Origin of the sequence: Paraburkholderia caffeinitolerans, assembly GCF_902859945.1 — a bacterium.
Lineage (GTDB): Bacteria > Pseudomonadota > Gammaproteobacteria > Burkholderiales > Burkholderiaceae > Paraburkholderia > Paraburkholderia caffeinitolerans.
Genome location: NZ_CADIKL010000012.1, coordinates 114,274 through 199,065, shown reverse-complemented (window position 1 = coordinate 199,065; position 84,792 = coordinate 114,274). Strand labels below are relative to the sequence as shown.

At 64.1% G+C, this 84,792-nt stretch carries 74 protein-coding genes; 57 read left to right on the top strand and 17 right to left on the bottom strand.

Features of this window, described 5'->3' with window-relative positions:
- Positions 1–109: 109 nt before the first annotated feature.
- Positions 110–1,267 (top strand): DNA polymerase IV, encoded by a 1,158-nt coding sequence (dinB, locus tag HV773_RS14925; RefSeq protein ID WP_129561772.1) that lies wholly within the window; start codon positions 110–112, stop codon positions 1,265–1,267.
- 80 nt (positions 1,268–1,347) lie between these two features.
- A complete protein-coding gene (locus HV773_RS14920) occupies positions 1,348–2,634 on the top strand; it encodes an amidohydrolase family protein (protein ID WP_129561773.1) in 1,287 nt (428 codons plus the stop codon).
- Positions 2,635–2,723: 89 nt separating this feature from the next.
- Here HV773_RS14920 and HV773_RS14915 read toward each other — a convergent pair whose 3' ends face one another.
- The 4 genes from HV773_RS14915 to fixL all read right to left on the bottom strand — a co-directional run bounded on the left by HV773_RS14915 (position 2,724) and on the right by fixL (position 9,455).
- Complete coding sequence (locus HV773_RS14915) at positions 2,724–4,823, bottom strand: M3 family metallopeptidase (protein WP_129561774.1); 2,100 nt, start codon at positions 4,821–4,823, stop codon at positions 2,724–2,726.
- A gap of 303 nt (positions 4,824–5,126) precedes the next feature.
- Positions 5,127–5,981 (bottom strand): bifunctional methylenetetrahydrofolate dehydrogenase/methenyltetrahydrofolate cyclohydrolase FolD, encoded by an 855-nt coding sequence (folD, locus tag HV773_RS14910; protein ID WP_129561775.1) that lies wholly within the window; start codon positions 5,979–5,981, stop codon positions 5,127–5,129.
- Between the two features lie 298 nt (positions 5,982–6,279).
- Entirely contained in the window at positions 6,280–6,930 is a 651-nt protein-coding gene (fixJ, locus tag HV773_RS14905; RefSeq protein ID WP_129561776.1) for an oxygen response regulator transcription factor FixJ, read from the bottom strand.
- Positions 6,927–9,455, bottom strand: coding sequence for an oxygen sensor histidine kinase FixL (gene fixL / locus HV773_RS14900; RefSeq protein ID WP_129561777.1), 2,529 nt, complete (start codon positions 9,453–9,455; stop codon positions 6,927–6,929). Before fixL ends, fixJ begins: the two co-directional genes overlap by 4 nt.
- Before the next feature lie 296 nt (positions 9,456–9,751).
- Here fixL and aceE point away from each other — a divergent pair, with 296 nt between their 5' ends.
- The 3 genes from aceE (at position 9,752) to lpdA (ending at position 16,037) form a co-directional block, all read left to right on the top strand.
- On the top strand, positions 9,752–12,448 hold the full coding sequence (aceE, locus tag HV773_RS14895) for a pyruvate dehydrogenase (acetyl-transferring), homodimeric type (protein WP_129561778.1): 2,697 nt from the start codon (positions 9,752–9,754) through the stop codon (positions 12,446–12,448).
- 80 nt (positions 12,449–12,528) lie between these two features.
- A complete protein-coding gene (gene aceF / locus HV773_RS14890; protein ID WP_175195316.1) occupies positions 12,529–14,166 on the top strand; it encodes a dihydrolipoyllysine-residue acetyltransferase in 1,638 nt (545 codons plus the stop codon).
- A gap of 101 nt (positions 14,167–14,267) precedes the next feature.
- Positions 14,268–16,037 carry a dihydrolipoyl dehydrogenase gene (gene lpdA, locus HV773_RS14885; protein WP_129561780.1) on the top strand — a complete coding sequence of 590 codons (1,770 nt, stop codon included), beginning with the start codon at positions 14,268–14,270 and terminating at the stop codon, positions 16,035–16,037.
- 216 nt (positions 16,038–16,253) lie between these two features.
- On the opposite strand, the gene HV773_RS14880 is transcribed toward lpdA, so the two are convergent.
- Together HV773_RS14880 and HV773_RS14875 are read right to left on the bottom strand one after the other, a co-directional pair.
- The gene (locus HV773_RS14880) at positions 16,254–16,829 is read right to left on the bottom strand and encodes a phasin family protein (RefSeq protein WP_129561781.1); all 576 of its coding nucleotides are present in this window, start codon (positions 16,827–16,829) and stop codon (positions 16,254–16,256) included.
- Positions 16,830–17,233: 404 nt separating this feature from the next.
- Complete coding sequence (locus HV773_RS14875) at positions 17,234–17,446, bottom strand: hypothetical protein (RefSeq protein ID WP_175195315.1); 213 nt, start codon at positions 17,444–17,446, stop codon at positions 17,234–17,236.
- Positions 17,447–17,568: 122 nt separating this feature from the next.
- Here HV773_RS14875 and pbpG point away from each other — a divergent pair, with 122 nt between their 5' ends.
- The 3 genes from pbpG to HV773_RS14865 all read left to right on the top strand — a co-directional run bounded on the left by pbpG (position 17,569) and on the right by HV773_RS14865 (position 19,816).
- Entirely contained in the window at positions 17,569–18,756 is a 1,188-nt protein-coding gene (gene pbpG / locus HV773_RS14870; protein WP_129561782.1) for a D-alanyl-D-alanine endopeptidase, read from the top strand.
- A gap of 244 nt (positions 18,757–19,000) precedes the next feature.
- Positions 19,001–19,288, top strand: coding sequence for a hypothetical protein (locus HV773_RS36870; RefSeq protein WP_129561783.1), 288 nt, complete (start codon positions 19,001–19,003; stop codon positions 19,286–19,288).
- A 3-nt stretch (positions 19,289–19,291) separates the two neighbouring features.
- Complete coding sequence (locus HV773_RS14865; protein WP_129561784.1) at positions 19,292–19,816, top strand: helix-turn-helix transcriptional regulator; 525 nt, start codon at positions 19,292–19,294, stop codon at positions 19,814–19,816.
- Positions 19,817–19,910: 94 nt separating this feature from the next.
- Here HV773_RS14865 and HV773_RS14860 read toward each other — a convergent pair whose 3' ends face one another.
- Positions 19,911–20,714: an IclR family transcriptional regulator gene (locus HV773_RS14860; protein ID WP_035531082.1), complete on the bottom strand. Its 804-nt coding sequence runs from the start codon at positions 20,712–20,714 to the stop codon at positions 19,911–19,913.
- A gap of 235 nt (positions 20,715–20,949) precedes the next feature.
- Between HV773_RS14860 and HV773_RS14855 the strand changes: the two genes are divergently transcribed.
- From HV773_RS14855 to iscX, 12 genes are all read left to right on the top strand, one after another.
- On the top strand, positions 20,950–21,672 hold the full coding sequence (locus HV773_RS14855) for a (Fe-S)-binding protein (protein WP_129561785.1): 723 nt from the start codon (positions 20,950–20,952) through the stop codon (positions 21,670–21,672).
- 104 nt (positions 21,673–21,776) lie between these two features.
- The gene (locus tag HV773_RS14850) at positions 21,777–23,213 is read left to right on the top strand and encodes a lactate utilization protein B (protein WP_129561786.1); all 1,437 of its coding nucleotides are present in this window, start codon (positions 21,777–21,779) and stop codon (positions 23,211–23,213) included.
- Between the two features lie 167 nt (positions 23,214–23,380).
- A complete protein-coding gene (locus HV773_RS14845) occupies positions 23,381–23,629 on the top strand; it encodes a hypothetical protein (protein WP_129563311.1) in 249 nt (82 codons plus the stop codon).
- Between the two features lie 125 nt (positions 23,630–23,754).
- Complete coding sequence (locus tag HV773_RS14840) at positions 23,755–24,237, top strand: low molecular weight protein-tyrosine-phosphatase (RefSeq protein WP_129561787.1); 483 nt, start codon at positions 23,755–23,757, stop codon at positions 24,235–24,237.
- Positions 24,238–24,391: 154 nt separating this feature from the next.
- Positions 24,392–24,925 carry a Fe-S cluster assembly transcriptional regulator IscR gene (gene iscR, locus HV773_RS14835; RefSeq protein ID WP_028216877.1) on the top strand — a complete coding sequence of 178 codons (534 nt, stop codon included), beginning with the start codon at positions 24,392–24,394 and terminating at the stop codon, positions 24,923–24,925.
- Positions 24,926–24,997: 72 nt separating this feature from the next.
- Complete coding sequence (locus HV773_RS14830) at positions 24,998–26,221, top strand: IscS subfamily cysteine desulfurase (protein ID WP_129561788.1); 1,224 nt, start codon at positions 24,998–25,000, stop codon at positions 26,219–26,221.
- 112 nt (positions 26,222–26,333) lie between these two features.
- The gene (iscU, locus tag HV773_RS14825) at positions 26,334–26,738 is read left to right on the top strand and encodes a Fe-S cluster assembly scaffold IscU (RefSeq protein ID WP_129561789.1); all 405 of its coding nucleotides are present in this window, start codon (positions 26,334–26,336) and stop codon (positions 26,736–26,738) included.
- A gap of 164 nt (positions 26,739–26,902) precedes the next feature.
- Positions 26,903–27,226 carry an iron-sulfur cluster assembly protein IscA gene (iscA, locus tag HV773_RS14820; protein WP_129561790.1) on the top strand — a complete coding sequence of 108 codons (324 nt, stop codon included), beginning with the start codon at positions 26,903–26,905 and terminating at the stop codon, positions 27,224–27,226.
- Positions 27,227–27,334: 108 nt separating this feature from the next.
- Positions 27,335–27,871: a Fe-S protein assembly co-chaperone HscB gene (gene hscB, locus HV773_RS14815; protein ID WP_129561791.1), complete on the top strand. Its 537-nt coding sequence runs from the start codon at positions 27,335–27,337 to the stop codon at positions 27,869–27,871.
- A gap of 125 nt (positions 27,872–27,996) precedes the next feature.
- A complete protein-coding gene (hscA, locus tag HV773_RS14810; protein WP_129561792.1) occupies positions 27,997–29,868 on the top strand; it encodes a Fe-S protein assembly chaperone HscA in 1,872 nt (623 codons plus the stop codon).
- Positions 29,869–30,016: 148 nt separating this feature from the next.
- Positions 30,017–30,358: an ISC system 2Fe-2S type ferredoxin gene (gene fdx, locus HV773_RS14805; RefSeq protein WP_129561793.1), complete on the top strand. Its 342-nt coding sequence runs from the start codon at positions 30,017–30,019 to the stop codon at positions 30,356–30,358.
- Between the two features lie 26 nt (positions 30,359–30,384).
- Positions 30,385–30,582, top strand: coding sequence for a Fe-S cluster assembly protein IscX (gene iscX / locus HV773_RS14800; protein WP_129561794.1), 198 nt, complete (start codon positions 30,385–30,387; stop codon positions 30,580–30,582).
- A 125-nt stretch (positions 30,583–30,707) separates the two neighbouring features.
- Here iscX and HV773_RS14795 read toward each other — a convergent pair whose 3' ends face one another.
- From HV773_RS14795 to HV773_RS14775, 5 genes are all read right to left on the bottom strand, one after another.
- On the bottom strand, positions 30,708–31,445 hold the full coding sequence (locus tag HV773_RS14795) for a glycine zipper 2TM domain-containing protein (protein ID WP_129561795.1): 738 nt from the start codon (positions 31,443–31,445) through the stop codon (positions 30,708–30,710).
- A 277-nt stretch (positions 31,446–31,722) separates the two neighbouring features.
- Entirely contained in the window at positions 31,723–33,258 is a 1,536-nt protein-coding gene (lysS, locus tag HV773_RS14790; RefSeq protein ID WP_129561796.1) for a lysine--tRNA ligase, read from the bottom strand.
- Between the two features lie 112 nt (positions 33,259–33,370).
- Positions 33,371–34,475, bottom strand: a protein-coding gene (gene prfB, locus HV773_RS14785) for a peptide chain release factor 2 (RefSeq protein ID WP_129561797.1) whose coding sequence is annotated in 2 segments (ribosomal slippage) — positions 33,371–34,393 and positions 34,395–34,475 — 1,104 coding nt in all. Because the reading frame shifts where the segments join, the coding sequence is not laid out codon by codon here.
- A gap of 119 nt (positions 34,476–34,594) precedes the next feature.
- Positions 34,595–36,301, bottom strand: a complete 1,707-nt coding sequence (recJ, locus tag HV773_RS14780; RefSeq protein ID WP_129561798.1) for a single-stranded-DNA-specific exonuclease RecJ — start codon at positions 36,299–36,301, stop codon at positions 34,595–34,597.
- Positions 36,302–36,332: 31 nt separating this feature from the next.
- A complete protein-coding gene (locus HV773_RS14775; RefSeq protein ID WP_174220046.1) occupies positions 36,333–37,493 on the bottom strand; it encodes a regulator in 1,161 nt (386 codons plus the stop codon).
- 170 nt (positions 37,494–37,663) lie between these two features.
- On the opposite strand from HV773_RS14775, the gene HV773_RS14770 reads away from it, so the two are divergent.
- The 9 genes from HV773_RS14770 to ftsB all read left to right on the top strand — a co-directional run bounded on the left by HV773_RS14770 (position 37,664) and on the right by ftsB (position 48,794).
- Positions 37,664–38,917, top strand: a complete 1,254-nt coding sequence (locus HV773_RS14770; RefSeq protein ID WP_129561800.1) for a lipoprotein-releasing ABC transporter permease subunit — start codon at positions 37,664–37,666, stop codon at positions 38,915–38,917.
- The gene (gene lolD / locus HV773_RS14765; protein WP_129561801.1) at positions 38,910–39,641 is read left to right on the top strand and encodes a lipoprotein-releasing ABC transporter ATP-binding protein LolD; all 732 of its coding nucleotides are present in this window, start codon (positions 38,910–38,912) and stop codon (positions 39,639–39,641) included. The genes HV773_RS14770 and lolD overlap by 8 nt, the downstream gene beginning before the upstream one ends.
- A 29-nt stretch (positions 39,642–39,670) precedes the next feature.
- Complete coding sequence (locus HV773_RS14760) at positions 39,671–40,459, top strand: TatD family hydrolase (protein WP_129561802.1); 789 nt, start codon at positions 39,671–39,673, stop codon at positions 40,457–40,459.
- Positions 40,460–40,569: 110 nt separating this feature from the next.
- Entirely contained in the window at positions 40,570–43,134 is a 2,565-nt protein-coding gene (locus HV773_RS14755) for a DNA internalization-related competence protein ComEC/Rec2 (protein ID WP_129561803.1), read from the top strand.
- 82 nt (positions 43,135–43,216) lie between these two features.
- Positions 43,217–44,020: an alpha/beta fold hydrolase gene (locus HV773_RS14750; RefSeq protein WP_129561804.1), complete on the top strand. Its 804-nt coding sequence runs from the start codon at positions 43,217–43,219 to the stop codon at positions 44,018–44,020.
- Positions 44,021–44,207: 187 nt separating this feature from the next.
- Entirely contained in the window at positions 44,208–45,869 is a 1,662-nt protein-coding gene (gene pyrG / locus HV773_RS14745; protein ID WP_129561805.1) for a CTP synthase, read from the top strand.
- Positions 45,866–46,720, top strand: a complete 855-nt coding sequence (gene kdsA / locus HV773_RS14740; RefSeq protein WP_129561806.1) for a 3-deoxy-8-phosphooctulonate synthase — start codon at positions 45,866–45,868, stop codon at positions 46,718–46,720. The genes pyrG and kdsA overlap by 4 nt, the downstream gene beginning before the upstream one ends.
- Before the next feature lie 257 nt (positions 46,721–46,977).
- On the top strand, positions 46,978–48,270 hold the full coding sequence (eno, locus tag HV773_RS14735; RefSeq protein ID WP_035531124.1) for a phosphopyruvate hydratase: 1,293 nt from the start codon (positions 46,978–46,980) through the stop codon (positions 48,268–48,270).
- A gap of 101 nt (positions 48,271–48,371) precedes the next feature.
- Positions 48,372–48,794, top strand: a complete 423-nt coding sequence (gene ftsB / locus HV773_RS14730) for a cell division protein FtsB (protein WP_129561807.1) — start codon at positions 48,372–48,374, stop codon at positions 48,792–48,794.
- A 113-nt stretch (positions 48,795–48,907) separates the two neighbouring features.
- On the opposite strand, the gene HV773_RS14725 is transcribed toward ftsB, so the two are convergent.
- The 3 genes from HV773_RS14725 to HV773_RS14715 form a co-directional block, all read right to left on the bottom strand.
- Positions 48,908–49,312, bottom strand: a complete 405-nt coding sequence (locus HV773_RS14725) for a hypothetical protein (protein WP_377731257.1) — start codon at positions 49,310–49,312, stop codon at positions 48,908–48,910.
- Between the two features lie 125 nt (positions 49,313–49,437).
- The gene (gene hslO / locus HV773_RS14720) at positions 49,438–50,400 is read right to left on the bottom strand and encodes an Hsp33 family molecular chaperone HslO (RefSeq protein WP_129563313.1); all 963 of its coding nucleotides are present in this window, start codon (positions 50,398–50,400) and stop codon (positions 49,438–49,440) included.
- Between the two features lie 79 nt (positions 50,401–50,479).
- Positions 50,480–51,004 (bottom strand): gamma carbonic anhydrase family protein, encoded by a 525-nt coding sequence (locus HV773_RS14715; protein WP_129561808.1) that lies wholly within the window; start codon positions 51,002–51,004, stop codon positions 50,480–50,482.
- 214 nt (positions 51,005–51,218) lie between these two features.
- Here HV773_RS14715 and HV773_RS14710 point away from each other — a divergent pair, with 214 nt between their 5' ends.
- From HV773_RS14710 to HV773_RS14665, 10 genes are all read left to right on the top strand, one after another.
- Positions 51,219–52,154: a ferritin-like domain-containing protein gene (locus HV773_RS14710; RefSeq protein WP_129561809.1), complete on the top strand. Its 936-nt coding sequence runs from the start codon at positions 51,219–51,221 to the stop codon at positions 52,152–52,154.
- A 67-nt stretch (positions 52,155–52,221) separates the two neighbouring features.
- A complete protein-coding gene (locus HV773_RS14705) occupies positions 52,222–53,130 on the top strand; it encodes an alpha/beta fold hydrolase (RefSeq protein WP_129561810.1) in 909 nt (302 codons plus the stop codon).
- A gap of 91 nt (positions 53,131–53,221) precedes the next feature.
- Positions 53,222–54,052, top strand: coding sequence for a 3',5'-nucleoside bisphosphate phosphatase (locus HV773_RS14700; RefSeq protein WP_129561811.1), 831 nt, complete (start codon positions 53,222–53,224; stop codon positions 54,050–54,052).
- A 185-nt stretch (positions 54,053–54,237) separates the two neighbouring features.
- Positions 54,238–54,873 carry an L-threonylcarbamoyladenylate synthase gene (locus tag HV773_RS14695; protein ID WP_129561812.1) on the top strand — a complete coding sequence of 212 codons (636 nt, stop codon included), beginning with the start codon at positions 54,238–54,240 and terminating at the stop codon, positions 54,871–54,873.
- An 81-nt stretch (positions 54,874–54,954) separates the two neighbouring features.
- Complete coding sequence (locus HV773_RS14690; RefSeq protein ID WP_129561813.1) at positions 54,955–55,620, top strand: site-2 protease family protein; 666 nt, start codon at positions 54,955–54,957, stop codon at positions 55,618–55,620.
- Between the two features lie 4 nt (positions 55,621–55,624).
- Positions 55,625–56,827: a tryptophan--tRNA ligase gene (locus HV773_RS14685; protein ID WP_129561814.1), complete on the top strand. Its 1,203-nt coding sequence runs from the start codon at positions 55,625–55,627 to the stop codon at positions 56,825–56,827.
- A gap of 12 nt (positions 56,828–56,839) precedes the next feature.
- Positions 56,840–57,535, top strand: coding sequence for a class I SAM-dependent methyltransferase (locus HV773_RS14680; RefSeq protein ID WP_377731253.1), 696 nt, complete (start codon positions 56,840–56,842; stop codon positions 57,533–57,535).
- Between the two features lie 44 nt (positions 57,536–57,579).
- The gene (gene dapA, locus HV773_RS14675) at positions 57,580–58,485 is read left to right on the top strand and encodes a 4-hydroxy-tetrahydrodipicolinate synthase (RefSeq protein ID WP_129561816.1); all 906 of its coding nucleotides are present in this window, start codon (positions 57,580–57,582) and stop codon (positions 58,483–58,485) included.
- Between the two features lie 101 nt (positions 58,486–58,586).
- Positions 58,587–59,726, top strand: coding sequence for an outer membrane protein assembly factor BamC (bamC, locus tag HV773_RS14670; protein ID WP_129561817.1), 1,140 nt, complete (start codon positions 58,587–58,589; stop codon positions 59,724–59,726).
- A gap of 7 nt (positions 59,727–59,733) precedes the next feature.
- Positions 59,734–60,507 carry an MBL fold metallo-hydrolase gene (locus HV773_RS14665; protein ID WP_129561818.1) on the top strand — a complete coding sequence of 258 codons (774 nt, stop codon included), beginning with the start codon at positions 59,734–59,736 and terminating at the stop codon, positions 60,505–60,507.
- Between the two features lie 132 nt (positions 60,508–60,639).
- Here HV773_RS14665 and HV773_RS14660 read toward each other — a convergent pair whose 3' ends face one another.
- Positions 60,640–61,338, bottom strand: a complete 699-nt coding sequence (locus tag HV773_RS14660) for a Bax inhibitor-1/YccA family protein (RefSeq protein ID WP_129561819.1) — start codon at positions 61,336–61,338, stop codon at positions 60,640–60,642.
- A 321-nt stretch (positions 61,339–61,659) separates the two neighbouring features.
- On the opposite strand from HV773_RS14660, the gene ndk reads away from it, so the two are divergent.
- The 17 genes from ndk to HV773_RS14575 all read left to right on the top strand — a co-directional run bounded on the left by ndk (position 61,660) and on the right by HV773_RS14575 (position 81,096).
- Positions 61,660–62,085 carry a nucleoside-diphosphate kinase gene (ndk, locus tag HV773_RS14655; RefSeq protein ID WP_129561820.1) on the top strand — a complete coding sequence of 142 codons (426 nt, stop codon included), beginning with the start codon at positions 61,660–61,662 and terminating at the stop codon, positions 62,083–62,085.
- A 128-nt stretch (positions 62,086–62,213) separates the two neighbouring features.
- Positions 62,214–63,368, top strand: a complete 1,155-nt coding sequence (gene rlmN, locus HV773_RS14650) for a dual-specificity RNA methyltransferase RlmN (RefSeq protein ID WP_129561821.1) — start codon at positions 62,214–62,216, stop codon at positions 63,366–63,368.
- 248 nt (positions 63,369–63,616) lie between these two features.
- A complete protein-coding gene (locus tag HV773_RS14645; protein ID WP_129561822.1) occupies positions 63,617–64,744 on the top strand; it encodes a helix-turn-helix domain-containing protein in 1,128 nt (375 codons plus the stop codon).
- Positions 64,745–64,857: 113 nt separating this feature from the next.
- On the top strand, positions 64,858–66,165 hold the full coding sequence (ispG, locus tag HV773_RS14640) for a flavodoxin-dependent (E)-4-hydroxy-3-methylbut-2-enyl-diphosphate synthase (protein ID WP_129563314.1): 1,308 nt from the start codon (positions 64,858–64,860) through the stop codon (positions 66,163–66,165).
- Between the two features lie 71 nt (positions 66,166–66,236).
- Positions 66,237–67,574 (top strand): histidine--tRNA ligase, encoded by a 1,338-nt coding sequence (gene hisS, locus HV773_RS14635; RefSeq protein WP_129561823.1) that lies wholly within the window; start codon positions 66,237–66,239, stop codon positions 67,572–67,574.
- Between the two features lie 99 nt (positions 67,575–67,673).
- Positions 67,674–68,303: a tetratricopeptide repeat protein gene (locus HV773_RS14630; RefSeq protein WP_129561824.1), complete on the top strand. Its 630-nt coding sequence runs from the start codon at positions 67,674–67,676 to the stop codon at positions 68,301–68,303.
- Positions 68,304–68,369: 66 nt separating this feature from the next.
- Complete coding sequence (gene bamB / locus HV773_RS14625) at positions 68,370–69,515, top strand: outer membrane protein assembly factor BamB (protein WP_129561825.1); 1,146 nt, start codon at positions 68,370–68,372, stop codon at positions 69,513–69,515.
- 339 nt (positions 69,516–69,854) lie between these two features.
- The gene (gene der / locus HV773_RS14620) at positions 69,855–71,192 is read left to right on the top strand and encodes a ribosome biogenesis GTPase Der (RefSeq protein WP_129561826.1); all 1,338 of its coding nucleotides are present in this window, start codon (positions 69,855–69,857) and stop codon (positions 71,190–71,192) included.
- A gap of 163 nt (positions 71,193–71,355) precedes the next feature.
- Entirely contained in the window at positions 71,356–71,592 is a 237-nt protein-coding gene (gene hfq, locus HV773_RS14615) for an RNA chaperone Hfq (RefSeq protein ID WP_028210028.1), read from the top strand.
- Between the two features lie 59 nt (positions 71,593–71,651).
- Entirely contained in the window at positions 71,652–72,839 is a 1,188-nt protein-coding gene (gene hflX / locus HV773_RS14610) for a GTPase HflX (protein ID WP_129561827.1), read from the top strand.
- A 107-nt stretch (positions 72,840–72,946) separates the two neighbouring features.
- Positions 72,947–74,413 (top strand): FtsH protease activity modulator HflK, encoded by a 1,467-nt coding sequence (gene hflK, locus HV773_RS14605; protein WP_129561828.1) that lies wholly within the window; start codon positions 72,947–72,949, stop codon positions 74,411–74,413.
- A 12-nt stretch (positions 74,414–74,425) separates the two neighbouring features.
- Positions 74,426–75,331 carry a protease modulator HflC gene (hflC, locus tag HV773_RS14600; protein WP_129561829.1) on the top strand — a complete coding sequence of 302 codons (906 nt, stop codon included), beginning with the start codon at positions 74,426–74,428 and terminating at the stop codon, positions 75,329–75,331.
- Between the two features lie 47 nt (positions 75,332–75,378).
- Positions 75,379–75,570, top strand: coding sequence for a DUF2065 domain-containing protein (locus HV773_RS14595; protein ID WP_129561830.1), 192 nt, complete (start codon positions 75,379–75,381; stop codon positions 75,568–75,570).
- A gap of 139 nt (positions 75,571–75,709) precedes the next feature.
- Positions 75,710–76,861: an ATP phosphoribosyltransferase regulatory subunit gene (locus tag HV773_RS14590; protein WP_129561831.1), complete on the top strand. Its 1,152-nt coding sequence runs from the start codon at positions 75,710–75,712 to the stop codon at positions 76,859–76,861.
- 143 nt (positions 76,862–77,004) lie between these two features.
- Positions 77,005–78,351, top strand: coding sequence for an adenylosuccinate synthase (locus tag HV773_RS14585; protein WP_129561832.1), 1,347 nt, complete (start codon positions 77,005–77,007; stop codon positions 78,349–78,351).
- A gap of 27 nt (positions 78,352–78,378) precedes the next feature.
- On the top strand, positions 78,379–78,951 hold the full coding sequence (locus HV773_RS14580) for a phosphoribosyltransferase (RefSeq protein ID WP_129561833.1): 573 nt from the start codon (positions 78,379–78,381) through the stop codon (positions 78,949–78,951).
- Between the two features lie 258 nt (positions 78,952–79,209).
- Positions 79,210–81,096, top strand: a complete 1,887-nt coding sequence (locus tag HV773_RS14575) for a potassium transporter Kup (RefSeq protein WP_129561834.1) — start codon at positions 79,210–79,212, stop codon at positions 81,094–81,096.
- A gap of 115 nt (positions 81,097–81,211) precedes the next feature.
- Here HV773_RS14575 and HV773_RS14570 read toward each other — a convergent pair whose 3' ends face one another.
- Positions 81,212–83,557 carry a Tex family protein gene (locus HV773_RS14570; RefSeq protein ID WP_129561835.1) on the bottom strand — a complete coding sequence of 782 codons (2,346 nt, stop codon included), beginning with the start codon at positions 83,555–83,557 and terminating at the stop codon, positions 81,212–81,214.
- On the opposite strand from HV773_RS14570, the gene HV773_RS14565 reads away from it, so the two are divergent.
- A complete protein-coding gene (locus HV773_RS14565) occupies positions 83,520–84,737 on the top strand; it encodes a colicin transporter (protein ID WP_343052359.1) in 1,218 nt (405 codons plus the stop codon). The two genes, HV773_RS14570 and HV773_RS14565, sit on opposite strands and share 38 nt — an antisense overlap.
- Positions 84,738–84,792: the final 55 nt, after the last annotated feature.

Sequence of the window (84,792 nt, the reverse complement as noted above, 5' to 3'; positions counted from 1 at the left end):
AGTCTTCGAACTGGCTCCACGTTTGCGGATAGTCCTGGCCGGCAACGGGCGTACGCTGGGCTTCGCTCATTCCGCCATCATGGCTCAGGTGGAGCTAGATGGATAGCCCTTGTTTTTGTACAGTATCGGTACTTTGAACACGCTTTCTTCCGACCTCTCGCCGGCTGTCAGCTTCGCTCGCAAGATCATCCATTGCGATTGCGACTGCTTTTATGCATCGGTTGAAATGCGCGACGACCCCACGTTGCGCGGGCGCCCGCTCGCGGTGGGCGGCAGGCCGGACCAGCGCGGCGTGATCGCGACCTGTAATTACGAGGCGCGCCGCTTTGGCGTGCATTCGGCCATGTCGTCGGCGCTGGCCATGCGCAAGTGCCCCGAGCTGCTGATTCTGCCCACGGCGATGGAAAAGTACCGCATCGCCTCGCGGCAGATCATGGCGATCTATCGCGATTACACGGCGGACGTCGAGCCGCTCTCGCTCGACGAGGCTTATCTCGACGTTTCGCGCACCACGCGCTGCAAGGGCAGCGCCACGCTCATCGCGAACGAGATTCGCGAGCGCGTGCGCGAGGCCGTGGGCGTGACGGTGTCGGCGGGCGTCGCGCCCAACAAGTTCGTCGCCAAGATCGCTTCCGACTGGAACAAGCCCGATGGGCTCTTCGTCGTGCGTCCGCATGAGGTCGATGCGTTCGTTGCGGCGCTGCCCGTGCGCAAGATTCATGGCGTGGGCAAGGTCACGGCGGCGAAGCTGGAGAGCCTCGGGCTGTCCACCTGTACGCAGTTGCGCACGTGGTCGTTGTTCGATCTGCACAGGCATTTCGGTGTGTTCGGCAAGCGGCTCTACGAACTGGCGCGCGGCATCGACGAGCGGCCCGTGCGTGCGGATCAGGAGCGCAAGTCGGTGAGCGTCGAGACGACCTATGTGAACGATCTGCTCACGCTCGAAGCGTGCAGCGAGGAACTCAAGCGCCTTGCCGCGCAACTGGACGTGCGCATCGAGCGCGCGGGCTGCGTGCACGCCGTGCGCAAGCTTTTCGTGAAGATCCGCTTTGCGAATTTTCAGCGCACGACGGTCGAATGCGTGGCCGATGCCACCGATCTGCCCACGCTGCTCGCCTTGCTCGAGAAGGGACTGGCGCGGCGCAAGCTTGCGGTGCGGCTGCTGGGGGCGGGGGTGCGCCTCGAAGAGGACAATCCCGCGTTGCGCGGCCAGTTCGCATTATTCGACGACGATCCCGAAGACGACGACCGCGAAGCCGGGGCGTGAATTCATGCTCCGATAGAATCAAGGCGGAATCGAAGCGGCATCAAAGCACAGCACAAAAACACGCCAGCAAGGAGCCATCCATGGACCTGATCATTCGCCGCGCCGTGCTCGCGCATGCACATCCGGCCGGGCATCCCACGGTCGATATCGGCATCGAGGCGGGGCGCATCGCAGCCGTCGAGCCACATCTCGCGGCCCAGGCGCCCGAGGAGATCGACGCGGCCGGTGCGCTCGTCAGCGCGCCGTTCGTCGACGCGCACTTCCACATGGATGCCACGCTGTCCTGGGGGCTGCCGCGCGTGAATGCGTCGGGCACGCTGCTGGAGGGCATCGCGCTATGGGGCGAGCTCAAGCCGCAGCTCACGCAGGAGGCGCTCGTCGAGCGCGCGCTGCAGTACTGCGATTGGGCCGTTGCGCGCGGGCTGCTGGCGATCCGCTCGCACGTGGATGTTTGCGATGCGCGGCTGCTCGCCGTCGAGGCGCTGCTCGAAGTGAAGCGCCGCGTGGCGCCCTATCTAGACTTGCAACTCGTGGCGTTTCCGCAGGACGGCCTGTTGCGCAGCCCCGGTGCGTTCGACAATCTCAAGCGCGCCATCGCGATGGGCGTGGACGTGGTGGGCGGCATTCCGCACTTCGAGCGCACCATGGCCGACGGAGCGGAGTCTGTGAGGTTGCTCTGCGAATTCGCGGCGGAGCAAGGCCTGCGCGTGGACATGCATTGCGACGAGTCCGACGACCCGCTCTCGCGCCACATCGAAACGCTCGCGGCTGAAACACATCGTCTCGGTTTGCACGGCCGCGTGACGGGCTCGCATCTCACCTCGATGCACTCGATGGACAACTACTATGTGAGCAAGCTCATCCCGCTCATGCGCGAGTCGGGCGTGGCGGCCATTGCGAATCCGCTCATCAACATCACGCTGCAGGGCCGCTCCGATACCTATCCAAAGCGGCGCGGCATGACGCGCGTGCCGGAGTTGATGGCGGCGGGCATTAACGTCGCATTCGGCCACGATTGCGTGATGGATCCCTGGTACAGCTTCGGCTCGGGCGACATGCTCGAAGTCGCGCAGATGGGGCTGCACGTCGCGCAGATGACCGGCGTGGAGGCGTCGCGTGCATGCTTCGACGCGGTCACTGTCAATCCCGCGAAGATTCTCGGCCTTGAAGGGTATGGTATTGCGCCGGGAAGCGCCGCCAATCTCGTGGTGCTCGACGCGCGCGACCCCGTCGAGGCGATTCGATTGCGCGCGGCGCGCCTTGCCGTGGTGAGCCGGGGCAGGGTGGTGAGCCGCCAACCCGCGCAACGTGTCGCGCTCGCGCTCGAAGGGCGGCCCACGAGCGTCGACTTCAGGCTGCACCGGTAAGCGATTTTCCAGGCAAACCGCGGACGATAAAAAACCGCGCATGGGATGCATCCGATGCGCGGTTTTTCGTGAAGCTGCGCGAAGTGCGTTTAATGCTGTGCCGGCGGCTGCTCCATGCCGTTATGGCGCAGCAGCGCGTCGATGTTGGGTTCGCGTCCGCGGAACGCCTTGAACGATTCCATCGCCGGGCGGCTGCCGCCCACTTCCAGAATCTCCTTGCGATAGCGTGTGCCCGTGGCCGCGTCGAGCACGCTCGACTTCGTGGCCTGCGCCGCTTCTTCGAATGCCGCGTAGGCATCGGCGGAAAGCACTTCGGCCCACTTGTAGCTGTAGTAGCCGGCAGCGTAGCCGCCCGCGAAGATATGGCTGAAGGTGTTCGGCCAGCGCGAGAACGGCGCTTGCGCAATGACGTGATAGCGCGCATTGATCTCGCGCGCGAGATCGTTCACGGTCTTGCCCTTCGAGGCGTCGAAGTCCACGTGCAGCGCCATGTCGAACAGCGAGAACACTATCTGGCGCAGCGTGCCGAGGCCGCTCTGGAAGTTCTTCGCGGCGAGCATCTTGTCGAACAGTTCGCGCGGCAGCGGCTTGCCCGTATCGACGTGCGAGGTCATCTCCGTGAGGACGTCCCACTCCCAGCAGAAGTTCTCCATGAACTGCGAGGGCAGCTCGACCGCGTCCCACTCGACGCCGTTGATGCCCGAGACCGAGAGTTCGTCCACGCGCGTGAGCATGTGATGCAAGCCGTGACCGAATTCGTGGAACAGCGTGATGACTTCGTCATGCGTGAAGCACGCGGGGCGGCCGCCCACCGGCGCGGAGAAGTTGCAGGTGAGATACGCGACCGGCGTTTGCACGCCATTGCCTTCGAGCTTGCGGCGCGAACGTGCATCGTCCATCCAGGCGCCGCCGCGTTTGCCTTCGCGCGCGTAGAGGTCGAGATAGAACTGTGCGATCAGCGTGCCGTCGGCGTTTTCGACGCGGAAAAAGCGCACGTCCGGATGCCAGACGGCGGTTTTGTCGTCGCGGATGCGCACGCCGAACAGTGTTTCCGTGACCTTGAAGAGGCCCTTGAGCACGAAGTCTTCGGGGAAGTATTGCTTGACCTCGTTCTCCGAGAACGAGTAGCGCTTCTGGCGCAGACGTTCGGCGGCGAAGGCCATGTCCCACGGCTCGATCTGCGTGAGGCCGAGTTCGTTCGCCGCGAATTCGCGCAGTTCCTGCCAGTCTTTTTCGGCGTGCGGGCGCGCGCGCGTGGCGAGGTCTTCAAGGAAGCTCATGACCTGCGCCGGCGACTCGGCCATCTTCGGCGCGAGCGAAACCTCTGCGAAGTTGTTGTAGCCGAGCATCTTCGCTTCTTCGGCGCGCAGCTTGAGCTGATCGTCGACGATCGCGGTGTTGTCCCAGTCGGGCTGGCCGCCGCCGTATTGAGCGCCCAGCTCCGATGCGCGCGTGATGTAGGCGCGATACATCGTCTCGCGCATCGCGCGGTTTTCCGAGTACTGCAGCACCGGAAAATACGAAGGAAAGTGCAGCGTGAACTTCCAGCCTTGCTTGTTCTCGCGCTCGGCGGCTTCGCGCGCGGCGGCGATCACATCGTCGGGCAGGCCGGCGAGTTCGCTTTCGTTGGTGGCGTAGAACGCGTAGGCGTTGGTGGCGTCGAGCACGTGGTCGGAGAACGCTTTCGCGAGCGATGCCTGGCGCTCCTGCAGTTCGGCAAAACGCGGCTTCTGGTCTTCTGGCAACTCCGCGCCCGAGAGGCGGAAGTCGCGCAGCGCGTTGTCGAGAATCTTCTTGCGCTCGCCTGAAAGCAACTGGAACGAATTGTGGCTCGTGATGGCCTTGTACTTCTCGTAGAGCGCGAGATTCTGGCCGACGCTCGACCAGAACTCGGTCACGCGCGGCAGGTTTTCGCCGTACACGGCGCGCAGTTCCGGCGTGTCGGCCACGGCGTTCAGGTGACCGATCACGCCCCAAGCGCGCGAAAGCGGCTCGGTGGCGCGCTCGAGCGGCTCGACCACGTCGCTCCACTGCGAGGGCGTCATGGGTTGGGCAGCGCGCTCGACTGCGGCGCCCGCATTCGCGAGCAGTACGTCCAGTGCGGGTGTTACGTGTTCGGGGCGGATCTCGCCAAAGCGCGGCAGGCCGGTGAAATCGAGCAGCGGATTATCGGAGGGAGTAGTTGCCATGATGCGTCCTGTTCCTTCTGTCGCGGTTGATTCGCAATGAAATGGGCCGATGCAAAGCCGGGGAGGGCCGGGGCGCCGCGCGCTTTCGCGCGCCCCGATATTCCAGTATTGGGGCGCAGTGCGCGCTTTCCAATCGGAGCACCCGTGCAAATTAACAGAAGTCAGGCTGAGGCGGCGCAATCGACGCGCCGCGCTCTGCGCGTCGCCAGTGCATGCACGAAAAAAAACGGCCCGCGCATGAATGCGCAGGGCCGTTCAGTGAAGCTTTGGCAACCGTGCCTGTTCCGCACGCGCCGCGCGTGTTTAGACGCCGGATGCGCGCTCCGCGGCTTCGATCGTGTTGACGAGCAGCATCGTAATGGTCATCGGGCCGACACCGCCCGGCACCGGCGTGATGAAGCCGGCTACGCCCTTTAGGCCCGCGAAATCGACATCGCCGCACAGCTTGCCGTTGTCGTCGCGATTCATGCCCACGTCGATCACGGTGGCGCCCGGCTTGATCATCTCGGCGGTCAGCACGTTGCGCTTGCCCACGGCGGCCACCACGATGTCCGCTTCGCGCGTGTGCTTCGCGAGATCGCGCGTCTTGCTGTGGCAGATCGTGACCGTAGCGCCCTTTTCGAGCAGCAGCAGCGCCATGGGCTTGCCGACGATGTTCGAGCGGCCGATCACCACGGCGTTCGCGCCTTCCAGAGGAATCTTGTATTCCTCGAACATCTTCATCACGCCGTAGGGCGTGCAGGGGCGGAACAGCGGACGGCCGGTCATGAGCGCGCCGGCGTTGGCGACGTGAAAGCCGTCCACGTCTTTTTCCGGCGCGATCGCCTCGATCACCTTGTGGCTGTCGATGTGCTTGGGCAGCGGCAACTGCACGAGAATGCCGTGAATCTTGGGATCGCGGTTCAGTTCGTCGATGCGCTTGAGCAGATCGGCTTCGGAGAGCGTGTCGGCATAGCGGTCGTACGACGAATGGAGGCCGTTGTCCTCGCAGGCCTTCACCTTGTTGCGCACATAGACTTCGCTCGCGGGATTGTCGCCGACCAGCACGACCGCGAGGCCAGGCTGATGGCCGCGGGCGGTGAGGGCGGCGGCGCGCGTGGCGACGTCGGCGCGCAGTTTCTTGGAGAGGGCGAGGCCGTCGATGAGGGTGGCTGTCATGGTCGGTCGAATTCGAGTGTGGGCAATGCGCGGATGCATGCCGGAGCGCGGCGGGTCGCTTGATGCCCGCTTGATACCCGCTTGATTCCCGCTTGACGTCTTTGCTCAGGGAGAGGCGGGCGCCGGCTGCAAAGGGCGACATTATACCCGCGCAGCGCGCGCGAACTGTCGCGGCCAAACGAAACACGGGCCGAACGAGACAGGAAGAAGCGGTGGGAATGTGGTAGGGAAGGCGCCACGCGGCGTCATGCGCCGCGCAAGATATGCGCCTTCCCGGGCGCGCTGTTTTGGCAGCGTTTTACTGCTGCTGCGCCTGTTGCGGCTTGTTGGAGAGCGCGAGACGCAGCAAGTCGGCGACCGTGTTCACGTTGAGCTTTTCCATGATGTTCGCACGGTGCGCTTCGACGGTCTTGATGCTGATGCCCAGATCGTCGGCGATCTGCTTGTTCAGGCGGCCCGCGATGATGCGCTCGAGCACCTGGTGCTCGCGTGCGGTGAGCTTGCCGAGGCGCTCGGCCGCGGCACGCTGCTGCTGCACGTTGGTGCTTTCGCTGCGGGCCTTCTCCAGCATGCGCTCGACGAGCTTGCGCAGTTCGGCTTCGTCGAAGGGCTTCTCGATGAAGTCCATCGCGCCCTTCTTCATGGTGGAGACGGCCATCGGGACGTCGCCGTGGCCGGTCACGAAGATGATCGGCAACGAGGCGTTTTCGGCGATCAGGCGCTCTTGCAGCTCGAGTCCGCTCATGCCCTGCATGCGCACGTCCAGAATCAGGCAGGCGATTTGTCCGGCTTGCTGCGCCGGCTGGTACGCATCGAGGAACTCTTCCGCGCTCGTGAAGCACTGCACGCGGTAGCCATTCGCTTCGAGCAGCCAGCGCAGGGAGTCTCGTACGGCTTCATCGTCGTCGACAACAAAGACGGTTTCCTGAGTGGTGACTGGGCTGTTCATGGCTCTCCCGTAACGGTTTGTGTGGTCGGCTCGTCCGATCCGTCGCGCGAGGAACGGTCCGTTTCGCCGATGGGCAGACTGCAATGGAATGTGGCGCCGCTGATGTGGCCGTCCGCTTCGACGTTGTTGACCACCCAAAGACGCCCGCGATGCGATTCGATGATCGAACGGCAGATATTCAGCCCCATGCCCATGCCATCGGACTTGGTGCTGTAGAAAGGTTCGAAGAGACGCTCGGCGGTGGCCTCGTCGACGCCCGGGCCCTGGTCGACCACGCTGATGCAGACGTTGCCGCCATCGCGCTTCACGATCACGCGGATCACCGGGTCCACGGCCGCATTGGCCAAATTCGGATGCGCCTCCGCCATGGCTTCGGCGGCGTTCTTCAGAAGATTGACGAGCACCTGCTCGATGAGCACCGGATCGACGTAGATCACGGGCATGCGCGAGCGCATGTCGGTCACGATGCGGATGCGGCGCTTGCGCGCCTCGATTTCGGCGAGCCCCACGGCGTCGGCGACGATATCGGCCACGCGCGTGGCCTGGCGCTTGGGCTCGCTGCGCTTCACGAACTCGCGGATGCGCTTGATGATCATGCCCGCGCGCACTGCCTGCTGCGCGGTCTTTTCGAGCACGGGCAAGAGGTTGTCGGGTGCGGCGCGTCCCGACTTCACGAGCGCGACGGTGCCCGAGGCATAGTTGTTGATGGCGGCGAGCGGCTGATTCAGTTCGTGCGCGAGCGACGAGGCCATTTCGCCCATCGTCATGAGGCGGCTCGTGAACTGCAGCTTTTCGTCCTGCTGGCGGGCCAGTTCCTGGGCCTGCTTGCGCGTGGTGATGTCGGTCGCGATCTGCATCTGCGCGAGGTGGCCGTCCACCCACTGGATGTACTGGCGCCGCACCTCGAACCACTTCTGGATGCTCTCGACGTAGACTTCCTGAGCGTCGGCGGCGCTTTCGGTGAGCGCGGTGGCGGGCAGGCCGGCGTAGGCGTCCACCATGTCGATCGAATCGGACGACGCCGCGGCCGAATCGAAGCCGCCGCCGCCGGCCAGTTCCAGATGCCCGTCAGGACGGATGCCGAACAGGTGACGGTAGTAGCGGTTTGCAAACAGTAGTTCGGCTTCGTCGGCGGCGAGCACCGAGACGGCGGCGTCGAGGCTCTCCAGCACCGTGGTGAAGCGCTCGTGCGCGGCGGCGAGTTCCTCACGTGCGCGCTTGGGCTCGGTGATGTCGGTCATCGACGACATCCAGCCGGTCTGGCGGCCCGAACTGTCGATGAGCGGCGAGACATAGAGGCGCGCGTGGAACTGCGAGCCGTCCTTGCGGCGCACGCGCAATTCGAAGCCCGAGGAAGGCGCTTTGCCGCGCAGCGTCATGTCGAGCTGGCGCTGCATTTCAGGGTAAGCGTCGCGCGGCCAGTAGGGGAACGGCGCGTGCTTGCCCACGAGGTCGCTTTCGTCCCAGCCGGTCATGCGGCAAAAGGCCGGGTTCACGTGCGTGATGCGCCCGTGCATGTCGAGCACGCGCATGCCGATCAGCACCGAATTTTCCATCGCGCGCCGGAAGAACGCTTCCGCGTACAAAGCCTGCTGCGCTTCGAAGCGCTGGCGCGTATGCTTCCAGAGACTCCAGAGGCTCCACAGGACGAAGCACGAAAGACCCGCAACCAGCCACACGAGCGTATTGTTCGTGAAGTTGGTCATCTGCGGGTACGAGTACACGCGCACGGAGACGCCCTGGCCCGGCGGGTCGAGCGGCAGGTCGTAGTAAACGTCGCGCGGCAGGCGCGGGCGCGTCGAGGTGGTGGCGAGCTCGCGGTTGTTCGCGTCGATGATCGAGATCTTGTACTTGGCGGACAGCTCAGGAGGAATGTCGTGCTTGAGGATCCCTTCGACCGAGAACACGGCCGCCACCGAACCGAGGAACTCGCGGTCGCGGTAGACAGGCGTCTGCAACGTGATGTAGCCGTTGCCCACGTCGTCGTAGATGAGCGGCGAGTAGACCTGACGGCGCGTCGAACGGGCTTCGTCGAAGGCGGCCTTCACGGCCTCGTCCATCTGCGCGTCGTTGGGCTTGGCCAGGCGCTGGCCGAACACCGGCATGGCGGTATTGGGCCAGCGCGGCTCCTGCTGGCTCGTGTACCAGTTCAGGTAGAGGATCTCGGGGTGACCCTGCATGATGTCCGTGGTGGACGTCTGGAAGTACTGCGGGTCGTTGTGGCCGGCAACCAGGTCGCGCTGGAGCGCCTGCAATTGCTCCTGCGCGCCTGTCATGGAGAGGCGGATCTGCTGTTGTGCCCAAGCGACGTTGCGATAGAGCGTGTCTTCCTGCTGTTGCTGCTCGCGGCGGTTCAGGCTCCACAAGATCAGGCTCATGACGATCAGGAAGACGAGGATCGACAGGAGCGGCGTCAGCAAATAGGAATTCGACCACCAGGGTCCGTGGTGCCAGCGGGACGGCGAGGACTCGCCGGGCGAACCGGGCGGCCGCGCCGAGCGTGCGAAAAGCCGTTCGGTCAACATGGCAAGGATTGTAGCTCAGCGTAAGAGTTCGAAACGCCGTGAAAAAAACGGCAATTCGCCGATAAACGGGTTCGAACTGGCCGATATCGGTGAAAGGGCACGAACGATTCAGCGTGCGCCGCAGCAATTTTTCATATTATAAAACTGAATCTCGCTATTCGAAAAATCGCTTGCGCGAAGCGAGATGCGGTAATTACAATCGCCCGCAATGCTGATGCGGTCGGCCCCGTCACGTCGCAAGGGTCGTCATCCGCATAGTCCGATCAACAGCGTTCCCCTACATCCAGGAGACGAGTATGTCCGCTGTACCCGACGAAGTCCTGAAATACATTGCCACCGAAAAGGACGAAGATCCTCAGGAAACCGCCGAATGGCTGGAGGCGCTGGACGGCGTCATTTCTGCCATTGGTCCCGACCGCGCTCACTACCTGATCGAGAAGCAGATCGAATTCGCCCGCGTGCATGGCGAACATCTGCCGTTCTCGGCCAACACGCCGTACATCAACACGATTCCCGTCGCCAATCAGGCCAAGAACCCCGGCGACCAGGACATCGAACACCGCATCCGCTCGTACACGCGCTGGAACGCCATCGCCATGGTGCTGCGCGCGGGCAAGGACACGAACGTCGGCGGTCACATTGCCTCGTTCGCTTCGGCCGCGACGCTCTATGACGTCGGCTACAACCACTTCTGGCGCGCTCCGTCGCCGGAACATGGTGGCGACCTCGTGTTCGTGCAGGGCCACTCGTCGCCGGGCGTCTACTCGCGCGCGTTCCTGCTCGGCCGTCTGTCCGAGAACCAGCTCGACAACTTCCGCCAGGAAGTGGGCGGCCAGGGCATCTCGTCGTACCCGCACCCGTGGCTGATGCCGGACTTCTGGCAGTTCCCGACCGTCTCGATGGGCCTCGGCCCGATCATGGCGATCTACCAGGCACGCTTCATGAAGTACATGCAAGCGCGCGGCATGGCGAAGACCGAAGGCCGCAAGGTCTGGGCCTTCCTCGGCGACGGCGAAACGGACGAGCCGGAATCGCTCGGCGCGATCGGCATGGCCGGCCGCGAGCGTCTGGACAACCTCGTGTTCGTCATCAACTGCAACCTGCAGCGTCTCGACGGCCCTGTGCGCGGCAACGGCAAGATCATCCAGGAACTTGAAAGCGAGTTCCGCGGTGCCGGCTGGAACGTCGTCAAGGTCATCTGGGGCAGCCGCTGGGACGCGTTGTTCCAGCGCGACAAGTCGGGCGCACTGATGCGCCGCATGATGGAAGTCGTCGACGGCGAGTACCAGACGTACAAGTCGGAGTCGGGCGCCTACGTGCGCGAGCACTTCTTCAACACGCCTGAACTGAAGGCGCTGGTTGCCGACTGGTCCGATGACGACATCTGGAACCTGAACCGTGGCGGCCACGATCCGCACAAGATCTACGCGGCATTCCACCAGGCCCAGAACGCGAAGGGCCAGCCGACCCTGATCCTCGCCAAGACGATCAAGGGCTATGGCATGGGCGAAGCCGGCCAGGCCATGAACATCACCCACCAGCAGAAGAAGATGCAGGTGGACCAGCTCAAGAAGTTCCGCGACCAGTTCCGTCTGCCGATCACGGACGAGCAGCTCGTCGACGTGCCGTACATCAAGTTCGAGGAAGGCTCGAAGGAACTCGAGTACATGCGCAAGAAGCGCATGGACCTCGGCGGCTACCTGCCCGCGCGCCGCCAGAAGGCGGAATCGCTGCCGGTGCCGGCGCTCGAAGCGTTCGATCCGCTGCTCAAGGGCACAGGCGAAGGCCGCGAGATTTCAACGACGATGGCGTTCGTGCGTATCCTCAACATCCTGTTGAAGGACAAGGCGCTCGGCAAGCGCGTCGTGCCGATCGTGCCGGACGAGTCGCGTACCTTCGGTATGGAAGGCCTGTTCCGCCAGATCGGCATCTGGAATCAGGACGGCCAGAAGTACGTGCCGGAAGATGCTGACCAGCTGATGTTCTACAAGGAATCGCAGACCGGTCAGATCCTGCAGGAAGGCATCAACGAAGCCGGTGGCATGTGTGACTGGATCGCAGCCGCGACGTCGTACTCGACGCACGGCGAGATCATGGTGCCGTTCTACATCTTCTACTCGATGTTCGGCCTCCAGCGTATCGGCGACCTGGTGTGGGCGGCGGGCGACATGCGTTCGCGCGGCTTCCTGCTGGGCGGCACCGCGGGCCGCACGACGCTCAACGGCGAAGGCCTGCAGCACGAAGACGGCCACTCGCTCCTGTGGGCAGCATCGGTGCCGAACTGCGTCACCTACGACCCGACCTTCGGCTACGAACTCGCCGTGATCATGCAGGACGGCCTGCGCCGCATGGTGCAGGACCAGGAAGACGTGTTCTATTACATCACCGTGATGAACGAGAACTACGAGCATCCGGCGATCCCGCAGGGCGAAAACGTCGCGGCCGACATCCTCAAGGGCATGTATTCGTTCCGCAAGGGCGCCGCGAAGACCAAGGGTCCGCGCGTTCAGCTGATGGGCGCGGGCACGATCTTCAACGAAGTGATCGCCGCCGCCGACCTGCTCAAGAACGACTGGGGCGTCGAAGCCGACCTCTGGAGCGTGCCGAGCTTCACGGAACTCGCTCGCGAGGGCCACGAAGTCGAGCGCTGGAACTTGCTGCACCCGAGCGAGCCGCGTCGCGAATCGCACGTCGAGAAGCTGCTCAAGGGTACGGAAGGTCCGGTCATCGCATCGACCGACTATGTTCGTGCACTCGTCGACCAGATCCGTGGCCTGGTGCCGCGCAAGTTCGTGGTGCTCGGCACCGACGGTTTCGGCCGTTCGGACACGCGTGAAAATCTGCGTCACTTCTTCGAAGTCGATCGTTACTGGACGACGGTTGCAGCGCTCAACGCGCTCGCAGACGAAGGCAAGATCGAGCGCAAGGTCGTCGCCGACGCCATTGCGAAGTACAAGCTCGACCCGTCCAAACCCAACCCGATGACCGTCTAACGCATCATCCCCCTGTGCATGGCATGTGCGCCTCCTCGAAGCGAGGAGGCGCGTCGTATGCGGCCCCGGAGACACTAACAATGAGTCAAACGATCGAAGTCAAGGTGCCGGACATCGGCGATTACAAGGACATTCCTGTGATCGAGGTGCTGGTAAAGGCGGGCGATACCGTCGAAAAAGAGCAGTCGCTGATCACGCTGGAATCGGATAAGGCGACGATGGACGTGCCGAGCCCGGCTTCGGGCACGGTCAAGGAAGTGAAGGTCAAGCTGGGCGATAACGTGTCGGAAGGCACGCTGGTGCTCGTGCTGGACGGCGCTGGCGCCGCCGCAGCTCCGGCTGCTGCGCCCGCCGCCGCGCCTGCGGCAGCCCCCGCTGCTGCAGCACCGGCTGCCGCGCCCGCTGTGAGCGGTGGCGCGCAAAGCGTCAAGGTCCCCGACATCGGCGACTATAAGGATGTGCCGGTCATCGAGATCGGCGTGAAGGTCGGCGACCGCGTCGAGAAGGAGCAGTCGCTCGTCACGCTCGAGTCGGACAAGGCAACCATGGACGTGCCGAGCCCGGTGTCCGGCGTCGTCAAGGCGATTCTGGTCAAGGTTGGCGACAACGTGTCGGAAGGCACGGAAATCGTCGTGGTCGAAGCGGAAGGCGCAGCGGCTCCTGCCGCCGCACCGGCAGCGAAGCCGGTCGAAGTGCCGTCGGACGCTCCCCAGGCCGCGCCGGCCAAGGCCGCTCCCGCAGCGCCGTCGGCGCTCGCGCAGGCACCGATCATCCCGGCAGGCGAAGGCGGCTCGCGCCGTCCGAGCCACGCATCGCCGTCCGTGCGCGCGTTCGCACGCGCTCTGGGCGTGGACGTTGGCCGCGTTACGGGCACGGGTCCGAAGGGCCGCATCACTCAGGACGACGTCACGGCGTTCGTGAAGGGTGTGATGACGGGTGCGCTCGCAGCTCCTGCAGCAGCAGCGCCTGCTGGCGGCGGCGCGGGTCTGAACCTGCTGCCGTGGCCGAAGGTCGACTTCACGAAGTTCGGCCCGATCGACACGCAGCCGCTGTCGCGCATCAAGAAGATCTCGGGCGCGAACCTGCACCGCAACTGGGTCATGATCCCGCACGTCACGAATAACGACGAAGCGGACATCACCGACCTCGAGGCGCTGCGCGTGCAGTTGAACAAGGAAAACGAGAAGGCCGGCGTCAAGTTCACGATGCTCGCGTTCGTCATCAAGGCCTGCGTCGCGGCACTGAAGAAGTTCCCGACGTTCAACGCGAGCCTCGACGGCGACAACCTCGTCTTCAAGCAGTACTACCACATCGGTTTTGCCGCCGACACGCCGAACGGCCTCGTCGTCCCGGTGATTCGCGACGCGGACAAGAAGGGTCTTGTCGACATCGCCAAGGAAATGGCCGAGCTCTCGAAGCTCGCGCGCGACGGCAAGCTCAAGCCGGACCAGATGCAAGGCGGCTGCTTCTCGATCTCGTCGCTCGGCGGCATCGGTGGCACGCACTTCACGCCGATCATCAACGCTCCGGAAGTGGCGATCCTCGGTCTGTCGAAGAGCGCGATGAAGCCGGTGTGGGACGGCAAGCAGTTCGTGCCGCGCCTCACGCTGCCGCTGTCGCTCTCGTACGATCACCGCGTGATCGACGGCGCAGCTGCCGCGCGCTTCAATGCGTACCTTGGCGCGATCCTCGGCGACTTCCGCCGCGTGATTCTGTAAAACCGCTTCATTGACCGGCTAACGCCACCGCGTCGCGCGCACAGGGTTCTCGTGCGTGCGACGCGCGGCGGGCGCGGCCGGTCGTTCCAATAGGGGACACCATGAGTCTCGTCGAAGTGAAAGTGCCGGATATCGGCGACTTCAAGGACATCGACGTCATCGAAGTCAACATCAAGGTCGGCGATGTAATCGAGAAAGAGCAGACGCTGCTCTCGCTTGAGTCGGACAAGGCCACGATGGAAGTGCCCAGCGATGTCGCGGGCACGGTGAAGGAAGTGAAGATCAAGGCTGGCGACAAGGCGTCGCAAGGCACCGTGGTTGCGATCGTCGAAGTGTCGGCTGCTGCTGCCGCACCGGCTGCAGCACCGAAGGCCGAAGCGCCCAAGGCCGCTGAGGCTCCGAAGGTAGCCGAAGTTTCGAAAACCGCGGCACCGCAAGCCGGCAGCTTTGGCGGTAGCGCAGACGTCGAATGCGACATGCTCGTGCTCGGCGCTGGCCCTGGCGGCTATTCGGCAGCGTTCCGCTCGGCCGACCTCGGCATGAAGACCGTGCTCGTCGAGCGTTATTCGACGCTCGGCGGCGTGTGTCTGAACGTCGGCTGCATCCCGTCGAAGGCGCTGCTGCACACGGCGCTCGTGATCGACGAAGCTGCCGCGCTCGAATCGCACGGCATCTCGTTCGGCAAGCCGCAGATCGATCTCGACCGCCTGCGCGACTTCAAGTCGGGCGTCGTCAAGAAGCTCACGGGCGGCCTGGCCGGCATGGCGAAGGCGCGCAAGGTCGAAGTCGTGACCGGCGTGGGCACCTTCCTCGATCCGTATCACATGGAAGTGGCGGGCGAGGGCGGCAAGAAGATCGTCAAGTTCAAGCAGGCGATCATCGCCGCGGGTTCGCAGGCTGTGAAGCTGCCGTTCATTCCTGAAGATCCGCGCGTGGTCGATTCGACCGGTGCGCTCGAACTGCGCCAGATCCCGCAGAAGATGCTGGTGATCGGCGGCGGCATCATCGGCCTCGAAATGGCGACCGTCTACGCGACGCTCGGCTCGCAGATCGACGTCGTGGAAATGCTCGACGGCCTGATGGCCGGCGCCGACCGCGATCTCGTGAAGGTCTGGGAGAAGTACAACGCGAAGCGCTTCGCGAATGTCATGCTCAAGACCAAGACGACGAATGCCGAGGCGAAGGCCGACGGCATCTACGTCACGTTCGAGGGCGAGAAGGCACCCGCCGAGCCGCAGCGTTACGACCTCGTGCTGGTCGCCGTGGGCCGCTCGCCCAACGGCAAGAAGATCGGCGCGGACAAGGCTGGCATCGCGGTGACGGATCGCGGCTTCATCGAAGTCGACAAGCAGCAGCGCACCAACGTGCCGCACATCTTCGCGATCGGCGACATCGTCGGTCAGCCGATGCTCGCGCACAAGGCCGTGCATGAAGGCCACGTGGCAGCGGAAGCGGCGCACGGCGAGAAGGCGTACTTCGACGCCATGCAGATTCCGTCGGTGGCCTACACCGATCCGGAAGTGGCTTGGGCCGGCAAGACGGAAGAGCAGTGCAAGGCCGAAGGCATCAAGTACGGCAAGGCAGTGTTCCCGTGGGCCGCTTCGGGCCGCGCGATCGCCAACGGCCGCGACGAGGGCTTCACCAAGCTGATTTTCGACGAAGAGACGCATCGCGTGATCGGTGGCGGCATCGTCGGCCTGAACGCGGGCGACCTCATCAGCGAAGTCTGCCTGGCGGTGGAAATGGGCGCGGACGCGACCGACATCGGCAAGACCATCCACCCGCACCCGACGCTGGGCGAGTCGGTGGGCATGGCTGCCGAACTGTATGAAGGCGTTTGCACGGACCTGCCGCCGCAAAAGAAGAAGTAAGTTTGCTGCGAGCATGAAAAAAGGCGCACTCCGCGAGGAGTGCGCCTTTTTTATTTGGTCGCCAAGGTTGCCGTGTCTGGCTGCGAGAGACGCTGAAGCCAAAAAAATTCCCGGCCTTCCAGCGACCGGGCAAACGGCATACCGGACCGGAGCGTCGGGTCCGGCACAGGGCGCGGCTTACACGACTTGCAGCGCGCCCAGACCGATGCGTGACGCTCAGGCCGGCTTCTTGGGCGCAGCGGCGGCAGCCGAGCGCGAAGCTTGTGCGGCGGCCTTGCTGGCTGCTGCGGAAGCGGCGTTGAAATTGCTTTCTGCCAATTCAACGGCTTGCTTGGTGGCCTTGTGGACCGTTTCGTAGGTCGTGTTCGCAGCGTTGATCGCCGACTTGATCACCGCAACCGCGGTTTCCGAGCCGGCCGGTGCGTTCTTGGCGACATTGTCGACGAGCGACTGGACCTTGCGGTTCTGCTCTTCGAGGTGCGCTTCAGCGACCTTTGCGAATTCGGCTTGCGTAGCCGAAGCGATTTCGTACACGTGACGGCCGTACGAGAGCAGCTTTTCGGCGAGCGGTTGAGCGAAGCTCGATTGCACAGCGAAGAACTCTTGCGCATCTTTTGCCGACAGCGCGCGTTGTGCGTGTTCCTGCGATTCGGCGATATTCGAGCGAACGGCCTGAAGGTTCAATTCGACGAGCTTTTCCACGCCTTCGAATGCCTTGCCGGTGAGGCCGAACAGCGTTTCGAGGTTGGCTTTCTGGGCAGCGGCGAATTGCTCAGGGGTCAGCAGACTCATGTTTACGCTCCTGGGTGTTTGGCGACCTCGTTCGTGGGTCGCCTGAAGTAAGTGGCAAGACTCTTGGGGGAATCTGCCCGGCGCTTTGGTGCGTCGCAGCATTAATCTCGATTTTAGGTCGCTGGAGGCGAATGTCAAGAACTTTTGGTGCGTTGCACAATTACATTAAACTATTGTTAAACAACTACTTATGCGCCGGGCATGGGGTCATATTCATCGGCCTTGACGGGCTGCGGCATAGCGTCCGAAACCTACGTGCGGCGAGGCTTTGGCCGACAAGGTCAAGCACATGCACGCTCGATCTGGCAAGATTGAGGATGACGGTATGCGCCGGAAATGGCGTGCGCCGTATGATTCATCGAAGGTCGGTGCGGGATTGCGCTTCGCGCGTCCACCAAATTCCTTCATGGAACGTTAAAGATCCATTGCTGTCGAACGCGCGTCGCGCGATTCGGCGGCACCGGCGTCAGAGAGTCGTCCTCGGTATTACTCCCACATAAAGTTTGCATAGCGCGTGCCGTCAATGTGTAGGCAACAAAAGATGTTGTCGGCGCAAGGCGCAGCAGGGTGGGGTTGCCCGGGCGATTGTCTTTCTCCATCGAATGTTCGAAGCGCATTGGTCATCTCAATTGGAAGTCAGACTTCGGTTTAACGAGTGGCCATAAGTGCTTCAATTTGCGAATTTTTCGTGGTTTTACTACACTTGGCGAACGATCCCGCCGCTTCATCCAGAACACCAATGAAATCCGACAAGCTCCTGTCGTTCAAGCTGGTGCCCGCATCGGTTGTCAGTACCGCGCTGTCGGTGGCTGTCTCCGTGGTCATCAGTGCAACGCTCGTAGTGCCCGAGGGCGCTTTTGCTGCGTCGCAGAACACCGCTGCGGCCCCGACGGCCAAGGCAAAGAAGACAACCAAAACCAGCAAGAAGGGCACAGCCAGCGCGCCTGCGAAGGTCGTCAAAAAGGCGGGCGCGACCAGCGTTGCCGCTGCGCAGGACGACGATGCGCGTCCGGCCGTGAAGAAGCGCCGCGTCAGCTACACCATGAACGGACGCCATCACACGGCGGTGCGCCGCGTGGCGTTCGAGCCGCGCCAGCCGACCGTGGGTCAGGCGTTCGGTCTCCATGAAACGCCCGATTCGCTGGCGCTGCGTTCGGGCGTGGCCTACGTGGTGGACCAGAATTCGCTGGAACCGCTCTTCGACAAGAATTCGCATGCCGTGGTGCCGATCGCCTCGATCTCCAAGCTCATGACCGCGATGGTCGTGCTCGATTCGAAGGCGCCGCTCACCGAGTCGATTGAAGTCACCGACGAAGATCGCGATTACGAAAAGAACACCGGCTCGCGCCTCTCGGTGGGTTCGGTGCTCTCGCGCGAAGACATGCTGCATATCGCGCTGATGGCGTCGGAAAACCGCGCGGCTGCGGCGCTCTCGCGCTACTACCCGGGCGGCCGGCCGGCTTTCATCGCCGCAATGAATGCGAAGGCCAAGCAACTCGGCATGACCGACACGCACTTCGAGAATTCCACGGGGCTGTCGAGCCACAACGTTTCGACTGCGCGCGATCTCGTGAAGATGGTCAATGCGGCTTACCAGTATCCGCTCATTCGCCAGTTCTCGACCGACCGCAGCTATGACGTGTACACGGGCAAGCGCAATCTTGCGTACAACAGCACGAATGCGCTCATCCGCAATCCGTCGTGGGACATCGGCCTGCAGAAGACCGGCTTCATCAACGAAGCAGGTGAGTGCCTCGTGATGCAAACGACGGTCCATGGCCGTCCGGTCATCATGGTGCTGCTCGATTCGAGCGGCAAGTATTCGCGTTTCGCCGACGCGACTCGTGTGCGCACGTGGATCGACAACGGCGGCGCCGACCAGCAGCCGCACATCACGAGTGCGGATGCGGGGGGCTCGGGTACCTGATTCGCGCCGCTACGCCGTTTCCGGTTTCGCCAGAACGAACGCCCCGCAATGCGGGGCGTTTGCTTTTGGACCAGCGGAAGCGGCTTCCTACGCCATGAGGCCAGCTGTCGGGCGATTGGTGTTCTCAGCAAAATTTCAGTGGTTCGAAACGCGCTGTCCGGTTGGCCAGCGCAATCTGGTCGCTTCAGATTTGATGGTTGTCAATTGACAACTATGGCGCGCGACCCATACACTGAGCTTGTCAATGAGACGATCGCATCCAAAGAAAGAAGTCGAGGCCGCGCTGGCCTATGCCGAAGCGAAAGGTTGGTTAGTTAAACCAGCTAAAGGCAATGGCCACGCGTGGGGCAGGATGTACTGCCCGTTTAACCAGGCAGACTGCCGGTGCGGAGAGTTCTGTATTACGAGTATCTGGAGCACGCCGCGAAACGTTGGCAACCATGCCTGGTTGTTGAGGCGCGTGGTCGACAATTGCTCGGCGCAACGCGTGAGCGCGTCGCCCCAGCGATCGAATGCCATACAGCAGGAGTAGCTTATGAACTATGTCTTCACGCTCAAGTATCAGCTCGCGTCCGGCGATTGCGATCACGAAGATCTCGTGGAACGGCTGGCGCAAGCGGGTTGCGACGACGCCACGATCGGCGTTGGGCAACCCGGCCGCATTGCGCTGGCATTCGCGCGCGAGAGCGAGAGCGCGTGGTCGGCCATCTACTCGGCGTTGCAGAACGTGAAGCAGGCGGCACCCACAGCGCGTCTCGTGGAGGCCGCGCCCGATCTCGTCGGCTTGACCGACGTTGCCGACATGGCAGGCATGTCGCGTCAAAACATGCGCAAGCTGATGCTCACGCACGCAGTCGATTTTCCTCAGCCCGTGCATGAGGGCAGTCCGTCGCTCTGGCATCTTGGCGACGTCCTTGCGTGGTTGAGCGGCCGTGAGGGTTACAGCATCGACCCCGCGCTGCTGGAGACGGCAAGTACCGCGAAGCAGGTCAATCTGGTGAAAGAGGCGCGAGAAATCGACACCCGCATCAAGCGCCAACTGGCCGAACTCGTTGATTGAGCAGCCAGAAAAAGAGAAGCGCCGGACGTGCCGGCGCTTTGTGAGCTTTAATGCGTTTGCGTGAAGCGGGTTCGCGCAAACGTGACCTTATCACTCAGGCCGCAGTCTGTACGCTGCCTTCGGCCGGCTCCGGGTGGTAACCGAGTGATTCGGAAATCAGGAGCGCCGTCTTGCTCAGTTGTCCAAGCCACGAGTCCTGGAGACGGTCGGCGGGCGCTGAAAGCGAAAGTCCGGCCACGAGCTTGCCAGTGTCGTCGTAAATGCCCGCTGCAATGCAGCGCACACCCAGTTCCAGCTCCTCGTTGTCGCGTGCGCAGGATTGCTGGCGCACGTGGGCGAGTTCACGCTCCAGCCGGCCAAGGTCGGTGATGCTGTTGCGCGTGTGACCCGAAAGACCGGTGCGCGTGGCATAGGCGCGAACGCGATTCGCTTCGTCAGCGGCAAGAAAGAGTTTGCCAACGGAAGTGAGGTGCAGCGGCGCGCGGCCGCCGATTGCCCGCACTACCTGCATGCCTGAGCGCTCGGAATAGGCGCGCTCGATATAAACGATCTCGTCGCCCTGGCGCACCGAAAGGTTCACGGTCTGGCCAGTGAGACGATGCAGTTCGCGCATGGGCGTGAGCGCGGCGTCGCGTACCGAGAGGCGCGCCTTTACGAGATTGCCTAGCTCCAGCAGCCGCATGCCGAGCCGGTACGTGCCGGGGTCCGAACGGTCGACAAGCCGGCAGCTCACCATGTCGTTGAGAATGCGGTGCGCGGTGGACGGATGCAGTTCGGTGCGTTGCGCGAGATCCTTCAGGCTGACTGGGTCGGTGTGCGCGGCGAGCGCGTCGAGGAGGCGCATCATGCGCTCGATCACCTGAATCGAGGTCTTCGGATCCGGATTGGTGTCGGTCATGGGGGCAGATTCCAGGGAGCGAATTCGTATGGCGAGTATAAGAAACTCGGCACGGAAACGATCATTGTATCTCGTATTGTGAAAAAAGACAGCGTTTGGCGGGATGGCGCGCCTGCATTGCGACCGTGTTCACGCATATTCCGAACGAGCCGGGCAGTCGATCCTGGCGCAGTCCGGCGTTGGTGGCAGCGGCGAAACGTCGGATAATCGGGGACGGTTTTCACGAGGAGTCCCCATGCGAGTCGGTTTGTTCGTCACCTGTCTTGTCGACACCATGCGTCCCGAAATCGGTTTTTCGGCGCTCAAGTTGATCGAGGAGGCCGGCTATGAGGTGGACGTCCCGCCCGCGCAAACCTGCTGTGGGCAACCGGCCTACAACTCGGGCGAGCGGCCGCTCGCGCGCGATCTCGCGGAAAAGACGCTGCGCGAATTCGAGCAATACGACTATGTGGTGATTCCGTCGGGTTCATGTGGCGGGATGATTCGCGCGCATTACGGCGATCTCTTTCGCGACGACCCCGAGTTGATGGCGCGCTACGGCAAGCTGCGCGAGCGCGTCTACGAATTGACGGATTTCCTCGTGAATGTCGCGAAAGTCACGCTGCCCGAGGGTGAATTCCGCGGGCCGGTGACGTACCACGACTCGTGTTCGGGCTTGCGCGAACTGGGCGTGAAGGCGCAGCCGCGCGCGTTGCTCGCGCAGCGCGGCGTGGCGGTGCAGGAGATGAAGGACTGCGAGCATTGCTGCGGTTTCGGCGGCACCTTTGCGGTCAAGTACGGCGCGATCTCCACGGCCATCGTGGACGAAAAATGCATGAACGTGCAGGCGAGCGGAGCGGGGGCCGTGGTGCTCGGCGATCTCGGCTGCATGCTGAACATTGAAGGGCGCTTGCGCCGCACCGGCGACGCCAGTACTCGGGTTTTGCACATCGCCCAGGTGCTTGCCGGCGACGTCTGAGAGGCCGCTCGCCAGCGAGACCTCTTGGCATCAAGACTCATGAGGCCCGGGGAACCCGTCTGAATCCGACCGCACACGAACGCACTTACGCCCGACTCCACGCCATGCAAGTTCAATCGATGCAATTCAAGGCGCGCGCCGGCCAGAAGCTGGCCGATCAGCGTCTGCAGCAGAACCTCAAGAAGCTCTCGACCAAGTTCGTTTCCGCGCGTGCGGAGGCAATCACGGCGATCGACTTTCCGGCCACGCGCGCGGCGCTCAAGGAGCGCCGCAATCGTGCGCTGGAGAATCTCGACGTCTGGATCGAGCAGTTCGAGGCCGAGGCGACCCGGCGCGGCGTAACGGTTCTGTTCGCCGAGACGTCGCGCGACGCGGCGAAGCTCGTCGCCGAAATCGCGCGCAAGCACGAGGTGCGCAAGGTCATCAAGACGAAGTCGATGGTCTCCGAGGAAATGCAGCTCAACACGGTGCTCGCGGAGATGGGGGTGCAATCCATCGAAACGGACCTCGGCGAATACATCCTGCAGATCAACAATAACGAGCCGCCGAGCCACATCATTGCGCCCGTCGTCCACAAGGACAAGGACGAGATCGCTGACCTGTTCGCGAAGACGCATCACAAGCCGCGTCTCACGGAAATTCCCGACATGACGCGCGAGGCGCGCGAGATGCTGCGCCCCCACTTCCTTTCTGCGGACATGGGCGTGACGGGCGGCAACTTCCTCATTGCGGAGACGGGCTCAGTCGTGCTCGTGACGAACGAGGGCAATGAAGGCATGTGCACCGTCATGCCGCGCGTGCATGTGGCGGTCACCGGCATCGAAAAAGTCTTGCCGACGCTCGAAGACCTTGCCACCGCAATGCGCCTGCTGCCGCGCTCGGCCACGGGACAGGCCACGTCGAATTACTTTTCCGTTCTCACGGGCCCACGCGGGGCGGACGACCAGGACGGTCCCGAGCATATGTATGTCGTGCTCGTCGATGGCGGACGCACAGGCCTCATCGGCGGCGAGTTCCAGGAAATGCTGCGCTGTATCCGTTGCGGCGCCTGCATGAACCATTGCCCGGTTTATCAGAAGGTGGGCGGCCACGCTTATGGCTGGGTCTATCCGGGCCCGATGGGGTCGGTGCTTACGCCGAGCTATGTGGGCATCGAAAAGGCGCTAGATCTGCCGCAGGCTGCCACGCTTTGCGGCGAGTGCAACAGCGTTTGCCCGGTGGGCATCCCGCTGTCGGACCTGCTGCGCAAGCTGCGCGAGAAGCAGACCGAGCGGCGCCTGCGTCCGTGGCGCGAACGCGCGGCACTGGCCGTGTGGGGCTGGTTCGCCATGCATCCCGGCGCTTATGCGCTGCTCGCGAAGCTCGGTGTGCGCGTGCTGGAGCGCATGGGCGGCCAGTCGCAGCTCATTCGCAAAATGCCGTTCGCGCGCGGCTGGACCGACGGGCGCGACCTGCCGGCTCCGGTTGGGCGTACGTTCCGCGAACTCTACGCCGCGCGGCACACGCATCTGGATGCGACCGGGCGCATACGGAAGGCGTGACGAAGCTACTCCATCGGCTTCACCCGCTATAGGCGGCGCACTGTTTAACCTGAGACAACAGTGTGTTCGTCTTTGCCGGGTTTTTCCTGATTGCGATCATCTATATCATTTCGACTGGCGATAGTGCGTCTGAGCCTATCGCTCCACAGTCGAGAGAGAGTCGCATCATGAAAAAGAAAATAATGGTGTTTTGGCCGCTGGCGCTGATCGTGCCGCTTGCGGCGATCGCATGGGCTCATGCATGGAATACCGCCGAGCAGCAGTTCCCGCTGGCGGCCGATCGCGTGAGTGCTGAGTTGGCGCGCGCAGTGTCATATGGTCTGGTTGATGGCGCGGGCGAGGTGGCAACCCCCGTCAAGGCGCCAGTCAAGGCAATCGGCAGCGTCGCCCCGCTGCTGCGGTCGAACGCGATCTAAGCCGCAACGGCCTGGACGATGGCGCAGGCTGCGTTCAGCGCACATCGTCGACACTTTGTATAATTGAAAATTCGCCCGCGCACAGCGGCGTGTTCCAAACCGCTGTGCGCTTCACACCCGAATCGATGAAAAAGGTTTCCGTCTGCTTTGTTTGCCTCGGCAACATCTGCCGTTCGCCCACGGCTGAAGCCGTGATGCGGCGCCTTGTCGACGAGGCGGGTTTGAGCGCGCACGTGTCGGTCGATTCGGCGGGTACGGGCGATTGGCATATCGGCGAGGCGCCCGACGAACGCGCCCAGCGTGCCGGGGCCAAGCGCGGCTACGATCTGGCGCCGCTGCGCGCCCGCCAGATCGCGGCGGAGGACTTTCGTACGTTCGACCTGATCGTCGCGATGGACGACGCCAATGTCACGGCGCTTGAGCGGGTGATGCCGTCTGCCGGGCGCGAGAAGATTCGTCTGTTGATGGAATTCGCGCCACAGTTGCAGGAGCGCGTGGTCGCCGACCCGTATTTTGGCGGCGCCGCCGGGTTCGAGACGGTGCTCGACCAGTGCGAAACGGCGTGTTCGGGCCTGCTGGCGGCATTGCGCCCCCAACTGGTGGGCTGAGGTGAGCGTGGCGGCGTACTCCCGTGCAGGTTTTGCGCCGTTTTCCCTTTTCGTCATGCGCCTAATAACCCGGATGGCGGCGCGGATACTTGACTAAACTAGTCATGTATTTATACTTGACGAAAATTGTCGAGAATTGCGGTTCCCCTACATCATGAGACTCACCACCAAAGGCCGTTTCGCCGTTACGGCGATGATCGACTTGGCCCTGCGCCAGGAGCAGGGCCCGGTGACGCTTGCGGGTATCAGTCAGCGCCAGCATATTTCGCTGTCGTACCTGGAACAGTTGTTCGGCAAGCTGCGCCGTCATGAAATCGTCGAATCGGTCCGTGGGCCGGGCGGCGGCTATAACCTCGCGCGCCGCGCGGAGGATGTCACGGTCGCGGACATCATCATCGCCGTGGACGAGCCGCTCGACGCCACTCAGTGCGGCGGCAAGGGCGCCTGCGAGGGCACCAAGCAGCACGACGGCCACTGCATGACGCACGAGCTGTGGTCGACGCTGAACCAGAAGATGGTCGAGTACCTCGATTCGGTTTCGCTGAAGGATCTGGTGGACAAGCAGCGCGCCCGCGAAGGCGCCGCGCCCACCGTCTTGCGCGACCGCCGCACCGAGGCGCCGGCGATGGAGCCAGTGCGCACGGTACCGCTCGGGCCGAATTCCATATTCAACATGGCCGGTTCCTGATCCCGAATTCCGGATCCCGACCACGGCCAGCGCAATACACAGAGCAGCAGACAGAATCCCCCGGAGCGATAGATGAATAACGACATTCCCCACCTGCCCATTTATATGGACTACAGCGCGACGACGCCCGTCGACCCGCGCGTGGTGGACAAGATGATTCCGTATCTGCGCGAGCAGTTCGGCAATCCGGCGTCGCGCAGCCACGCCTATGGCTGGGACGCGGAGCGTGCCGTCGAAGAAGCGCGCGAGAACGTCGCGGCGCTCGTGAACGCCGACCCGCGCGAAATCATCTGGACCTCCGGTGCAACCGAGTCGGACAACCTCGCAATCAAGGGTGCTGCGCACTTCTACAAGAGCAAGGGCAAGCACATCATCACGGTGAAGACCGAGCACAAGGCCGTGCTCGACACCTGCCGCGAACTCGAGCGCGAAGGCTACGAAGTCACGTATCTGGACGTCAAGGACGACGGCCTGATCGATGTCGACGTGCTCAAGGCTGCGCTGCGCCCCGACACGATCCTCGTTTCGGTCATGCACGTGAACAACGAGATCGGCGTGATCCAGGACATCGAGACGATCGGCGAACTCTGCCGCGAGAAGGGCATCATTTTCCACGTCGATGCCGCGCAGTCCACCGGCAAGGCGCCCATCGACCTGCAAAAGCTCAAGGTCGACCTGATGTCGTTCTCGGCGCACAAGACCTATGGCCCGAAGGGCATCGGCGCGCTGTACGTGCGCCGCAAGCCGCGCGTGCGCATCGAAGCGCAGATGCACGGCGGCGGCCATGAGCGCGGCATGCGCTCGGGCACGCTGGCCACGCACCAGATCGTCGGCATGGGCGAGGCGTTCCGCATCGCACGTGAAGAAATGGCTACGGAAAACGAGCGCGTTCGCATGCTGCGCGACCGTCTGCTCAAGGGGCTCTCGCAAATCGAAGAGACCTACGTGAACGGCGACATGGAAAAGCGTGTCCCGCACAACCTGAACATCAGCTTCAACTTTGTCGAAGGCGAGTCGCTGATCATGGCGGTCAAGGACGTGGCGGTGTCGTCGGGTTCGGCGTGCACCTCGGCGTCGCTCGAGCCGTCGTACGTGCTGCGCGCGCTCGGCCGCAACGACGAACTCGCGCACAGCTCGATCCGCTTCACGGTGGGCCGCTTCACGACGGAACAGGACGTCGACTACGTGATCAACCTGCTGCAGACGAAGATCGCCAAGCTGCGCGAACTCTCGCCGCTGTGGGAAATGCACCAGGATGGCATCGATCTGTCGACCATCCAGTGGGCGGCGCACTAAGGCGCACTAAGGCGCACTAAGGCGCTTCGAGCAACGAACATCGACCCGGCCGCAGCGCAATCGGCAGACCACTGCATGCAGCGCGGCAAACACGAATTGAAGGAGTGTGATCATGGCATATAGCGACAAGGTTCTGGACCACTACGAAAACCCGCGCAACGTCGGCTCGTTCGCGAAGGACGACGACGCAGTCGGCACCGGCATGGTGGGCGCGCCCGCATGCGGCGACGTCATGAAGCTGCAGATCCGCGTGGGCGCGGACGGCGTGATCGAAGACGCGAAGTTCAAGACCTACGGGTGCGGTTCGGCCATCGCTTCGAGCTCGCTCGTGACCGAGTGGGTGAAGGGCAAGACGCTCGATCAGGCGCTCGACATCAAGAACACGCAGATCGCCGAAGAACTGGCGCTGCCGCCGGTGAAGATCCACTGCTCGATTCTCGCGGAAGACGCGATCAAGGCAGCGGTGGCCGACTACCGTGAGCGTCATACGACGGAAGCCAAGGCAGACGCGGCTTAAGGTTTGCGATAGCGCGCGCCGGGTTCGGCGAGCGGGCGGAGCGGCGGCAAGCCATTTGGCGTGCGGTCGCAGATGAATGAATTTGGATGCAGGCAAGCCTGCGCCGTGTCGGGTCGAAGCAGGTGCAAGCCTGAAACGAACGACGCGGGAAGCGGTGAAACGTTATGGCAATCACGTTGACAGAAAAAGCGGCACAGCACGTGCAGAAGTACCTGACTCGTCGCGGCAAGGGCGTGGGCTTGCGCCTTGGCGTGCGTACGACAGGCTGCTCGGGCCTTGCGTACAAGCTCGAATATGTCGACGAGCTCGCGCCCGAGGACAACGTGTTCGAGAGCCACGGCGTGAAGGTCATCGTGGACCCGAAGAGCCTCTCCTATATCGACGGCACGGAGCTGGACTTCGTGCGCGAGGGCCTGAACGAGGGCTTCAAGTTCAAAAACCCGAACGTGAAGGACGAGTGCGGCTGCGGCGAGTCCTTCCGCATTTAAGCGCGCGTATTGCGGTGAAAAGGCGGCCTGTGCCGCCTTTTTGATTTTTTGATGCGGTGTGCCGCGTCGCCTGATCCCCACGACAGCATCACAAGAACGTTCATTTCGATGGCCTCGCTTTCTTCGCTCTCTGATAGCCATTTCGTGTTGTTCGGCTTGCCCGAGCAGTTCACGCTCGACGCCGACTCGCTCGCCAACGCTTACCGCGCCGTGCAGGCGCAGGTGCACCCCGATCGCTTCGCCGCGGCCGGCGAGGCGCAAAAGCGCGTGGCGATGCAGTGGGCCACGCGAGCGAACGAGGCGTACCAGACGCTGCGCGACCCGCTCAAGCGCGCAACCTATCTGCTGCATTTGCGCGGCATCGACGTTGGCGCGGAGAACAACACGGCCATGGAGCCGGCGTTCCTGATGCAGCAGATGGAATGGCGCGAGGCGATCGAGGATGCAGTGGGCGCGAAGAACGTCGACGCGCTCGATGCGCTCGCGGCCGAATTGCGCGACGACGAGCGCGTGCGTTTCGCGAAGCTGGGCGCGCTGCTCGACAGCGGTTCGAATCAGCCGGCGGCGGAAGCCGTGCGCCAGTTGATGTTCGTCGAGCGCGTGGCGGCCGAAGTCGACTCGCAGATCGAGCGGCTGGAGAGCTAGGCGGGGCCGCCCAGGCGCGGCCGCCTGGCAAAAAAGCGCAGGACACGGACACAGCACAGGGCTGCCGATTCATCGTCGAGACGATCGACCGGACGATGCAAGGCGGCCCGCAACAGATCACAGAGATGGCATTACTGCAAATTTCCGAACCCGGCATGGCGCCGGCGCCGCATCAGCGGCGGCTCGCCGTCGGCATCGACCTCGGCACGACGAACTCGCTGGTCGCCGCGGTGCGCAGCGGCGTGCCCGACGTGCTGCCCGACGAAGACGGCCACGTGCTGTTGCCGTCGGTCGTGCGCTATCTCGCGAATGGCGGTCGTCGCATCGGCCGCTCGGCCAAGGCGGAAGCGGCTAGCGACCCGCGCAACACGATCGTCTCGGTCAAGCGCTTCATGGGCCGCGGCAAGGCCGACGTGGAAGGCGCGGCGAACGCACCGTACGAATTCGTCGATGCGCCGGGCATGGTGCAGATCCAGACCATCGACGGCGTGAAGAGCCCCGTCGAGGTCTCGGCGGAAATCCTCGCCACGCTGCGCCAGCGCGCCGAAGACACGCTCGGCGACGAACTCGTCGGCGCGGTTATCACGGTGCCCGCGTATTTCGACGAAGCGCAGCGCCAGGCGACCAAGGACGCGGCGCGTCTGGCCGGCCTGAACGTGCTGCGGCTGCTGAACGAGCCGACCGCAGCTGCTATCGCCTATGGCCTCGACAACGGCGCCGAAGGGCTCTACGCGGTCTACGACCTGGGCGGCGGCACCTTCGACTTGTCGATCCTCAAGCTCACCAAGGGCGTTTTCGAAGTGCTCGCGGCGGGCGGCGACTCCGCGCTCGGCGGCGACGACTTCGATCAGGCGCTGTTCGCCTGGGTGCTGGAACAGTCCGGCATCGAGCGCGCGGCGCTCAAGCCCGAAGACGTGCGCCTGTTGCTCGACCGCGCGCGCGACGCGAAAGAAGCGCTCTCGTCGGCACCCGAAGCGCGCATTGAAGTCGCGCTCTCGAACGGCCAGCAGATCGCGGTGACGATCGACGAGCCGCGCTTCGAGGCACTCACGCAAGCGCTCGTGCAACGCACGCTCACGCCCACGAAGAAGGCGCTGCGCGACGCCAAAGTGGCTGCGAAGGAAGTGAAGGGCGTGGTGCTGGTGGGCGGCGCGACGCGCATGCCGGTCATACGCCGCGCTGTCGAGCAGTTCTTCGGCCAGGCGCCGCTCACGAATCTGGACCCGGATCAGGTCGTCGCGCTCGGCGCGGCGATCCAGGCCGACTTGCTCGCCGGCAACCGCGGCGGCGAAGACGACTGGCTGCTGCTCGACGTGATCCCGCTGTCGCTCGGCGTGGAGACGATGGGCGGTCTCGTCGAGAAGATCATTCCGCGTAACTCGACCATCCCGGTCGCGCGTGCGCAGGACTTCACGACCTTCAAGGACGGCCAGACCGCGATTGCGATCCACGTGGTGCAGGGCGAGCGTGAGCTCGTCTCCGACTGCCGATCGCTCGCCCGCTTCGAGCTGCGCGGCATTCCGCCGATGGCGGCGGGCGCGGCGCGCATCCGCGTGACCTACCAGGTGGACGCAGACGGCCTGTTGTCGGTGTTCGCGCGCGAGCAGATTTCGGGCGTGGAGGCGTCGGTGGTGGTGAAGCCGTCCTACGGCCTCGCCGATGACGACATCGCGAAGATGCTCGAAGACAGCTTCAAGACCGCCGACATCGACATGCGCGCCCGCGCGCTGCGCGAGGCGCAGGTCGAGGCGCAACGCGTGATCGAGGCGACGAACTCTGCTCTCGCCGCCGACGGCGAACTGCTGGACGAAGCCGAGCGCGCGCAACTCGATGCGCTGATCGCGGCGCTCGCGCAAATCGTGCAGAGTGAGGACACCGACGCGATCGAAGCGGCCACCAAGTCGCTGGCCGAAGGCACCGACGAGTTCGCCGCGCGGCGCATGGACAAGGGCATCAAGCGCGCGCTTGCGGGCAAGAAGCTCGACGAAATTGGTTGAACGCGCGCCGGCCAATGCATCGGAAAGCACGCCAGGCGTGCGTGCTTTCCCGATGTAGCCCAAGCGCGCTACCTCAGTAGAATGGGCGATGACACCGTCGGCAGGCGGGTCGCGCCCGATACAGAAGTTATTGGATACGGAAATCACAATGCCTCAAATCGTGGTGCTGCCCCATGTCGAACTGTGTCCGGAGGGCGCGGTCATCGACGCCAAGCCGGGCGAGAGTGTGTGCGATGCGCTGCTCGCGCACGGCATCGAGATCGAACATGCTTGCGAGAAGTCGTGCGCCTGCACGACCTGTCACGTGATCGTGCGCGAAGGCTTCGATGCGCTCGAGCCGTCGGAGGAAACCGAAGACGACCTGCTCGACAAGGCGTGGGGTCTGGAGCCCACATCGCGGCTGTCGTGCCAGGCCCTCGTGCCCTCCGAAGATGACCTGGTGGTCGAGATTCCGCGTTACTCGATCAACCACGCGAAGGAAAACCACTAATCCATCGGAGAGAGGAGCGCGCTGCCATGAAATGGACCGATACGCAGGACATCGCAATGGCGTTGACGGATACGCATCCCGAGATCGACCCGCAGTATGTGCGCTTCACCGATCTGCATCGCTGGATCACCGAGCTTGAAGGTTTCGACGACAAACCCGATCGCTCGAACGAGAAGATTCTGGAGGCCATTCAGGCGGCCTGGATCGAAGAAGCAGGCTACTGATCCGCATTCGCGCTGGCGCATTGGCGCGGGCTGTTGGGTTACCCCGTAGTCAGCAAAAAGGCGATTCACTGTGAAGGTGAATCGCCTTTTTTGTTTCTGGAGTAGAGCGCGAAGCTAAGCGTTCGTCATCCCGCCGCGAGCGTGCCGTTTTCGACGCGCACGCGCTGGCCTTGCTGGAATGGCGGCGCCTGATGATAAGTGAAGTAGCGCGTCTTGCCGTTGTCCATGCGCACGCGCACCGAGTAGCTCGTGGTGCTGCGCAGATGCTTTTCCACCGCATTGCCACCGAGACCGCCACCCAGCGCGCCTAGCAAGGTCATGGCCGTACGGCCATTGCCGCTGCCGAACTGATTGCCGACCACGCCGCCCGCGACTGCGCCGCCCACCGCGCCGATGCCGGTGCCATGGCCTTCCTGACGCGATTCGGAGACACCCTCGACTACGCCGCACGAGGCGCACGCGGCCTGCTGGGGCGGCGCTTCCTGAGCGTATTGCTGCGGCTGCTGGCCGTACTGTGGCGGCGGAGCGGCCGGTGCTGCAGGCTGCTGCTGGGCCACTGGAGCAGGCTGCGCCTCAGCGGGTGCGTTCTGCTCGTTTTGCGCGGCGTTCTGCGCGGCGTTCTGTGCGATTTGCGCGCTGGTCGCGGGCCGGGTGGAGTCGATCACCGGTTGCGAGGCCATCATCTCGGTCTGGCCGGTCTGGCTTTGCGCGTTCTGCTCGGTCGTGCTCGAGGCCTTGGGGAAGACGCCGGTGATGGCCGCTGTGGCCGCGAGGCTGGCAACGATGACCGCCCCCGCTGCAGTGGCGACGAGCGGATGAATACGGCGGTTCGGCGTGGTTGGTTTCGGATCGGGATTGTTCATAAATGGCTCCGTCTTGAGCCGAGTTGGCTTTGTTTGAACAAGTTTGGGCCAATTCGATCGATCGGTCGTTTCAAGTTGTAACCTGACCTATGCGAGCGCAAGCCGAAACAGGGATCGAACGCTGACAGGGGTCGTGCTGCCCGGCACGACGCGGTTTATCCGCGTACCGCATCTGGCATGCCCGGGAAGCGGGGCGGGCGCATTTACTGCCGGTTACAAATGCAAACGGGGCGCATACGGCGTGAGCCGCATGCGCCCCGTTCGGCATGTGTGAGGCTTAGTCTTCGCGGCGCAGATGCGGGAAGAGAATCACGTCACGGATGCTGGCGCTGTCGGTGAGCAGCATGATCAGACGGTCGATGCCGATGCCGCAGCCGCCCGTCGGAGGCATGCCGTACTCGAGCGCGCGAATGTAGTCGGCGTCGTAGAACATGGCTTCTTCGTCGCCGGCGTCCTTCTGCTCGACCTGCTTCTTGAAGCGCGCGGCCTGGTCTTCCGGATCGTTGAGCTCCGAGAAGCCGTTAGCGATCTCGCGGCCCGTGATGAAGAGTTCGAAACGCTCGGTGATGCCCGGCGTCGAGTCGGAGGCGCGTGCGAGCGGCGAGACTTCGACCGGGTAGTCGATGATGTAGGTCGGCTCCCACAGTTGCGACTCGGCGGTCTCCTCGAACAGCGCTAGTTGCAGTGCGCCCACGCCCGCGTTGAGGAACTGCGGCTGGTTCGCGTCCACGCCGAACTTCTTGAGTTCCGTGCGCAGGAAGGCCGCGTCGGCAAGCTGCTCGTTCGTGTACTGCGGCGCGTACTTCTGGATCGCCTGCACGATCGTCAGGCGATGGAACGGCTTCGACAGATCGAGTTCGCGGCCCTGATACGTGAGCACGGCGGTGCCCGAGGCGTCGACTGCGGCCTGGCGGATCAACTGCTCGGTGAAGTCCATGAGCCACGTGTAGTCCGTGTACGCGGCGTAGAACTCCATCATCGTGAATTCCGGATTGTGACGCGGCGAAACGCCTTCGTTACGGAAGTTCCGGTTGATCTCGAACACGCGCTCGAAGCCGCCCACGACGAGGCGCTTCAGATAGAGCTCGGGTGCGATGCGCATGAACATCTGCATGTCTAGCGCGTTGTGGTGCGTGACGAAGGGCTTGGCCGCCGCGCCGCCCGGGATCGGGTGCAGCATCGGCGTTTCGACTTCCATGAAGCCGGTGTCGGCCATGAAGCGGCGCACCGACGAGATTGCCTTGGTGCGCGCCACAAAGGTTTCGCGCGCTTCGGGCGTGACGATCAGGTCGACGTAGCGCTGGCGATAGCGCATTTCCTGGTCCGAGAGGCCATGGAATTTGTCCGGCAGCGGGCGCAGCGACTTCGAGAGCAGGCGCAGTTCCGTGCAGCGCACTGAGAGTTCGCCCTTGTTGGTGCGGAACAGCACGCCCTTCGCGGCGACGATGTCGCCCAGGTCCCACTTCTTGAACGCGTCGTAGGTGGTCTCGCCCACATCAGCGGGCGTGATGAAGAACTGGATCTGGCCCGAGCCGTCGCGCACCGTCGCGAAGCTCGCCTTGCCCATCACGCGCTTGAGCATCATGCGGCCCGCGATCGACACTTCGAGGGCCTGCGCTTCGAGCGCGTCCTTGTCGGTGTCGGAGTACTCGCGCTGCAGGTCGGCGGCGTGGTGAGTGGGGCGGAAGTCGTTCGGATAGGCGACGCCCGTTTCGCGCAGCGCGCGCAGCTTTTCGCGGCGCTCGGCGATGATCTGGTTGTCGTCGACTTCGGGCGCGGCGCTGGCCGCGTTCGGCTGGGTCGGTTCGGTCATGGTGGCTCGGTATTCTTTGATTCGCGGTTGGTTTGCCGCAGATGATTCGGTTTGCGGCCCGGGCAGGGTGCCTCACGGGCCGCGGCGCGGCAGGAGAGGGCGGCGCCCGGGCTTACACGCCCTGCTTCAGGCTTGCGCTGATGAAAGCGTCGAGATCGCCGTCGAGCACGGCCTTGGTGTTGCTGATTTCGACGTTCGTGCGCAGATCCTTGATGCGGCTGTTGTCGAGCACGTAGGAGCGGATCTGGTGACCCCAGCCCACGTCCGACTTGCCCGCTTCGAGCTTGTCCTGCTCCGACTGGCGCTTGCGCATTTCGGCTTCGTACAGGCGCGACTTCAGCATTGCCATGGCTTCGGCGCGGTTGCGGTGCTGCGAGCGGTCGTTCTGGCACTGCACGACGATGCCCGACGGGATGTGCGTGATACGCACGGCGGAGTCGGTCTTGTTGATGTGCTGACCGCCCGCGCCCGAAGCGCGGTACGTGTCGATGCGCAGATCGGCCGGATTGACTTCGATCTCGAACGAATCGTCGATTTCCGGATACACGAACACCGACGAGAACGACGTGTGACGCCCGCCCGACGAATCGAACGGCGACTTGCGCACGAGGCGGTGAATGCCGGTTTCGGTGCGCAGGAAGCCGTAGGCGTATTCGCCCTCGACCTTGATGGTCGCGCTCTTGATGCCGGCCACGTCGCCTTCGGACTCTTCGAGCACCTCGGTCTTGAAGCCCTTGCGTTCGCAGTAGCGCACGTACTGGCGCAGCAGCATGGACGCCCAGTCGCAGGCCTCGGTGCCGCCCGCGCCCGCCTGGATGTCGATGAACGCATTGTTCGGGTCGGCCGGGTTCGCGAACATGCGGCGGAACTCGACGTCGGCTACGCGCGCTTCGATTGCCTGAGCATCGGTTTCGATGGCGACGAGCGTGTCCTCATCGCCTTCTTCGCGCGCCATCTCGAAGAGATCCTGGGTGTCGCGCGTGTCGTTCTCGATGCCGTCGAGCACGTGCACCACGCCCTCGAGCAATTTCTTTTCCTTGCCGAGGCCCTGAGCGTGCTTGGAGTCGTTCCAGACGTTGGGGTCTTCGAGTTCGCTGTTGACTTCGACTAGCCGTCGGGCTTTTACGTCGTAGTCAAAGATACCCCCGTAGCTCGCCCGCGCGCGTGCGCAGGTCCGCCAAAAGGGCTTCGATCGCGTTGAGACGTTCCGCTTCCATTTGTATCGTGATCCGGCGTGTAAAACATCAAATTATAGCTGATTGGACATGCATCAAGGGCGCGGCGGGGCGTGACGGCCCCGCTGGCTGTGCTGCCCGATGCGCGGTTCAGTTGTCGTTCAGAGCGCCGCGTGCTCCACCACGAGCTGCACGCGCGAGACGCCGTTCCACGTGTCGCGCACGAGCCGGTAGGCGACGGTCGTGTGCTGCGGCAGCGTTTCGGTGTGGTTGAACCAGATTGCGTTGAAGCGCTGGCGCCCGCGCAGCAGTTGCAGCTTCAGGTGCTTGTCCTTCACGAGCGCCTGCGAGGCCACTTCGAATTCGCCCGAGAAAACCGGTGCCGGAAAGCCCTGGCCCCAAACGGCCGCGTCGAGCATTTCGACGAAATCGGGCGTGAACCACGCGTCCTCGAGCTCGCCGTCGGTTTCCACCGTGCGCGCGAGCGCCTCGGCGGAGAGCCATTCGCGGCCCACGCGCTCGAATGCGACGGCAAAGCGCGGCACGTCGGCAGCGGCGAGCGTCATGCCGGCGGCCATCGCGTGGCCGCCGAACTTGTGGATCAGGCCGGGCTCGCGCTTGCTGATGAGGTCGATGGCGTCGCGCAGATGAAAACCGGGGATCGATCGGCCCGAGCCTTTCACGATCTCGCCATTGTCGTCGGCGGGCGCGAACGTGAAGGAGGGGCGGTGGAACTTCTCCTTGAGCCGCCCGGCGACGATGCCGATCACGCCCTGGTGCCAGCCCTCGTTGAAGAGCGTGAGCGTGGCGTTGTCTTGCGGATCGACGTTGGCGAGATCGGCGAGCGCCTGCTGTTGCATGCCCGCTTCGATCTCGCGGCGCTCGCGGTTCATCGTGTCGAGCTGTTGCGCGAGTTCCCAGGCGCGGCCCACGTCGTCGGTGGTCAGGCATTCGATGCCAAGTGACATGTCCGAAAGCCGGCCCGCCGCGTTCAGGCGCGGCCCGAGTGCGAAGCCCAGATCGAAGCCCGAGGCGCTTTTCGCGTCGCGGCCCGCAGCGCGGAACAGCGCGGCGATGCCGGGCTGCATGCGACCGTTGCGGATGCGCTGCAGCCCCTGCGCGACGAGCACGCGGTTGTTGCCGTCGAGCTTGACGACGTCGGCGACGGTGCCGAGCGCGACCAGATCGAGCAGGCCGTCCAGACGCGGCTCGGGGCGCGTTTCATCAAACCAGCCGCGTTGGCGCAGTTCGGCGCGCAACGCGAGCAGCGTATAGAACATGACGCCCACGCCTGCGATGCACTTGCTCTCGAACGTACAGCCCGGCTGGTTCGGATTGACGATGGCGCGCGCGTCGGGCAGCGTGTCGCCGGGCAAGTGGTGATCGGTCACGAGCACTTCGATGCCGAGCTCGTTGGCAGCTTCCACGCCCTCCACGCTGGCGATGCCGTTGTCGACCGTGATCAGGATGTCGGGCGGGCCGCCCTTGCGCTGTGCAGCGAGTGCGACGATCTCGGGCGTGAGGCCGTAGCCGTACTCGAAACGGTTTGGCACGAGATAGTCGATTTGCGCGCCGAGCATGCGCAGGCCGCGCACGGCCACAGCGCAGGCGGTTGCGCCATCACAGTCGTAGTCGGCGACCACGAGCATGCGGCACTCCGCTTCGAGCGCGTCGGCGAGCAGGATCGCGGCGTCGTCGATCCCTTTCATGCCGGCAGGCGGGAGCAGGCGATTGAGGCCGGTCTCGATTTCGTCGGGCTGACATACGCCGCGCGCGGCATAGAGCCGGGCGAGCACCGGGTGCAGGCCGTGACGGACCAGGGCTTCGGTATCGGCGGGGGAGCAGGCGCGGGTGACGATTCGGGTCATGCGTGAGAGGTCGTGGAGAAAACGTTGGATGTCATTCGACGAACAGCGACGCGAACTCGCGGCGTCGCCAGAATTTGCGCAGGTCGCCGCGCTTGGCCGTGAGCGTGACCGAGCCGGTGTCGCCGCACAGCGTGAAGCCGAGTTCGGCCAGCTCGCCGGCCTGGAGGGCAGCGAGCGCGGGCGCGAACCAGTCGCGCTCGAGTTTCGCGAACGCGGCGTTCCAGCCGCCCCAGTCCTGCTGGATATAGGCGGCGGAAAACGGGTCGAGTTCGACGAGTGTGGCGCTGTTCGGGGTGCTGTTGGGCGATGTGCCTGCCGATGCGCTACCAGGCGCTGCGGCAAGCGCGCGAAACGTATCGGGAGCCGCGCCGAGCTCCGCGCCGGCGGCGAGCGCGAGCCCGCGCGTGGCCGCGGCGTCCGAGCGCACGCACGCGAACGCCCGTTTGACCGGGCGCAGCGCGCCCTGCGCGTGGAACCAGATCGAGTTGACGGCGGGCAGGCCGCGCGCCTCGCGCGCTTCATTGACGGGGTGCTCGAACCAGGCCATCTGTACCTCGTTCTGCACCTTCATCCATGCGCGCGAGCGCTGGCCCGAGTGCGCCTCGTGAGGCAGCCAGATTTCGATGTTGCGCCCGCTCGCGCGCAGCGGCGACGCGCCCGCGAGCGTGCCGAACTGATCGCTCGACAGGTACCAGCGCTGGGGCGTGGGCGCTTCGACGCGCACGCCGAGTTCTTCGATAAGTGGTCTGGCCACGGCGTAGAGCGCGGCGGCGTCGGCATCGGCGAGTTCGAGCGAGGCCGGGTCGATCAGCACCAGATGGTCGTGCGCAATGCGCACGTGCACGGGCTGGATGCAAGCCCAGGTGGCGTCGCCGGGCGTGCCGCCGTCGGCGAGCAGCATCCACGGGGCGAGCGGGGCTTCGTCATCGGCGCTGCCCGCGCCATTCTTGCCGGCGGGGACGGCCGTCGCCTCGGGCGCAGCAGCGCCGAACGCGCGCGCGACCCATCGTTCGTGCGGCAGCGTGCGCTGAAAATCTTCGCCGATCACTTGCTCGCCCAGCGTCGCACGCGCGACCAGTTTCGAGAGTGCCGGGAATTCGAGTCCAGCGAGGGCGGTTGACGCCGCCGCTGCGGATGGCAGCGCGAACGGCACGAGGAGATGGAGGCGGTCGACGGGCATGATGGTGCGCATTGTACTTCGGCGCAGTTGGCGTCGCGGCGGCGTAAAGTCCGTGAGACGCCTTGAGTGTGGCAAACTTCGCGGTTGATTCGCGATTGACTGCTGGTTTGCTGCGGCACGTAATTCAGCAGCTTGCGGGCCGGCGCGCCCCACGCGCAACGAAGACGCACGAAAGGATTCGCTTGAAACTTCCCTACGAATGGCAAATAGGCTGGCGCTACACGCGCGCCGGCAAGCGCACGACCGGCAACGGCTTTATTTCGTTCATCGCACTTATTTCGATGTCGGGCATTGCGCTTGGCGTGGCGGCGCTCATTGTCGTGCTCTCGGTGATGAATGGATTCCAGCGCGACGTGCGTGACCGCATGCTCTCGGTGCTGGCGCACATCGAAATTTTTTCGCCGACCGGCGCGATGCCTGACTGGCAGCTCACCGCCAAAGAGGCGAAAACCAATTCCGAGGTGATTGGGGCCGCGCCCTATGTGGATGCCCAGGCGCTGCTCACGCGCGGCGAGAGCCTGAGCGGCGTCGCACTGCGCGGCGTCGAGCCGTCCGAAGAACCGCAGGTGTCCGACATCGACAAGGAAATGAAGATGGGCAGCCTGAACGATCTCACGCCGGGCGGCTTCAACATCGTGCTCGGCGGGGACCTTGCCGCGAGCCTTGGCGTGACCAAGGGCGATAAGGTCACGCTGGTCGCGCCCGAAGGCAGCATCACGCCGGCGGGCATGCTGCCGCGCTTGAAGCAGTTCACGGTGGTCGGCGTGTTCGAGTCGGGGCATTACGAGTACGACAGCTCGCTCGCGCTCATCAACATCCGCGACGCCGAAGTGCTCTATCGCCTCTCCGCGCCAACCGGCGTGCGCCTGCGCCTGAAAGACATGCAGCGCGCGCCTGCCGTTGCGCGCCAACTCGTGCATACGCTTTCCGGCGATCTTTATATCCGCGACTGGACGCAACAGAACAAAACCTGGTTCTCCGCCGTGCAGATCGAAAAGCGCATGATGTTCATCATCCTCACGCTCATCATCGCGGTCGCGGCGTTCAATCTCGTGTCGTCGCTCGTGATGACCGTCACTAACAAGCAGGCCGACATCGCGATCCTGCGTACGCTCGGTGCGCAACCCGGCTCGATCATGAAGATCTTCTTCGTGCAGGGCGTGACGATCGGCTTCGCGGGCACAGCCCTCGGCATCGCGCTCGGCTGTCTGATCGCGTGGAGCATTCCATGGAGCGTGCCGATGATCGAGCACCTGCTCGGCGTGCAATTCCTGCCGCCGTCGGTTTATTTCATCAGCGAGCTGCCCTCGGAACTCGTCGCGTCTGACGTGATCCGCATCGGCTCGATTGCGTTCGTGCTGTCCGCGCTGGCGACGCTCTATCCCAGCTGGCGCGCGGCCAAGGTTCGTCCGGCGGAGGCGCTGCGTTATGAATGACCGTCAATCGATCCTCGCCGCGGCGGGCGACTATCCGTACGTGCTCGAAGGGCACGGCGTTTCCAAGGTGTTCGGGCAGGGCGCGCTGGCCGTGAACGTGCTGCACGACACCGAAATTTCCGTGAAGCGCGGCGAGAAGCTCGCGATCGTGGGCGCGTCGGGCTCGGGCAAGAGCACGCTGTTGCATGTGCTGGGCGGGCTAGACGAGCCGGGCACCGGCAACGTCAAGCTGCTCGGCAAGCCGTTTACCGAGCTTTCCGAGCGCGATCGCAACGACTTGCGCAATCGCGCGCTGGGCTTCGTCTATCAGTTCCATCACCTGCTGCCGGAGTTCTCGGCGCTCGATAACGTGGCGATGCCGCTGCGCATCCGCCGCATGACGCAGGACGACGCGCGCCGCGAGGCGCTGGAGATGCTCGATCGCGTGGGTCTCGCCCATCGCGCGCGGCATCGCCCCGGCGAGCTCTCTGGCGGCGAGCGTCAGCGCGTGGCGATTGCGCGCGCGCTGGTGACGCGGCCCGCCTGCGTGCTCGCGGACGAGCCGACCGGCAATCTCGATGGCGGCACGGCGGATACGGTGTTCAACCTGATGCTCGAATTGTCCGATCAATTCCAGACGAGCTTCGTGATCGTCACGCACGACCCGGACCTCGCGGCGCGCTGCGACCGCATCGTGCGACTGCGCGACGGCACCCTGCACGAGGAGCCGGTCGTGCAGGCTTGACGCCTGTGCGCGGCGGGAGCGCGCTTGCCATGTGGATCGATACACATTGCCACCTCGATGCCAGCGAGTTCGACGCAGACCGCGACGCGGTGGCGTCGGCCGCGCGCGCGTCGGGCGTCGGGCGCATCGTGATTCCCGCAGTCGCGCGCGAGAACTTCGCGACCGTGCGCGCGCTCGCGCATCGCACACTGGGCGCGGTCTACGCGCTCGGGATTCATCCGCTCTATACGCCGCAAGCCCGCGATGAGGATCTCGACGCATTGCGCGCCGAGGTCGCGGCGAGCCTTGACGATCCGCGCTTCGTCGGCATTGGCGAGATCGGCCTCGACTACTTCGTGCCGGGCCTCGACGACGCGCGCCAACAATACTTCTATGACGCACAACTGCGTCTTGCCAGCGAGTTCGACTTGCCTGCGATCTGTCACGTGCGCAAGTCGCAGGATCAGGTGCTCAAGGGCCTGCGCCGCCATGGCGTGCGCCGAGGCATCGCGCATGCGTTCAACGGCAGTTTCCAGCAAGCGAACGCATTCATCGAGCAGGGCATGCATCTGGGCTTCGGCGGCAACGTGACCTTCGAGCGGGCCTTGCAGATCCGGCGTCTCGCGGCGCAATTGCCGCTCGAGGCGATCGTCATGGAAACCGATGCGCCCGACATCTCGCCGTCCTGGCTCTATCGGGCGCGCAATACGCCGGACCAGGTGCCGCGCATCGGCGATGTGCTCGCTGCCTTGCGCGGCATGACGCCCGAAGAACTTGCCCTTGGCACAACGGCCAACGCTGTGGCGGCGCTGCCCCGGCTCGCGCTTTCATCTGCATAATTCTTTCGAAGGTGGCGCGTTTTATCGCACGATTTGCACGATAAAGGCGGCTGCGCGGGATTACCTGCGTGGTTCGTGCTTGCGCGTCGCCCTGCAACGAAGGAGGCGCGATGCGGACAGCGTGGTGCGGATTCGCCCTCGGAATAATCGTGCTGCAACGCCAGTCCGCATTGCCGGGGTGGGGCGCGTGGCTTGCGTTGACGGTGCTGGCCGCACTCGCGGCGCTGGCGGCGGCATGGATGCTGCTTGGCGTGCCCGGTGGCGTGCGCAAATTCGCCGGGTGGATGGCCGTTGGCTTGGCCTCGGCATGTGCGGGCTTCGGCTATGGGGTCTGGCGCGCAGAGCTGCGGCTTGCTGAGGCGCTGCCAGTTGCGTGGCAGACACGCGATATCGACGTGACCGGGCATATCGCGCGCATGATTGCCCACGACATAGGCAGGGCGAGCTTCCTGTTTGCCGTGGAGTCGTGGTCTATGCGCGCCGCTGGTGCGAAGCTGCCGCAACTCATACAACTCACGTGGGTGACGCGCGACGCGCCGCTGCCCCGCATCGAACCCGGCGCGCGCTGGCGCCTGAGCGTGCGGCTCAAACGTCCCCACGGCGAGGGCAACTTCGGCCTGCGCGACACGGAAACCACCTTGCTCTCGCGCGGCGTGCGTGCGACGGGCTACGTCAGCAACCCCGAGCACGCGCGGCGACTGGCACTAGACGCACAGGGCGCAGGCGTACGCATCGAACGAGTGCGCGAGGCGGTACGTGCGCGCATCGACGCCGTGCTTGGCGACGCGCCGCATCGCGGCATCGTCGTGGCGCTGGCGACCGGCGCGCAGGACGCCGTGAGCGACGCCGACTGGCGGCTTCTGCGCAACACCGGCACGAGTCACCTTGTGGCGATTTCCGGACTGCATCTAACGTTCGTGGCTGGCCTGTCCGGCTGGATTGTCGGCGCGCTTTGGCGACGAGCGCGCTGGCGCGGCATCGAGGCGCCGCTGTTCGTGCCGGCCCAGAAAATGGCCGTTGCCGGCGCGCTCTGCGTGGCGGCGGCCTACGCCGCGCTGGCAGGATTCAACGTCCCCGTGCAGCGCGCGCTGTGGATGCTCGCGGTCACGGCCACGGCGCTTTGGAGTTCGCGCGAACTGGCGCGCGGCCATGTGCTCGCGTGGGCGCTCGGTCTTGTGTTGCTGCGCGATCCGTGGGCGGTTACTGCGGCTGGATTCTGGCTCTCGTTCGGCGCCGTTGCGGCCATCCTGTTCGCGGCGACTGGCATGCCGCGCGTGCGGCAAATCGACGATATCGCGCTCTCGCCGGAAGAAGCCGATCCCATGCGCGAGAAGGCGGAGCCGCCAGAAGCGAGTCGTCCGCCACGCCTGAAGGCGCGGCTCTACTCCGCTTTCGGTTACGAGCGCTGGCGTAGAGCCGCGCGCAGCCTCTGGGCCAAGGTAAGGAACGGGGCGCGCGTTCAGTGGGCGGTCACGCTTGCACTGGCGCCGCTCACGGCGTACTGGTTCATGCAGATTCCCTTGGTGGGCCCACTGGCGAACGCTTTTGCGATTCCGTGGGTCAGCATGTTCGTGACACCTGCCGTGCTCGCGGGCGTCGTGCTACCCGCACCGCTCGATACCCTCGCGCTGCGTGCGGCGCATGTGTTGATCGAGGCGCTCGCCACCGCGCTCGCAACGCTGGAAGGGTGGCCCTGGGCCGTGCTGCGCCTGCCCCAACCCGGCTACTGGGCGCTGGGCTGTGCGGCGGTCGGCGTCGCATGGTGTCTCGCGCCGCGCGGCTGGCCGCTACGCTGGCTCGCGCCGTTTACCTGGTTGCCGCTCCTTGTGCCCCCGCCGAGCGGGCCGCCGCCAGGCGCGTTTCGCCTGAGCGCGCTGGACATCGGGCAGGGGACGGCGGTGCTCGTCGAGACCGCGCGGCACACTCTGCTCTTCGATGCCGGCCCCGGGCCGGAATCCACGCATGCAGGCGAGCGGATCGTCGTGCCTTATCTACAGGCGCATGGCGTGATGCGGCTCGATACGCTCATGGTGAGCCACGACGATTCCGACCATTCGGGCGGCGCGCAGGCCGTACTCGATGCCGTGCCGGTACATCAGTTCGTCGCGGGCATTCTGCCCGCTCATCCGCTTTGGGCGAGCGCGCGCCGCTCTGGCGCCGACACCGTGCAGTGCGCCGCTGGGCAGCGCTGGCAGTGGGATGGCGTCACGTTCGAAGTGCTCTGGCCAAATGCCGGACCACTCGCCGGCAAACCCAATGCGCATTGCTGTGTGCTGCGCGTCTCCACGGCGCCTGGTAGCGACACGGAGGGCGGCGTTGTCTCCGCATTGCTCGCCGCCGACATTGAGGCGCCCACCGAGCGCACGCTCGTCGCGCGTGACCCCGGCCGTCTGCAGGCCCAGGTGCTCGTCGTGCCGCATCACGGGAGCAAGACCTCGTCGACTGAACCGTTCCTCGACTCTGTCGAGCCGCGTGTCGCCATATTTCAGGTAGGCTACTTGAACCGGTTTCACCATCCGCACCCGGGGGTGTTCGCGCGCTACGAGTCGCGCCACATCGTGCTGGCGCGCAGCGACACCGATGGCGCGGCACGGGTCGAAGCAGCGCCGGGGGGGCTTGGCGTCGAGCGCTTTCGCGATACACAGCGGCGCTACTGGATGGACGCGGGCGAGTGACGCGCGTGCAAGCGCAGGGGAATCCGGTGAAACAACAGCAGCAAATCCAGCCACAAGACCGAGGACCGGAGACAACAGGGCATTGAAGAACGTCATCCACTTTTCACACGCGAACGGCTTTCCGGCCTCGATCTACCGCACGCTGTTCGCCGAACTCGGCGACACCCACGAGTTGCGCTACATCGAGCGCATCGGCCATGACGCACGCTACCCCGTGACGCGCGACTGGCCGCATCTCGTCGATCAACTGATCGAGGACATCGGGCGACGTTACGAAAATCCGGTCTGGCTGGTCGGCCATTCGCTCGGCGGCTATCTCTCGCTGATGGCGGCGCTCAGGAAGCCACACTGGGTGAGGGGCGTGGTGATGCTCGACTCGCCGGTGATCGCGGGCTGGCGCAGCAGCATGCTCAGATTCTCGCAATGGACAGGGCTCGACGAGCGCATCACGCCCGCAGCCGCCACGCGCACGCGCCGCACCAGTTGGGCCAACCGCGACGAAGCCTGGCGTCACTTTCACTCGAAGCCGGCGTTCGCGCGCTGGGACGAGCGCGTACTGTCCGACTATATCGACTTCGGCATTCCTCAGACCTCGGCCGACGGCACGCGCACGCTCGCGTTCGACCGTCGTACCGAGTACCTGATCTATCGAACCTTGCCGCATACCTTCGGCACGCGGCTCGCACATGGCTCGCCGGTGCCGGTCAGCTTTATCGGCGGGACGCACTCGAATGAGTTGCGCCATGCCGGCCTGGCGGCCACGCGGCGCCTTGCCGGCGAGCGCTTCGAATGGATCGAGGGCAGCCATCTCTACCCGATGGAACGGCCGATCGAGACGGCGCGCGCAGTGCAGCGCATGCTCTACGCAATGGCCAGCGGCGGCTGAGCGGTACGGTTCGCGCGGGCTCGTCCAGCGGCGTGTCCGGCGAGCATCGCGATGAGCACGCAAGGGGCGCAATCAGTCCCGCATGGACGTGCGCGGGGACGCGCGCCGCCCGATAAAGAGCTCGCGCAAAATTCAGGGTTAGCCCTTGCTTTACGGTATAATCCGTTTTTCCCGCGAGCATCCAGCGATGACCAAATATGTTTTCGTCACCGGCGGCGTAGTTTCTTCCCTTGGCAAGGGTATTGCCGCCGCCTCCCTCGCCGCGATCCTCGAATCGCGCGGTCTGAAAGTCACCCTCCTCAAGCTCGATCCCTACATCAACGTCGACCCCGGCACGATGAGCCCGTTTCAACACGGCGAAGTGTTCGTGACGGAAGACGGAGCGGAAACCGACCTCGACCTCGGCCACTATGAGCGCTTCATCAGCACGAAGATGCGCAAGGCCAACAACTTCACCACGGGCCAGATCTACGAATCGGTGATCCGCAAGGAACGCCGCGGCGACTATCTGGGCAAGACCGTGCAGGTCATTCCGCACATCACGAATGAGATCCAGGCGTTCATCGAGCGCGGCGCGGCTTCGGCCACGTGCGGCGAGCCGGATGTGGCGATCGTCGAAGTGGGCGGCACGGTGGGCGACATCGAATCGCTGCCGTTCCTCGAGGCCGCGCGCCAGATGAGCCTGCGCCTTGGCCGCAACAGCGCGTGCTTCGTGCACCTCACGCTGGTGCCGTTCATCGCCACCGCTGGCGAACTGAAGACCAAGCCCACGCAGCACAGCGTGCAGAAGCTGCGCGAAATCGGCATTTATCCGAACGTGCTGCTGTGCCGCGCGGACCGCCGCATTCCCGACGACGAACGCTCGAAGATCTCGATGTTCTCGAACGTGCCTGAAGACGCCGTGATTTCGGTGTGGGACGCGGACAGCATCTACAAGATCCCGCAGATGCTGCACGACCAGGGCCTCGACTCGATCGTCTGCGACGCACTGAAGCTTTCGGCCCGTCCCGCGAATCTCGCGGTGTGGTCGGAGATGGTCGAGAAGCTCGAGAATCCGCAGCACGAAGTCACGATCGGCATGGTCGGCAAGTATGTCGATCTGACCGAGTCGTACAAGTCGCTTATCGAAGCACTGCGCCACGCGTCGATCAAGACCTCGACGAAGGTGAACATCGAGTACATCGACTCCGAGCAGATTGACGAAGAGGGTGTCGAAAGCCTCAAGCGTCTCGACGCGATTCTCGTGCCGGGCGGTTTCGGCCGTCGCGGCACCGAAGGCAAGATCAAGGCCATTCAGTACGCCCGTGAAGCGAAGGTGCCGTATCTCGGCATTTGCCTCGGCATGCAGCTCGCCGTGATCGAATTCGCGCGCGACGTAGTGGGCCTGAAGCACGCGAACAGCACCGAGTTCGATCCGGACACGCCGGACCGCGTGGTCGCGCTCATCACCGAATGGAAGGACCGCGAAGGCAAGGTCGAGCAGCGCACTGAAGACTCGGACCTCGGCGGCACCATGCGCCTCGGTTCGCAGCGTTGCCCGATCAAGCCCGGCACGCTCGCCTCGGAAATCTATGGCAAGGATGTGAACGAGCGTCATCGTCACCGTTATGAAGTCAATAACGGCTACGTGCCCAAGCTCGAAGCCGGTGGCCTTATCATCAGCGCCCGTACACCGACCGAAGACCTGCCGGAGATGATGGAGTTGCCGCGCGACATGCACCCGTGGTTCGTAGGCGTTCAGTTCCACCCGGAATTCACGTCCACGCCGCGTGACGGCCATCCGTTGTTCAAGGCCTATGTCGAAGCGGCGGTCGCCCACCAGCAGGCGCAGGCTGAGGAGAAAGCATGAATCTGTGCGGTTTCGAGGTTGGTCTCGACAAGCCGTTCTTCCTGATCGCGGGCACCTGTGTCGTCGAATCCGAACAGATGACGATCGACACGGCCGGCCGCCTGAAGGAAATCACCGCGAAGCTCGGTATTCCGTTCATCTACAAGTCGTCCTACGACAAGGCCAATCGTTCGAGCGGCAAGTCGTTTCGCGGCCTCGGGATGGACGAGGGCCTGCGCATCCTCTCCGAAGTGAAGCGCCAGCTCGGCCTGCCCGTGCTGACCGACGTGCATACGGAAGAGGAAATCGGGCCCGTGGCATCGGTTGTGGACGTCCTGCAGACGCCCGCGTTCCTGTGCCGCCAGACCGACTTCATCCATGCGTGCGCGCGTTCGGGCAAGCCTGTGAACATCAAGAAGGGCCAGTTCCTCGCGCCGCACGACATGAAGAACGTGATCGACAAGGCGCGCGACGCAGCGCGTGAGGCGGGTCTTTCCGAAGACCGCTTCATGGCGTGCGAGCGTGGCGTCTCGTTCGGCTACAACAATCTCGTGTCGGACATGCGCTCGCTCGCGATCATGCGCGAGACCGGCGCGCCGGTCGTGTTCGATGCGACTCACTCGGTGCAGTTGCCGGGCGGGCAGGGCACGAGCTCGGGCGGCCAGCGCGAATTCGTGCCGGTGCTCGCGCGCGCGGCCATGGCCACGGGCATCGCGGGTATCTTCATGGAGACCCATCCGAAGCCCGCCGAAGCGAAGTCGGACGGCCCCAACGCCGTGCCGCTCAATCGCATGGCCGATCTGCTCGAAACGCTCGTTACGCTCGACCAGGCGGTCAAGCGTGCGCCGTTCCTCGAGAACGATTTCAACTGATCGCTGGATCAAGCAGTACGCAGTACGCGCCGCTTCGATTGCATGGGCGGCGCGATGGAGGAGCAACGCGGCGCAAGGCCGGCTGTGCAGCAGATGCATGGTCGGCGCGCCGCGGCAAGTTGAACCTGACGACCGCGCAGCCTGTCCCATGTGACGGTGTACCCCGAAAGCGCACAGAAGCTGTGCCTCGCGGGTCCGTGTCCATGCATCAGGCGGCTCCGGTCGCGCAAGAAATACAGTCATTTCCTGAGGAAACCATGAGTGCAATCGTAGATATCATCGGTCGCGAGATCCTGGATTCGCGCGGTAACCCCACCGTCGAATGCGACGTGCTGCTGGAGTCGGGCACGATGGGTCGCGCGGCAGTGCCGTCGGGCGCATCGACGGGCTCGCGTGAAGCGATCGAGCTGCGCGACGGCGAAGCCGGCCGCTACAACGGCAAGGGCGTGCTGAAGGCGGTCGAGCACATCAACACCGAAATTTCCGAGGCGATCATGGGCCTCGACGCTTCGGAGCAGGCCTTCCTCGACAAGACCCTGCTTGAACTCGACGGCACCGACAACAAGTCGCGTCTCGGCGCGAACGCGATGCTGGCCGTTTCGATGGCCGTCGCAAAGGCTGCTGCTGAAGAAGCCGGCCTGCCGCTGTACCGCTACTTCGGCGGATCGGGCGCGATGCAACTGCCGGTCCCGATGATGAACATCGTCAACGGCGGCGCGCACGCGAACAACAGCCTCGACATTCAAGAATTCATGATCGTGCCGGTGAGCCAGCCGACCTTCCGCGAAGCGCTGCGTTGCGGCGCGGAAGTGTTCCACGCGCTCAAGAAGATCCTCTCGGATCGCGGCATGAGCACGGCAGTGGGCGACGAAGGCGGCTTCGCACCGAACTTCGGCAGCAACGACGAGTGCCTCTCGACCATCCTGCAAGCGATCGAGAAGGCCGGCTATCGCGCCGGTGAAGACGTGCTGCTCGCGCTCGACTGCGCAGCCAGCGAGTTCTACCACGACGGCAAGTACCAGCTCGCGGGCGAAGGCCTGCAACTGTCGTCGGCCGAATTCGCCGACTACCTGGCAACGCTCGCCGACAAGTTCCCGATCGTCTCGATCGAAGATGGCATGCACGAGTCCGACTGGGCCGGCTGGAAGCTCTTGACCGACAAGCTCGGCAAGAAAGTCCAGCTCGTGGGCGACGACCTGTTCGTCACCAACACGCGCATCCTGAAGGAAGGTATCGAGAAGGGCATCGCCAACTCGATCCTCATCAAGATCAACCAGATCGGCACGCTGACGGAGACCTTCGCAGCCATCGAAATGGCCAAGCGCGCGGGCTACACGGCCGTGATCTCGCACCGCTCGGGCGAAACCGAAGACTCGACGATCGCCGACATCGCTGTGGGCCTGAACGCGGGTCAAATCAAGACCGGTTCGCTCTCGCGCAGCGACCGCATCTCGAAGTACAACCAGCTGCTGCGTATCGAGGAAGATCTCGGTGATATCGCCAGCTACCCGGGCAAGTCGGCGTTCTATAACCTCCGTAACGTTGGTTAAGCGGACCCGAGCCCGGCAGCAGCCTTGCTGTCCCTCTTCGTAATCTCTCTCCGCCGCCCTGCGTCAAGCGCAGGGCGGCGTGTATTTATCCGGCACACTACATGCGGCTTGTCACTGTCGTCCTGATTCTCCTGCTCGCGCTGATTCAGTATCCGCTCTGGTGGGGCCATGGCGGCTGGTTGCGTGTGCACGAGCTGCGTGAGCAGCTCGCGAAACAGCAGAAGCAGAACGACGACGAGAAATTGCGCAACGAACGCATTGCGGGCGAGGTGCAGGATCTCCAGAGCGGCACGGCGGCCGTCGAAGAGCGCGCGCGCTACGAGATGGGCATGGTCAAGGACGGCGAGGTATTCGTGCAGTTCGTTTCGCCTAACCAGCCGACGTCAGCTACGCCGACCGGCTCGTCGAACGTTTCCACGCGCGGCGAGATGTCGGCGGCGCCGGTCAAAGTGGTGCCCAACCCGGTGTCGCGCGTGCCGGAGAAGCGGCACGGGCACAGCAAGGATGCGAAGAAGGCAGGCTGAATCTCGCCTTCGAAGGACTAAAAAGCGCGGCTTCCGTTTGATGGAAGCCGCGCTTTTTTATTTCGTGCACGACGGGGTGTTTGGGCTGCGTGGGGTTGCGTGGGGCTGCGTACTTACCAGCCCCAGCCCGGGTAGCCATAGCCGATGCCTGTGCCCCAGCCGCTTCCCCAACCGCCGCTGTAATAGCTGCCATAGACGCTGACAGGCGGCGTATAGGCGCGCGACCAGGCTTGTGCGGCAGCCGCGGCGCTGGCTGCCTGGTCCGACTCGGAGAGCGCCTGACGGTCGATCTCATCGTAACGCGCGCGCTCATCGGACGTGAGCACCGGCGCGGTCTGCAGGGCGTCGGCCTGATTGGCGGGCAGACGGCTGTAGATCGGTGAAGGTCCGGGCGGATCTAGCGTGCAGCCGCTCATGAGCGTGACGCCCGCGGCGAGCGCTGCCGTTGCGAGCATCGCCCTTGTGCGCGGCAAGCCCCGTGCGCACGATTGCCATGCGAAGGACTTGTTCGAGTTCATTGCTTTTCCTCCATCTGTCGGACGCCTAAGCAACGCGGGTGATGAGCGGGTCCGGGATTCGGCTCATGGTTGCTGCCGCGCGTCGGCCCGTTGATGGGCCGACGTGCCCGCACGCCGAGAGTCGATCAGTGGCGCTGATCCTCGGCGGGGGCGACACCTTCTGAGAGCCCCGGCGTGGCGAAAAGTTGCGCCACATCGACGGGGTCGAACTCATAGCGCTGGTTGCAATAGTCGCAGTGGATTTCGACGTGGCCCCGTTCCTCGATCACGCCGTCGACTTCCTCGCGGCCCAGCATCTTGAGCATCGCGCCCACTTTTTCGCGCGAGCAACTGCACAGAAAGCGCGTAGACACGGGCTCGAAGTGATTCACGTTCTCTTGCCAGAAGAGGCGGCGGAACAGCGTCTCGGGCTCCTGCTCGAGCAACTCCTCGCGCGTGAGCGTGCCGCCGAGTGTGCAGACACGCTCCCACGTGTCGGCATCGAGTTCGTGCGGGTGCGGCACGATGCCGCCATCGCCGGGCAGCTTCTGCAGCAGCATGCCCACCGCGCGGTCGTCGTTCGCGCCCAGCCACAGGCGCGTGTCGAGCTGCTCGGAGTGGTGCATATAGTGCTCGAGCACTTCCGTGATGGATTCGAGCGGACCGTTCTCGCCGTTCAGCGGCACGATGCCCTGATAGGGCTGCTGGCCCGGCTGCTTGTTGGCAGGATCGAGCGTGATCACGCAACGGCCCTTGCCGCTCACGTTGATGAGATCGGCGAGCGTGGTGCCAACGGCCAGCGCGGCCACGTCTTCGGCCTCGACGCCTTCCGCGAGCCGGGCCGTCGCGCGCATCGAGAGGTCCGAGCTGCACTGGACGACCAGCATGCGCACCGGCCCGTCGCCGAGGATCTGCATGATCAGCGTGCCGTCGAACTTCAGATTGGCCGACAGCAGGGCGCAGGCCGCCATCATTTCGCCGAGCACGGTGCGCACGGGCGCGGGGTACTGGCGGCGCGTCAGCACCTCTTGCCACGTGTTGCGCAGCGAGACGATCTCGCCGCGCACGGGGGCCGCGCTGAACATGAATTTTTGCAACTGGTCGTTCACAATCTTTTCCTTCATTTGATCCTTGGCTAGCGCATCCCGCGAGCCGCGGCGGCGAGGCGGGCAGCTTTCAGCCCAGCCTTTAGCCGATCCGCACGAGTTGCGCCTTGAAATACTCGCGGCGCTCCGCGTAGACATCCGCGTTGCGCTTGAGGCCCGCAATGTCGGCCTCGGTGAGCTCGCGCACGGCCTTGGCTGGTGCGCCAAGAATGAGCGAGTTGTCGGGGAAAACCTTGCCTTCCGTTACCACGGCGCCCGCACCGACCAGACAGTTGCGGCCGATCACCGCACCATTCAAGACCACGGCCTGAATGCCGATGAGCGCGCCTTCCTTGACCGTGCAGCCGTGCAGCATGGCTTGGTGTCCGACCGTCACATTGGCTTCGAGGGTGAGCGGGAAACCGGGGTCGGTGTGCAGCACCGCGCCTTCCTGAACATTGCTGCGTGCGCCGACCTTGATCGGCTCGTTGTCGCCGCGCAGGGTTGCGCCGAACCAGACGCTCGAATCCTCGGCGAGTTCGACTTTGCCGATGACAGTGGCGTTGTCGGCGACAAAGACGCTCTCGTGAATGGTGGGCGCTGCTTCGCCAAGCTTGTAGATGGCCACGGTGTTAAGTCTCCTTTATCTGCTGGGGGCGGCTGTGGCATGCGTTCGAGGGCGCTGCGGGCCGGGTGAATCGCGTATTGTAAACGGTTGCGTCCGCTCGCTCTCACCGCCCCCGCAATCGCGCGGATTTGCGTGCCTGACGCGCTTGCGGCGGTCTGGCCACACATCCGTTGGCTTCTCGCCGACTTTTGTCCCGATTTTTGCCTCTTTTGCGATGAGTCCCGTGTTTCCCGAAGCCATCGGCGCCGCGCCGCAGCCTTCCATCGATTCCACCGATGGCACCCAAAGCCGCCCCGGTTGGCGCGCCGCCGCGCTCTGCGCCCTGCGCGAGCGCGATCCGCTTGCCAAAGCCGACGCTGTTGGCACGCTCCATGCCGAGGTGCTGGATGCTGCCTCCCGAGGCGCCGCGTACTGGGACGCGGCGCGAACGCTCGTGGCGCCCGCCGATCTCCCCGGCCGCCCGGCGCGTCCCGAACTGGTCGAGCCGCGCAGCCTGCAGCGCCGCAGCATGAGTACGCCGCAAGGGCGCGTCGTGCTGCTGCACGCGCTGGCGCATATCGAATTCAATGCGATCAATCTCGCGCTCGACGCGGTATGGCGCTTCGCGAACCTGCCCGATGCCTTCTACGCCGACTGGCTGAGGGTGGCGGCGGAGGAGGCGTATCACTTCTCGCTGTTGCGCCAGCGGCTGGCGGACTACGGCCATGTTTACGGCGATTTTCCGGCGCACAACGGCCTATGGGAAATGTGCGAGCGCACGAGCGGCGACGTGCTCGCACGCATGGCGCTGGTACCACGCGTGCTGGAGGCGCGCGGGCTCGATGCCTCGCCGCCTATCCGCGCGCGCCTGAAACAGGCCGGCGACGACGAATCCGCCGCGATCCTCGACATCATCCTGCGCGACGAGGTCGGGCACGTGCGCATCGGCAATCACTGGTTCCGTTATCTATGCGACGCGCGTGGCCTCGATCCGCATGCGGCATGGCTCACGCTCGCCGCGCAATACAACGCGCCACGTATGCGCGGGCCGTTCAATTTCGAGGCGCGCCGCTCGGCTGGCTTCGATCAGGCCGAACTCGACACACTGGCGGCCCAGGATGCCGCTGCGGCTAGCGAATCCGCTGCCCCGAACGGCACAGAGGAAAAGTGAACGTGCGCCAACCCATCTGTCAGATCGTGCCGATATAATCGAACGATCATTCGTTTATGCGAACGCAATGAATCTTTCCCGATCCGAATTCGTCGACGTGAACGGCATCCGCCTACACGTGCGTCGCTGGGGCGCCGAAGACGCGCCCACGCTCTTCATGCTGCATGGCTGGATGGACGTGGCCGCCTCGTTCCAGTTCGTCGTCGATGCGCTTGGCGGCAACTGGCAGGTGATCGCGCCGGACATGCGCGGCTTCGGCCTGTCCGACTGGCCGGCGGCGCAGCGGGGCGGGGGCAGCTACGGGTTCCACGACTACATCGCCGACCTGGACGCGCTGCTCGATCACTACGCACCTGAAGCACAAGCGGGCGAGGTGAACCTGGTCGGGCACAGCCTGGGCGCGAACGTCGTCTGCTTCTATGCCGGCGTGCGGCCCGAGCGCGTGCGGCGCGTGGTCGATCTGGAAGGCTTCGGCATGCCGGCGACGGTGCCCGCTCAGGCGCCGGGCCGCGTGCGCCAATGGCTCGACGAAATGCGCGAGCCGCCGCAATTGCGCCCCTACGCCACGCTAGCCGAGGTGGCCGCGCGGCTCGTGAAAACGAATCCGCGTCTTGCGCCTGTGCGTGCGCGCTTTCTCGCCCAGCACTGGTCGAAGCCCGTGGTCGACAAGCAAGGCGAGGGCGGCTACATGCTGCTCGGCGATCCCGCGCACAAGATAGTCAATCCGGTGCTGTACCGCCTCGAAGAGGTCATGGCGGTCTGGTCTTGCGTGCGCGCGAAGGTGCTGCACGTCGAAGCCGCGCAATCGGAGACGCTCGCGCGCATCGCGGGCAAAGTGCCCATCGACGTGTTCAAGAAGCGCTTCGAGGCCTTTCCCGACTGGCGCGAGCGTTTCATCGACGACGCGGGCCACATGGTCCATCACGATCAGCCCGAAGCCATTGCGCATCTCATCGAGGCGTTCTGCGCCGGCTAACGGTTCCTCGGGTTCCGCGGCCTCAAACCGCGTTCATCGCATTGCAGTAAAATGGACCATTCTGCTTTCCAAGTCCAATTTTAAGCCCGCGATGAACGCCGATCTCCACTGTCACTCCACTGTCTCCGACGGCCAGCTGGCCCCGGCTGCCGTTGCGCAGCTGGCGAAGGCGGGCGACGTGGCCTTGTGGGCGCTTACCGATCACGACGAGCTGGGCGGCCAGCGAGAAGCACGCGCCGCCGCTGAAGCGCTCGGCATGCGCTATCTCACCGGTGTCGAAATTTCGGTCACGTGGGCGTCACGGACGGTGCATATCGTCGGACTCCATGTCGATCTCGAATGCGCGGCGCTTGTCGATGGGCTCGCACGCACGCGCGACGGCCGCGCCGCGCGCGCCGAGGCGATCGGCGAGCGTCTGGAAACGCTCGGTATTCCGAACGCCTACGAAGGCGCGCTTCAATACGTTTCGAACCCCGACCTGATTTCGCGTACCCACTTCGCGCGTTTTCTCGTGGAGTCGGGCCGCGCGCAGCACACCCAGGATGCGTTTTCGCGCTGGCTGGGCGAGGGCAAGCCCGGCTATGTCGCGCACCGCTGGGCCAAACTCGCGGATGCCGTCGGCTGGATCAAGGCCGCGGGTGGCGAGGCCGTGGTCGCGCACCCTGGCCGCTACCACTACACGCCGCTCGAATTCGATACGTTCTTCGGCGAGTTCATCGACCTGGGCGGCAAAGCCATCGAAGTCGTCACGGGCAGCCATACGCCCGACCAGTACGGCGAGTACGCCGCCGTTGCGCGCCGTTTTGGCTTCGAAGCGTCGCGCGGCTCGGACTTTCACGCCCCTGGCGAGGAGGCGATCCTGCCGGGCTCGCTGCCGCCTCTGCCTTCCGATCTCAAGCCTGTCTGGGAGCGATGGCTTTAGGCCGCGCGCCCAGCGTGGCCCATCTCCGCCGTTCTTGCGTCGCTGTGCGGTCTTTCGTTCTCCGCGCCGTTCTTCGCACTGTTCTTCGTTTTGTGCCGTCCGGTTCGTTTCGCTAATGCGCAGTTGCATCATCATTGCGCGACGCGTTTCCTGTTCCGTTTTGCCTCCGTTAGCTGATTACGGCCATGTCACAGTTTTTTCGGCTTCACCCAGAAAATCCGCAACCGCGCCTCGTCAAGCAGGCCGTGCAGATCATCCGCGATGGCGGCGTGATCGCGCTGCCCACCGATTCGAGCTACGCGCTTGCCGCACGCATCGACGACAAGCAGGCCGCCGAGCGTCTGCGCCGCATCCGCGAGCTCAACGAAAAGGCGCTGCTTTCGCTGATGGTGCGCGATCTTTCCGAGCTAGCCAATTTCGCGATGGTGGACAACCGCCAGTACCGGCTCATCAAGTCGGTGACGCCGGGGCCCTACGTATTCGTGCTGGAAGCGACGAAGGAAGTCCCGCGGCGGCTCTCGCACCCTTCGCGCAAGACCATCGGACTGCGCGTGCCGGGTCATGCGATCCCGCTCGCGATTCTCGAGGAACTGGGCGAGCCGCTGCTCGCCTCGACGCTGATCCTTCCACCCGACACCGAGCCGCTCAACGACCCCGACGAAATCCGCGAGCGCCTCGAAAAGCAGCTCGATCTCGTGATCGACGGCGGGGCGTGTCCGCGCGAGTCGTCCACCGTCATTGACCTCAGCGGAGATGAGCCCGTGCTCGTGCGCGCGGGGCTCGGCGACCTCGCGCCGTTCGGGCTGGAGGAGCCGGCTTGATGCGCACGGCTTGCGTGCGCGTCGGCGCATTGGCTCCGGTATTGGCTCTGCATTGACAGCGCGTTGTTACAATACGCCGCCATGGACGCCAACATCATTCAGACGCTCGTCGTCTACGCCTTGCCGGTGATCTTCGCGATCACGCTGCATGAAGCCGCTCACGGATACGTCGCCCGCCTGCTTGGCGACAACACCGCCTACGTGCTGGGCCGAGTGTCGCTCAATCCAATGCGCCATATCGATCCGGTCGGCACGATCGCGATGCCGCTCATCCTCTATTTCCTGACGAGCGGCGCGTTCGTGTTCGGCTACGCCAAGCCGGTGCCGATTGCGTTCGGCAATCTGCGCAATCCGCGCTGGGGCACGCTGTGGGTCGCTGCCGCGGGGCCGGCCTGCAACTTCGTGCAGGCGCTCGTGTGGGGCGTGGTCGGCGTGGGGCTGGCCGTCTTCGGCGTCGAGGAACCGTTCTTCACGCGTATGGCCGCCGCCGGCGTGGGGGTGAATCTGGTGCTCGGCGTGCTGAACCTCTTTCCGCTGCCGCCGCTCGACGGCGGCCGGGTGCTCGCGGCGCTGCTGCCCACGCGCGCAAGCATTGCGCTCTCGCGCCTCGAGCCCTATGGTTTCATCATCGTGATGGCGCTCCTCGTGAGCGGCGTCTTTACGCGCTTCTGGCTGCGCCCGCTCGTGTCGCTCGGCTACGACGCGGTGACGGCTATCCTTACTCCCCTTGTATCGCTTCTCTCATAACATCATGTTCCCAGACCGTATCTTTTCCGGCATGCGGCCCACCGGTTCGCTGCACCTCGGCCACTATCACGGCGTGCTGAAAAACTGGGTGCGGCTTCAGTCCGAGTACCCGTGTTTCTTCTGCGTGGTCGACTGGCATGCGCTCACGACGCACTACGAAACGCCCGAGGTCATCGAGAAGAACGTGTGGGACGTGCTGATCGACTGGCTGGCTTCCGGCATCGATCCGAACCAGTCGACGCTGTTCATCCAGAGCCGCGTGCCCGAGCACGCGGAACTCGCGCTGCTGCTCGGCATGAGCACGCCGCTGTCGTGGCTCGAGCGCGTGCCCACGTACAAGGAGCAGATTGAGAAGCTGCGCGACAAGGATCTGGGCACCTACGGCTTCCTCGGCTACCCCGTGCTAATGGCCGCCGACATTTTGCTGTACCGCGCCTCGCTCGTGCCGGTGGGCGAGGACCAGGTGCCGCACGTCGAGATGGCGCGCGAAATGGCGCGGCGCTTCAACTACATGTACGGCCGCGAACCGGGTTTCGAGGACAAGGCCAACGAAGCCGCGAAGAAGCTTGGCGGCAAGCGCTCGAAGCTCTATCACGAACTGCGCAACGCCTGGCAGCAGGAAGGCAATGAAGAGGCGCTCGAACAGGCGCATGCGCTGCTGTCCGAGTCGCAGAGCCTCTCGATGAGCGACCGTGAGCGTTTGTTCGGCTACCTCGAAGGCGAGCGCAAGATCATCCTGCCGGAGCCGCAGGTGCTACTGACCGAGGCATCGCGCATGCCGGGCCTCGACGGCCAGAAGATGTCGAAGTCGTACGGCAACACGATCGGCCTGCGCGAGGACGCCGAGTCGATCACGAAAAAGGTCCGCACCATGCCGACCGATCCCGCACGTGTGCGCCGCACCGATCCGGGCGATCCGGACAAGTGCCCGGTGTGGCAGCTGCATCAGGTCTACACCGACGCGGAGACCCACGACTGGGTGCAGAAGGGCTGCCGTACGGCTGGCATCGGCTGCCTCGAGTGCAAGCAGCCGGTGATCGAGGGCATCCTGCGCGAGCAGCAGCCGATGCTCGAGCGCGCGCAGAAATACATGGACGATCCGTCGCTGCTGCGCGCGATCGTGGCCGATGGATGCGACAAGGCGCGCAAGTTCGCCAACGAAGCCATGCGCGACGTGAGAGAGGCGATGGGCCTCTCTTACAACTAAGACGCGATGGCGATGATGCTCACTTCCGGCGGCAGCACGCCGCTCGCACCCACGGGACCGACCCACGCGGGGCTGTCCGAGCCCTCGGGCTGGGTGCGTCAGTGGGCGCACCTGATCGCGCCTGGCGGCTCGGTACTCGACGTCGCGTCGGGCGGGGGGCGTCATGCGCGCTGGCTCGCGGCTCGTGGCCATTCGGTGGTGGCGCTCGATCGCGATGCCGCCGCGCTCGCGACGATGCGTGGCGTCGCCGGCGTCGCCACGCTGGAGTGCGATCTCGAAGGCGCGCCCTGGCCGCTGCCGGACGACGCGCGTTTCGCGGCCATCGTCGTGACGAATTATCTGCATCGTCCGCTCATGCCGCGTCTCATCGACGCACTCGCGCTGGGCGGCGTGCTGATCTATGAAACCTTCGCGCAAGGTAACGAGACGGTCGGCAAACCTTCGAACCCGGCATTTCTGCTCGCGCCGGGCGAGTTGCTGGCGGTCTGCGCGCCCACGCTGCGCGTGATCGCGTATCAGGACGGATTTCTCTCACAACCCCGTGAGGCGTTCGTTCAGCGCATCTGCGCGGTGCGTGAGATGGACACTGCGCACAACTCGGCAGCGGAAAATCTTGCCTGTCAGAACGGGGCGGATACGGCCGAAAGAACCGGTAACAGCGCTGCGACTCAGGTACTACCCCTGGTTCGTTACGATCTGATCGGCTAATCCGCTACAATCGCGGTTTAACGTACTCATTTTTTTGAAGTTTCATGGCTAACGGAACTCAGGACGGCATCACGTTGCGCGGCAGCATTCCCGCTATCGTCACCCCCATGCACGAAGACGGCAGCCTCGATCTGCCGGCGTTTCGCAAACTGATCGACTGGCATGTCGAAGAGGGGACGGATGCCATCGTCGTCGTCGGCACGAGCGGCGAGTCCGCCACGCTCGACGTCGAAGAGCACATCCTGATGGTCAAGACCGCGGTTGAGCACGCCGCGGGTCGTCTGCCGATCATCGCCGGCGCCGGTGGCAATTCCACGGCCGAGGCGATCGAACTCACAAAGCTTGCAAAGGATGTTGGCGCGCAGGCATCGCTCCAGGTCGTGCCCTATTACAACAAGCCGACCCAGGAAGGCATGTACCGCCATTTCGCGAAGATCGCCGAAGCGGTGGACCTTCCGGTGATGCTGTATAACGTGCCGGGCCGCACAGTCGCGGACATGACGAACGAGACGATCCTGCGCCTCGCGCAGGTACCGGGCATCGTCGGTGTGAAAGAAGCCACGGGCAACATCGACCGCGCCGCGCATCTGATCAAGCATGCGCCGGAAGGCTTCATGATCTTCAGCGGCGACGATCCCACCGCGATCGCGCTCATGCTACTCGGCGGCCACGGCAATATTTCCGTTACCGCGAACGTCGCACCGCGCCAGATGAGCGAACTGTGCCGCGCCGCGCTCGAAGGCGACGCGAAGACCGCGCGTGCGATTCACCTGAAGCTGCTGTCCCTGCACAAGAATCTGTTCATCGAATCGAACCCGATTCCGGCGAAGTGGGCACTGCAGGAACTCGGCCGCATCGAAGGCGGCATCCGTCTGCCGCTCACGCCGCTCGACGAGCGCTACCACGATGTGGTGCGCACGGCGCTGCGCGAGGCGGGTCTGATCGGCTAACCGGCTTAGGTTCTTTCCAGCCGAAACACCGTATTTTCAACCGACGCCGCCACGAATTCCGGCAGGTCAAGGCTTAGCGTTACCGTATTACGAAGGTCCACATGAAACGTTCCGTTCTTTCTCTCCACGCCACCCGCATGGCGGTGTTGGCGCTCGCACTCGGCTCGCTCGCGGGCTGCGAGTCGCTGAACGATATGTTCGCGTCGGATCGCGTCAACTACAAGGACACGCCAAGCGCACCGGCACTGGCGGTGCCGCAGGATCTGTCGACGGTGCCGAGCGACCAGAAATACGTCGCGCCGCCGCCCTCCGTGACGCTGGGCGGCGCAGCGCAGCGCACCGTCACGAGCGCGGGCAATGCCACGCTCGGCGTGCCGAACGCGCAGGATCCGCTTGGCATGCACGTCGAGCGCGACGGCGACCGCCGCTGGCTCGTGATCGACGGCCGCACGCCCGACGACGTCTGGCCGCAACTGCAGGAATTCTGGACCGACAACGGCTTCACGCTAACGACCGATTCCCCTGCCACGGGCATCATGACCACGGATTGGGCTGAAAACCGCGCGAATATTCCGGACGACTGGTTCCGTCGCACGATCGGTCGCGTGGTCGATTTCGCGTATTCGTCGGGCACGCGCGACAAGTTCCGTACGCTGGTCACGCGTGGCGCAAACGGTCAGACCGACATTTCGATCACGCACAGCGCGATGGAAGAAGTGCTGACCGGTCAGGACAAGACTTCGTCGAGATGGGTTGAGCGTCCGCGCGACCCGGCCCTCGAAGCCGCATTCCTCGCGAAGGTCATGCAGAAGTTCGGCCTGAACGATGCGCAGTCCAAGCAACTGCTGACCGACGCGCGCCCGTCGACTGCTGCAGCCAAGGTCGCGTCCGGGACGGACGGCACCACGCTCGATCTGCCTGAGGCGTTCGAGACTGCGTGGCTGCGTGTGGGCCTCGCGCTCGATCGCACCAATTTCACGGTCGACAACCGCGACCGCGAGAAGGGCATCTACTACGTGCGCTACGCCGACTCCATGCAGGAACTCAAGGGCGACGGCCTGTTCGGCAAGATGTTCTACAACCCGAAGAAGGCCGCGAAGAATCAGGGGCCGGAGTACATGATTTCGGTGCGCTCGATCGGCAATTCGACCCAGGTGGCGGTGCTCTCCGCGAACGGTCAGGTGGATACGTCGACCGATGCGCAGCGCATTGTGACGGCGCTTCATTCACAGCTGAACTGATCCGGCCGTGCGTTTTGCAAGCCTCGGCAGCGGTAGCGAGGGCAACGCACTAGTCGTGGAAGCCGGCGGTGGCGCGACGCCCACGCGCGTGCTGCTGGACTGCGGATTCTCAGCGAAGGAAGTCGAGCGACGGCTCGTTCGGGCGGGCCTTTCCGCCGACACGCTGAGCGCGATTCTCATTACCCACGAACATAGCGACCATATCGGCAGCGCGCTGACCTTGGCGCGCCGCTGGTCGATCCCGCTCTACATGAGTTGGGGAACGGCGCAGGCTGTCGGCGCCGACGATGCGGGTGTCGAACTCAATGTGCTATGGAGCGACGGGGCGGTCGAGATCGGCGAGCTTGGCGTGTTGCCGTACACGGTGCCGCACGACGCGCGCGAACCGCTGCAATTCGTATTCAATGATGGCGCGAGCCGGCTCGGGGTGCTGACCGACGTTGGCGAGTCGACGCCGCACATCCACGCCGTGCTGAGCGGCTGCGACGCGCTCGTGCTCGAATGCAATCACGATCCGGAGATGCTTGCGGCGAGCCGTTATCCGGCGTCGCTCAAGGCGCGCATTGGCGGCTCCCATGGCCACCTGAACAACGAGGCTGCGGGTGGCATTCTCGCGGCGCTCGATCGGTCGAAGCTGCGTCATCTGGTTGCGGCGCACCTGAGCCAGCAGAACAACACGCCTGAACTCGCGCGCGCCGCCATGGCGGCTGTACTTGGCAATGCGGCAACCGAAATCGGGGTTGCGACACAAGGCGAAGGCTTCGACTGGCTTGTTCTCTGAACTCCGGTTTCAAATTGTCTTCGGCCTGCGGCGGGTGCGCGGACAAACAGAAGACGAAAAAAAGCCCATGACTTGCATCATGGGCTTTTTTGCTTGCGAACGAGGGCCGGAACGTAGCCGGCCCTGCGCGGTTTAGTTGCGGTTGCCGCCGAAAATGCCGAGGATCGCGAGCAGATTCGTGAACACGTTGTAGAGATCCAGATAAATCGCGAGCGTGGCCGAGATGTAGTTGGTCTCGCCGCCGTTCACGACGCGCTGCACGTCGAACAGCATATAGGCCGAGAAGATCACGATGGCCAGCACGGAAACCGTGAGCATCAGCGCCGGCAGGTGCAGGAACATGTTCGCGATGCCTGCGAGCAGGATCACGATCACGCCCATGAACAGCCACTTGCCGAGGCCCGAGAAGTCGCGCTTGCTGACGGTGGCGATGGTGGCCATGGCCGCGAAGATCACGCCGGTGCCGCCGAACGCGAGCATGATGAGCGACGCGCCGTTCGACATGCCGAGGATGAACGACAACAGCCGCGAGAGCATCAGGCCCATAAAGAACGTGAAGCCCAGCAGCACGAACACGCCGAGCGAACTGTTCTTGGTGCGCTCGATGGCGAAGATGAAGCCGAACGCGATCGCGAAGAACGCGAGCAGGCTCATCGTGGGGCTTGTGGCGGCGAACAGCGAGAAACCCGTGGTGACGCCCAGCCACGCGCCGAACACCGTCGGCACCATCGACAGCGCGAGCAGCCAGTAGGTGTTGCGCAGTACGCGGTTGCGGGTTTCGGCGGAGGTGACGGTGCCGCCGCGGCCGAAGTTGTAGGGGTACTCGTTCATGCTTTCTCCTTGCGTGAGACGCGTGGCAGGCGGGGTGCGACAGTTGCGCAATCCGCTCACTCATAAGATATGCGTGGTGTCCCGGAGTTTCAACGGGGCCGCATACAGTTTCCGCACCGCAGTTTCGCTACCGCAGTTTCGTAACATCCGGGAGCGTAATCTCCCATGCTTAATTGGTGCTGAAAGGCCCGGCAGCACGGCTTTTGCGCCGGCTGGGCGCCATCCATCAACCTAACGGGGTTCAATCGCAATCATACATGGGAACATGCTACAATTGCGGATTCATTTGAATCTGTAACCTCTTAATTTTCTGGAGTTTTTATGGCGCTCGAACGCACCCTGTCGATTATCAAGCCGGACGCAGTGGCAAAGAACGTGATCGGCCAGATCTACAGCCGCTTCGAAAGCGCTGGTCTGAAGATTGTTGCCTCGCGCATGGTCCACCTCTCGCGCGCCGACGCCGAGAAGTTCTATGCTGTTCATGCAGAACGTCCGTTCTTCAAGGACCTCGTCGAATTCATGATCTCGGGCCCGGTGCAGATCCAGGTTCTGGAAGGTGAGAGCGCTATCCTGAAGAACCGCGACCTGATGGGCGCGACCGACCCGAAGAAGGCGGACAAGGGCACGATCCGTGCCGACTTCGCAGACAGCATCGACGCCAACGCAGTCCACGGCTCGGACGCTGTTGAAACGGCACGCGTTGAAATCGCGTTCTTCTTCCCGGAAGTCAACGTTTACTCGCGCTAAGCAATCAAAGCGCGATAGCAGTTCAAGCAGCATAGGGTCGCGAACGGCGATGTCGTTCACTGTCCGGTGCCGGGTTCTCTCGAATCCGGCGGTGAACGCGCTCTCGCACTGAAATGGCAGGATTCGACATGACGAGCAGTTCCACCGTCAACCTTCTCGATCTCGACGCTCAAGGGCTAATCGCATATTGCGAGAGCCTGGGTGAGAAGCCGTTTCGCGCCAAACAGCTTCAGCGCTGGATTCATCAATACAATGCCGCCGACTTCGACGGCATGACGGATCTGGCCAAGTCGCTACGCGAGAAGCTTAAAGGGCGCGCCTCCATCGGCATGCCCGATATCATTTCCGACAACGTTTCCTCCGACGGCACGCGCAAGTGGCTCGTGGACGTCGGCAACGGCAACGCGGTCGAGACCGTGTTTATCCCCGAAGAAACGCGCGGCACGCTGTGCGTGTCGTCACAGGCGGGATGCGCGGTGAATTGCCGGTTCTGTTCGACCGGCAAGCAAGGATTTTCACGCAATCTCTCCACTGCCGAGATCATCGGTCAGCTACGCATGGCGGAGTTCGCCCTGCGCGCCTCGCTGCTGGGCGAGGCAGGCGGTCGTGCGACCGGCGGTGAGGGCAAGGGCGAGCGCGTCATTACCAACGTCGTGATGATGGGCATGGGCGAGCCGCTCCTGAATTACGACGCGGTCGTGCCCGCGATGCGCCTGATGCTCGACGACAACGCCTACGGCCTGTCGCGCCGGCGCGTCACGCTTTCGACCTCGGGTGTCGTGCCCATGATGGACCGTCTCGGCGCCGACCTGCCGGTCGCGCTCGCGGTGTCGCTGCACGCGCCCAACGACGCGCTGCGCGACGAGCTTGTGCCGCTTAACCGCAAGTATCCGCTGCGCGAGCTGATGGCTGCCTGCCAGCGCTATTTGAAAGTGGCCCCGCGCGACTTCATCACGTTCGAGTACTGCATGCTCGATGGCGTCAACGACACCGAGGAGCACGCACGCCAGTTGCTGGCAGTCACCCGTGACGTGCCGTGCAAATTCAACCTGATCCCATTCAATCCGTTTCCCGAGTCGGGTCTGCTGCGCTCGAAATCGGACCAGATCAAGCGTTTCGCGCAGATTCTGATGGACGCAGGCGTTGTCACGACCGTGCGCAAAACGCGTGGCGACGACATCGACGCGGCCTGTGGTCAGCTCGCGGGCGAGGTGAAGGATCGTACGCGTCTCGCCGAGCGCAGTGCACGAAAGGTGATCGATGTTCATCCGGTTCGGCACTGAGCGCGGTTGGCCAGAACAGGGCGGAGAAGGGTAGTCGCGGGGCAATAACAGAGTGTGAAAGGCAGTATCGACGCAGTTGCGCGGGGAGTGACGCAACATAGCCGTCAAATTTGACAAGAAACATTGCAGAAGCGATCGGATGCGGCACAGTGGCCGCGCATTTTGTTATAAACGGTCTGCGAATCGAGGCAGGGCGCGGCGCGCCCGCCGGTTCCGGGATAGAAAAGAATCGACGCAAGGACTTTGGGATGAGCGAGCCGCAGCACCCTTTCGGGACAGACGGAACAGAGACCAACGCAGGCCGTTCGGTATCCGACGGTTCGCCATCGCCGGTGCAGGCCGTGCCCGACACGCTGGCCGCGGTAGGCGCGCGCCTCGCGCAGTTGCGCACGGCGAAAGGCTGGTCGGTCGAGGACGTTTCGGCGCGTCTGAAGGTGGCGGTGCCGAAGCTGCGCGAGCTTGAGGCGGGCGACATCAGTCATTTGCCGGATGCAACGTTCGCGCTCGGCGTGGTGCGGGCCTATGCGAAGCTGCTTGGCGCCGATCCCGCACCGCTCACCCAGGCACTGCGCCGCGAGCGAGGCGTGCAGCAGCCGGATCTGTCGATGCCCGCATCGTCGGGCGCGGATTTGCCGCGCGGCCGCGTCTCGCTTTCGTTGGGCGGCGGCGGGCATGCGCCGCGGCGTCGTGCTTCGTGGCTGTGGGGCCTTGCGCTCGTCGTGATCGCCGTGATCGGGATTTCGATGTGGCATACGAATAGCGGTGAATCGTCGGCATGGTTCGCGCGCCTGAAGTCGATGGCGGGCGGCGCGACCAGCGCCGCGAGCAACGAATCGGGTGCCGCTTCGGGCACGGTGGCCGAGGGTGCGACGGTGGGCGCAGCGGCTGAGCAGGGCGCAGACCAGGACCAGGGCGGCGACGCTGCGAGCGCGGCCAATGCCACGAACACCCAGGCAGACGGTCAAGTTAGTGGCCAGACGGCAGGCGCTCAAGGCGCAGCGAGCGCGCCGCAGACGGCCGCAGCCGCGCCTGCAAGCGCCGCGCCGGCCGTGACCGCCGCGCCAGCGAGCGCAGCAGCAGTGGCGGCTGCTGCACCGGAGCCAGCGGCTTCTGCGCCGGCGGTGCCCGGCACGTCGACGTTCGCGATTCGCGTGACGCAGGATTCCTGGGTTAGCGTGCGCCAAAAAGACGGTAAGGAACTCTTCTCCGGATTGATCCATGGTAACGATGGACGTGAGATCTCCGGCGTCGAGCCGCTCAAAATTACGGTGGGCAACAAGGCCGGCATCGAGTCGATGACCATCGATGGCCAGCCGGTCGACACAGCGAAGTATGCGTCGGCGCGCGGCAATGTCGCGCGCTTCGTGTTGCCCTGACCAAGACATGAGGTGTATCGCGGCCAGTTGAAGGGCCGCGATGCTTTTTCAATTCGCGCGGCGCGGCGCCCGATACAGGCGTCAACGCGCGCGAGGTGTAAATGGGTTCTTCGATGCAAAGCGAAACGCAATCCCCGTCCAGCAACAGCCAGATATGTTCCAGCGAGCCGATCCTCGGTGGTCACGCGCCGCGACGCAAGTCGCACGCCGTGCATGTGCGCTGGGGCGGGCAGTTGGTGACGATCGGCGGCGACGCGCCGGTGCGCGTGCAGTCGATGACCAATACCGATACCGCGGATGCGATCGGTACTGCTATCCAAATCAAGGAGCTGGCGCAGGCCGGCTCCGAGCTCGTGCGTCTCACGGTGAATACGCCAGAAGCCGCTGCAGCCGTGCCGCATGTTCGCGAGCAACTCGATCGCATGGGTGTGACGGTGCCGCTCATCGGCGACTTCCACTACAACGGCCACCTGCTGCTGCGTGACTATCCCGCGTGCGCCGAGGCGCTCTCGAAGTACCGCATCAACCCGGGCAATGTTGGCCAGGGCGCCAAGCGCGACACGCAGTACGCGCAGATGATCGAAGCCGCCATCAAGTACGACAAGCCGGTGCGCATTGGCGTGAACTGGGGCAGCCTCGACCAGGACCTGCTCGCGCGCATGATGGACGAGAACGCGGCGCGCTCGACACCTTGGGAAGCACAGAGCGTGATGTACGAAGCGCTGATCCAGTCGGCCATTGGTTCGGCGGAGCGCGCTGTCGAACTCGGCCTCGGTCGCGACAAGATCATCCTGTCGTGCAAGGTCAGCGGTGTGCAGGATCTGATCGCTGTCTACCAGCAACTCGCCAAGCGTTGCGATTTCGCGCTGCACCTCGGCCTGACCGAAGCGGGCATGGGCTCGAAGGGCATCGTCGCGTCGACGGCGGCGCTCTCGGTGCTGCTCCAGCAGGGCATCGGCGACACCATCCGCATTTCGCTTACGCCAGAGCCGGGCGCTTCGCGCACGGGCGAAGTCGTGGTCGGACAGGAAATTTTGCAGACCATGGGTTTGCGCTCGTTCACGCCGATGGTCATCGCGTGCCCCGGCTGCGGCCGCACGACCAGCACGCTGTTCCAGGAGCTCGCTTCGCAGATCCAGAGTTATCTGCGTGCGCAAATGCCGGTCTGGCGCGGTGAATATCCGGGCGTGGAGACGATGAACGTCGCCGTCATGGGCTGCATCGTGAACGGCCCGGGCGAGTCCAAGCACGCGAACATCGGCATCAGCCTGCCGGGTTCGGGTGAGAATCCCGCAGCGCCGGTCTTCGTCGACGGTGAGAAGGTCAAGACGCTGCGCGGCGAGCATATTGCCGAGGAATTCCAGCAGATCGTAAGCGACTACGTCGTGCGCAAGTACGGCAAGACCGAAGCGACGGCCTGAGCGCCGCGTTTTTCGAATATCGATTTCAGGCGCAACCGAATATCGCCTTTTGCAGGCACATACGCAACGCAATGACTGAACAGAAAAGAAAGCTCGAAAAGCTGACCGGCGTGAAGGGCATGAACGACATCCTGCCGCAGGACGCAGGGTTGTGGGACTTCTTCGAAACGACCGTGAAGTCCATGCTCCGTTCGTACGGATACCAGAACATCCGCACGCCGATCGTCGAGCATACGCAGCTCTTCACGCGCGGCATCGGCGAAGTGACTGACATCGTCGAAAAGGAGATGTACAGCTTCACCGACGCGCTCAACGGTGAAAACCTCACGCTGCGTCCGGAAAATACGGCTGCGGTTGTGCGTGCATCGATCGAGCACAATATGCTTTACGACGGTCCGAAGCGTCTGTGGTATGTCGGTCCGATGTTCCGTCACGAGCGTCCGCAGCGCGGCCGTTATCGCCAGTTCCATCAGGTCGGCGTGGAAGCGCTCGGTTTTGCAGGTCCGGATGCGGACGCGGAAATCATTCTGATGTGCCAGCGCCTTTGGGACGACCTCGGTCTGACCGGCATCAAGCTGGAAATCAATTCGCTGGGTCTTGCCGAAGAGCGCGCCGCGCATCGCGTCGAACTCATCAAGTATCTCGAGCAGCACGTCGAGTTGCTCGACGAAGACGGCAAGCGCCGCCTGTATACGAATCCGCTGCGCGTGCTCGACACGAAGAACCCCGCGCTCCAGGAAATCGCAAACAATGCGCCGAAGCTGATCGACTTCCTCGGCGAGCACTCGCGCGCGCATTTTGACGGGCTGCAACGTTTGCTCAAGGCGAACAACATTCCGTTCAAGATCAACCCGCGTCTCGTGCGTGGTCTCGATTACTACAATCTGACCGTGTTCGAATGGGTGACCGACAAGCTCGGCGCGCAGGGCACGGTGGCGGCCGGTGGCCGCTACGATCCGCTGATCGAACAACTCGGCGGCAAGCCCACGGCCGCGTGCGGCTGGGCAATGGGTGTCGAGCGCATTCTGGAACTGCTCAAGGAAGAGAACCTCGTGCCGGAAGAGGAAGGTTGCGACGTCTACGTCGTGCACCAGGGCGAGGCGGCACGCGAGCAGGCTTTCATCGTGGCGGAGCGTCTGCGCGATACCGGTCTCGATGTCATCCTCCATTGCAGCGCGGACGGCCAGTCGGCCAGCTTCAAGTCGCAGATGAAGCGCGCTGACGCAAGCGGCGCGGCGTTCGCCGTGGTGCTTGGCGAAGATGAAGTGGCCAAGGGTACAGCGGGCGTCAAGGCGCTGCGCGGTGGCGCCGATGTGGCTCGCAGCGAGCAACAGACGGTAGCACTCGAAGACTTGACCGAATATCTAATCAATGCGATGGTTGCATCCGCCGAAGACGGCGACGATTGATAGGGCCACTTCGGGGCGCGGTGTGGGATCGATGTATCCAGCCGGTGCCTGTGGCGCGCCCGGCAGTTGGCTTCAGAATAAACAAGGAATCGCTACGCGATGAGTTACCACGACGAACAGGAATCGATCGAGAGTTTCAAGGCATGGTGGGCGCAGTGGGGCAATGCCACTACGTGGATCGTGCTGATCGTTATGCTCGCGCTCGCCGCGTGGAACGGCTGGAACTTCTGGCAACGCCGCCAGGCCGCCGAGGCTGCGGTGTTGTACGACCAGGTGCAGCAGGCGACCGCTGGTAGCGACAAGGCGATGCTCACGCGCATCGCGACTGACATGGAAAATCGCTTTGGCGGCACCGCGTATGCGCAGATGACCGCGCTTGGCGTGGCCAAGTCGCTCTATATGGCGGGTGACACCGCGGGCGCGAAGGCTCAATTGCAGTGGGCGGCCGATCACGCGAAGGACGAGGAATTCCGTCAGGTCGCGAAGATCCGTCTGGCTTCTGTCCTGCTTGACGAGAAGGCCTACGATCAGGGCCTCGCGCTGATTCCTCAACCGGATTCGGGCCCGTTCAAGGGCATCGTCGCGGATGGTCGCGGCGACCTGCTCGCGGCAGCGGGCAAGCAAGATGACGCGCGCGCGGCTTACAAGCTCGCGCTCGACAGCCTGCCCAAGAGCGATGCCGCGGAGCGCCAGTTGGTCCAGTTCAAGCTCGACGCGCTGGGCGGCTAAGCAAGCTGCGCTTGCCGCCCGTGAATATAAACAGCTAAACCATATCCATTCATGCTTCGGTCACCGATGAATTTGCTGAAACGAACCGTTGTACCTGTCGCTTGTGCGATGACCGTTCTCGCGCTGGCGGCTTGCTCGTCGACGAAAGATGAGCGCCGCGTACCGGTGCCGCTGACCGAGTTCAAGCCGGTGCTGGACGTCCAGCAGGTGTGGAAGGCGAGCGTCGGCAAGGCGGGCCGTTATCTGTTCGCGCCGGTCGCCGTGGGCGACACGGTCTACGCTGCCGGCGAAAACGGTTCGGTCGCGAAGTTCGACGCACAGACGGGCAAGGAAGTCTGGAGCACGAAGCTCAAGGACGATATCTCCGCTGGCGTTGGCAGCGATGGCAATCTCACGGCCGTCGGCGGCTTGAAGGGCAACGTCTACGTGCTCGACGCCAACGGCAAGCTCTCGTGGCAAGCCAAGGCGCCGGGCGAGATTATCTCGCCGCCGCTGGTCGGCAACGGTCTCGTGATCGTGCGTACCATCGACGGCCAGATCGTCGCGTTCAACGGGCAGACCGGCGAGCAGAAGTGGGTCTATCGCAATCGTGCGGTGCCGCTCAACCTGCGTGTTTCCGCCGGCATGACGTTCGCGGGCGAGCAGGCTGTGATCGCGGGCTTCCCGGGTGGCTCGTTCGCGGCGATCAACCTGCAAAGCGGCGATGTGTTCTGGGAAACGCCGGTGTCCTATCCGAAGGGCGTGACCGAAGTTGAGCGCATCAATGACGTGAGTGGTCCGCCCACGCTCGTCGGCGCCACCACGTGTGCGGTCACGTTCCAGGGCCAATTGGGCTGCTTCGACGCCAATTCGGGCCGCCCGATGTGGGAGAAGCCGTTCTCGAGCACGAGTGGTATCGCTCAGGGTGACACCGAGGTGGTCGGTGGCGACGACTGGTCGGTCGTGAAGGCATACAACGTCTCGACCGGCGAGCAGGTCTGGAGCACGGACAAGCTCAAGAACCGCGACGTCAGTGTGCCTGCCGTACTCGGCCACGCAGTCGTGGTTGGCGACTACCAGGGCTACGTGCATTTCCTCTCGCTCGACGACGGCAGCTTCGTCTCGCGCGTGAAGACCGACGGCAGCCCGATCACCGCTGCGCCGGTGCTGGCTGGCAACACGCTCGTCGTGCAAACGAAGGACGGCGACCTGTACGGCCTGCGTCCGCGTTGATCGGATGGGGACGCCCGGCGCGTGCTGTCGGGTGTCGCATCGAGGGGCCGCGCCCGCGGGCAGCGGCCTCTTGTATTTTGTGCTTGCGCATTGCTGTCCTTGAGCCGTTTGGCAGGGATGGTGCGCACTGAAGTTGGGCCCCGATGGTGGCCCTTTGTCCGGCTGAGAGTCTCGCTTCTCCGGCCGGTGCGTGCCGGACCCCTAAGGGCTCATCCAGCGGGCGCGCGACCCAATTCGTGATAATTTGCAACTATTGCAGCTCTGCAAGCCTGAACGCAGACGCTTGCCGCGCGATGCGCCGGACGTGCCGGCGCTGCGCCTTACCGTAGAAAAGATCAGATGAAACCCGTAATCGCCCTCGTTGGGCGCCCCAATGTGGGTAAATCCACGCTCTTCAACCGGCTCACGCGTTCGCGCGATGCGCTGGTGGCCGATCTGCCCGGTCTCACGCGCGACCGCCATTATGGCGAAGGGCGGGTGGGCGATCGCGCCTATCTCGTGGTCGATACCGGAGGCTTCGAGCCGATCGCGAAAGACGGCATCCTGCATGAAATGGCGCGCCAGACGCGCCAGGCGGTGGAGGAAGCCGACATCGTCGTGTTCATCTGCGATGGGCGCAACGGCCTCGCGCCGCAGGACAAGCACATTGCCGATTACCTGCGCAAGACCGGCCGGCCGATCTTCCTCGTGGTCAACAAGGCCGAAGGCATGAAGTACAGCGCCGTCGCGGCCGACTTCTACGAGCTTGGCCTGGGCGACCCGCGCGCGATTTCCGCGGCGCACGGGGACGGCGTAACGGAGATGATCAACGAGGCGCTCGATCAGGCCTACGCGGATCGTCCGGAAACCGGCGACGAAGACGCCGGCAAGCATGGCGTCAAGATCGCGATCGTTGGCCGCCCGAACGTGGGCAAGTCCACGCTCGTGAACACGCTGATCGGCGAAGACCGCGTGATTGCGTTCGACATGCCCGGCACCACGCGCGACTCGATCTACGTGGATTTCGAGCGCGGCGGCAAGAAATACACCTTGATCGACACGGCGGGTCTGCGTCGTCGCGGCAAGGTGTTCGAGGCTATCGAGAAGTTTTCGGTCGTGAAGACGCTGCAGTCGATCGCGGATGCCAACGTGGTTATCCTGCTGCTCGATGCGCGCCAGGAAATCTCGGATCAGGACGCGCATATCGCTGGCTTCGTGGTGGAGCAGGGGCGTGCACTCGTGGTGGGCGTGAACAAGTGGGACGGAATGGACGACCACGCGCGCGAGCGCATCAAGCACCACCTGCAACGCAAGCTGAAGTTTCTCGACTTCGCTGAAATGCGCTTCATCTCGGCGACCGAGAAATTCGGCATTGGCCCGCTGATGCGCTCGGTGGACGAGGCGTATGCCGCAGCGATGTCCAAACTCCCGACCCCGCGCCTGACGCGCGCGCTCATCGAAGCGGTGGAGTTCCAGCAGCCGCGCCGTCGCGGCCCGGTGCGTCCGAAGCTGCGCTACGCGCACCAGGGGGGACAGAACCCACCCATTATCGTGATTCACGGCAATGCGCTCGATGCGGTGACCGAGACCTACAAGCGCTACCTGGAGAACCGCTTCCGGGAAACTTTCTCGTTGACCGGGACTCCATTGCGCATAGAGTTTCGCTCTTCGACGAATCCCTACACTGAAAAAAGTTGAGCTGCGTTCGCTACCCCGCGCAAGCGCACGGTTGGGCCTCCTGGCCGGACGGTGTGGAGGGGCGCGGTGGAACGAGAATCAGCTATAGTGTAGCGATTGGCGCCGGATTTCTTTTTCTTCGGCGCCAGTTTAGTTAAACCTGCAAAAAAATACGGAGTTTGCTATGAGCAACAAAGGGCAACTGTTACAAGACCCGTTTCTGAACGCGCTGCGCAAGGAGCACGTGCCTGTTTCGATCTATCTGGTCAACGGCATCAAGCTTCAAGGGAACATTGAATCGTTCGACCAGTACGTCGTGTTGCTCCGTAATACGGTTACGCAAATGGTTTACAAGCACGCCATTTCCACGGTGGTTCCGGCGCGTCCGGTGAACTTCCACCCGGATGCGGAAGCGTCCTGATCCTCGACGCGGCCGGTCCGGAGCGCCCCGCTGGCGCTCGCGGCCCGGCCGCTTTCATTTTGATACCTGCTAATTTGATCAACGCCGCACTCGTCGGCATCGACTTCGGCAAGACCGACTTCGAAGCCAGTCTCGAAGAACTCAGCCTGCTCGCGAAGAGCGCGGGCGCTTCGCCCGCTGTCACGCTCACCGGGCGCCGCTCCAGTCCGGACGCCGCCATGTTCATCGGCAGCGGCAAGGCCGAGGAACTGCGTCTCGCCTGTGAGGCGAACGACATCGAAATCGTCATTTTCAATCACGCGCTTTCGCCTGCCCAGCAACGCAATCTGGAGCGTGCGCTGAATCGCCGCGTGGTGGATCGCACGAGCCTCATTCTCGACATCTTCGCGCAGCGCGCGCGCAGCCACGAAGGCAAGCTCCAGGTGGAGCTCGCGCAGCTTCAATATCTCGCCACGCGCCTCGTGCGCGCATGGACCCACCTCGAGCGCCAGAAGGGCGGTATCGGCCTGCGCGGCCCCGGCGAAACGCAGCTCGAAACCGACCGCCGACTGATCGGCGAGCGCATCAAGATGCTACAGGGCAAGCTCGCCAGGCTGCGTCGCCAGCACGGCACGCAGCGGCGTCAGCGCGAGCGTACGCGCACGATGTCGGTTTCGCTGGTCGGTTACACGAACGCGGGCAAATCCACGCTGTTTAACGCGCTTACCAAGGCGCAGGCTTATGCGGCCGACCAACTGTTCGCGACGCTCGACACGACGTCGCGGCGCCTGTGGCTCGGCGACGATGTCGGCCAGATCGTGTTGTCGGATACCGTTGGCTTTATTCGTGAATTGCCTCACCAGCTCGTCGCGGCGTTTCGCGCGACGCTGCAGGAAACCGTGCAGGCCGACTTGCTGCTGCACGTGGTGGACGCATCGAGTTCCGTGCGGCTCGACCAGATCGACCAGGTGAACGAGGTGCTGCACGAGATCGGCGCGGACACCATCCGCCAAGTGCTGGTGTTCAACAAGATCGACGCCGTGCCAGAACTGGCGGCCCGAGGCGGGACGGTCGAGCGGGACGAGTATGGTAATATTTCGCGCGTCTTTTTGAGCGCGCGCACGGGCGTCGGACTGGATGCGCTGCGCGCCGCCATCGCCGAAATCGCGACTGCCGAGCCACTCGCCCAGCCGTCGCAGTTCCTCGCCGCCGACTGGAGCGCGGCGCCGCTCGAACAACCCAGCAGGGAGCCCGAACTCGGCCGCTGAACGCTATCGGAAAGCGCCTCGCGGCGCGTCCGAACGGCGGACCGAAGCGCGCCGACTAGATCCCTCCACGCACATGACCCGCTGTCTACTCTGGTGAACGAACACAGGTGAACGATTACAACAAGCGGACTGGCTGGCAGCGCGCGAGCGTCATTTTCTCGCTGAACGACCCGCGTTGGGGCCGTGGCGAGGGCAATGGCCAGCGCACCGACGACGCACGGCGGCCGTCGGGTAATAACGGCAACAATGGCGGCGGCAAGGGTGACGGCCCCCCCGATCTCGACGAAATGTGGCGTGATTTCAATCGCCGGTTGTCGACGTTTTTCGGCAAGAAGGGCAAGGGTCCGGGCGGGCTTGGGCCACGACCGGACAACGGCCGCAATGCGCGCATCGGCGTGGGTATCGTGCTTGGCGTGCTAATCGCCATTTATGTGGGCAGCGGTGTGTTCGTCGTCCAGGATGGGCAGGCCGGCGTCGTGCTGCAGTTGGGCCAGTATCGCCACACGGTCGGCCAGGGCGTGCATTGGCGCTTTCCGTTCCCGTTCCAGTCGCAGGAAATCGTGAATGTCGGCCAGATCCGCAGCGTCGAAATCGGCCGCAATAATCTCGTGCGTCCGTCGAATGTGAAGGACGCCTCGGTGCTCACGCACGATGGCGATATTCTCGATGTGCGTTTCACCGTGCAGTACCAGGTCAAGCAACCTACCGATTATCTGTTCCACAGCGTCGATCCCGATCTCACGGTGAGCCAGGCCGCGCAGGCTGCTGTGCGCACCGTAGTGGGCGCGCGCAGCACTCACGATCTGCTCTATGCGGATCGCGAGCCGATTCGCGCGCAGCTTGCCGATTCCATCCAGCACGCGCTGGACGAGTACAAGACTGGGCTTGGCGTGGTCGGCGTGACGATTCAGAGCGTCACGGCACCCGATCGCGTGCAGGCCGCTTTCGACGACGAAACGAAGGCGCGCCAGGAAAGCGAGCGCGCAAAACGCGACGCGCAGACTTACGCCGATCAGCTGTTGCCGCGCGCGCAAACCGAAGGGGCACGTGTGATCGAAGACGCCAAGGCCTACAGCGACCGTGTGGTGGCGCAGGCGCAGGGCGACGCGCAGCGCTTTAACAGCGTCTACGACCAATACGCGAAAGCACCGGCCGTCATTCGGGAGCGCATGTATCTGGACACCATGCAGCACATCTACTCGAATACGACGAAGGTGTTCGTCGACAGCAAGTCAGGCAATAACGTGATCTATCTGCCGCTCGACAAGCTCGTCGACGCGACGCGTCAGCGAGCTGCCGCCGCAACGGGCGCCTCGGGCGCGGCTGTCGCGCCGGCGGGCGGCGCATCGGATACGACGAGCGCCGCAGCAGCGCCTGCGGCGAGCAGCGACACACAACAGAGCACGCAACAAAGCGCACAGCCGCAAAGTACGCAGCCGGCCACGCAACCGCAGGCCGCGCAGCAAAGCGCGGCGCCGGCGCCGTCCGCGAGCGAAGCGGCCCAGGCGGCCAGCGATGCTTTCCGTTCGCGCGACGCGCTGCGTTCGCGCGGTCGCGAAGACGACGTGCAATAACGGAGCGCCGACATGAACAAGATCATTGCGTTCGTCGTCGCCTTCGTGGTGGTGGTGCTAGTGGCTTCGTCGGCGGTGTTCGTCGTCGATCCGCGCCATGTTGCGGTGGTATCCGCCTCGGGCGGCGCCAATGCGACGCTCGCGGGTCCGGGCCTGCACGTGAAACTGCCGCCGCCGTTCCAGACCGCTACGCTCATCGACACGCGCATCCAGGCGTTCGACGCGCCCGATGCCGACCGTTACACGACGGCGGACAAGACCGAACTGCTCGTGAACCCGGTCGTGCGTTATCGCGTGGCCGATCCGCTCAAGCTTTTCGCGGCCACCAAGGGCGACCCGCAGGCGCTCGCCGACAAGCTCGCGCCGCTCTCGCGCGATGCGCTGTCGAGCGCTTTCTCGAAGGTCGATTTGAGCGATGCTCTTGCACAGCAGGAGGCGATTGCCAACGGCGCGCGCGACGCGCTCAAGGCGGCCGCGGCGCCGCTCGGCATCGATGTGGTCGATATCGAGCTCACGCGCATCGACTATCCGGCGGCGCTTGCCGAGGTGGTCTACAAGCGCATGAGCGCCGCGCGCGAGCAAGCCGCCGCCGACCAGCGCGCGAAGGGCGCGGCAGAGGCACAGAAGATCAAAGATGAGGCCGAGCGCCAGCAGCAGGCTGCGCTCGCCGATGCGAACAGCCAGGCGCAGGCCATCAAGGGCGAAGGCGACGGCAAGGCTGCCGCGATCGCCGCGCAGGCGTATGGCCGCGATCCGGACTTCTATCGCTTCTATCAAAGCATGCAGGCGTACCGCGAGAGCTTCAAGCCGGGCGATGTGGTTGTGGTCGATTCGTCGAGCGACTTCTTCCGCTTCATGCGCAGTCCGAACGGAGAGGCTCAGCCGGCTCCCGCTGCTGCCGCGCCGCGCAAACATTAAACAAATGAGACACGGGCGCCGCGCACCTGCGCGGCGCGTTTTTTCGCATGAACATAGCTGGTTCCCTGTTGCTCGCGATCGCGTTAATGCTGATTATCGAGGGCATGTTCCCGTTCGTCTTTCCGACGGCCTGGCGCGACACGTTTCGTAGAATTGCGGAGCGGCCGCCGCATCACATCCGGATCGGCGGGTTGATCGTGATGGGGCTCGGTCTCGTGTTGCTGTTGCTCGCTACTTGAATTCAAGGCGCCTGCCTTTCGGCATGCGTCGTTTCTATCGTTCGGCCCGCGCGTCAGGCGCGTGTGCGCGCCCAGGCTCTATGTCTGGCGCGTTCCGCCGCCGCTCGGCCCTTATCGTTGTAGTTGTAGGATTGATCCGATGTCGACCTGGTTACTCCCCGAGAATATCGCTGACGTGCTGCCTTCCGAGGCGCGCAAGATCGAAGTGCTGCGCCGCCGTCTGCTGGACCGCTTTCGCGCCTATGGCTATGAAATGGTCATGCCGCCGCTGCTCGAGTATCTCGAGTCGCTGCTGGTGGGCAGCGGGCGCGATCTGAACCTGCGCACCTTCAAGCTCGTCGATCAACTGTCGGGTCGCACGCTCGGCCTGCGTGCGGATATGACGCCGCAGGTCGCGCGCATCGACGCGCATCTGCTGAACCGCCAGGGCGTGACGCGCCTGTGCTACGCGGGCAACGTGCTGCACACGCGTCCGCGCGGCCTGCACGCGACGCGCGAGCAGATTCAGATCGGCGCGGAAATCTATGGCCATGCGGGCCTGGAAGCCGACCTCGAAATCCAGCAGTTGATGCTCGACGCGCTGCGCCTCGCGGGGCTCGCGAAGGTGCGCCTCGATCTTTCGCACGCGGGCGTGCTCGCGGCGATCGTCGAAGCCGATCCCGCGGCCGCCGCGCTCGGCGACGCTTTGCATGAAGCGCTGGCTGGCAAGGACGTGCCGCTTCTGGCAGAACTCACCGCTGCGCTGCAGCCTGTGTCGCGTGATGCGCTGCGCGCGCTGCCATCGTTGTACGGCGACGCCAGCGTGATCGACGAGGCGCGCAAGTGCTTGCCGGCGCTGCCCGGCATCGCGCGCGCGCTCGATGACCTCGCGTTCCTCATGGGCGAAATCGAGGGCGCGGAGCTGATGATCGACCTGGCCGATCTGGGCGGCTACGCGTACCACAGCGGCGTGATGTTCTCCGCGTACGTGGACGGCGTGCCCAACGCAGTCGCACGCGGCGGCCGCTACGACAAGGTGGGCGAGGCCTATGGCCGCGCTCGCGCGGCGACGGGCTTTTCGCTGGATTTGCGCGAAGTGGCGCGTATTTCGCCAGTCGAGGCACGCAGCACCGCAATTCTCGCGCCGTGGGCCCATGACGAGTCGTTGCGCGCGGCTGTCGCGGCTCTGCGCGACGCTGGCGAGGTCGTGATCCAGGCGCTGCCGGGCCACGAGCACGATATGGACGAGTTCGCCTGCGACCGCGTGCTCGTCGAACGCGACGGCGCATGGGTGGTCGAGGCGCGCGCCTGAGTCGCAGCCAAGGGGCCGAGACGGCGTGCCGTCTGCACGCATGCCGTTGAGCGCAAAAGGAAATCCTGGGAATTTTGGGAAAAAATGGCGGCCCTGCCGCCGAACCCAGGTAGAATACGTTTTTAACCAGCTAACGAAACACCATGTCTGCCAGCGCAGTGAATGTAACCCCGGGGCGCAATGTCGTCGTCGTGGGCACCCAATGGGGCGATGAAGGCAAGGGCAAGATCGTCGACTGGCTGACGGACCACGCGCAAGGCGTGGTGCGTTTCCAGGGCGGCCACAATGCCGGTCACACACTCATCATCGGCGGTAAGAAGACCATTCTCCGGCTGATCCCCTCGGGCATCATGCGCGCCGGCGTCGCCTGCTACATCGGCAACGGCGTGGTGCTTTCGCCCGAAGCCCTGTTCAAGGAAATCGGCGAGCTCGAAGAAGCGGGCATCGACGTCCAGAAGCGCCTCTTCATTTCCGAAGCCACGACGCTCATCCTGCCGTATCACGTCGCCATCGACCAGGCGCGCGAAGCCAAGCGCGGCGCCGCGAAGATCGGCACGACGGGCCGCGGCATTGGTCCGGCCTACGAAGACAAGGTGGCACGCCGCGGTATGCGCGTGCAGGACCTGTTCGAGCCGGAAGTCTTCGCCGAGCGCCTGCGCGAGAACCTCGACTATCACAACTTCGTGCTCACCCAGTACCTGGGCGCGCCCGCGGTCGATTTCCAGCAGACGCTCGACACGATGCTGTCGTACGCCGAGCGTCTGAAGCCGATGGTAACGGACGTTTCGCGTCGCCTTTATGACGTGAACTGCCAGGGCGGCAACCTGCTGTTCGAAGGCGCGCAAGGCACGCTGCTCGACATCGATCACGGTACCTATCCGTATGTCACGTCGAGCAACTGCGTTGCCGGTGCGGCGTCGGCGGGCGCGGGCGTGGGCCCGCAGCAGCTCAATTACATTCTCGGCATCACCAAGGCGTACTGCACGCGCGTCGGCGCGGGCCCGTTCCCGAGCGAACTGTACGATGCCGACAACGCTGACCGTCAGGAAGAAGTCGGCCTCACGCTCGCAAAGGTGGGCAAGGAATTCGGTTCGGTCACGGGCCGTCCGCGCCGCACCGGCTGGCTCGACGCTGCCGCGCTGCGCCGCTCGATCCAGATCAACGGCGTGACGGGTCTGTGCATTACCAAGCTCGACGTGCTTGACGGCCTCGAAGAAGTGAAGCTGTGCGTGGGCTACAAGGTTGACGGCAAGGATGTCGACATTCTGCCGCGTGGCGCGTCGCAGGTGGCCGCATGCGAGCCGGTGTACGAAACGTTCGAAGGCTGGAAGGAAAGCACCATCGGCATCACGCAATGGGATGCCTTGCCCAAGAGCGCGCAGGCGTATCTGACACGTGTGCAGGAAGTGGCGGGCGTTCCGGTCGACATGGTCTCCACGGGCCCGGATCGCGACGAAACGATCCTGCTGCGTCATCCGTTCAAGGCGTAAAAAAGCAGAAACAAGGTAGATGCAAAAATGATTCAAATGATGGACCCGCGCAACGACGAAAAGAACCTGTGGGTCGGCTGGGATGAGTATCACCGGCTGATCGAACTGCTCGCGCTGTCGGTACACGACTCGCGCTGGAAGTTCGACCAGATCCTGTGTCTCGCTCGTGGCGGACTGCGCGTGGGCGACCAGCTCTCGCGCATTTACGACCTGCCGCTCGCGATCCTCGCGACGAGTTCGTACCGCGAAGCGGCGGGCACGGAGCAGGGCGATCTCGACATCGCGCAGTACATCACGATGACGCGCGGCGAGCTTTCGGGCAACGTGCTGCTCGTCGACGATCTCGTCGACTCGGGCGTCACGCTTGCGCGTGTGCAGGATCATCTCAAGGAGCGCTATCCGGCCGTGACCGGCGTGCGCTCGGCGGTGCTCTGGTACAAGGGCTGCTCGAAGGTGAAGCCGGACTATTTCGTCCAGCATTTGCCGACCAATCCGTGGATTCATCAGCCGTTCGAGGAGTGGGATACGGTGCGCCCCCACAATCTCGGCGCATGGATCAAGCGTGGCCTTCAGCAGGCCCAGCAGGATTCGCAGAAGTAAGCAGTCCGCAAGCTGCTGGCATCAGTCAGAAACGGAGCCTTTGAGGCTCCGTTTTTTATGCGCCGCGCGCTTTTTGCGCCATTGCCGCCCGCACAGACCAAACCATGACGCACAACCCGGTTGGCGCGGCCGGGGGCCATGCTAAACTCCGGCGGGACAAGGGGGGGCGTCGCGGGGTCACAACGATCACTCGGGTTTCGCCCGCAGCCAGTTTAGAATAGCGCTCGTTTTTTCCGCCTCGAACGGATTTCCGCGTATATGACAACTAGCACGCACGTGGCAAAGCAGCCGCTACCGACACTCGCAGTAGCGGCCATCGGCGTGGTGTTTGGCGACATCGGCACGAGTCCGCTGTATTCGCTCAAAGAAGCGTTCAGTCCGGCCCACGGCATTCCGCTCAACAATACCTCCATCCTCGGCGTGATCTCGCTGCTGTTCTGGGCGATCATCATCGTCGTCAGCATCAAGTACGTGGTCTTCGTGATGCGGGCCGACAACAACGGCGAAGGCGGCGTGCTCGCGCTCATGGCGCTCGCCATGCGCTCGTTCGACCGCAAGAGCAAGTCCGCCGTGGTACTGACGGCGCTGGGCATCTTCGGCGCCTGCATGTTCTACGGCGACGCGGTGATCACACCCGCTATCTCGGTGATGTCGGCGGTCGAAGGCTTGCAGCTGGCCGCGCCCAAGCTCGCGCATCTGGTGTTGCCGCTTACCATGGTGATCCTGATCGCGCTGTTCTGGATCCAGCGGCACGGCACTTCGCTCGTGGGGCGTCTGTTCGGGCCGATCATGGTGCTCTGGTTCGTGACCATCGGTGTGCTCGGCGTTTCGCGCATCGTCCAGGCGCCCGGTGTGATCGCCGCGCTCAATCCGTACTACGCGGTCTCGTTCATGGGCGCGCACCTGCTGCAGGCCTATGTGGTGCTGGGCTCGGTCGTGCTGGTGCTGACTGGTGCGGAAGCGCTCTACGCCGATATGGGCCACTTCGGCGCCAAGCCGATTCGCTACGCGTGGTACGGGCTCGTGATGCCCTCGCTCGTGCTCAACTATTTCGGTCAGGGCGCGCTTCTGATGCAGGACCATCGCGCGATCGAAAATCCGTTCTTCCTGCTCGCGCCGGATTGGGCGCTGCTGCCGCTCGTAGTGCTGTCGACAGTGGCGACCGTGATTGCGTCGCAGGCCGTGATTTCGGGCGCATATTCGCTGACGAGCCAGGCGATTCTGCTGGGCTACGTGCCGCGCATGAAGGTGCTGCATACGTCTGATCTCGCCATCGGCCAGATCTATGTGCCGGTTGTGAACTGGATGCTGCTCGTCATCATTCTGTGCATCGTCGTGGGCTTCAAGAGCTCCGACAACCTCGCCGCCGCGTATGGCATTGCCGTGACGGCAACGATGGTCATCACCACCATGCTCGCGAGTGTCGTGATGGTGAAGGTGTGGAAGTGGAACATCTGGCTCGTCGCGTTTATCATTTCGTGCTTAATGATCGTCGATCTCGGCTTCTTTGGCGCGAACCTGCTGAAGGTCGAGGAGGGCGGCTGGCTGCCGCTCAGCATCGGCGCGCTGCTGTTCTTCTTGCTGATGACGTGGTTCAAGGGGCGCATGATCGTCAAGGAACGCACCGCCGCCGACGGTATTCCGCTGATGCCGTTCCTGCAGGGGCTGCTTGCGCATCCGCCGCACCGCGTGTCCGGCACGGCCATTTATCTCACGGGCAGCGACACGCTCGTGCCGGTGAGCCTGCTGCACAACCTCAAGCACAACAAGGTGCTGCACGAGCGCACGCTTTTCCTCACGTTCCGGATTCGCGACATTCCTTACGTTGCCGACTCGGAGCGCGTGGAGGTCAAGGATATCGGCGGCGGCTTGTACCTCGTGAAGGCCGATTACGGCTTTAACGAGACGCCCGACGTGAAGGCGGTGCTCGAAGACATCGGCCACAGGGAGGAGATGTCGTTCGAGATGATGGACACGTCGTTCTTCCTCGCGCGCGAGACGGTGGTGCCCACGCAGTTGCCGGGTATGTCGATCTTCCGCGAGCGCGTGTTCGCGTGGATGCACCAGAACGCCGCGAAACCCACCGACTTCTTCAGCATTCCCGCCAACCGCGTGGTCGAACTGGGGACGAAGATCGAGATCTGAAGTGTCGATCGTTGCGTGAACAACAAAAAAGGCACCGTAGCGGTGCCTTTTTTGTTGCCTGTTGCGAAGCGCGGCGCGTGGTTTTGTAGTTCCCGCGCCGCCTCGCGCTGGCGCGTTAGCGCTTGAGCTTCGCGAAGGCCGCAGCCATTGCGCCTGCCGGTTCCGCGTCGCGCGAGCGCTGGCCGCCGCGGTTCGCATTGCCGCTGCGCTGATCGCGATTGCCGCCATTCCCGCCGTTGCTGCCGGCGCCGCTGCGTTGCGCCGCGCTTGCCGGATCGTCGTCCATGCGCATCGTGAGCGCAATGCGCTGGCGCTTCACATCGACGTCGAGCACCTTCACCTTCACGACCTGGCCCGCCTTCACGACTTCGTGCGGGTCCTTGATGAACTTCGTCGACATGGCCGAGACGTGCACGAGGCCGTCCTGATGCACGCCCACGTCGATGAACGCCCCGAACGCCGCCACGTTGGTCACGACGCCTTCGAGCACCATGCCAGGCACGAGGTCAGAGACCTTCTCGACGCCTTCGCGGAACGTCGCCGTCTTGAACTCGGGGCGCGGATCGCGGCCCGGCTTTTCGAGTTCCGAGAGGATGTCGCGCACGGTCGGCAGACCGAAGCGCTCGTCGACGAACTCGGCGGGCGAGAGACCCGAGAGCGCGTCGCGGCTACCGAGCACGTCGCCGATCGTGCGCTTGATCTTCGCGAGCATGCGCTCGACGACGGGATAAGCTTCCGGGTGCACCGACGAACGGTCGAGCGGATTCTCGCCGCCATTGATGCGCAAAAAGCCCGCGGCCTGCTCGAAGGTCTTGTCGCCCAGACGCGGCACCTTCTTCAGATGGTTGCGCGAGGGGAAGGGGCCGTTGGCGTCGCGGTAATCGACGATATTGCGTGCGAGCGTCGAGTTCAAGCCCGACACGCGCGCGAGCAGCGCCACCGAAGCGGTATTGGCATCGACGCCCACGGCGTTCACGCAATCTTCGACCACCGCGTCGAGCGAGCGAGCCAGCTCGCGCTGGTTCACGTCGTGCTGGTACTGGCCCACGCCGATGGCCTTGGGCTCGATCTTCACGAGCTCGGCGAGCGGATCTTGCAGGCGCCGAGCAATCGACACCGCGCCGCGCAGCGAAACGTCGAGTTCGGGGAATTCCTTCGCCGCTAGTTCGGATGCCGAATAAACCGACGCGCCGGCTTCGGAGACCACGATCTTTTGCAGCTTGAGCTCGGGATGCTTCGAGATCAGCTCGCTCGCGAGCTTGTCGGTTTCGCGCGAAGCCGTGCCGTTGCCGATGCTGATGAGTTCGGCCTGGGTCTGCGCGGCGATGCGCGCGAGCTTCGCGAGCGAGCCATCCCAGTCGCGGCGCGGCTCGTGCGGATAAATCGTGTCGGTGGCGAGCAGCTTGCCCGTGCGGTCGACCACGGCCACCTTCACGCCGGTGCGCAGGCCCGGATCGAGGCCGATCACGGCCTTCGGGCCGGCAGGCGCCGCGAGCAGCAGGTCCTTGAGATTGCGCGCGAACACGTGGATCGCCTCGGTTTCGGCTTGCTCGCGCAGGCTCGTGAGCAGCTCGTTTTCGAGGTGCGGCTGCACCTTCACGCGCCAGCACCAGCGGCAGACGTCGGAGAGCCACTTGTCGGCCGGCCGGCCCTGGTTGGCGATACTGAAGTGGCGCGCGATCATCGCTTCGCCCGGATGCGGCACCTGCGCATCGAGCTCGCCGCCGAGGCCGAGCTTGACCATCAGCACGCCGGCGTTGCGGCCGCGGAACAGCGCGAGCGCGCGGTGCGACGGCACGGTCTTGATCGTTTCCGAGTACTCGTAGTAGTCGCGGAACTTCTCGCCTTCCTCTTTTTCCTTGCCTTCGACCACGCTCGAGATCACCACGCCCTGGTTGTGCAGCCAGTCGCGCAGCTTGCCGAGCAGCTCGGCCGTTTCGCCGAATTGCTCCGAGAGGATGTCGCGGGCACCGTCGAGCGCGGCCTTCACGTCGGCGACGCCCTTTTCGGCGTCCACGTACTGCGCGGCTTCCGTCTGCGGATCGAGCAGCGGATTGGCGAGCAGCGCATCGGCGAGCGGCTGCAGGCCGGCTTCGCGCGCGATCTGCGCGCGCGTGCGCCGCTTGGGCTTGTACGGCAGGTAGAGGTCTTCGAGCACCTGCTTGCTGTCGGCGGCCTCGATGGCGGTGCGCAGCTCGTCGGTGAGCTTGCCTTGCTCTTCGATGCTCGCGAGGATCGTGGCGCGACGGTCTTCGAGCTCGCGCAGATAGAGCAGTCGTTCTTCGAGCGTGCGCAGTTGCGTATCGTCGAGATTGCCCGTGACTTCCTTGCGGTAACGGGCGATGAACGGAACGGTCGCTCCTTCGTCGAGAAGCTGGACGGCGGCCGCCACCTGACGCGGTTGAACGGTCAGTTCGCTGGAGATGCGCTGGACGATCTTGAGTGCTACGGTTTCCGTCATAGAGTCTGGATATTCCTGCGAGGATCGGTTTGCGGTCCCGGGTTTGTATTCCTGGGTTTGCGGCCGGATAGCCGGGCGGCGACGTCACGCGAGCGAGCGCCCGCCGGCTGGTGGAGCGGGGCATTTTGCCATAAATGGCGGGGCGCTCAACTCGGGGGGTGTTAGAATTTCAGGCATGTTCCGTTGCCCTCAGAAGACGTTGATCCCATCCCGTTTGACACAAATCCAGCCCGACGCGCGCGAACGCGCAGCATGGCGGACTACCGCCCGCGCGGCGGCCTGCGCTGTCGCATTGCTGGCGGCGGCGAGTGTTCCGGCCCTCGCGCAAGACGCGACGGCCACTGGCGCGCAAGACGCGCGCCCGGTCGAAGTCGGTGGACCGATCGATGGCTCGGGTGCTGCGTCAGCAGTGGGGTCGGCGCACGCGCCGGCTGCGGCTTTGGGGGCTGCTTCGGAAGCAGCGGCGCTGGCCACGGGCGCAACGGCTCCGGATGCCGGTGCGAGCAATGGCTTTGCCGAACGGCAGAAGGTTCTTGATCGGCGTACTGCGGAAAACAATTACCAGTACGCTGTCGCGCAGCACAATTGCTACGATACGTTTTTCGTGAACCACTGTCTCGGCAAGGCGCGTGATGCGATGCGCGTCGTACAGGCGGATATCCGCCGCGAGCAGTTGGCGCTCGACGAAGAGCAGCGCGCCGACAATGCGCGCCGCCGCGACGAGCAGACCGCGTTGCAGCGGGCGAAGGACCAGGCCGATGCGCCGCAACGCGCTGCGAATGAGGCAGCGAGCGCCCAGGCCTACGAAGACAAGCAGCGCCAGCACGCGCTCGCGCAGGCGCAGCGGCAGGCAGAAGCGCCGCAACGCGCAGCGAACGAGCAGGCGTTTCAGGAGAAGCAGCGTCAGCACGCGGTGCAGCAGGCACAGCGGGAGGGCGAGCAGGCGCAGTCGCAACGTGCAGCCAACCAGGCCGCATACGACAAGAAACAGTCGGATTATCAGAAGCAACTGGACGAAGCTCGCCGCGAAGGCCAGCAGAAGGCGCAAGAGCGCGCCGAGAAAGCTGAGCGTTTCCAGCAGAAGCAGGAAGACGCGGCGAAGCATAAGGCTGATGTGGAAGCACGTCAGAAGCAGGCGGCCGAGAAGGCGCAACAGCAACAAAAACCGCAGGGCCAGTAGTACTGGAAAGCACCCAACGGTACTAGGCAGCACCCAGTTTTTTCGGCCGGACAGC

What these genes read in the sequence shown, in the direction of transcription:
- hscA (WP_129561792.1), top strand. Translation starts at nt 27,997, where the DNA reads ATGGCATTACTGCAAATTTCCGAACCCGGCATGGCGCCGGCGCCGCAT.
- HV773_RS14630 (WP_129561824.1), top strand. Translation starts at nt 67,674, where the DNA reads ATGAGTTACCACGACGAACAGGAATCGATCGAGAGTTTCAAGGCATGG.
- HV773_RS14880 (WP_129561781.1), bottom strand. Translation starts at nt 16,829, where the DNA reads ATGAGTCTGCTGACCCCTGAGCAATTCGCCGCTGCCCAGAAAGCCAAC.
- der (WP_129561826.1), top strand. Translation starts at nt 69,855, where the DNA reads ATGAAACCCGTAATCGCCCTCGTTGGGCGCCCCAATGTGGGTAAATCC.
- HV773_RS14565 (WP_343052359.1), top strand. Translation starts at nt 83,520, where the DNA reads ATGCGCTGGACGATCTTGAGTGCTACGGTTTCCGTCATAGAGTCTGGA.
- folD (WP_129561775.1), bottom strand. Translation starts at nt 5,981, where the DNA reads ATGACAGCCACCCTCATCGACGGCCTCGCCCTCTCCAAGAAACTGCGC.
- eno (WP_035531124.1), top strand. Translation starts at nt 46,978, where the DNA reads ATGAGTGCAATCGTAGATATCATCGGTCGCGAGATCCTGGATTCGCGC.
- HV773_RS14915 (WP_129561774.1), bottom strand. Translation starts at nt 4,823, where the DNA reads ATGGCAACTACTCCCTCCGATAATCCGCTGCTCGATTTCACCGGCCTG.
- HV773_RS14755 (WP_129561803.1), top strand. Translation starts at nt 40,570, where the DNA reads ATGCGGACAGCGTGGTGCGGATTCGCCCTCGGAATAATCGTGCTGCAA.
- fdx (WP_129561793.1), top strand. Translation starts at nt 30,017, where the DNA reads ATGCCTCAAATCGTGGTGCTGCCCCATGTCGAACTGTGTCCGGAGGGC.
- HV773_RS14760 (WP_129561802.1), top strand. Translation starts at nt 39,671, where the DNA reads ATGTGGATCGATACACATTGCCACCTCGATGCCAGCGAGTTCGACGCA.
- HV773_RS14680 (WP_377731253.1), top strand. Translation starts at nt 56,840, where the DNA reads ATGATGCTCACTTCCGGCGGCAGCACGCCGCTCGCACCCACGGGACCG.
- HV773_RS14860 (WP_035531082.1), bottom strand. Translation starts at nt 20,714, where the DNA reads ATGACCGACACCAATCCGGATCCGAAGACCTCGATTCAGGTGATCGAG.
- HV773_RS14855 (WP_129561785.1), top strand. Translation starts at nt 20,950, where the DNA reads ATGCGAGTCGGTTTGTTCGTCACCTGTCTTGTCGACACCATGCGTCCC.
- ftsB (WP_129561807.1), top strand. Translation starts at nt 48,372, where the DNA reads ATGCGGCTTGTCACTGTCGTCCTGATTCTCCTGCTCGCGCTGATTCAG.
- HV773_RS14690 (WP_129561813.1), top strand. Translation starts at nt 54,955, where the DNA reads ATGGACGCCAACATCATTCAGACGCTCGTCGTCTACGCCTTGCCGGTG.
- HV773_RS14660 (WP_129561819.1), bottom strand. Translation starts at nt 61,338, where the DNA reads ATGAACGAGTACCCCTACAACTTCGGCCGCGGCGGCACCGTCACCTCC.
- fixJ (WP_129561776.1), bottom strand. Translation starts at nt 6,930, where the DNA reads ATGAACAGCCCAGTCACCACTCAGGAAACCGTCTTTGTTGTCGACGAC.
- HV773_RS14595 (WP_129561830.1), top strand. Translation starts at nt 75,379, where the DNA reads ATGAACATAGCTGGTTCCCTGTTGCTCGCGATCGCGTTAATGCTGATT.
- kdsA (WP_129561806.1), top strand. Translation starts at nt 45,866, where the DNA reads ATGAATCTGTGCGGTTTCGAGGTTGGTCTCGACAAGCCGTTCTTCCTG.
- HV773_RS14710 (WP_129561809.1), top strand. Translation starts at nt 51,219, where the DNA reads ATGAGTCCCGTGTTTCCCGAAGCCATCGGCGCCGCGCCGCAGCCTTCC.
- ndk (WP_129561820.1), top strand. Translation starts at nt 61,660, where the DNA reads ATGGCGCTCGAACGCACCCTGTCGATTATCAAGCCGGACGCAGTGGCA.
- HV773_RS14700 (WP_129561811.1), top strand. Translation starts at nt 53,222, where the DNA reads ATGAACGCCGATCTCCACTGTCACTCCACTGTCTCCGACGGCCAGCTG.
- lysS (WP_129561796.1), bottom strand. Translation starts at nt 33,258, where the DNA reads ATGACCGAACCGACCCAGCCGAACGCGGCCAGCGCCGCGCCCGAAGTC.
- rlmN (WP_129561821.1), top strand. Translation starts at nt 62,214, where the DNA reads ATGACGAGCAGTTCCACCGTCAACCTTCTCGATCTCGACGCTCAAGGG.
- pyrG (WP_129561805.1), top strand. Translation starts at nt 44,208, where the DNA reads ATGACCAAATATGTTTTCGTCACCGGCGGCGTAGTTTCTTCCCTTGGC.
- dapA (WP_129561816.1), top strand. Translation starts at nt 57,580, where the DNA reads ATGGCTAACGGAACTCAGGACGGCATCACGTTGCGCGGCAGCATTCCC.
- lpdA (WP_129561780.1), top strand. Translation starts at nt 14,268, where the DNA reads ATGAGTCTCGTCGAAGTGAAAGTGCCGGATATCGGCGACTTCAAGGAC.
- fixL (WP_129561777.1), bottom strand. Translation starts at nt 9,455, where the DNA reads ATGTTGACCGAACGGCTTTTCGCACGCTCGGCGCGGCCGCCCGGTTCG.
- HV773_RS14585 (WP_129561832.1), top strand. Translation starts at nt 77,005, where the DNA reads ATGTCTGCCAGCGCAGTGAATGTAACCCCGGGGCGCAATGTCGTCGTC.
- HV773_RS14920 (WP_129561773.1), top strand. Translation starts at nt 1,348, where the DNA reads ATGGACCTGATCATTCGCCGCGCCGTGCTCGCGCATGCACATCCGGCC.
- hscB (WP_129561791.1), top strand. Translation starts at nt 27,335, where the DNA reads ATGGCCTCGCTTTCTTCGCTCTCTGATAGCCATTTCGTGTTGTTCGGC.
- iscR (WP_028216877.1), top strand. Translation starts at nt 24,392, where the DNA reads ATGAGACTCACCACCAAAGGCCGTTTCGCCGTTACGGCGATGATCGAC.
- HV773_RS14845 (WP_129563311.1), top strand. Translation starts at nt 23,381, where the DNA reads ATGAAAAAGAAAATAATGGTGTTTTGGCCGCTGGCGCTGATCGTGCCG.
- iscX (WP_129561794.1), top strand. Translation starts at nt 30,385, where the DNA reads ATGAAATGGACCGATACGCAGGACATCGCAATGGCGTTGACGGATACG.
- hflC (WP_129561829.1), top strand. Translation starts at nt 74,426, where the DNA reads ATGAACAAGATCATTGCGTTCGTCGTCGCCTTCGTGGTGGTGGTGCTA.
- HV773_RS14575 (WP_129561834.1), top strand. Translation starts at nt 79,210, where the DNA reads ATGACAACTAGCACGCACGTGGCAAAGCAGCCGCTACCGACACTCGCA.
- lolD (WP_129561801.1), top strand. Translation starts at nt 38,910, where the DNA reads ATGAATGACCGTCAATCGATCCTCGCCGCGGCGGGCGACTATCCGTAC.
- HV773_RS14875 (WP_175195315.1), bottom strand. Translation starts at nt 17,446, where the DNA reads ATGCGCTTCGAACATTCGATGGAGAAAGACAATCGCCCGGGCAACCCC.
- bamB (WP_129561825.1), top strand. Translation starts at nt 68,370, where the DNA reads ATGAATTTGCTGAAACGAACCGTTGTACCTGTCGCTTGTGCGATGACC.
- HV773_RS14865 (WP_129561784.1), top strand. Translation starts at nt 19,292, where the DNA reads ATGAACTATGTCTTCACGCTCAAGTATCAGCTCGCGTCCGGCGATTGC.
- ispG (WP_129563314.1), top strand. Translation starts at nt 64,858, where the DNA reads ATGCAAAGCGAAACGCAATCCCCGTCCAGCAACAGCCAGATATGTTCC.
- HV773_RS14840 (WP_129561787.1), top strand. Translation starts at nt 23,755, where the DNA reads ATGAAAAAGGTTTCCGTCTGCTTTGTTTGCCTCGGCAACATCTGCCGT.
- HV773_RS14570 (WP_129561835.1), bottom strand. Translation starts at nt 83,557, where the DNA reads ATGACGGAAACCGTAGCACTCAAGATCGTCCAGCGCATCTCCAGCGAA.
- HV773_RS14850 (WP_129561786.1), top strand. Translation starts at nt 21,777, where the DNA reads ATGCAAGTTCAATCGATGCAATTCAAGGCGCGCGCCGGCCAGAAGCTG.
- HV773_RS14830 (WP_129561788.1), top strand. Translation starts at nt 24,998, where the DNA reads ATGAATAACGACATTCCCCACCTGCCCATTTATATGGACTACAGCGCG.
- iscA (WP_129561790.1), top strand. Translation starts at nt 26,903, where the DNA reads ATGGCAATCACGTTGACAGAAAAAGCGGCACAGCACGTGCAGAAGTAC.
- HV773_RS14580 (WP_129561833.1), top strand. Translation starts at nt 78,379, where the DNA reads ATGATTCAAATGATGGACCCGCGCAACGACGAAAAGAACCTGTGGGTC.
- hisS (WP_129561823.1), top strand. Translation starts at nt 66,237, where the DNA reads ATGACTGAACAGAAAAGAAAGCTCGAAAAGCTGACCGGCGTGAAGGGC.
- pbpG (WP_129561782.1), top strand. Translation starts at nt 17,569, where the DNA reads ATGAAATCCGACAAGCTCCTGTCGTTCAAGCTGGTGCCCGCATCGGTT.
- bamC (WP_129561817.1), top strand. Translation starts at nt 58,587, where the DNA reads ATGAAACGTTCCGTTCTTTCTCTCCACGCCACCCGCATGGCGGTGTTG.
- HV773_RS14695 (WP_129561812.1), top strand. Translation starts at nt 54,238, where the DNA reads ATGTCACAGTTTTTTCGGCTTCACCCAGAAAATCCGCAACCGCGCCTC.
- aceF (WP_175195316.1), top strand. Translation starts at nt 12,529, where the DNA reads ATGAGTCAAACGATCGAAGTCAAGGTGCCGGACATCGGCGATTACAAG.
- HV773_RS14590 (WP_129561831.1), top strand. Translation starts at nt 75,710, where the DNA reads ATGTCGACCTGGTTACTCCCCGAGAATATCGCTGACGTGCTGCCTTCC.
- hfq (WP_028210028.1), top strand. Translation starts at nt 71,356, where the DNA reads ATGAGCAACAAAGGGCAACTGTTACAAGACCCGTTTCTGAACGCGCTG.
- HV773_RS14795 (WP_129561795.1), bottom strand. Translation starts at nt 31,445, where the DNA reads ATGAACAATCCCGATCCGAAACCAACCACGCCGAACCGCCGTATTCAT.
- HV773_RS14775 (WP_174220046.1), bottom strand. Translation starts at nt 37,493, where the DNA reads ATGCGCACCATCATGCCCGTCGACCGCCTCCATCTCCTCGTGCCGTTC.
- HV773_RS14645 (WP_129561822.1), top strand. Translation starts at nt 63,617, where the DNA reads ATGAGCGAGCCGCAGCACCCTTTCGGGACAGACGGAACAGAGACCAAC.
- aceE (WP_129561778.1), top strand. Translation starts at nt 9,752, where the DNA reads ATGTCCGCTGTACCCGACGAAGTCCTGAAATACATTGCCACCGAAAAG.
- HV773_RS14705 (WP_129561810.1), top strand. Translation starts at nt 52,222, where the DNA reads ATGAATCTTTCCCGATCCGAATTCGTCGACGTGAACGGCATCCGCCTA.
- recJ (WP_129561798.1), bottom strand. Translation starts at nt 36,301, where the DNA reads ATGACCCGAATCGTCACCCGCGCCTGCTCCCCCGCCGATACCGAAGCC.
- iscU (WP_129561789.1), top strand. Translation starts at nt 26,334, where the DNA reads ATGGCATATAGCGACAAGGTTCTGGACCACTACGAAAACCCGCGCAAC.
- HV773_RS14685 (WP_129561814.1), top strand. Translation starts at nt 55,625, where the DNA reads ATGTTCCCAGACCGTATCTTTTCCGGCATGCGGCCCACCGGTTCGCTG.
- HV773_RS36870 (WP_129561783.1), top strand. Translation starts at nt 19,001, where the DNA reads ATGAGACGATCGCATCCAAAGAAAGAAGTCGAGGCCGCGCTGGCCTAT.
- HV773_RS14725 (WP_377731257.1), bottom strand. Translation starts at nt 49,312, where the DNA reads ATGAACTCGAACAAGTCCTTCGCATGGCAATCGTGCGCACGGGGCTTG.